This window comes from Rhizobium sp. PAMB 3182, from assembly GCF_052908355.1.
Genome location: NZ_CM128607.1, coordinates 1,519,542 through 1,631,143, shown reverse-complemented (window position 1 = coordinate 1,631,143; position 111,602 = coordinate 1,519,542). Strand labels below are relative to the sequence as shown.

Annotated in this window: 105 protein-coding genes, 3 tRNA genes, 1 pseudogene and 1 riboswitch (1 of these 110 only partly in view); of the genes and pseudogenes, 63 read left to right on the top strand and 46 right to left on the bottom strand. The window is 62.2% G+C overall.

Going from position 1 to position 111,602, the window contains the following annotated elements:
* The 4 genes from lnt to trmB all read left to right on the top strand — a co-directional run.
* Positions 1–1,064 carry the 3' portion of an apolipoprotein N-acyltransferase gene (gene lnt, locus ACU5AZ_RS08110; protein WP_446825498.1) on the top strand. It extends 526 nt beyond the left edge of the window, so 1,064 of the gene's 1,590 nt are visible here — the last part of the coding sequence; its start codon lies beyond the left edge, outside the window; its stop codon occupies positions 1,062–1,064.
* A gap of 139 nt (positions 1,065–1,203) precedes the next feature.
* The gene (locus ACU5AZ_RS08105; RefSeq protein ID WP_446825497.1) at positions 1,204–1,623 is read left to right on the top strand and encodes a helix-turn-helix domain-containing protein; all 420 of its coding nucleotides are present in this window, start codon (positions 1,204–1,206) and stop codon (positions 1,621–1,623) included.
* 172 nt (positions 1,624–1,795) lie between these two features.
* Positions 1,796–3,037: a methionine adenosyltransferase gene (gene metK / locus ACU5AZ_RS08100; protein ID WP_446825496.1), complete on the top strand. Its 1,242-nt coding sequence runs from the start codon at positions 1,796–1,798 to the stop codon at positions 3,035–3,037.
* A gap of 5 nt (positions 3,038–3,042) precedes the next feature.
* Positions 3,043–3,744: a tRNA (guanosine(46)-N7)-methyltransferase TrmB gene (gene trmB / locus ACU5AZ_RS08095; RefSeq protein WP_446825495.1), complete on the top strand. Its 702-nt coding sequence runs from the start codon at positions 3,043–3,045 to the stop codon at positions 3,742–3,744.
* A gap of 37 nt (positions 3,745–3,781) precedes the next feature.
* Here trmB and ACU5AZ_RS08090 read toward each other — a convergent pair whose 3' ends face one another.
* Positions 3,782–4,039 (bottom strand): BQ00720 family protein, encoded by a 258-nt coding sequence (locus tag ACU5AZ_RS08090; RefSeq protein ID WP_446825494.1) that lies wholly within the window; start codon positions 4,037–4,039, stop codon positions 3,782–3,784.
* A gap of 44 nt (positions 4,040–4,083) precedes the next feature.
* Positions 4,084–4,515 carry an Hsp20 family protein gene (locus ACU5AZ_RS08085; RefSeq protein WP_446825493.1) on the bottom strand — a complete coding sequence of 144 codons (432 nt, stop codon included), beginning with the start codon at positions 4,513–4,515 and terminating at the stop codon, positions 4,084–4,086.
* 262 nt (positions 4,516–4,777) lie between these two features.
* Between ACU5AZ_RS08085 and ACU5AZ_RS08080 the strand changes: the two genes are divergently transcribed.
* The gene (locus ACU5AZ_RS08080; RefSeq protein WP_446825492.1) at positions 4,778–5,722 is read left to right on the top strand and encodes a nucleoside hydrolase; all 945 of its coding nucleotides are present in this window, start codon (positions 4,778–4,780) and stop codon (positions 5,720–5,722) included.
* Between the two features lie 4 nt (positions 5,723–5,726).
* On the opposite strand, the gene ACU5AZ_RS08075 is transcribed toward ACU5AZ_RS08080, so the two are convergent.
* Together ACU5AZ_RS08075 and ACU5AZ_RS08070 are read right to left on the bottom strand one after the other, a co-directional pair.
* On the bottom strand, positions 5,727–6,626 hold the full coding sequence (locus ACU5AZ_RS08075; protein ID WP_446825491.1) for a ribokinase: 900 nt from the start codon (positions 6,624–6,626) through the stop codon (positions 5,727–5,729).
* 46 nt (positions 6,627–6,672) lie between these two features.
* Complete coding sequence (locus ACU5AZ_RS08070; protein ID WP_446825490.1) at positions 6,673–7,866, bottom strand: DNA recombination protein RmuC; 1,194 nt, start codon at positions 7,864–7,866, stop codon at positions 6,673–6,675.
* Between the two features lie 294 nt (positions 7,867–8,160).
* On the opposite strand from ACU5AZ_RS08070, the gene ACU5AZ_RS08065 reads away from it, so the two are divergent.
* The 6 genes from ACU5AZ_RS08065 to ACU5AZ_RS08040 all read left to right on the top strand — a co-directional run bounded on the left by ACU5AZ_RS08065 (position 8,161) and on the right by ACU5AZ_RS08040 (position 14,827).
* Positions 8,161–9,675, top strand: a complete 1,515-nt coding sequence (locus ACU5AZ_RS08065) for a methyl-accepting chemotaxis protein (RefSeq protein WP_446825489.1) — start codon at positions 8,161–8,163, stop codon at positions 9,673–9,675.
* Positions 9,676–9,764: 89 nt separating this feature from the next.
* Positions 9,765–10,283: a peptide deformylase gene (gene def, locus ACU5AZ_RS08060; RefSeq protein WP_446825488.1), complete on the top strand. Its 519-nt coding sequence runs from the start codon at positions 9,765–9,767 to the stop codon at positions 10,281–10,283.
* A gap of 66 nt (positions 10,284–10,349) precedes the next feature.
* Positions 10,350–11,285 carry a methionyl-tRNA formyltransferase gene (gene fmt / locus ACU5AZ_RS08055; protein ID WP_446825487.1) on the top strand — a complete coding sequence of 312 codons (936 nt, stop codon included), beginning with the start codon at positions 10,350–10,352 and terminating at the stop codon, positions 11,283–11,285.
* A complete protein-coding gene (gene truA, locus ACU5AZ_RS08050) occupies positions 11,285–12,034 on the top strand; it encodes a tRNA pseudouridine(38-40) synthase TruA (protein ID WP_446825486.1) in 750 nt (249 codons plus the stop codon). The genes fmt and truA overlap by 1 nt, the downstream gene beginning before the upstream one ends.
* Positions 12,035–12,422: 388 nt before the next feature.
* A complete protein-coding gene (locus ACU5AZ_RS08045) occupies positions 12,423–12,614 on the top strand; it encodes a CsbD family protein (RefSeq protein WP_446825485.1) in 192 nt (63 codons plus the stop codon).
* Between the two features lie 458 nt (positions 12,615–13,072).
* On the top strand, positions 13,073–14,827 hold the full coding sequence (locus ACU5AZ_RS08040; protein WP_446825484.1) for a retron Ec67 family RNA-directed DNA polymerase/endonuclease: 1,755 nt from the start codon (positions 13,073–13,075) through the stop codon (positions 14,825–14,827).
* 169 nt (positions 14,828–14,996) lie between these two features.
* Here the strand turns inward: ACU5AZ_RS08040 and ACU5AZ_RS08035 are convergent, their stop codons facing one another.
* The 3 genes from ACU5AZ_RS08035 to dapD all read right to left on the bottom strand — a co-directional run bounded on the left by ACU5AZ_RS08035 (position 14,997) and on the right by dapD (position 17,828).
* Positions 14,997–15,596 carry a hypothetical protein gene (locus ACU5AZ_RS08035; protein ID WP_446825483.1) on the bottom strand — a complete coding sequence of 200 codons (600 nt, stop codon included), beginning with the start codon at positions 15,594–15,596 and terminating at the stop codon, positions 14,997–14,999.
* 26 nt (positions 15,597–15,622) lie between these two features.
* On the bottom strand, positions 15,623–16,813 hold the full coding sequence (gene dapE, locus ACU5AZ_RS08030; RefSeq protein ID WP_446825482.1) for a succinyl-diaminopimelate desuccinylase: 1,191 nt from the start codon (positions 16,811–16,813) through the stop codon (positions 15,623–15,625).
* Between the two features lie 160 nt (positions 16,814–16,973).
* Positions 16,974–17,828, bottom strand: a complete 855-nt coding sequence (gene dapD, locus ACU5AZ_RS08025; RefSeq protein ID WP_446825481.1) for a 2,3,4,5-tetrahydropyridine-2,6-dicarboxylate N-succinyltransferase — start codon at positions 17,826–17,828, stop codon at positions 16,974–16,976.
* A 160-nt stretch (positions 17,829–17,988) separates the two neighbouring features.
* Between dapD and ACU5AZ_RS08020 the strand changes: the two genes are divergently transcribed.
* Positions 17,989–18,852, top strand: a complete 864-nt coding sequence (locus ACU5AZ_RS08020; protein ID WP_446825950.1) for an LOG family protein — start codon at positions 17,989–17,991, stop codon at positions 18,850–18,852.
* Between the two features lie 77 nt (positions 18,853–18,929).
* Here ACU5AZ_RS08020 and ACU5AZ_RS08015 read toward each other — a convergent pair whose 3' ends face one another.
* Both ACU5AZ_RS08015 and ACU5AZ_RS08010 read right to left on the bottom strand, forming a co-directional pair.
* Positions 18,930–19,664 (bottom strand): calcium-binding protein, encoded by a 735-nt coding sequence (locus ACU5AZ_RS08015; RefSeq protein ID WP_446825480.1) that lies wholly within the window; start codon positions 19,662–19,664, stop codon positions 18,930–18,932.
* A gap of 138 nt (positions 19,665–19,802) precedes the next feature.
* Entirely contained in the window at positions 19,803–20,525 is a 723-nt protein-coding gene (locus ACU5AZ_RS08010) for a pyrimidine 5'-nucleotidase (RefSeq protein WP_446825479.1), read from the bottom strand.
* 127 nt (positions 20,526–20,652) lie between these two features.
* On the opposite strand from ACU5AZ_RS08010, the gene ACU5AZ_RS08005 reads away from it, so the two are divergent.
* The 4 genes from ACU5AZ_RS08005 (at position 20,653) to ACU5AZ_RS07990 (ending at position 23,941) form a co-directional block, all read left to right on the top strand.
* Complete coding sequence (locus ACU5AZ_RS08005) at positions 20,653–20,775, top strand: hypothetical protein (protein WP_446825478.1); 123 nt, start codon at positions 20,653–20,655, stop codon at positions 20,773–20,775.
* Between the two features lie 84 nt (positions 20,776–20,859).
* The gene (locus ACU5AZ_RS08000; protein ID WP_446825477.1) at positions 20,860–21,774 is read left to right on the top strand and encodes an EamA family transporter; all 915 of its coding nucleotides are present in this window, start codon (positions 20,860–20,862) and stop codon (positions 21,772–21,774) included.
* A 78-nt stretch (positions 21,775–21,852) separates the two neighbouring features.
* Positions 21,853–22,476: a TetR/AcrR family transcriptional regulator gene (locus tag ACU5AZ_RS07995; protein WP_446825476.1), complete on the top strand. Its 624-nt coding sequence runs from the start codon at positions 21,853–21,855 to the stop codon at positions 22,474–22,476.
* The gene (locus ACU5AZ_RS07990; RefSeq protein ID WP_446825475.1) at positions 22,469–23,941 is read left to right on the top strand and encodes an MFS transporter; all 1,473 of its coding nucleotides are present in this window, start codon (positions 22,469–22,471) and stop codon (positions 23,939–23,941) included. The genes ACU5AZ_RS07995 and ACU5AZ_RS07990 overlap by 8 nt, the downstream gene beginning before the upstream one ends.
* Positions 23,942–23,966: 25 nt before the next feature.
* On the opposite strand, the gene argB is transcribed toward ACU5AZ_RS07990, so the two are convergent.
* The gene (argB, locus tag ACU5AZ_RS07985) at positions 23,967–24,854 is read right to left on the bottom strand and encodes an acetylglutamate kinase (RefSeq protein ID WP_261931355.1); all 888 of its coding nucleotides are present in this window, start codon (positions 24,852–24,854) and stop codon (positions 23,967–23,969) included.
* 143 nt (positions 24,855–24,997) lie between these two features.
* Here argB and ACU5AZ_RS07980 point away from each other — a divergent pair, with 143 nt between their 5' ends.
* The 3 genes from ACU5AZ_RS07980 (at position 24,998) to ACU5AZ_RS07970 (ending at position 26,950) form a co-directional block, all read left to right on the top strand.
* Positions 24,998–25,537, top strand: a complete 540-nt coding sequence (locus tag ACU5AZ_RS07980; protein WP_446825474.1) for a sigma-70 family RNA polymerase sigma factor — start codon at positions 24,998–25,000, stop codon at positions 25,535–25,537.
* The gene (locus tag ACU5AZ_RS07975) at positions 25,534–26,256 is read left to right on the top strand and encodes an anti-sigma factor (RefSeq protein WP_446825473.1); all 723 of its coding nucleotides are present in this window, start codon (positions 25,534–25,536) and stop codon (positions 26,254–26,256) included. The genes ACU5AZ_RS07980 and ACU5AZ_RS07975 overlap by 4 nt, the downstream gene beginning before the upstream one ends.
* Before the next feature lie 136 nt (positions 26,257–26,392).
* Entirely contained in the window at positions 26,393–26,950 is a 558-nt protein-coding gene (locus ACU5AZ_RS07970; RefSeq protein WP_446825472.1) for a fasciclin domain-containing protein, read from the top strand.
* Positions 26,951–27,017: 67 nt separating this feature from the next.
* On the opposite strand, the gene yihA is transcribed toward ACU5AZ_RS07970, so the two are convergent.
* The 5 genes from yihA to rpmH form a co-directional block, all read right to left on the bottom strand.
* Positions 27,018–27,671 carry a ribosome biogenesis GTP-binding protein YihA/YsxC gene (gene yihA / locus ACU5AZ_RS07965; protein WP_446825471.1) on the bottom strand — a complete coding sequence of 218 codons (654 nt, stop codon included), beginning with the start codon at positions 27,669–27,671 and terminating at the stop codon, positions 27,018–27,020.
* An 83-nt stretch (positions 27,672–27,754) separates the two neighbouring features.
* Complete coding sequence (locus tag ACU5AZ_RS07960) at positions 27,755–28,705, bottom strand: DMT family transporter (protein WP_446825470.1); 951 nt, start codon at positions 28,703–28,705, stop codon at positions 27,755–27,757.
* 131 nt (positions 28,706–28,836) lie between these two features.
* Complete coding sequence (yidC, locus tag ACU5AZ_RS07955; protein ID WP_446825469.1) at positions 28,837–30,648, bottom strand: membrane protein insertase YidC; 1,812 nt, start codon at positions 30,646–30,648, stop codon at positions 28,837–28,839.
* The gene (rnpA, locus tag ACU5AZ_RS07950) at positions 30,648–31,034 is read right to left on the bottom strand and encodes a ribonuclease P protein component (protein WP_446825468.1); all 387 of its coding nucleotides are present in this window, start codon (positions 31,032–31,034) and stop codon (positions 30,648–30,650) included. The genes yidC and rnpA overlap by 1 nt, the downstream gene beginning before the upstream one ends.
* Before the next feature lie 28 nt (positions 31,035–31,062).
* Positions 31,063–31,197: a 50S ribosomal protein L34 gene (rpmH, locus tag ACU5AZ_RS07945; protein WP_261932001.1), complete on the bottom strand. Its 135-nt coding sequence runs from the start codon at positions 31,195–31,197 to the stop codon at positions 31,063–31,065.
* Between the two features lie 328 nt (positions 31,198–31,525).
* On the opposite strand from rpmH, the gene ACU5AZ_RS07940 reads away from it, so the two are divergent.
* From ACU5AZ_RS07940 to ACU5AZ_RS07925, 4 genes are all read left to right on the top strand, one after another.
* Positions 31,526–32,305 carry a TVP38/TMEM64 family protein gene (locus ACU5AZ_RS07940; RefSeq protein WP_446825467.1) on the top strand — a complete coding sequence of 260 codons (780 nt, stop codon included), beginning with the start codon at positions 31,526–31,528 and terminating at the stop codon, positions 32,303–32,305.
* 35 nt (positions 32,306–32,340) lie between these two features.
* Positions 32,341–33,762 carry a dihydrolipoyl dehydrogenase family protein gene (locus tag ACU5AZ_RS07935; RefSeq protein WP_446825466.1) on the top strand — a complete coding sequence of 474 codons (1,422 nt, stop codon included), beginning with the start codon at positions 32,341–32,343 and terminating at the stop codon, positions 33,760–33,762.
* Between the two features lie 7 nt (positions 33,763–33,769).
* Positions 33,770–35,290: an ATP-binding protein gene (locus ACU5AZ_RS07930; RefSeq protein ID WP_446825465.1), complete on the top strand. Its 1,521-nt coding sequence runs from the start codon at positions 33,770–33,772 to the stop codon at positions 35,288–35,290.
* An 86-nt stretch (positions 35,291–35,376) separates the two neighbouring features.
* Positions 35,377–35,453 (top strand) — tRNA-Arg (locus tag ACU5AZ_RS07925).
* 203 nt (positions 35,454–35,656) lie between these two features.
* Here the strand turns inward: ACU5AZ_RS07925 and ACU5AZ_RS07920 are convergent.
* From ACU5AZ_RS07920 to efp, 7 genes are all read right to left on the bottom strand, one after another.
* Positions 35,657–36,406, bottom strand: a complete 750-nt coding sequence (locus ACU5AZ_RS07920) for an SDR family oxidoreductase (RefSeq protein WP_446825464.1) — start codon at positions 36,404–36,406, stop codon at positions 35,657–35,659.
* A 125-nt stretch (positions 36,407–36,531) separates the two neighbouring features.
* Complete coding sequence (locus tag ACU5AZ_RS07915) at positions 36,532–37,446, bottom strand: cupin domain-containing protein (protein WP_446825463.1); 915 nt, start codon at positions 37,444–37,446, stop codon at positions 36,532–36,534.
* Between the two features lie 80 nt (positions 37,447–37,526).
* Positions 37,527–38,195: a class I SAM-dependent methyltransferase gene (locus tag ACU5AZ_RS07910; protein WP_446825462.1), complete on the bottom strand. Its 669-nt coding sequence runs from the start codon at positions 38,193–38,195 to the stop codon at positions 37,527–37,529.
* A 183-nt stretch (positions 38,196–38,378) separates the two neighbouring features.
* The gene (gene phnN, locus ACU5AZ_RS07905; protein WP_446825461.1) at positions 38,379–38,948 is read right to left on the bottom strand and encodes a phosphonate metabolism protein/1,5-bisphosphokinase (PRPP-forming) PhnN; all 570 of its coding nucleotides are present in this window, start codon (positions 38,946–38,948) and stop codon (positions 38,379–38,381) included.
* Positions 38,948–40,087, bottom strand: a complete 1,140-nt coding sequence (locus tag ACU5AZ_RS07900; protein ID WP_446825460.1) for an alpha-D-ribose 1-methylphosphonate 5-triphosphate diphosphatase — start codon at positions 40,085–40,087, stop codon at positions 38,948–38,950. Before ACU5AZ_RS07900 ends, phnN begins: the two co-directional genes overlap by 1 nt.
* A gap of 1 nt (position 40,088) precedes the next feature.
* Positions 40,089–40,790: a DUF1045 domain-containing protein gene (locus ACU5AZ_RS07895; RefSeq protein ID WP_446825459.1), complete on the bottom strand. Its 702-nt coding sequence runs from the start codon at positions 40,788–40,790 to the stop codon at positions 40,089–40,091.
* 192 nt (positions 40,791–40,982) lie between these two features.
* The gene (gene efp / locus ACU5AZ_RS07890) at positions 40,983–41,552 is read right to left on the bottom strand and encodes an elongation factor P (RefSeq protein ID WP_446825458.1); all 570 of its coding nucleotides are present in this window, start codon (positions 41,550–41,552) and stop codon (positions 40,983–40,985) included.
* 154 nt (positions 41,553–41,706) lie between these two features.
* Between efp and epmA the strand changes: the two are divergent.
* From epmA to ACU5AZ_RS07870, 4 genes and pseudogenes are all read left to right on the top strand, one after another.
* Positions 41,707–42,756, top strand: a pseudogene (gene epmA / locus ACU5AZ_RS07885) (EF-P lysine aminoacylase EpmA); the annotation flags it as partial.
* An 850-nt stretch (positions 42,757–43,606) separates the two neighbouring features.
* Positions 43,607–44,668, top strand: a complete 1,062-nt coding sequence (locus ACU5AZ_RS07880; RefSeq protein ID WP_446825457.1) for a lysine-2,3-aminomutase-like protein — start codon at positions 43,607–43,609, stop codon at positions 44,666–44,668.
* A gap of 495 nt (positions 44,669–45,163) precedes the next feature.
* Positions 45,164–45,361 carry a hypothetical protein gene (locus ACU5AZ_RS07875; protein ID WP_446825456.1) on the top strand — a complete coding sequence of 66 codons (198 nt, stop codon included), beginning with the start codon at positions 45,164–45,166 and terminating at the stop codon, positions 45,359–45,361.
* A 149-nt stretch (positions 45,362–45,510) separates the two neighbouring features.
* Positions 45,511–47,040: an acetyl-CoA hydrolase/transferase family protein gene (locus ACU5AZ_RS07870; RefSeq protein WP_446825455.1), complete on the top strand. Its 1,530-nt coding sequence runs from the start codon at positions 45,511–45,513 to the stop codon at positions 47,038–47,040.
* A 4-nt stretch (positions 47,041–47,044) separates the two neighbouring features.
* On the opposite strand, the gene ACU5AZ_RS07865 is transcribed toward ACU5AZ_RS07870, so the two are convergent.
* Together ACU5AZ_RS07865 and ACU5AZ_RS07860 are read right to left on the bottom strand one after the other, a co-directional pair.
* Positions 47,045–47,476: an RbsD/FucU family protein gene (locus ACU5AZ_RS07865; RefSeq protein WP_446825454.1), complete on the bottom strand. Its 432-nt coding sequence runs from the start codon at positions 47,474–47,476 to the stop codon at positions 47,045–47,047.
* Positions 47,460–48,707, bottom strand: a complete 1,248-nt coding sequence (locus ACU5AZ_RS07860) for an ROK family transcriptional regulator (RefSeq protein WP_446825453.1) — start codon at positions 48,705–48,707, stop codon at positions 47,460–47,462. Before ACU5AZ_RS07860 ends, ACU5AZ_RS07865 begins: the two co-directional genes overlap by 17 nt.
* Before the next feature lie 334 nt (positions 48,708–49,041).
* Here ACU5AZ_RS07860 and ACU5AZ_RS07855 point away from each other — a divergent pair, with 334 nt between their 5' ends.
* From ACU5AZ_RS07855 to ACU5AZ_RS07810, 10 genes are all read left to right on the top strand, one after another.
* Complete coding sequence (locus ACU5AZ_RS07855; protein WP_446825452.1) at positions 49,042–50,067, top strand: substrate-binding domain-containing protein; 1,026 nt, start codon at positions 49,042–49,044, stop codon at positions 50,065–50,067.
* 101 nt (positions 50,068–50,168) lie between these two features.
* Positions 50,169–51,227: an ABC transporter permease gene (locus ACU5AZ_RS07850; RefSeq protein WP_446825451.1), complete on the top strand. Its 1,059-nt coding sequence runs from the start codon at positions 50,169–50,171 to the stop codon at positions 51,225–51,227.
* Positions 51,227–52,009 (top strand): ATP-binding cassette domain-containing protein, encoded by a 783-nt coding sequence (locus ACU5AZ_RS07845; RefSeq protein WP_446825450.1) that lies wholly within the window; start codon positions 51,227–51,229, stop codon positions 52,007–52,009. The genes ACU5AZ_RS07850 and ACU5AZ_RS07845 overlap by 1 nt, the downstream gene beginning before the upstream one ends.
* Positions 52,010–52,401: 392 nt before the next feature.
* Positions 52,402–52,800 (top strand): response regulator, encoded by a 399-nt coding sequence (locus ACU5AZ_RS07840; RefSeq protein WP_446825449.1) that lies wholly within the window; start codon positions 52,402–52,404, stop codon positions 52,798–52,800.
* A gap of 31 nt (positions 52,801–52,831) precedes the next feature.
* Positions 52,832–53,326: a molybdopterin-dependent oxidoreductase gene (locus ACU5AZ_RS07835; RefSeq protein WP_446825448.1), complete on the top strand. Its 495-nt coding sequence runs from the start codon at positions 52,832–52,834 to the stop codon at positions 53,324–53,326.
* Positions 53,323–55,578: an ATP-binding protein gene (locus tag ACU5AZ_RS07830; RefSeq protein WP_446825447.1), complete on the top strand. Its 2,256-nt coding sequence runs from the start codon at positions 53,323–53,325 to the stop codon at positions 55,576–55,578. The genes ACU5AZ_RS07835 and ACU5AZ_RS07830 overlap by 4 nt, the downstream gene beginning before the upstream one ends.
* A 32-nt stretch (positions 55,579–55,610) precedes the next feature.
* A complete protein-coding gene (locus tag ACU5AZ_RS07825; protein ID WP_446825446.1) occupies positions 55,611–56,690 on the top strand; it encodes a response regulator in 1,080 nt (359 codons plus the stop codon).
* A gap of 80 nt (positions 56,691–56,770) precedes the next feature.
* On the top strand, positions 56,771–57,808 hold the full coding sequence (gene pyrC / locus ACU5AZ_RS07820; protein WP_446825445.1) for a dihydroorotase: 1,038 nt from the start codon (positions 56,771–56,773) through the stop codon (positions 57,806–57,808).
* Positions 57,808–58,281, top strand: coding sequence for an N-acetyltransferase family protein (locus ACU5AZ_RS07815; RefSeq protein WP_446825444.1), 474 nt, complete (start codon positions 57,808–57,810; stop codon positions 58,279–58,281). The genes pyrC and ACU5AZ_RS07815 overlap by 1 nt, the downstream gene beginning before the upstream one ends.
* Before the next feature lie 531 nt (positions 58,282–58,812).
* Positions 58,813–59,904, top strand: coding sequence for a hypothetical protein (locus ACU5AZ_RS07810; protein WP_446825443.1), 1,092 nt, complete (start codon positions 58,813–58,815; stop codon positions 59,902–59,904).
* Positions 59,905–60,014: 110 nt separating this feature from the next.
* On the opposite strand, the gene ACU5AZ_RS07805 is transcribed toward ACU5AZ_RS07810, so the two are convergent.
* Together ACU5AZ_RS07805 and ACU5AZ_RS07800 are read right to left on the bottom strand one after the other, a co-directional pair.
* Entirely contained in the window at positions 60,015–60,164 is a 150-nt protein-coding gene (locus tag ACU5AZ_RS07805) for a DUF3096 domain-containing protein (RefSeq protein WP_446825442.1), read from the bottom strand.
* Positions 60,165–60,202: 38 nt separating this feature from the next.
* Entirely contained in the window at positions 60,203–60,718 is a 516-nt protein-coding gene (locus ACU5AZ_RS07800) for a DUF1269 domain-containing protein (RefSeq protein WP_446825441.1), read from the bottom strand.
* 178 nt (positions 60,719–60,896) lie between these two features.
* Between ACU5AZ_RS07800 and ACU5AZ_RS07795 the strand changes: the two genes are divergently transcribed.
* Both ACU5AZ_RS07795 and ACU5AZ_RS07790 read left to right on the top strand, forming a co-directional pair.
* A complete protein-coding gene (locus ACU5AZ_RS07795; protein ID WP_446825440.1) occupies positions 60,897–61,595 on the top strand; it encodes an orotate phosphoribosyltransferase in 699 nt (232 codons plus the stop codon).
* Positions 61,596–61,681: 86 nt separating this feature from the next.
* Positions 61,682–62,608, top strand: a complete 927-nt coding sequence (locus ACU5AZ_RS07790; protein WP_446825439.1) for a carbohydrate kinase family protein — start codon at positions 61,682–61,684, stop codon at positions 62,606–62,608.
* A 12-nt stretch (positions 62,609–62,620) separates the two neighbouring features.
* Here the strand turns inward: ACU5AZ_RS07790 and ACU5AZ_RS07785 are convergent, their stop codons facing one another.
* Entirely contained in the window at positions 62,621–63,274 is a 654-nt protein-coding gene (locus ACU5AZ_RS07785; protein ID WP_446825438.1) for a glutathione S-transferase, read from the bottom strand.
* 108 nt (positions 63,275–63,382) lie between these two features.
* On the opposite strand from ACU5AZ_RS07785, the gene ACU5AZ_RS07780 reads away from it, so the two are divergent.
* Positions 63,383–64,597, top strand: coding sequence for a polyhydroxyalkanoate depolymerase (locus tag ACU5AZ_RS07780; RefSeq protein WP_446825437.1), 1,215 nt, complete (start codon positions 63,383–63,385; stop codon positions 64,595–64,597).
* Positions 64,598–64,878: 281 nt separating this feature from the next.
* On the opposite strand, the gene pgi is transcribed toward ACU5AZ_RS07780, so the two are convergent.
* From pgi to ACU5AZ_RS07745, 7 genes are all read right to left on the bottom strand, one after another.
* Positions 64,879–66,504 carry a glucose-6-phosphate isomerase gene (gene pgi / locus ACU5AZ_RS07775; RefSeq protein WP_446825436.1) on the bottom strand — a complete coding sequence of 542 codons (1,626 nt, stop codon included), beginning with the start codon at positions 66,502–66,504 and terminating at the stop codon, positions 64,879–64,881.
* Between the two features lie 106 nt (positions 66,505–66,610).
* On the bottom strand, positions 66,611–68,749 hold the full coding sequence (gene scpA / locus ACU5AZ_RS07770) for a methylmalonyl-CoA mutase (RefSeq protein ID WP_446825435.1): 2,139 nt from the start codon (positions 68,747–68,749) through the stop codon (positions 66,611–66,613).
* Between the two features lie 319 nt (positions 68,750–69,068).
* Positions 69,069–71,072, bottom strand: coding sequence for an acetyl-CoA carboxylase biotin carboxylase subunit (locus ACU5AZ_RS07765; protein ID WP_446825434.1), 2,004 nt, complete (start codon positions 71,070–71,072; stop codon positions 69,069–69,071).
* Positions 71,073–71,084: 12 nt separating this feature from the next.
* Positions 71,085–71,477 (bottom strand): hypothetical protein, encoded by a 393-nt coding sequence (locus tag ACU5AZ_RS07760; RefSeq protein ID WP_446825433.1) that lies wholly within the window; start codon positions 71,475–71,477, stop codon positions 71,085–71,087.
* A gap of 97 nt (positions 71,478–71,574) precedes the next feature.
* Positions 71,575–71,952, bottom strand: coding sequence for a hypothetical protein (locus tag ACU5AZ_RS07755; protein ID WP_446825432.1), 378 nt, complete (start codon positions 71,950–71,952; stop codon positions 71,575–71,577).
* Positions 71,953–71,964: 12 nt separating this feature from the next.
* Positions 71,965–72,861 carry a glutathione-dependent disulfide-bond oxidoreductase gene (yghU, locus tag ACU5AZ_RS07750; protein WP_446825431.1) on the bottom strand — a complete coding sequence of 299 codons (897 nt, stop codon included), beginning with the start codon at positions 72,859–72,861 and terminating at the stop codon, positions 71,965–71,967.
* An 88-nt stretch (positions 72,862–72,949) separates the two neighbouring features.
* Positions 72,950–74,482, bottom strand: coding sequence for an acyl-CoA carboxylase subunit beta (locus ACU5AZ_RS07745; RefSeq protein ID WP_446825430.1), 1,533 nt, complete (start codon positions 74,480–74,482; stop codon positions 72,950–72,952).
* A 121-nt stretch (positions 74,483–74,603) separates the two neighbouring features.
* Between ACU5AZ_RS07745 and ACU5AZ_RS07740 the strand changes: the two genes are divergently transcribed.
* On the top strand, positions 74,604–76,016 hold the full coding sequence (locus ACU5AZ_RS07740; protein ID WP_446825429.1) for a helix-turn-helix domain-containing protein: 1,413 nt from the start codon (positions 74,604–74,606) through the stop codon (positions 76,014–76,016).
* Here ACU5AZ_RS07740 and ACU5AZ_RS07735 read toward each other — a convergent pair.
* Positions 76,013–77,728 (bottom strand): long-chain-fatty-acid--CoA ligase, encoded by a 1,716-nt coding sequence (locus ACU5AZ_RS07735; RefSeq protein ID WP_446825428.1) that lies wholly within the window; start codon positions 77,726–77,728, stop codon positions 76,013–76,015. The genes ACU5AZ_RS07740 and ACU5AZ_RS07735 overlap by 4 nt on opposite strands.
* 93 nt (positions 77,729–77,821) lie before the next feature.
* Here ACU5AZ_RS07735 and ACU5AZ_RS07730 point away from each other — a divergent pair, with 93 nt between their 5' ends.
* The 4 genes from ACU5AZ_RS07730 to ACU5AZ_RS07715 all read left to right on the top strand — a co-directional run bounded on the left by ACU5AZ_RS07730 (position 77,822) and on the right by ACU5AZ_RS07715 (position 82,422).
* Positions 77,822–78,031, top strand: a complete 210-nt coding sequence (locus ACU5AZ_RS07730) for a hypothetical protein (protein ID WP_446825427.1) — start codon at positions 77,822–77,824, stop codon at positions 78,029–78,031.
* A 70-nt stretch (positions 78,032–78,101) separates the two neighbouring features.
* On the top strand, positions 78,102–79,238 hold the full coding sequence (locus ACU5AZ_RS07725) for an aromatic ring-hydroxylating oxygenase subunit alpha (protein WP_446825426.1): 1,137 nt from the start codon (positions 78,102–78,104) through the stop codon (positions 79,236–79,238).
* Positions 79,239–79,618: 380 nt separating this feature from the next.
* Positions 79,619–80,836 (top strand): vWA domain-containing protein, encoded by a 1,218-nt coding sequence (locus tag ACU5AZ_RS07720; RefSeq protein WP_446825425.1) that lies wholly within the window; start codon positions 79,619–79,621, stop codon positions 80,834–80,836.
* A 155-nt stretch (positions 80,837–80,991) separates the two neighbouring features.
* The gene (locus ACU5AZ_RS07715; RefSeq protein ID WP_446825424.1) at positions 80,992–82,422 is read left to right on the top strand and encodes a M20 family metallopeptidase; all 1,431 of its coding nucleotides are present in this window, start codon (positions 80,992–80,994) and stop codon (positions 82,420–82,422) included.
* 52 nt (positions 82,423–82,474) lie between these two features.
* On the opposite strand, the gene ACU5AZ_RS07710 is transcribed toward ACU5AZ_RS07715, so the two are convergent.
* The 3 genes from ACU5AZ_RS07710 to ACU5AZ_RS07700 form a co-directional block, all read right to left on the bottom strand.
* Positions 82,475–83,365, bottom strand: coding sequence for a hypothetical protein (locus tag ACU5AZ_RS07710; protein ID WP_446825423.1), 891 nt, complete (start codon positions 83,363–83,365; stop codon positions 82,475–82,477).
* Between the two features lie 283 nt (positions 83,366–83,648).
* Positions 83,649–83,724, bottom strand: a tRNA-Thr gene (locus ACU5AZ_RS07705).
* Positions 83,725–83,873: 149 nt separating this feature from the next.
* The gene (locus ACU5AZ_RS07700) at positions 83,874–84,833 is read right to left on the bottom strand and encodes an NAD(P)H-dependent flavin oxidoreductase (RefSeq protein WP_446825422.1); all 960 of its coding nucleotides are present in this window, start codon (positions 84,831–84,833) and stop codon (positions 83,874–83,876) included.
* Between the two features lie 247 nt (positions 84,834–85,080).
* On the opposite strand from ACU5AZ_RS07700, the gene ACU5AZ_RS07695 reads away from it, so the two are divergent.
* Positions 85,081–86,277 carry a hypothetical protein gene (locus ACU5AZ_RS07695; protein ID WP_446825421.1) on the top strand — a complete coding sequence of 399 codons (1,197 nt, stop codon included), beginning with the start codon at positions 85,081–85,083 and terminating at the stop codon, positions 86,275–86,277.
* A 6-nt stretch (positions 86,278–86,283) separates the two neighbouring features.
* Here the strand turns inward: ACU5AZ_RS07695 and ppk2 are convergent, their stop codons facing one another.
* Positions 86,284–87,165: a polyphosphate kinase 2 gene (ppk2, locus tag ACU5AZ_RS07690; protein ID WP_446825420.1), complete on the bottom strand. Its 882-nt coding sequence runs from the start codon at positions 87,163–87,165 to the stop codon at positions 86,284–86,286.
* Positions 87,166–87,349: 184 nt separating this feature from the next.
* Here ppk2 and phoR point away from each other — a divergent pair, with 184 nt between their 5' ends.
* The 7 genes from phoR to phoB all read left to right on the top strand — a co-directional run bounded on the left by phoR (position 87,350) and on the right by phoB (position 94,160).
* Entirely contained in the window at positions 87,350–88,630 is a 1,281-nt protein-coding gene (gene phoR, locus ACU5AZ_RS07685; protein WP_446825419.1) for a phosphate regulon sensor histidine kinase PhoR, read from the top strand.
* Positions 88,631–88,919: 289 nt separating this feature from the next.
* Positions 88,920–89,978 carry a phosphate ABC transporter substrate-binding protein PstS gene (gene pstS, locus ACU5AZ_RS07680; RefSeq protein WP_446825418.1) on the top strand — a complete coding sequence of 353 codons (1,059 nt, stop codon included), beginning with the start codon at positions 88,920–88,922 and terminating at the stop codon, positions 89,976–89,978.
* A gap of 105 nt (positions 89,979–90,083) precedes the next feature.
* Complete coding sequence (gene pstC, locus ACU5AZ_RS07675; protein WP_446825417.1) at positions 90,084–91,037, top strand: phosphate ABC transporter permease subunit PstC; 954 nt, start codon at positions 90,084–90,086, stop codon at positions 91,035–91,037.
* Positions 91,038–91,040: 3 nt separating this feature from the next.
* Complete coding sequence (gene pstA / locus ACU5AZ_RS07670) at positions 91,041–91,883, top strand: phosphate ABC transporter permease PstA (RefSeq protein ID WP_446825416.1); 843 nt, start codon at positions 91,041–91,043, stop codon at positions 91,881–91,883.
* Positions 91,880–92,683 carry a phosphate ABC transporter ATP-binding protein PstB gene (gene pstB / locus ACU5AZ_RS07665; protein ID WP_446825415.1) on the top strand — a complete coding sequence of 268 codons (804 nt, stop codon included), beginning with the start codon at positions 91,880–91,882 and terminating at the stop codon, positions 92,681–92,683. The genes pstA and pstB overlap by 4 nt, the downstream gene beginning before the upstream one ends.
* Before the next feature lie 47 nt (positions 92,684–92,730).
* Complete coding sequence (phoU, locus tag ACU5AZ_RS07660; protein WP_446825414.1) at positions 92,731–93,450, top strand: phosphate signaling complex protein PhoU; 720 nt, start codon at positions 92,731–92,733, stop codon at positions 93,448–93,450.
* Positions 93,451–93,476: 26 nt separating this feature from the next.
* Entirely contained in the window at positions 93,477–94,160 is a 684-nt protein-coding gene (phoB, locus tag ACU5AZ_RS07655; RefSeq protein WP_261931294.1) for a phosphate regulon transcriptional regulator PhoB, read from the top strand.
* Positions 94,161–94,303: 143 nt separating this feature from the next.
* Here phoB and ACU5AZ_RS07650 read toward each other — a convergent pair whose 3' ends face one another.
* On the bottom strand, positions 94,304–94,837 hold the full coding sequence (locus ACU5AZ_RS07650; RefSeq protein ID WP_446825413.1) for a GcrA family cell cycle regulator: 534 nt from the start codon (positions 94,835–94,837) through the stop codon (positions 94,304–94,306).
* Between the two features lie 401 nt (positions 94,838–95,238).
* Between ACU5AZ_RS07650 and ACU5AZ_RS07645 the strand changes: the two genes are divergently transcribed.
* The 5 genes from ACU5AZ_RS07645 (at position 95,239) to ACU5AZ_RS07625 (ending at position 99,795) form a co-directional block, all read left to right on the top strand.
* Positions 95,239–96,438, top strand: a complete 1,200-nt coding sequence (locus ACU5AZ_RS07645) for an acetylornithine transaminase (protein ID WP_446825412.1) — start codon at positions 95,239–95,241, stop codon at positions 96,436–96,438.
* Positions 96,439–96,467: 29 nt separating this feature from the next.
* Positions 96,468–97,385, top strand: coding sequence for an ornithine carbamoyltransferase (gene argF, locus ACU5AZ_RS07640; protein ID WP_446825411.1), 918 nt, complete (start codon positions 96,468–96,470; stop codon positions 97,383–97,385).
* 47 nt (positions 97,386–97,432) lie between these two features.
* Positions 97,433–98,419 (top strand): Hsp33 family molecular chaperone, encoded by a 987-nt coding sequence (locus tag ACU5AZ_RS07635; RefSeq protein ID WP_446825410.1) that lies wholly within the window; start codon positions 97,433–97,435, stop codon positions 98,417–98,419.
* A 176-nt stretch (positions 98,420–98,595) separates the two neighbouring features.
* Positions 98,596–98,940 carry a cupredoxin domain-containing protein gene (locus tag ACU5AZ_RS07630; protein WP_446825409.1) on the top strand — a complete coding sequence of 115 codons (345 nt, stop codon included), beginning with the start codon at positions 98,596–98,598 and terminating at the stop codon, positions 98,938–98,940.
* An 18-nt stretch (positions 98,941–98,958) separates the two neighbouring features.
* Positions 98,959–99,795, top strand: coding sequence for an FTR1 family iron permease (locus ACU5AZ_RS07625; protein WP_446825408.1), 837 nt, complete (start codon positions 98,959–98,961; stop codon positions 99,793–99,795).
* A 34-nt stretch (positions 99,796–99,829) separates the two neighbouring features.
* Here the strand turns inward: ACU5AZ_RS07625 and apaG are convergent, their stop codons facing one another.
* Positions 99,830–100,222 (bottom strand): Co2+/Mg2+ efflux protein ApaG, encoded by a 393-nt coding sequence (gene apaG, locus ACU5AZ_RS07620; RefSeq protein WP_446825407.1) that lies wholly within the window; start codon positions 100,220–100,222, stop codon positions 99,830–99,832.
* Positions 100,223–100,425: 203 nt separating this feature from the next.
* Between apaG and ACU5AZ_RS07615 the strand changes: the two genes are divergently transcribed.
* A complete protein-coding gene (locus ACU5AZ_RS07615; protein WP_446825406.1) occupies positions 100,426–101,052 on the top strand; it encodes a CDP-alcohol phosphatidyltransferase family protein in 627 nt (208 codons plus the stop codon).
* Positions 101,053–101,077: 25 nt separating this feature from the next.
* On the opposite strand, the gene ACU5AZ_RS07610 is transcribed toward ACU5AZ_RS07615, so the two are convergent.
* Positions 101,078–102,262 (bottom strand): O-succinylhomoserine sulfhydrylase, encoded by a 1,185-nt coding sequence (locus ACU5AZ_RS07610; protein ID WP_446825405.1) that lies wholly within the window; start codon positions 102,260–102,262, stop codon positions 101,078–101,080.
* A gap of 44 nt (positions 102,263–102,306) precedes the next feature.
* Positions 102,307–102,385, bottom strand: a riboswitch (SAM riboswitch).
* A gap of 76 nt (positions 102,386–102,461) precedes the next feature.
* Between ACU5AZ_RS07610 and ACU5AZ_RS07605 the strand changes: the two genes are divergently transcribed.
* Positions 102,462–103,556, top strand: coding sequence for a 2'-deoxycytidine 5'-triphosphate deaminase (locus ACU5AZ_RS07605; protein ID WP_446825404.1), 1,095 nt, complete (start codon positions 102,462–102,464; stop codon positions 103,554–103,556).
* 54 nt (positions 103,557–103,610) lie between these two features.
* Here ACU5AZ_RS07605 and ACU5AZ_RS07600 read toward each other — a convergent pair whose 3' ends face one another.
* Entirely contained in the window at positions 103,611–105,839 is a 2,229-nt protein-coding gene (locus ACU5AZ_RS07600; RefSeq protein ID WP_446825403.1) for a methyl-accepting chemotaxis protein, read from the bottom strand.
* Positions 105,840–106,065: 226 nt separating this feature from the next.
* Between ACU5AZ_RS07600 and ACU5AZ_RS07595 the strand changes: the two genes are divergently transcribed.
* Both ACU5AZ_RS07595 and ACU5AZ_RS07590 read left to right on the top strand, forming a co-directional pair.
* Positions 106,066–106,139: transfer RNA gene (locus ACU5AZ_RS07595), tRNA-Gly, on the top strand.
* 135 nt (positions 106,140–106,274) lie between these two features.
* A complete protein-coding gene (locus ACU5AZ_RS07590) occupies positions 106,275–107,213 on the top strand; it encodes a UDP-glucuronic acid decarboxylase family protein (protein ID WP_446825402.1) in 939 nt (312 codons plus the stop codon).
* A 57-nt stretch (positions 107,214–107,270) separates the two neighbouring features.
* On the opposite strand, the gene ACU5AZ_RS07585 is transcribed toward ACU5AZ_RS07590, so the two are convergent.
* The gene (locus tag ACU5AZ_RS07585; protein WP_446825949.1) at positions 107,271–108,122 is read right to left on the bottom strand and encodes a glycosyltransferase family 8 protein; all 852 of its coding nucleotides are present in this window, start codon (positions 108,120–108,122) and stop codon (positions 107,271–107,273) included.
* 52 nt (positions 108,123–108,174) lie between these two features.
* Complete coding sequence (locus ACU5AZ_RS07580; protein ID WP_446825401.1) at positions 108,175–110,157, bottom strand: glycosyltransferase family 2 protein; 1,983 nt, start codon at positions 110,155–110,157, stop codon at positions 108,175–108,177.
* 54 nt (positions 110,158–110,211) lie between these two features.
* Here ACU5AZ_RS07580 and ACU5AZ_RS07575 point away from each other — a divergent pair, with 54 nt between their 5' ends.
* A complete protein-coding gene (locus ACU5AZ_RS07575) occupies positions 110,212–111,087 on the top strand; it encodes a transporter substrate-binding domain-containing protein (protein WP_446825400.1) in 876 nt (291 codons plus the stop codon).
* 27 nt (positions 111,088–111,114) lie between these two features.
* Here ACU5AZ_RS07575 and ACU5AZ_RS07570 read toward each other — a convergent pair whose 3' ends face one another.
* On the bottom strand, positions 111,115–111,528 hold the full coding sequence (locus ACU5AZ_RS07570; protein ID WP_446825399.1) for a tellurite resistance TerB family protein: 414 nt from the start codon (positions 111,526–111,528) through the stop codon (positions 111,115–111,117).
* Positions 111,529–111,602 lie beyond the last annotated feature (74 nt).

Genomic DNA, 111,602 nt, shown 5'->3' with positions numbered 1-111,602 from the left:
TCCATGTGATCGGCCTTTTCGGCGTGACGCTGCTTGCCGTCTTCGTCTTCTCGGCGCCAGCGCTGCTCGGATCGCCGGGGTCGCGGCGCACCGGCATCGTGATCGCCTGCCTGATCGGACTGCTGCATATCGGCTACGGCGCATACCGGCTCGAGAGCGCGCCGGGCGCCAAGGGCGACGCGGTCGCAATTCGTCTCGTGCAGCCCGATATCGACCAGTCGAAGAAGCTCGACGACAAGGAGCGCGCCTCGATCTTCGAGGAGCATCTGGCGCTGTCGGCCGCTCCGCCCGCAGACGGCAAGCCCGAGCCGAAGATCATCGTCTGGCCCGAGACCTCCATTCCCTTCATCCTGACCCAGAACCCGGACGCCCTGACGCGGATCGCCGACGTCCTGAAGCCGGGGCAGATCCTGATCGCCGGTGCGGTTCGCTCCGAGGACATGCTGCCGGGCACGCCGCCGCGCTACTACAATTCCATCTACGTCATCGACGACAACGGGCAGATCGTCTCGGCCGCCGACAAGGTGCACCTTGTACCTTTCGGCGAATATGTGCCCTTTGAGGATGTTCTCGACGACTACGGCATCGCCAATGTCTCGGAGATGCCGGGCGGCTTTTCCTCCGGCAGCACCCGGACGCTCCTGACCCTGCCCGACGACATGACCTTCTATCCGCTGGTCTGCTACGAAATCATTTTTCCGGGAGAGATGGAGGGCGCGGAAGGAGGCGCCGACGCGTTGCTCAACGTCACCAATGACGCATGGTTCGGCGATACGCCCGGACCCTACCAGCATTTCCTGCAGGCGCGGGTGCGGGCGGTCGAACTGGGCATGCCTCTGATCCGCGCGGCCAACAACGGCATCTCGGCGCTAGTCGATCCTTATGGCCGCGTCGTCGCCGGTCTGGGGTCTGGCAAAAGAGGATTTATAGATACAAGTTTAACTAGAAGTCCTGTGACAACATCCGATGCCCAAATTCGGCATTATGCTTTTTTTGCGCTTCTGATACTTTCAATCACAATTGCGGCGCTTTCCCGTGTAAGTTTTGTTTCTAACAAGAATTGACCAAAAACCCCTAAAATTGCATAGTGCGAAAATTGGCAGTCCAGATAAGCTCTGTGGTGACAGTCGCGTTTAGGCCGATCACCATATAGGGAACTTGATGGGCACCGGGCTACAGCGATGAAGGCAACTGGAACAAACTATGGTAGAAAACAAGAAAAAGCCGAACCCGATCGATGTGCACGTCGGCAGCCGCATAAGGTTGCGTCGTACCATGCTGGGGATGAGTCAGGAAAAACTGGGTGAAGCCCTGGGCATTACGTTCCAGCAGATCCAGAAATACGAGAAGGGCACGAACCGGGTCGGCGCCAGCCGCCTGCAGAATATCTCCGGTATTCTGAATGTTCCGGTCTCCTTCTTCTTCGAGGACGCACCCGGTGATCAGTCGGTCGGCCCGTCCGGCATGGCCGAGGCGTCCAGTTCCAACTACGTGGTGGACTTCCTGTCCTCGTCCGAAGGACTTCAGCTCAACCGCGCCTTCGTGAAGATCAACGATGCCAAGGTGCGCCGCAAGCTCGTCGACCTGGTCAAGGCATTGGCTGCCGAAGCCGAAAGCGAGTGAGCGGCCTTTGTCGCATACGGAACCTTCAGAAAAAGCGGCATTTGGCCGCTTTTTTTGTGCTCTGAGGCCATAATTCGTTCATATAAAGATATATTTATGTCCTTCTGCGCTTGTCATCGGGCGCGGGAATGACTACACAGTTTGCGCCTAGATTCACTGAGGGAAATCCCGCATGCGCGCTAACTATCTGTTTACCAGCGAGTCCGTTTCCGAAGGCCATCCCGACAAGGTTTGTGACCGCATTTCGGACGAGATCGTCGATCTCGTCTATCGCGAAGCCGCCAAGACCGGCGTCGATCCCTGGGGCGTCCGAATCGCCTGCGAAACGCTGGCGACCACCAACCGGGTGGTCATCGCCGGTGAGGTGCGCCTGCCGCCGAGCCTGATGAAGAAGGACAAGAACGGCAACGACGTGATCAACCCGTCGAAGTTCAAGTCCGCAGCGCGCAAGGCGATCCGCTCGATCGGCTACGAGCAGGACGGCTTCCACTGGAAGACGGTCAAGATCGACGTGCTCCTGCACTCGCAGTCGGCAGACATCGCGCAGGGCGTCGACAACGCCTCCGACCGTCAGGGCGACGAGGGCGCGGGCGACCAGGGCATCATGTTCGGCTACGCCTGCCGCGAGACCCCGGACCTCATGCCGGCGCCGATCTATTATTCGCACCGGATCCTCCAGCTGCTTGCCGACGCGCGCAAGAAGGGCGAGGGCGAGGCCGCCAAGCTCGGCCCTGACGCCAAGAGCCAGGTCACTGTTCGCTACATCGACGGCAAGGCCGCCGAGGCAGCGTCGATCGTGCTGTCGACCCAGCATCTCGATGCCTCCTGGGATTCCAAGAAGGTGCGCTCCGTCGTCGAGCCCTATATCCGCGAAGCGCTGGGTGACCTGAAGATCGCCGACGACTGCGTCTGGTACATCAACCCGACCGGCAAGTTTGTCATCGGCGGTCCGGACGGCGACGCCGGCCTGACCGGCCGCAAGATCATCGTCGACACCTATGGCGGAGCCGCACCGCATGGCGGCGGCGCGTTCTCGGGCAAGGACACGACCAAGGTCGACCGCTCGGCCGCCTATGTCGCGCGCTACCTCGCCAAGAACGTCGTTGCGGCGAACCTCGCCGAGCGTTGCACGATCCAGCTGTCCTACGCCATCGGCGTGGCGCAGCCGCTGTCGATCTATGTCGACCTGCACGGCACCGGCAAGAACGTGACGGAAGACCAGGTGGAACACGCCATCCGCAAGGTGATCGACCTATCGCCGTCGGGCATCCGCCGGCATCTCGACCTCAACAAGCCGATCTATGCGCGCACCTCGGCCTACGGCCACTTCGGCCGCAAGGCCGGTCGTGACGGATCGTTCTCCTGGGAGCGGCTCGACCTCGTCAAGCCGCTGAAGGAAGCCATCAAGGCCTGATCGACATGGAAAATGACGGGCGCCGCTCCCGGGCAACGGAAGCCTTCTTCGGACGGCGCAAGGGCAAACCCTTGCGCCGTCATCAGCAGGATGTGCTGGAAGGTGCGCTGCCGGATGCCAGGATCGACCTGACGGCGGCGGCGCCGTCGGATCTGCGCGTGCTGTTTTCGCGGCCGGTCGAGACCATTCGTCTCGAGATCGGCTTCGGCGGCGGCGAGCATCTGGCCCATCGTGCCGCCGAGAAGCCCGAGACCGGTTTCATCGGCGTCGAGCCGTTCGTCAACTCCATGGCCAAGCTGCTGATCGTCCGCGAGGATGAGGGACTGGACAATATCCGCGTCTATGACGACGACGCGACTCAGCTTCTGGACTGGATGCCGGAGGCCTCGGTCGATCACATCGACCTGCTCTATCCCGATCCCTGGCCGAAGAAGAAGCACTGGAAGCGCCGTTTCGTCTCGCAGGTGAACCTCGACCGCTTCCACCGGGTGCTGAAGCCCGGCGGCCTGTTCTGCTTCGCCTCGGATATCGATACCTATGTGAACTGGACGCTCACCCATTGCCGCGACCATGGCGGCTTCGAGTGGACCGCGCGCAACGCGTCCGACTGGCTGACGCCGTATGCCGGCTGGCCGGGCACGCGCTACGAGGCCAAGGCCAAGCGCGAAGGCCGGTCTTCCGCCTATCTCACGTTCCGGCGGGTCTGACCGACGGCAATTGACCGTCGGCCGGCTGCGATTTGCCTCAGTGCAGGCTGACGGGCGTCAGCTCGTCTTCTGCTGCCTTGAAGAAGGTGCTGGAACGGTTGTCGGTGAGCAGGATCGGCGTGCCGTCGGCGCCGAACAGCGCCCAGAGATCCAGTGTCGGGTCGATTTCGGGCGCTTCCGGGAAGCAGCGCGAAATATCCTCGTGACGCATCTTGCGGATATATCCCACTTCGCCTTCGCCCAGATGCGCGAATTCGGTGAGCGTCAGTTTCGAATTGGCGGTTTTCATCAGCATTTCAGTTCCTCCACAGCCAGGAGACCGGACCTGTGTCCGTTGTGCTACTGTGAAACCGAAATATTAATTTTCTTTACCATACGCGCCGGCTCCGGGCGAATAAGGTCGACGCAGAGCAGGCCGTTGCGCAGCGTCGCGCCGAGCACATGCATGCCCTCGGCGAGCACGAACATCCGCTGGAACTGGCGGGCGGCGATGCCGCGGTAGAGATAGTCGCGCTCTTCCTGCTCGATCTGTCGGCCACGGATGATCAGCTGGTTTTCCTCCGTCGTCACATCGAGGTCGTCCTCGGAGAAACCGGCGACGGCGAGCGTGATGCGCAGCTTCTCCGGATCGCCGGACCGTCGGTCGGCGCTGATGCGCTCGATATTGTAGGGCGGATAGCCGTCGCTCGCCTTGGAGATGCGCTCCAGCGTCTTTTCCATGGCGTCAAAGCCCAGGAGAAGCGGGCTGGCGAAGGGGGGCATGCGGCTCATTGTTCTTCAAGTCCTTGCTTTCAAGCGACTATGCCGGACCCGCAAGACGGCGTCCGTTACCGGCCAATATGGGGATGACGCGCCCGCCGCGCAACACAAAGGCCGCACCTTTTGGCGAAGTTTTGCAAGACATGGTGTAATCGCATATCGCTTCCCGCCGACGGACCGCCATGTCGCCTTGACTTTCGGTCCGACTGTCCTTTTCAATCCGGCTCCCGACAGGCCGCCACCGGCCGCACATTCCCTCAGACAGGACGACATCATGGCCTCTCCCAGAAAGATCATCATCGACACGGACCCCGGGCAGGATGACGCCGCCGCCATCATGCTGGCCTTCGGCAGCCCGGACGAAATCGAGGTTCTGGGCATCACGGCGGTCGCCGGAAACGTGCCGCTGGCGCTGACCAGCCGCAATGTCCGCCTGCTCTGCGAGGTCTGCGGCCGGACGGATATCAAGGTCTTTGCCGGCGCCGACAAGCCGATCGCAAGGCCGCTGGTGACGGCCGAGCACGTGCACGGCAAGACCGGTCTCGACGGTCCGGAATGGTGGGAACCGACAATGCCGCTGCAAGACGGGCATGCCGTCGACTTCATCATCGACACGCTGCGCCGCGAGCCGGAAGGCACAGTCACGCTCTGCACGCTCGGGCCGCTGACCAACATCGCGCTGGCGCTGCAGAAGGCGCCGGACATCGCGCCGCGCGTGAAGGAGCTGGTGATGATGGGCGGCGCCTATTTCGAGGTCGGCAACATCACGCCGGCGGCAGAATTCAACATCTACGTCGATCCGGAAGCCGCCGCCGTCGTCTTCCGCGCCGGCATTCCGATCGTGATGATGCCGCTCGACGTCACCCACAAGCTGCTGACGTTGAAGCGCCGGGTCGCCAGGATGGCGGAGATCGGCACCAGGGCGGCGAAGGTCATGGTCGAGATGCTGGAGTTCTTCGAGCGCTTCGATATCGAGAAATACGGCTCCGACGGCGGACCGCTGCACGATCCGTCGGTCATCGCCTATCTGATCAGGCCGGAGCTTTTCACCGGCCGCGACTGCAATGTCGAGATCGAGACGCAGTCGGACCTGACGCTCGGCATGACCGTCGTCGACTGGTGGAAGGTGACGGACCGCAAGGTGAACGCCAAGGTGATCGGCGATGCGGATGCGGAAGGCTTCTTCGACCTGCTGACGGAGCGGCTGTCCCGCCTCTGACGACCTAGAGGCGCGCCGCCACTTCTTCGGCCATGGGGATGGACGGTTGCGCGCCCGGCTTCAGGCAGGCAAGCGATCCGGCCGCTGCCGCCCGGCGGAGTGCTGCGGCGAAGTCGAGGCCCTGGTCGAGGCTGGCGGCGAAGTAGCCGCAGAAGGTGTCGCCCGCGCCGACCGTGTCCACCGGCTCGATGACGAGGCCCTTGGTGCTGTGGAATGCGCCGTCATGCATGGCGATGACGCCGTCGCCGCCAAGCGTGACGATCAGGGTCTGGCCGGTGGCCGCATGCAGGCGCTTCAACTCGGCGACACGCTCGTCCGCCGTCTGGCTTTCGACGCCGGCCCGTTGGGCGAACTCGGTTTCGTTGGCAATGACGATGTCGGCGCGCTCGGCGAGACGCGCCGCCTCGGCGCTCATCGGCGCGGTGTTGAACACGGTGATGACGCCGCGCGCCTTGGCCGCGTCAAGCGCATGTTCGACCGAGCCGGCGGGAATTTCCATCTGCAGCAGCAGGTAGTCGCCCTTCGACATGGCCGCGAGCGCCGCGTCCGCGTCCTCTGTGGTGACCGTGCCGTTGGCGCCCGGCACCACGGCGATCATGTTCTCGCCGTCCGAACCCACCAGGATGAGGGCGGTTCCGGTCGGTTCGTCCGTTTCCTTGACCATGGAGAGACCCGTGCCGGCCTCCTTCAGCATGGCGATCGCCGATCCGGCAAACTCGTCCCGGCCGATCGCGCCGGCCATTTCGACGGTCGAACCGGCCCGCCGTGCGGCCAGCGCCTGGTTGGAGCCCTTGCCGCCGGCGGCGGTGGAAAATCCGTTGCCGGACACCGTTTCGCCCGGCTTCGGCAGGTGGCCGACCGTGGCGATGAGGTCGAGATTGATGGAACCGAGTATGGTGATCATGAATGCAGGCCCTGTCTGAAATTCGGCGCGACACTGCCCGACAGGATCACTCCTCGTCAACCAGTCTCAGCGTCAAATGCCCGGTCCTGCTTTCGACCGTGCGGTCCGGGCGGGCAGCCGTTGCGGACGGCGCGGGCGCCAGGGGCGCCTGCTGCAGCTCCAGCGCCGCGATCTTGTCGCCGCGCCGCGTGAGTTTCGCCGTCGAGGTCAGGATCTGCTCGACATCCTTCTCTGCCATGTTGAAATGCGCCTGCAGCTTGCGCACCCGGTCGTCCAGACGCCCGAGGTCGTCCATGAGGATTGCGACTTCGCCCTGGATCAGGTGCGCCTGTTCGCGCATGCGCTGGTCTTTCAGCATCGCCTGGATGACCTGGATCGACAGCATCAGGAGCGACGGCGAGACGATGATCACCCGGCTGCGCTGGGCCTTCTGGACGACCGCCTCGAATTCCTCGTGAATGCTGGCGAAGATCGATTCGGACGGCACGAACAGGAAGGCCATCTCCTGCGTTTCGCCGGCGATCAGGTATTTCTCCGCAATGTCGCGGATATGCGTTTCAAGATCCCGCCGGAACTGTAAGGCGCGCGACTTGCGGTCGTCGGCAGTGGCGGCGTCGCGCATCGCATTCCAGCCTTCGAGTGGAAATTTCGCGTCGATGACGAGCGACGGCGCGCCGTTCGGCATCGTCACGGTGCAGTCCGGACGGGAGCCGTTGGAAAGCGTCGCCTGGAAATGATAGCCGCCCATCGGCAGGCCGTCGGCGATGATCGCCTCCATGCGCGCCTGGCCGAAGGCGCCACGGGTCTGCTTGTTGGAGAGGATCGCTTGCAGCCCGACGACGTCCTTGGCGAGCGTCTGGATGTTGTTCTGCGCGGCGTCGATGACGGCGAGCCGCTCCTGCAGCTTGCGCAGATTGTCGCCGGTCGCCCGCGTCTGCTCGTGGATGGAGCTGCCGAGCCGGTGCGCCATGCCGTCGAGCCGATGGCCGATGGCATGGTTCAGTTCCTGTTGGCGCGCGCCGAACACGTCCGCCATGGCGGCAAGCCGGCCCTGCATCTCGGTCTGGCTGCGCAGCAGTTCCATCATCTGGGTGCGGGCCGCCTGCTGCTCCCGGACGGCCTTGCCGCGCAGGCGCAGCAAGACAAGCAGCACCAGCAACATGATCACAAAAGCGGCGACGGCGGCTGCCGGAAAGGCGGGCATATTGGCCAGTTCGGCAAGGGAAGGCAGATGCGGCATGGCGCTCCAGGGGGCTTTCGGTGGTCTGGACGGCAGTATGGCACGACGGTCGAGAGAGATCAAATAGGGAACAAAATTGGCGTGGCCATATGTTGCCCGGATGCTCAACCAATCGTTAAGGGTGCAGAACTAGAGGGGATGCAGCTTGGGTTAGAATTCCACCCCAAGATGTAAGGATATTCCACATAGTGTTTTTATATTTTAGCGGATTTTAAATAAACCGTTAGAATAGTGAAAGTTATGCAGCAGCGAAGGGTGGCCTGATGGTCACGATCGCGGAACCGGGGGATAAGCATGACAGCGCAACAAGGTAAGTCAGATCTTGCAGATCGCCTGGACTTCGTGGGTCTCGACCACGATGCCAGGAAGAGCCTGCAGGACGTCAGCGATGTCATTCGCGAATCGATCGGCCCTGCGCTGGACACTTTCTACGCCAAGGTCAAAAAGACCCCGCATACCGCGGCGTTCTTCCGCAATGACGATCATGTCGCCGGCGCCAAGAAGCGCCAGATGGAACACTGGGCCATCGTCAGCGCCGCAAAATATGACGAAAGCTATGTGGATGGCGTGACGGCGGTGGGCCGCGCCCACGCCCGCATCGGCCTGGAACCGCGCTGGTACATCGGCGGCTATGCCGTCCTCATGGACCAGCTCGTCAGGGCGCTGGTCGACAAGCGCTGGCCGAGCCGCTTCGGCAAGGGCAAGTCTGCCCGGCTGGCCGACGAGATCGGCGCGGTCGTCAAGGCGGCGCTGCTGGACATGGACTACTCGATTTCCGTCTACCTCGACATCCTGGCCCGCGAACGCGCCGAGGCCGAGGAGGCCAAGCGGATCGCGGAGGCGGAGCAGGCCGCAGCGCTGGCCGAACTCACCAAGGCGCTTGACGCGCTGTCCGAGGGAGACCTGGAGGCACGGCTGCCGCAGGACATGCCGGGCAATTTCGCCAAGATGGTCGCCGACTACAACCAGGCCATGGACGGACTGCGCGAGACGATCGGCACCGTGGGAAGCGCCGCAGAACGCATCCTTAGCGAGACGACCGGCATTTCCGAATCGGCCGACGATCTGGCGCATCGCACGGAACAGCAGGCCGCAGGCCTTGAGGAAAGCACCGCCGCGCTGCACGAGCTGACACAGAACGTGACGACGACCGCCGAGGGCGCCGCCAAGGCATCGGGTGCGGTCAAGGCCGCCCTGAACGAGGCGGAAACCTCCGGCGCCGTGGTGCGCCAGGCGGTGACCGCGATGGGCGAGATCGAAAAGTCGTCGGACGAGATTTCCAAGATCATCGGCGTCATCGACGAGATCGCCTTCCAGACCAACCTGCTGGCGCTCAATGCCGGCGTCGAGGCGGCGCGTGCCGGTGACGCCGGCCGCGGCTTTGCCGTCGTCGCACAGGAAGTGCGCGAACTGGCGCAGCGCTGCGCCGGCGCGGCGAAGGAAATCAAGGGCCTAATCTCGCAGAGCTCTAGCCAGGTGCAGTCCGGTGTCGGACTGGTCAATAGCACGGGCGAGGCGCTGGAAAGCATCATCCACCGCATCGGCGAGATCGACGCGACGGTTTCCGGCATCGCCGGCGCCGCCTCCGATCAGTCCGGTGGCCTGCGCGAGGTCAACCAGGCGATCGCCGCCATGGACCAGATCACCCAGCAGAACGCAGGCATGGTGGAACGCACCTCCGGCCAGACGCGCGCACTGCGCGACGAAGTCGAGCGGCTGACGATGGCACTGCGCCGCTTCCGCACCCACGGTGGCGAACGGCAGTCGAACGACGCCGGGCATTTCCAGCCGTTGCGCCGCAGCGCCTGACGAACAGGGCGTATGCCGGCGAAAAAAGTTTCGCCGGCTTTGTTTGTCCGCATTCACTCCGCGCAAAAGATGGGGTAAGGGACGACGCCATGACGATCAAACCACTTATCATACTGCCGGATCCGGTGCTGCGTCAGCTCTCCGCCCCCATCGAACAGGTGGGCGACGATGTGCGCAAGCTGGCCGACGACATGCTGGAAACCATGTATGACGCCCCCGGCATCGGCCTGGCCGCGATCCAGATCGGCGTGCCGAAGCGCATGCTGGTGATCGACGTGTCGCGCGACGACGAGGACAAGGCGCCGCAGGTTTTCATCAACCCGGAAATCCTCGCCACGTCCGATGACCGTTCGGTCTACGAGGAGGGGTGCCTTTCCATCCCGAACTACTATGCCGAGGTGGAACGCCCGGCATCGCTCACCGTGCGCTATGTCGACCGCGATGGCAAACAGCAGACCATGGATGCCGACGGCCTGCTGGCGACCTGCCTGCAGCACGAAATCGATCACCTGAACGGCATCCTGTTCATCGATCACATCTCCAAGCTGAAGCGCGATATGGTGATCCGCAAGTTCACCAAGGCGGCCAAGAGCGGCGGCAAGCTCTGAAAAGGGCTTGATTTGCGGCCGATAAGTCCGTTTGAAGGAGCCTGAACGACAACAGGCGGTTCGAACATGTCTCTTCGCATCATTTTCATGGGTACGCCCGAATTCTCGGTGCCGACGCTGAGGGCGCTGAAGGATGCCGGCCACGAGATCGTCGCCGTCTACACCCAGCCGCCGCGCCCGGCCGGCCGCCGCGGGCTCGATCTCACCAAGTCGCCCGTGCATCAGGCCGCTGAGCTTCTGGGCATTCCGGTCGCCACCCCCGTCAATTTCAAGGATGAAGACGAGCGCCGGCGCTTCCGCGATCTCGACGCCGACGTCGCCGTCGTCGTCGCCTACGGCCTGCTGCTGCCCGAGGCGATCCTGACCGGCACGCGGCTCGGCTGCTACAACGGCCATGCCTCGCTATTGCCGCGCTGGCGTGGGGCGGCACCCATCCAGCGGGCGATCATGGCCGGCGACGCCGAGACCGGCATGATGGTCATGAAGATGGAAAAGGGGCTCGATACCGGCCCGGTCGCCTTGACAGCAAAAGTCGCGATCGGCCCGGAGACGACGGCCGGCGAACTCCACGACCGGCTGATGCATGCGGGCGCGAAGCTGATGGCCGAGGCGATGGGGAAACTCGAGGACGGCGATCTGCCGCTGACCCCGCAGGCCGAAGAGGGCGTCCTCTACGCCGCCAAGATCGCCAAGGAAGAGGCCCGCATCGATTTTTCCCGCAGCGCGGCTGAGGTCGATTGCCATATCCGCGGCCTGGCACCCTTTCCCGGCGCCTGGTTCGAGGCGGATTTCGGTGGCAAGCATGAACGTGTGAAGGTGCTCGGCTCCGTTCTCGGTGACGGCAGCGGCGAACCCGGCACCGTGCTGGACGACAGGCTGAACATCGCCTGCGGCACGGGCGCCGTTCGTCTGACGCGGCTGCAGAAGGCCGGCGGCAAGCCGATGGATGCGGAGGATTTTCAGCGCGGCAACAGTCTTCCCGCCGGCGCGAGGATCGGCTGATGCCGCGGTTCCGCATGACCGTCGAATATGACGGCGGGCCCTATGTCGGCTGGCAGCGGCAGGAAAACGGCCAGTCGGTGCAGGGCGCGCTGGAAGACGCCGTCCTGTCCCTGACCGGCGAGACGGTCAGCATCCGCGGTGCCGGCCGTACGGATTCGGGCGTGCATGCGGTCGGGCAGGTGATCCATGTGGATCTCACCCGCGACTGGAGCGAGCACCAGCTCATCAATGCGCTGAACGCCCATCTGGCAATGGCCGGCGAGCGCGTTGCCGTCGTCGATGCGCGTCAGGTGCCCGACACCTTCGACGCCCGCTTTTCCGCACTGCGCCGGCACTATCTCTACCGCATCGTCAACCGCAAGGCGCGCCTCGCGCTCGATGCCGGCCGCGCCTGGTGGGTGCCCAAACCGCTCGACCATCTGGCGATGCATGAGGCGGCGCAGACGCTGGTCGGCAAGCACGATTTCACCACCTTCCGCGCCTCGCAATGCCAGGCGACAAGCCCGGTGAGGACGCTCGACCGGCTGGATGTCACCCGCGACGGCGACGTGATCGAGATCCGCGCCACCGCCCAGAGCTTCCTGCACAACCAGATCCGTTCGTTTGCCGGGACGCTGAAGCTCGCCGGCGAGGGCAAGATGACGACGGACGACGTCCGCGCGGCGCTGGAGGCGCGCGACCGGCGGGCCTGCGGCCAGGTGGCGCCGCCGGACGGCCTCTATTTCATGCAGGTCGACTATCCCGAATAGGCACCTGCGACAAATTTGACCACCCCTTCATAAATCGCTTGATTAAATCATGCGATTGAATAATGTGGGTGTCGGCAGCAGCGTCCGTGAATAGCGTCAATGGACAATGAAGCCTCTACCGCCGGTGCCCGGGAGACCTGAGAGCGCCAAGCTTTGTGTTCCTTGGCTTGGCTGACATGCTCAGAGTTCCCCATCCCCCCGCCCCCCTACGGGCACCGGCGGCTAAATTTTTTCCCGTTCCATCACAGATCACGACGCCCTCTTTCGCGGCGTCTTGCTGCTCGCGGCGCTCATATCTCTTCCAACAAGATCTTCTTGTCCGAAGGAACGTTTCTCACGTCCCGACGTTCATGGCGGGCAGCAATCACGTTGCACAAGGAGAAACGCAATGGGTAGCACAGCAGACAAGATCAAAGGCAAGGCAAACGAACTCGCCGGCAAAGCGAAGCAGGAGGCCGGAAAGGCAACCGGAAACGACAAGCTGAAGGCAAAAGGCGCAGCCCAGGAAGTCAAGGGTCATGCCCAGCAGGCAAAGGGCGCGGCCAAGGACGCCGTCAAGAAGGTCGTCGACAAGGCCTGACGTCATCTTCATCGCCCCGCACCTCAAGGCGTGCGGGGCGATGAACTTTGTGCTGCTTTGCTTGGCAAGAATGCTCAGAGTTCCCCATCGTCCGCCCGCTACGGGCACCGGGGGTTGAATTCTTTCACGACGAGATGTGTGGTTGGTGGTGGTGGTGGTGGCTTAGTCCCCCGTTTTCGGCCATTGCTCTCGTTTCCGGCATCCCGCAAAATTGTCGCTTATCTTCTCCAACCGCGTGCGCCAGTAAATCGGAGTTTATGCATCAGGCGAGGGGGCGTCGATTCGATAAGACAGTTGCAAAAATGCAGGGGAGAATTTAGATGGGTACTGATCCGCAAGCAGATTCTTCTGCCATGTTATTGTGGTGGGTATAAAGATTGTACGGTGGGATTTATCCTACGCGCCTTACGACAACGGTAATAACCGTGTATGACTAAAGAGTGCTTGCGGATCACTAAATGCCGTTGAAAATATATCGTTTTGGTCTGAATGATTTAACTGCATGTGTAGACTTAGGCGATTTGGCTCGACTTCTGGATGTTCGGCCGAAATTCTTATCTAAACAGATATATCATACGACGGACGATCAAAAATACACGACTTTTGAAGTGCCGAAGAAGGATGGCTCTAAGCGCGAAATTAGTGCGCCGAACAAGAATCTGAAGTTCATTCAGTCTAGGCTTAGCCGTCTACTTTATCAGTGCTACTTTGACATTCACGGCGCGCCGAAGTTTCCTGGGAGAGCGTTGTCGCACGGCTTTCAGAAGGGGCGCAATTTATCGATTTTTACAAACGCGAAAAGGCACACTGGCAGGCGCTACGTTTTCAATACAGACATAGAGAATTTCTTTCCGTCTTTCAATTTTGGGCGGGTTAGAGGTTACTTCATAAAAAATCAGCACTTCCAATTGAAGCCAACAGTGGCAACTGCAATCGCGCAAACCGCTTGCTTTCAGAATGTTTTGCCGCAAGGCGCTCCTTCTTCTCCAATAATTTCCGAATTCATTAGTCAGACGCTTGATTACAGACTGCAGGCGTTGGCTCGCAAGTATAGATGCTCTTATTCCCGATACGCGGACGACATCACCTTTTCGACAAATCTGAGAGAATTTCCGTCTGCCATAGCGTTCTGCCCGCCGGGTGAGGTCAATTGGCGCGAGGGGTCGAGTCTTGAGAAAGCTGTACTGTCTTCGGACTTGAAGCTGAATACAAATAAAGCCCGGATGCAACAATCACATCAGCGGCAGGCGACAACCGGTCTGACGGTGAATGATAAAGTCAACGTTGGCACCTACTACTACAAGGGTGTACGCTTTTGCGCGCATGCGATGATGACTAAAGGGAAAGCTGTCGCGAACAATAAGCTTTCGGTTGCTCCTAACGGCGAGTTATCAAAACACCAACTTTGGGGCATGTTGTGTCACATAAACGACATTAAAGGACGCGAACTTCCACATAAGGCGCTCCGTGCATTCAAGTCTTCGCCGGTCCCAAGCTACCTAAAGTTGATGAAGGATTTCTATCACTATTATCGAATTCACACGGCTGAAAAGCCGCTGATAATTTGCGAAGGGAAAACAGACTACATCTATCTAAAAGAGGCGATCCGCTGGAATGTAGCTGACGTTCGGGTCGCAAAAAACCTAATTAATGGACCCGCAATTATAAATTTTACAAGCGACAAAGGCGATCATTGGGGAGTTGATTTCGTGAATCACTCCAACATGGCCGGCAATCTTCTCGACCTTGCAGGAGGCGGTGGTGATCTTCCGAAATTCGCAACCTTTCACATTGAGCGGGTTAAAAAGCTTTTCTCTGAAAAGCCGCCCATGCCGGTTATTATTATCGTAGATAATGACAAACAAAGCGAAGGAATGTGGTCCACGATCAAGTCACTTACTGGATCATCAAAACCTATAAATGGCTCGGAGCCGTACTATCACGTTGGCGAAAATCTCTACGTAGTTCCTATACCAAGTGGCGGTAAAATCGACTTCTATATCGAAAAGCTTATTCCATCGAAATGGCTGCAAGTCAAACTTGACGGAAAAACGCTCAAGCTTAATCAGAAGAAAGATGAAAAGCTCAAACCAACTGAGTATGGCAAAATGGACTTTGCTAGCAAGGTAATCAGAGCCAACCGTGGCGATGTCGACCTGAGTTCTTTTCTGCCTCTTCTTCACACGATCTGCGATATAATTGGTCTTCCGTAAACTCGGGGACCTAAACGCATCAGTTTAAGCCATTTCGAGGACAGAAGCAGATTGTCTCTGCCGCTCCGAACCCGGCTTTTGCGTTGCCTGAAGCCTACCTTATCAACTGACCCGACGCGGCCGCAGCCAAAGTTATCTGCCACGTAAATCCTCTGAATCTCTTCCACCCTCAAAACGGCGCAACACCCAGCAGCCGCTGCAGATAATCCTCCATGAACATGCCGGGCAGGATTTGCAGGGCGACGAAGGCGGCGACGAGGGCCATGTTGGCGCCGTAGACCATGCGCATCAGCCGCGCCAGCACGAAGACGGCGATCAGCAGGAGCGCCAGCCAGGCGAGATAGGCGATCGAGAGCATCTGCGGGAAGAAGATGATCGGCGCGATGATCAGCGCGTGGGCGAAGGCAAAGGGCACGCTGATCCAGTTGGTCACGACCACGAAGGCCGGGAACTGGCGTTCGAGCTTCAGCGGCAGCGAGATGGCGGCGGCGAGCAGCAGTGGGAGCATCCAGTCGACGGCATCGACGAGCGCGAGGCGCGCGAAGAAGGGCAGGCCGGTCTTGATCCCTTCCGGCATGATGGAAATGAACATCCAGTGCCACCAGCCCCAGGAGAGCAGGAGCGACGGCATGCACCAGAGGATCGCCCAGAAGGACCGGGCGACGCCGCGGTCGGAAATGTCGAGATAGCCGAAGCCCTCGCGCTTGCCGCGAATGAGCAGCCGCAGCCCCGTCATGTAGTAACCGACCTCGGTAAACCCTGGCACCATCAAAAAAACTCGATCAAACGCTCATGTCAGGCCGGCTCGGAGAACCAGCGGTCGAGGAAGGTCTCGTAGATCCGGGTCAGCTTTTCCAGATCGGCAACCGCCACGCGCTCGTCGACCATATGCATGGTCTGGCCGACGAGGCCGAATTCCACGACCGGGCAGTAATCCTTGATGTAGCGCGCATCGGAGGTTCCGCCAGTGGTCGAAAGCTTCGGCGTCAGGCCGGTCACCTTTTCGATCGCCTCGGACAGAATGCCGGTCAGTCGGTTGTCGCGGGTGAGGAACACCTGCGCCGTGTTGGCCTTCCAGGTCAGGTCGAAGCGAACCGGATCGCGGCCGTGCCTGAGGTTGCCGTCCGCCGCCGCGGCATCCAGCCGGCGGATGATCTCGCCCTTGAGCGTGTTTTCCGTCCACAGGTCGTTGAAGCGGATGTTGAAGGCCGCGCGCGCCGTTTCCGGCACGACGTTGACGGCACCATTGCCGGTATCGACCGTGGTCACCTCGAGGTTCGACGGCTGGAAATCGTCGCTGCCGTGATCGAAGGGCGGATGCATCAGCGCCGTCGCCAGCTGCAGGATGCCGCGCACCGGATTGTCGGCGAGATGCGGATAGGCGGCGTGGCCCTGCACGCCATGGACGGTGATCTCGCCGGACAGCGATCCGCGCCGGCCGTTCTTGATCATGTCGCCGAGCTGGTCGGGATTGGTCGGTTCGCCGAGGATGCAGGCGTCCCAGGTCTCGCCCTTCTCCGCCGCCCACTTCAGGAGCTTGACGGTGCCGTTGATCGCCGGGCCTTCCTCGTCGCCGGTGATCAGGAAGGAGAGCGAACCGGCAATGTCGCCGTGCTTCTCGATGTGACGGGCAACGGCGGCCACGAAGCAGGCGATGCCGCCCTTCATATCGACCGCGCCGCGCCCGTAGAGAACGCCGTCCTTGATATCGGCGGCAAAGGGCGGATGCGTCCAGGAGGCCTCGTTGCCAACCGGCACGACGTCGGTATGGCCGGCAAACATCAGGTGCGGGCCGGATGTGCCGCGGCGGGCGTAGAGGTTCTCGACATCCGGCGTGCCCTCGTCGCGCTCCGTGACGCGCTCGACCGAAAAGCCGAGCGGCGAAAGCATGGCGTCGAGCGCGGAAAGCGCGCCGCCTTCCGCCGGGGTGACGGAGGGGCAGCGGATGAGTGTCTGGAGAACGGCGACGGGATCGGTGGTTTTCATGTGGCAAGGGTTAGCCGATTGCCGCGGCCCTGTCACGGGGCGATTTGACGCCAGCGGGGCGGCTGGTTCAGCATGCAGGGGAGGGCTGAAATGGAGAAAGCGGCCGCAGGGGCCGCTTCCATAAGCCATCGATTGTCATGCCATGGATTGACCGGCGCAATCAGTCGCGCAGCAGCTCGTTGATGCCGGTCTTGGAGCGGGTCTTTTCATCGACGCGCTTGACGATGACGGCGCAGTAGAGGCTCGGGCCCGGCTCGCCGTTCGGCAGCGGCTTGCCCGGCATGGTGCCGGCGACGACGACGGAATAGGGCGGCACTTCGCCATAGGTCACTTCGCCGGTCGCGCGGTCGACGATCTTGGTCGACTTGCCGATGAACACGCCCATGCCGAGGACCGAGCCCTCGCGGATGATGCAGCCTTCGACGACTTCCGAGCGGGCGCCGATAAAGCAGTTGTCCTCGATGATCGTCGGGCCGGCCTGCATCGGTTCCAGAACGCCGCCGATGCCGACGCCGCCGGAGAGATGCACATGCTTGCCGATCTGCGCGCAGGAGCCGACGGTTGCCCAGGTGTCGACCATCGTGCCCTCGTCGACATAGGCGCCGAGATTGACGAAGGACGGCATCAGCACGACGTTCTTGCCGATGAAGGCGGAGCGGCGGACGACGGCGTTCGGCACGGCGCGGAAGCCGGCTTCGCGGAAGGCGTTCTCGCCCCAGTTCTCGAACTTCGACGGCACCTTGTCCCACCAGGTCGAATTGCCCGGACCGCCCTTGACGACTTCCATGTCGTTCAGGCGGAAGGACAGGAGCACGGCCTTCTTCAGCCACTGGTGAACGGTCCAGCTGCCGTCCTCGCCGCGGGTGGCGACGCGGGCCTTGCCGCTGTCGAGCAGGTTCAGCGCGGTTTCCACGGCATCGCGAACTTCGCCGCGCGTGGAGGTGTTGACGCTGTCACGGTTGTCGAACGCCGTTTCAATGCTTGTCTCCAGGGAAGCGAGATCGATGCCTGTCATGGGAAATCCTTAAACTTCGATGTTTAGACTCTGGGTCGGTGATCTGATGAGCCTGCCGGACGTAAGTCCTTAGGCGGGGGCTCAAATTTATCACGGATGCTGTAAGCGACGGGCTTGCGAGCGTCAATGTGATTCGGCCTCGCGCCGGAATAGAGGAATGATGACGAACATGAAGCATGTGGGCCGCCGACGCAGAGATGGTGCATGGGATCCGCTGAAGAACAGCTCCGCCGACAAGCAGAAGGCAGAGGGAATTCCGAAGACGCCGCAGACCGTCTCGCCGTCCTATCGGCTGGCCTATGCCGACGAGGATTTCCTGTGCCGCGAGGAGCTGCGCCCCGTCCGCTTCCAGCTCGAGCTTCTGAAGGCCGAGATGATCCTGGAAGAAAAGGGCATCCGCTCGACGGTGGTCATGTTCGGCGGCGCGCGCATCCCGGCACCCGGCGTCGAGCCCTGGGCGGCGAAAAACGAGACGCAGCGCCGCAATCTGTCGGAGGCTTCGGTCTATTACAGCGAGGCGCAGAAATTCGCCCGCCTCTGCTCGCAACATGCGCGCGACCATGAAAACCGCGAATATGTGGTGACCACCGGCGGCGGCCCGGGCGTCATGGAAGCCGGCAACCGCGGCGCGGCCGAGGTCGGCGCGCCGTCGATCGGCCTCAACATCGTGCTGCCGCACGAGCAGGCGCCGAACCCCTATGTGACGCCGGAGCTGTCCTTCAACTTCCACTATTTCGCCATCCGCAAGATGCACTTCCTGATGCGGGCGAAGGCGGTCACCGTGTTTCCCGGCGGCTTCGGCACGCTGGACGAATTCTTCGAGTGCCTGACGCTGATCCAGACCGGCCGCATGAGCCGCGTGCCGCTGATCCTGTTCGGCTCGGAGTTCTGGCACCGGATCGTCAATTTCGAGGCGCTTGCCGAGTTCGGCACCATCGCGCCGGAGGATCTCGACCTCATCAGTTTCGTCGACACTGCCGACGATGCCTGGCGGATCATCTGCGAATTCTACGGGCACGCGTAAGGAATAAAACAAAGGAAAGGCCGGCCCTGCTTGTCGCGGGGCCGGCCTTTTGTCGGTCCGAGTAGGCAGAGAGGGGTTTACTCGGCGGGAGGCATGTCCTTGATGTCGATGACGCCGTCCTTGTTGACGTCCATGCGGTCGAACATCTTGGTCATCGCGGCTTTCGCCTCTTCCTTGCTGACCTGACCGTTCTCGTCGGTGTCGGCCATGTGGATCAGCATCATGCCGCGCATCGGTCCGCCGAAGCGAGGGCCGTGATCGTCGCGCGCCATTTTGCCGCGCGGTCCGTCACCGTCCCGGTCCATCCAGCGATGCCACCAGCCCGGACCGCGATCGCCATCACCGGGCGGTCCGCCCTGCGGGCCATTGCCCATGGCGTCTTCCTGCGGCGGCGGTCCGCCTTCCGGCTTGCCCTTGCCAGCGGGGGCGTTCTTGCCCTGCATCTGTTCTTTCATCATGCCGGGCTTCATGCCCTCGGGGCCAGGACCCTTGCCCATGCGGTCGGGGCGCGGATGATCCTTCATCCAGGCCTGGTGGTATTCACGTATCTCACCGGGCGTGATCGAGCCGTCCTTGTTGGCGTCGATCTCGGCGAATTTCTTCTCCTCGCCGGCGAGTGCTTCTTCCTTGCTGATCTTGCCGTCGCCATTGGCGTCGAAAAGCTGCAGCATGCGGACATAGGCCTTTTCGGGCGAGGGGCCATGGCGGCCGCCGAAACCGTCGCCGAAGCCGCGGGCAGACACGGCTCCTGCTGACACGCCCGTAACCAGAACTGCGGCGGCTGCCGCAAGCGTAAGCATCTTGGTGTTCATGTTCATTCCTTTCCAGCGTCATTCACACTGAGAAAGGTAGGAACGGCCGCGTGCCTTCACCACTTAAACAACGGTAAGGTAGATGAAACTTTGGTAATGTGCCTGGTAATCTAAGTGATTGGCGTTATTTGCTTTTTGTTAGGAACTTTTTTGCCCGGAGACGATCGCGCGCAGGAAGCCGGCAAGATCGTCGGTCACGTAGTCGACATGGTCGCGCCCCTCTTCCGGACGCTCCCAGCTTTCCAGAAACGCCTCTTCGAGATTGCGCGGCACGAGCAGCACCGTGCGCATGCCGAGCGACTTCGGCACCGACAGGTTTCGCGGCAGGTCCTCGAACATCGCCGCGTGCGCCCCATCGATCCGGTTCAGGCTGGCGAACTTGTCATAGGTGCTGCCGGCCGGCTTCGGCACGTAGTCGGCCGCCACGATGTCGAAGATGTCATCGAAATGGTCAAGGATGCCGAGCGCCCGCGACACGGCTTCCGCATGCGCCGTGCTGCCATTGGTGAAGATGAACTTGCGGCCGGGCAGAGCCTTGATCGCGGCGCCGAGATCGGGATCCGGCATCAGGATCGAGTAATCGATGGCATGCGCCCGTTGCAGGAAGTCGTTCGGATCGACCTCGTGGTGGATCATCAGCCCCTGCAACGTCGTGCCGTGCTCATGATAATAGCGCTTCTGGATCGTGCGGGCTTCCTCGGGCTCGAGCTGCAGGAGCTCGGAGACGAAGGCCGTCATGTTGCGGTCGATCTGCGCGAACAGATTGACGTGATGCGGGTAGAGCGTGTTGTCGAGATCGAAGACCCAGTCTTTGACGGAGTCGAAATCGGGTTTCTCGGGCAGGGATTTTCGCGTGTTCATGCGGGCTCTTATGGCAGACGCCGGGGCGCAAGGAAATGCCCCGTCCGCCAAAGCATCCGCTTTTCGCGACCCTGCGGCACCGATGGCGGAGATTGGCGGCGGCCGGGGGAGCTGCTATAGATCCATCATGTCGATATCGAAGCGAGACATGAGCGCCAAGGGCGCTGCCCTGATCCTGCAGGACCGCAAGCGCCTGCCGGTGCGCTTCGTCGCGAGCCTCTCCGGCACCGCGCTCAGCCGACTTCGCTGATCTCTGCGGACCGCCAGACGGTCCGGACTATCGCGTCAGCCGGGATGTGCTTCCCGGCCCTTCCGACATCGACAAGAGACCACCATGCCAGCCTGGATCGTCATCACCATCGCAGCCGCCTTCCTGCAGAACATTCGCTCGGCGCTGCAGAAACACCTCAAGGGCCGGATCGGCACGACCGGGGCGACCTTCGTGCGCTTCGGCTTCGGCGTGCCGTTCGCGCTGCTCTACCTCGCCGTTCTGGCCAGCCGGGAGGGTTATGTCCTACCGGCGCTGAGCCCCGCCTTCGCGGGCTGGGCGCTGGTCGGCGCCTTTACCCAGATCGCCGCGCAGTTCCTGCTCGTCCACCTGTTTGCCTTTCGCAACTTTGCCGTCGGCACGGCCTATTCGCGAACCGAGCCCGCGCAGGCGGCGCTGTTCGCCCTCGTCTTCCTCGGCGAGAGGGTGACCGCCAGCACGCTGCTCGCCATCGCCATCTCGGTTGCCGGCGTGATGCTGATCTCGGTGGCCCGCACGGCGCTTTCGGTCCGTTCGCTCCTGACCTCAGTCAGCAGCCGGACCGCCCTGATTGGTCTCCTCTCCGGCACCTTCTTCGGCATTGCCGCCGTATCCTACCGCTCCGCTTCGCTGGCCCTCGGCCATACACTGCCGGCACCCGACTACGCCATGCAGGCAAGCGTCACGCTCGCCGTCGTCATCGTCGTCCAGACGGTGGCGATGCTTGGCTGGATGCTCTGGCGCGAGCCTGAGGAGCTGGGGCAGGTGATGAAAGCCTGGCGGCCGGCGATCCTCGTCGGCTTCGTCGGGGCGACGGCGTCCTTCGGATGGTTCTCGGCCATGACCCTGCAGCAGGCCGCTGTCGTCAAGGCGCTCGCCCAGATCGAGATGCTGTTCACCTTTGCCTCGTCGGTCTTCATCTTCAAGGAGAAGATCAACGGCCTGGAAATTGCCGGCTGTCTGCTGATCGTTTTCGGCATCCTGGCGCTGCTGTTGTTTTGAGCGCGAAAGGCCGTCTTCGTACCCTTTCGAAGCCGGCCGGCCTTGACATCCAGCCGCCCCCCATCAATTGCTTGAATTATGAAGAAGCAGCCGCATCCCTATCTCCCGACGGAAGATCGCCGCCGTGCCATCGCCGAGGCCGCACGGGCGCTTATCGTCGAGAAGGGGTTCGAAGGGCTGCGCACCCGCGAGATTGCCGATCGGGTCGGCATCAACGTTGCCACGCTGCACTATCACGTCCCGACCAAGGAAGCGCTGATCGAGCTTCTGACCCAGTCCATGCTCGACGAATTCACCGCGCAGCACATGAGCAATCCGCGCGACGGCCTGTCGCCGCTCGAGCAGTTGAATCTTGAGTTTTCCGAATTCAAGGATACCGCGGTCAACAACCCGTCCCTGCTGCATGCGATGATCGAGTTGAAGCGCCGCTCCGAATACGACGACAAGGTCGCGCGCTACATCAACCCGATGAGCGCCGGCTGGCGCTGTCATTTCGCCACCATCCTGGAGGCGGGGATCGCCGACGGGAGCTTCCGGGCCGACATAGACGTCGATGCGGCGGCGCTGATCATCGTCGGCACGCTGGCCCTGCTTGCCGGCCGGCGGCAGCCGCTGGACGTGGCGATCTATGATCAGGTGACCACGGAGCTGGTGCGGTCGATCCGGGCGCAACCGGCAACGACGCAGGCCGGCAATGGCTGACAGGACCTTTTCGCCGAGCGAGCCCTATGCCTACCGCTGGATCGCCATGACGATCCTGCTGATTTCCTCATTCATGAATTTCATCGACGTTACCATCGTCAACGTCGCTCTCCCCAGCATGCAGAAGAGCCTCGGAGCGACGAGCGCCGGGATCGAATGGGTGGTGGCCGGATATATCATGACGTTTGCGCTGGGCCTGATGCCGTTCGGGCGGCTCGGCGACGTGATCGGCCGAAAGCGCATCTTCATGAGCGGTGTCGCCCTGTTCACGATCGCCTCCTTCCTGTGCGGCATTGCGCCGGGCATGGGCCTGCTGATCGCTGCCCGCGTGCTGCAGGGCGTCGGCGGCGCGATGATGGTGCCGCAGGTGATCGCCATCGGCCAGGTCATGTTCCCGCCGCACGAGCGGGCGAAGGCCTTTGCGCTGATTGGCCTTGCCGCCGGCCTCGCCTCCGTCACCGGCCCCGTCCTGGGCGGCGCGTTGATCGCGGCCGACATCGCCGGCAGCGAATGGCGGCCGATCTTCCTCATCAACATCCCGATCGGCATCGCCGCGGTCTTCGCGGCGCAGAACTACATTCCCGCCATCCCCGCCCATCCCGGCATGAAGAACGATATCCCCGGCATCCTGATTGCCGCGGCCGCGATGTTCTGCGTGATCTTTCCGCTGATCGAGGGCAACGGTCTCGGCTGGCCATGGTGGACGCTCGCCATGGTGGTCGCCGGCGTGGCCTTGTTCCTGGTGTTTTATGCCTGGGTCAATCGCCAGGAAAAGCGCGGCCGGCCGCAGCTTCTGCCGGCGCATCTGATCCGCAACCGCAACTTCGCCATCGGCGCGCTGATATCGCTGTTCTTCTTCTCCGCCGTGCCGGGCTTCTTTCTCGTCTTCGCCATCTATCTGCAGACGGGCCACGGCCTGACGCCATTGCAGTCGGGCGTCACCACCATGCCGTTTCCGATCGGCGTGCTGCTGGCGTCGGTCTTTTCCGGCAAGGTCGGCTTTCGCTGGCACCGCGAGCGCATCGCGGCGGGCGTGATCGCGCTTTTTGCTGGCATCGCCCTTGTCCGCATCGTTGCCGATACCGCCACGGAAGTCCTCAATCACTGGAATTTCGCGCCGGCGCTCGCGCTTGCGGGATTCGGCCTCGGACTGGCGATCGCACCGCTGTTCGAAACGATCCTCGCCGGTGTGCCCGACAAGGATGCCGGCTCCGGCTCCGGGTCGCTGCAGGCAATCCAGCAGGCCGGCGGCGCGTTCGGCGTCGCCGTCATCAGCAGCATCTTCTTTGCGGTGGTCGGCGCTCGGTCCGCCGGCGGCGCATCGCCGCATGAAGCGTTCACCCGCGGCCTCGAACTGGCGACGATCTACAATCTCGGCTGCTACGTGCTGGTGGTCTGCATGGTGTTTCTCTTGAAGAAACCCGAGCTTCCCGCCGCCCGTCAGCAGCCGGTCATGGTCGACTGACGCCAGAACTGAGGCCTGACAGGCGTCAGGGAACGATCAGCGTGCCTGCGCCGCCTTCGGTGAAGATTTCCAGAAGGACCGAATGCGACGTCTTGCCGTTCAGGATGACGACGCCCTGCACACCGGCATTGATGGCGTCGATGCAGGTTTCGACCTTGGGGATCATGCCGCCGGAAATCGTGCCGTCCTTGATCAGCGCGCGCGCTTCGGTGACCGACAGTTCCTTGATCAGCTTGCCGTCCTTGTCCAAGACACCCGGAACGTCGGTCAGGAACAGGAGGCGGGTGGCGCGCAGCGCGCCGGCGATGGCGCCGGCAAAGGTATCGGCGTTGATGTTGTAGGTGTGGCCGTCGCGGCCGGGTGCGACCGGTGCGATGACCGGGATCATCTCCGACTTGGCCAGCAGGTCGAGCAGCGTGCGGTCGACTTCCACCACGTCACCGACGAAGCCGAGGTCGAGAATGCGCTCTATGTTGGAATCCGGATCGATGACCTTCTTCTGGGCCTTTTCGGCAAACACCATGTTGCCGTCCTTGCCGCAGAGGCCGATCGCCCATTCGCCGGTCTGGTTGATCAGCGCGACGATCTCCTTGTTGATCGAACCGGCGAGAACCATTTCAACGATCTCGACGGTCTTTTCGTCGGTGACGCGCAGGCCGCCCTCGAACTTCGATTCGATGCCCATCTTCGTCAGCATGGCGCCGATCTGCGGGCCGCCGCCATGGACGACGATCGGGTTGACGCCGGACTGCTTCAGAAGCGCGATATCGGCCGCGAAAGCCTTGCCGAGCTCGGCATCGCCCATGGCATGGCCGCCGTATTTCACGACGATCGTCTTGTTCTCGTAGCGCTGCATGAAGGGCAGCGCCTGCGCGAGAAGTCGGGCCTGGATTTCACTTTCCGATACGCTCATGGGGCTCTCCAGTAATCTGATGGCGGCCTTTTAACGTAAACTCCGATAGGTGTGAACAGCCAAAGCACCGGGTGGCAAGCATTTCACCCGGGCGCGTCGGACCCACGGGGTCCGCTTGAGGCACAGTCCGAAAGCGAGGAGAAATGACGGAAGAGGAAACCGGGGCGCTGATCAGCCGCACGGCGATTGGCGACAGGGCCGCATTTCGAAGGCTTTACGACAGGACCGCTCCGAAACTTTTTGCAATCGCCATGCGTATCTTGAAGGACAGGGCCGATGCAGAAGAGGCGCTGCAGGAGATTTACGTGAAGATATGGCAACGCGCGGGACAGTTTTCGGACGCCCAGGGCACACCGGAAACCTGGCTTGCGGCGATTGCGCGCAACCAGGCGATCGATGGAATGCGCAAGCGCAAGCCGGTGGCGGACGAAATCGATACCGCGTATGATCTTCATGACGAGGGTTACAGCCCGGAGCAGTGCGCCGTCCTCGCCTCGGAAGGCAGGCGGATTGACACTTGCATGCAGGCGTTGGAACCTCAAAGGGCGCAGGCGGTGAGGAAGGCTTATGTGGAGGGGCTTTCCTACGAGGAGCTTGCCGGGGAATTCGAAGTGCCTATTAATACGATGAGGACCTGGCTGAGGAGAGGCCTCATCAGTTTGAGAGAGTGTCTGGAAAGATGACGTCGTCTGGTCGAAGCATGGGCGATCGTTCGCGCGATGAGGTGTTGGCGGGCGAGTATGTGCTGGGCGTGCTGTCCGCTTCGGACAGGCGCAAGGTGGAAGCGCGGATGCTGTCCGACCGCGAGTTTGCGGCGATCGTGTTTCGCTGGACGCAGAATCTGGCCGGCATGAACGATGAATACGGCCTGCAGACGCCGCCGGCCGATCTCTATGCCGGCGTCGAGAAGCGGCTGTTCTCGCCCGATCTCGGCCGCAGGCAGGGTTTCTCGCTGCCGATCGCCGCAGTCTGGAATTCACTCGTCTTCTGGCGGCTCGCGGCCTTCGTCTTCTTCCTTGCCGCAGGCGCCTACGCCATCGTCGATTCCAACGTTTTCAGTGCGCCGCCGAAGTTGCTGGTCGCCGAGATGACCGGCGACAACAATCTCGCGCTGCTGGCCAACTACAACGCTCGCGATGGCCATCTGAAGATCACCCCGGTCGCGGCCGGGGCCGAGGACAAGAAGTCGCTGGAGCTTTGGCTGATCAAGGGCGATGCAGCACCGGTCTCGCTCGGCGTGCTGCCGCAGAACGGCGGCGGCGAGGTGATCGTACCGGAGAGCATTCGCTCGACGATCGCCCCGGACGCGATCTTCGCCGTCAGCCTCGAGCCGTTCGGCGGCTCGCCGACCGGTACCGCAACCGGCCCGGTCCTCGCGCTCGGCAAGCTCAAGAGCCTCTGATATCGGCGCCGTCGGAAAGACTTTTAAAAAATAGATCCGGCAGCGCTGAAACTTTCCTGGAGCACCTCCCGTACCTCTCTCTGTAACCCAAGCCGGACGGCATGACCGTACCGGCAAATCAGATGAGGAGAATGAGATGCTCAAGGCCCTTCGTACCACCACAATTTCCGTGCTCCTGATGGCTGCCGTCGCAGCGCCGGCATTTGCCGCGAACCCCGAAGTCGGCGGCGCGCCGATGTACGAAAACAAGAACATCGTCGAAAACGCCGTCAACTCGAAGGATCACACCACGCTGGTCGCCGCCGTGAAGGCTGCCGGCCTGGTAGAAACCCTCTCCGGCGAGGGCCCGTTCACGGTCTTCGCGCCGACCAATGAAGCCTTTGACGCGCTGCCGGCCGGTACGGTCGACACGCTGCTGAAGCCGGAAAACAAGGACCAGCTGGTCAAGGTCCTGACCTGCCACGTCGTTGCAGCCGATGCCATGTCCACGGCCATCGAGAAGATGATCAAGGACGATGGCGGCGAGCATGACGTCAAGACCGTCGGCGGCTGCGTGCTGAAGGCCAAGGAAGACATGGGCAAGCTGACGCTCACCGACGAAAACGGCAATGTCGCCAATGTGACGATCGCCGACGTCAAGCAGTCGAACGGCGTGATCCACGTGGTTGACCACGTTCTCCTGCCGAAGATGTAAACCCTCGTTCGTCTTCGAAGTTCACACCGGGAGACGGCGCCGCCTGCTTTAAAGCAGGCGGCGTTTTTCATGCGTTGATGGTTTCGAGGATTGCCGTGCGCAGGTCGTCGAGGCCGCGGAACTTTTCCGACGAGGTGGCGACGATGCCCGGGAAGGCGGCCGGCCGCTTGCGGATCTTGGCTTCCGCATCGGCAATCACCCGCGGCACGCCGGCTTCCTTGATCTTGTCGGTCTTGGTCAGCACGATCTGGTAGGAAACGGCAGCCTTGTCGAGGAGCGACAGCACCTCTTCGTCGTTCTTCTTGATGCCGTGGCGGGCGTCGATCAGCACATAGACGCGCTTCAGCGTGGCGCGGCCACGCAGATAGTCGAAGACGAGCTTCGTCCATGCGTCCACCTGTTCTTTCGGCGCCTGCGCGTAGCCGTAGCCCGGCATATCGACGAGCGCCATCGGCGGGAGGTCGCCGGCCTCGCCCGAATAGCCGTCGGGAACGAAGTAGTTGAGTTCCTGCGTGCGGCCGGGCGTGTTCGACGTGCGCGCCAGACCCTTCTGGTTGATCAGCGCATTGATCAGCGACGACTTGCCGACATTGGACCGGCCCGCGAATGCGATTTCCGGCGGACCTTCCGGCGGCAGGAATTTCATCGACGGCACGCCGCGGATGAAGATCCACGGGCGCGCAAAAATGAGCGTGTCCGAAATTGGCGTTTCGCCGGTCATGCGGGTGTCCTGACTGCTGTTGTTGCCGCCTGCTTCCGGGTTTTGCCGGGTAAAGTCAAGTCTCGGGGCCTTGCCGGCCGGATTTACGGCATCGGCGGCGGTATCGGTCCCGGCGGGATGCGCCGGCCCTTGCGCTGCTCGCGCCATTCGAGGGTCAGGTGGAAGGCGAGGGCAACGATGATCAGTCCGCCGCCGATAAAGGTGTTGCGGCTCGGGATTTCGCCATGCACGAGCGCGACCCAGAGCGGCGCCAGAACGGTCTCTAGCGTGGCGAGCAGGGTCGTGAGAGCAGGTGCAAGCCGACGGGCGCCGGTGACGAAGAAGGCCATGCCGAGCGCCAGGTTGAAGCAGCCGAAAATGGCGATCAGCCCGTATTCGCGTGCGGGGATGAGAAAATAGCTTGCCGGGAAGGCGGCGACCGCGGTCGCGGCGATCAGGCCGAAGACGACGGCCGGCATCATGCGGATATGCGGATAGCGCCGGGTCATCAATGCCGAGGCGGCAAAGGCGACGGCGATGATGAAGGCGGCGGCCAGTCCGATCGCCGATCCCGGAGCGGAGAGCGAATCCCAGACCATCAGCGTGACGCCGAGAATGACGATGGCGATCGCCGCCCATGTCGTTGCCGAAATGCGCTGGCGGAAGATCAGCCAGCTGAAAAGCGCCGTCATCAGCGGTACGGTGGCGAGGAACAGCACGACCTTGGCGACCGTGGTGTAGTGCAGGGCGACCACATAGCCGATCGCCGTGACCCCAAGGCAGAGGCCGGTGACAGCGCCGGGAATGCCCATGTCGCGGAAGAGCCGAACGGTGCCGCGCGGCCCGTCGCGCAGGATCAGAAAGGCAAACAGGAAGAGGGCGGCAAACAGGGAGCGCCAGAAGACGATCGTCCAGACATCCTCGACATGGATGAAGCGCGAGACGGTGCCGGCAAAGCTCCAGGCGACGGCGGCGCTGATGATGAGGACGATACCGGTGATCTGTTCGTTCTCCGGCGTCGCGCCGGCGCCGGTCTGGATGGAATTGCTTGTCATATGGCCTCCCCGATGGCGCGACTATGCGCCAAATAGAGGGAAGTTTGGAGGCCGGCAAGCGACGTCCGCATGTCGCGGATCGTGACCACAAAAAAGAAGCCCCGGAGCAGGTCCGGGGCTTCTTTGATCGCTTATTCGGCGGGCTTTGGCTTGCGCCGGAAGAGTGACTTCATGTTGTCGAACAGTTCGACCTTCACGCCGTGGCGGCGCATGATGATCGACTGCTGGATGATCGAGAGCGTGTTGTTCCAGGCCCAGTAGATGACGAGGCCAGCCGGGAAGCTGCCGAGCATGAAGGTGAACACGACCGGCATCCAGGTGAAGATCATCTTCTGTGCCGGATCCGGCGGCGTCGGGTTCATGCGCATCTGCAGGAACATGGTGATGCCCATGATGATCGGCCAGATGCCGAGATGCAGGGCGGTCGGAGCCTCGAACGGCAGAAGGCCGAAGAGGTTGACGAAGGACGTCGGATCGGGGGCCGAGAGGTCCTGGATCCAGCCGAAGAACGGCGCATGACGCATCTCGATGGTGACGTAGATCACCTTGTAGAGGGAGAAGAACACCGGGATCTGCAGGAGAACCGGCCAGCAGCCGGCCACCGGGTTGATCTTCTCTTCCTTGTAGAGCTGCATCGTCGCCTGCTGCAGGCCCATGCGATCGTCGCCGAACTTCTTCTTCAGCTCTTCCATCTTCGGCTGCATGCGCTTCATGTTGGCCATGGAGGCGTACTGCTTGGAGGCGAGCGGGAAGAACAGCGCCTTGACGACGATGGTCGTCATCAGGATGGCGACGCCGAAATTGCCGAAGAACTTGTAGAAGAAGTCCATGACGGCGAACATCGGCTTGGTGAGGAAGTAGAACCAGCCCCAATCGATCAGCTTGTCGAACTTGGTGATGTGCAGGTTGTCGGCATAGGAGTTGACGACGGGAACTTCCTTGGCGCCGGCAAAAACCATGTTGGTGACTTCGGTCGACTGGCCGGGCGCGATGGTGACGCCATCATCCTTGTAGTCGGCCTGGAAGCGCGGCTCGCCGTCGGTGAAATGCGAGAAGCGGGAATCAAACGCGATCGTCTGCGGCGGCACGATGGCTGTCGCCCAGTACTTGTCGGTGATGCCGATCCAGCCGCCGGTCGCCTTCGGATTGACGTAGTTTTCCTTCTCGATGGCGGTGTACTTTTCCTCGACAAGGCTGCCATCGGTGCCGATGACGCCGAGGAAGCCTTCGTGCAGGACGTAGGTCGAGTGGTCGTCCGGCTTGTTGTTGCGGGTGATGCGGCCATAGCCGGCGATCGAGACAGGTGCCGAACCGGCGTTCTCGATCTTGTCCTTCACCGTGAACATGTAGTGGTCGTCGACCGAAATGGTGCGCAGGAAGGTGATCCCGGCGTCATTGGTGTAGGTCAGCTCGACGGGCGTGGTGGGGGTGAGCTTGTCGCCCTTGGAAAGCGTCCACTCGGTCGTCGGGCCGGGCATCTTGCCGGCGGCGCTGTCGGCGATGTAGCCGAGTTCGGCGAAATAGCCGTCCTTGGTATTGGCCGGGCTGAGCAGCGTGATGATCGGGCTGCTCTTGTCGACGGTCTCGTGGTAGCCCTTGAGCTCAAGGTCGTCGAGGCGGGCGCCGACGAGATTGATGGAACCCTTGAGGTCCGGCGTGTCGATCGTAACGCGGGGCGCGGTGGTCAGAGCCGCTTCGCGGCTCAGCTTTTCGCTGCCTGCAGCGCCTGCGGGCAGGGCGCCGGCGACCGGCTTGTCCGTTCCGGCGGCCGGGGTGGCGTCGCTGGAGGCGGCTGCCTTCTGCTGTTCGGCAATCTGGGCCTGCTGGGCTTCCTGCGCGGCGCGCTGGGCTTCAAGCCGCGGGTTCATATAGAAAATCTGCCAGACGGCGATGATCGCCACCGACAGCACGATTGCCAACAGATAGTTGCGGTTTTTTTCCATCAGTCTTTCCCGGAGCGTGGCCCCTTGGTCCGTTTTTCCCCCGGCTTGCCACCTATGCGCGTTCGCAGGTGGTCGGCCAGCTCAATAAAGGGCGCGGAAAGCGCTTCCCGCCGCGCGACAATCACATAGTCGTGCCCGGGCTCCATTGCAAACCGTGCAGAAAGTCGCACGGCTTCCTTCAGACGCCGCCGCATGCGGTTGCGCTCCACGGCGTTGCCGTGCTTCTTGGTCACTGTGAAGCCGACGCGCGGCTCGTCATTATCCTTGCGGTCGAGCACTTCGAGCAGGACGTATTTGCCCTTGCGCTTCTCTCCGTTGCGAACAGCAAGAAACTGCGGCCGGCTTTTCAGCCGCCCGACAGTCATATCTTTCGTCTCAGACGTCATCGCCCGCTTGTTCCCGGGCACATCGGCTTTAGGCCGAAAGGCGCTTGCGGCCGCGGTTGCGACGTGCGCCGAGAACCAGACGACCACCCTTGGTGGCCATGCGGGCACGGAAGCCGTGGCGGCGCTTGCGGACAAGCTTGGACGGTTGGTAGGTACGCTTCACCATGTTATTTAATTACCGCGGAGTGCGGCCCTTCTTTGAGCTTTGCAATTTGCAAGGAGCGTTTGGTTTTTATTCGTACGGCAAAGCCCCGCCAAAAAGCGGCAAAAGGCCTCCGAACGTGCGCGGCTTATACGGACAGGTTTTCCGGAAGTCAATCGCCAAGCCGGCCGGAAACGGCCCGAAAGCCTTCGTTTCCGGCATTTGAGGCGGGGTTTTGCGATTCCAGCGACGTCCATTGCTGCCGTTGGAAATCGCGTTCACACAGATGTATGCGAAATGGGAGAAGATGTCATTGGCTTGCCCGCGGCCTCCGGGTTAGCGTGCCGGCATGAACGAATCCGACATTCCCGCCAGCGCGACCGACGAAACACCGCCGATGGCACCCGTGGCCAGACGACGGTCGCCGGCAAGGTACGGGCCCTTGCTGGTCATCATCGGCTGCCTAGCCGCATTCTATCTGTCCGGAGCCTACCGCTATGTCAGCTTCGACGAGCTCGTGGCCTACCGGAGCGACATGAAGGCGCGTGTGGCCGCGCACCCGGTGACCTCCGTCGCGCTGTATTTCCTTGTCTATGCAACACTGGTGGCCGTGTCCTTTCCGTCGGCTGCCATCCTGACGGTGGTTGCCGGCTTCCTTTTCGGCTTTGCCGTCGCCGTGCCGCTTGCCGTGCTGGCGGCGACGACGGGCGCGAGCCTGCTGTTTCTGGCCGCGCGCTACGCCTTCGGGGATCTGCTGCGCCGAAGGGCAGGCCCGGCCGTCCGCCATCTGGCCGACGGCATCAGGCGGGAAGCCTTCGCCTATCTGCTGGTCCTGCGCCTGGCGCCGATCTTCCCCTTCTTCGCCGTCACCATCGCCCCGGCTTTCCTCGATATCAGCCTGAAGACCTTCGCCCTGGCGACGCTGATCGGCATCATCCCTGGCACCGCCATCTACGCCTGGCTCGGAACCGGCTTCGACGAGGTGCTGGCGAAAGCGGCCGCGAGCGGCCATGCGCCGTCACTGTCCGACTTCCTGACCCCGCAAATCACCCTGGCGCTTGCCGGTCTGGCGATATTTGCCGCCATACCGATTGTATTGCATCGCATAAAGGGTGAGAAAACGGCCTGAGCATCGATGCGGATGGATTGGAGAAAGTTCGGGGCATGGCGGCACACATAAAGACGGATGTCTGCGTGATCGGGGCAGGGGCGGGCGGATTGTCCGTGGCGGTGGCCGCCGCCGCGTTCGGCGCTTCCGTGGTGCTTGTCGAGAAGGGCAAGATGGGCGGCGACTGCCTGAACTACGGCTGCGTCCCGTCCAAGGCCTTGCTTGCCGCGGCCCGCAGGGCGGCGACCGTCCGCGACGGCGGCTTCGGTGTTGCCGGCGGAGAACCGGTTATCGATTACGGCAAGGTCCGCGAGCATGTCCGCGAGACGATCGCCGCCATCGCGCCGAACGATTCCGTCGAACGCATGACGGCACTCGGCATAAGGGTGATCCGCGGGGAGGCGAAGTTCATCGACCGCAAGACGCTGCAGGTCGGCGGCGAGACGCTGCGCGCCCGCCGTTTCGTCATCGCCACGGGATCGACGCCCTTCGTGCCGTCGATTTCCGGCATCTTTTCCATCAATTTCCTCACAAACGAGACGCTCCTCAATCTCTCCTACCTGCCGGCGCACCTGCTGGTGATCGGCGGCGGGCCGGTCGGCGTCGAAATGGCCCAGGCCTATCGCCGCCTCGGCTCGGCCGTCACGCTGATCGAAAGCGGGTCGATCCTGGCGAAGGAAGACCCGGAGCTGACGGCTGTCGTCCGCGCGCGGCTGAAGGCGGAAGGCATCGTCATCCACGAGGCGACTTCGGCAACGGGCGTCGAGAAGGTGCCGGGTGGCGTCAGGCTCTCCTGCATGGCGAAGGGCGGCGCGTTCCACGTCGAGGGCGGCAACCTGCTGGTTGCCGCCGGTCGCACGCCGTCGCTGCAATCGCTCGACCTGCAGGCGGCCGGCGTGAGAACGGACCGCGGCAAGGTTCGCAAATCCGCAGGTTACCGCACGTCCAACCGGCGCATCTATGTCGTCGGCGATGCGGCGGGCGGCATGCAGTTCACCCACGCCGCCGGCCATCATGCCGAAACGGTCGTCCGCCAGATCCTCTTCCGGCTTCCCGCCAGGGTGCGCGAGGAGATAATTCCGCGCGTGACCTTCACCGATCCGGAACTGGCGCATGTGGGGCTCGGCGAGGTGGCGGCGGCGAAGCGTTATGGCAGGATTCACGTGCTCCGATGGCCCTACAGCGAGAACGACCGGGCGCAGGCGGAAGGGCGGACCGAGGGGCTGATCAAGATCGTGGCGCGACGCGACGGCACCATCCTCGGCGCGTCGATCGTCGGGGCGGAAGCCGGCGAAATGATCAACATGTGGTCGCTGGCGCTCGCCCGCGGATTGAAGGTCAAGGACATGGCGTCTTTCGTCTCTCCCTATCCGACCTTCTCCGAGATTGGAAAACGGGCCGCCATCACCTATTATCAGCCGCTGACGCGCAAGCCGCTGATCCGGCGCATTGTGCGCCTGCTGGCGCGGTTCGGCTGAGAAAGAGATGAGCGACACCACACCCCAGACGCCCGTGCCGCGGATGCCGGGACTGATGACGGGACTGTCCGGCAAGCTTCTGCTGCTGACGGTGGCCTTCGTGATGATGGCCGAAATCCTGATCTTCGTGCCGTCTGTCGCCAACATGCGGCTGAACTGGCTGCGCGACCGGCTGAACACGGCGGCTGCCGCCGGCGTGGTGATCGACAGCCTGCAACCGGTGACGCTGCCGCGCTCGGTGCAGGACGAAGCGCTGATGGCGACGGGCACCAAGGCGATCGTCCTGCGCAAGGACGGTGTGTCGAACCTGCTGGCGATTTCCGACATGCCGCCGAAGGTCGACAAGCAGTACGACCTTTCCGACGTCTCAGCCTTCGTGGCGATTCGCGACGCGCTCGATACGCTGATCTTCGGCGGCGGGCGGATCATCCGCGCCTCCGGTCCGATCGGCGACAGTTCGATGATCATCGAGCTGATCCTCGAGGAGGATGCGCTGCGTTCCGCCATGTTCGTCTATTCGCGCAACGTGCTTCTTCTCTCGGTGCTGATCTCGCTGATCACCGCCACGCTGATCTTCTTCGCCATCAACCGCATCATGATCCGGCCGATTCGCCGGCTGACGCGCAGCATGCAGATCTTTTCGGAAAACCCGGAGGATCCCAATCGCATCCTGCCAGCCGACCGCGGCCATGACGAGCTGGCGCTCGCCGCCCACCATCTGTCTGAGATGGAGGTGCAGCTGCAGCGTACGCTGAAGCAGCAGCGCAATCTCGCCGACCTCGGCCTCGCCGTCTCCAAGATCAACCACGACATGCGCAACATTCTCGCCTCCGCGCAGCTGATGTCCGACCGTCTGGCCGATGTCGACGATCCGATGGTCAGGAGCTTTGCGCAAAAGCTGCTGCGCAGTCTCGACCGGGCGGTCGGCTATTCCAATTCGGTTCTCTCCTTCGGCAAGGCGTCCGAGGCGGCGCCCAACCGCAAGCGCTTTATGCTCGCGGGTCTCGTCCAGGAAATCCGCGAGACGCTGGCGATCGATCCAGCGAGCGGCATCGAATTCCTGGAACAGGTCGATCCCGAGCTGGAGGTCGATGCCGACAGCGACCAGCTCTACCGCGTTCTCTCCAATCTCTGCCGCAACGCCTATCAGGCGCTTGCCGGCTGCCGGGGCGAGGACGACGGCATGCTGGTCAAGGTCATCACCGTCTCGGCCAAGCGGATGGGCAGCGTCGTGACGATCTCGGTCGACGATACCGGCCCAGGCCTGCCGCAGAAGGCGCGCGAAAACCTGTTCATGGCCTTCCGTGGTTCGGCCCGCTCGGGCGGCACCGGCCTCGGCCTGACGATCGCCCGCGAACTGGTGCTCGCCCATGGCGGCACGATCGCGCTTGTGGAAAAACCGGGCGCCGGCACGCTGTTCCGGATCGAGATCCCGGACCGCCCTGTCTCCATTGAGGATTACCGGGCCCGCACGGCGGGCGAAGCCGCGATATCCCGGTCCGGCGGAGAACCGTCGAAGACCCCCTGACCAACTTTTTCTCAAAATTGCTCTTGCATTCCCAAACCGGACGTTTTAGAGGATCGCCACGCAGCCGGTCACCGGCACTGCAACACGCACCCGTAGCTCAGCTGGATAGAGCACCAGACTACGAATCTGGGGGTCAGGAGTTCGAATCTCTTCGGGTGCGCCACTTCCCCAAATTTCCGTTCGTAACATTCTATAGCCGCGAAAGTTTGCCTCGGACCTGCAGAGGATGAACTGCGCCGACGATCGCAGAAGCGATGGCATTCGCCGTTAAAAAGTTCGCCTTCCCCGGTCAGGGAAGATCATGAGAAACAAACGGCATCCGCCGGTGGGCCGATGCCGTACTGTCACTGCACCAGGTGTCGTGCATTACCTCCGACGGGCCTGATACAGGGCAACCGCATCGGCGCCGCCGGGAAACTGCAGCCGGTCAGACGTATCGTGGACGGCATCCCATATGGCCTCGGCGACATCCGTTTCCTTCGTCGTCATGGCGGGGTGAGCAAATTCCGCGAAGATCGGCGTTGCGAAGCCCGCATAGGCCGGCGGGATCATATCCTCGATCCGCACATCCGTATTCACCGCGAACCGCGTTGTCGGGGCATAACCGGGCTCGACCAGCTTGGCACGGACATTGAAGTAGCCGAGCTCGTGCGCGAGCGAACCGGTAAAGCCCTCGATCGCCTGCTTGCTGGCGGTGTAGGCCGCCGCCAGCGGCATGGCGGCAAGCGTGACGCTTGAGGTCACGTTGATGATCACGCCGGACCGACGTTCACGCATCTGCGGAATGACGGCCTGGCACATTGCCATGACGCCGAACGTGTTGGTGGCGAAAACCTTGCGGACGTGCGCCATCGGCGTTGCTTCGAACGCGCCGACAACGCCGATGCCGGCATTATTGATCAGCACGTCGATGGGCCCGGCAGCCGCGACGGTGGCGGCGATGCTTTCTTCGCTTGTCACATCGAGCGGCAGAATGCGCAGCCGGGGGGAGGCCGGGAAGAGGCTGGCGTCGGGACGGCGCATCGTGGCGATGACATTCCAGCCCCTGTCGAGGAAGTGGCGGGCGGTCTCCAGGCCGTAGCCAGAAGATGTGCCGGTGATCAGGATCGTTTGCATGGGAACCTCCATTGGTTTCGGATGGTTCCCTGATAGCCTCAATTATCTGGACGGAATATAATTCATGATCCGATAATATTGCTCAATCGTCCAAATCGGAAACGGACACGGCGCGCGGTTTGATCTCAGGCGTGGCCGACGGCTCCATTAAGCCGGGCAAATTGTCCCGGCGGGCAGCCAAGCCGCTTGCGGAACGCCGTGCTGAAGGCGCTGGCGGATTCGTAGCCGATATCGTCGGCAATCCGGTCGAGTGTCTTTGCCCCGCGCAGCAGGGCATCCTTGGCTAGCGCCATCCGCCAGCGGACGAGATATTCGATCGGACCGCAGCCGAGCACCGTGCCAAAGCGCGCGGCAAAGGAGGAACGCGATTGGCCGGCGATGCGGGCAATGCTTGCAACGGTCCAGTCGGCGCGCACATCGGCATGCATCGCCGCAAGCACACGCGCGAGCGCCGGATCGCGCATGCCATGCAGCAGGCCGGCACGGTCTTCGCCCATCGTGGTTGCCTGAGAGCGAAGCGCCTCAATAAGAAGAACTTCAAGCATGCGTTGCAGGATCATGTCCTTGCCCGGCTCGTCGCCACGGCACTCCTCCGCGATCAGATCGATCAGCCGGCCGAGCCGTGCCGATCGCCCTTCGGAGGACGGAATATGGATCATGGGTGGCAACAGGGCCAGCAACAGCGGTGCATTCGCCGCTTCGATGCGAAATGTGCCACCCAGCGCCATGAAATCCGCTTCACCCTCCTGTTCGCCATGGCGCATGGGCGCATCCATCGGGTCTGTCTGTCTCCCGTCCAGGCCGGGACGACTGCTCAAGGTAAAGGCGGGGGTCGAGGGCAGCAGCAGAAATGCTCCCGTCTCCAGCTTCATGGGCTCCTCGCCCACAAACTCAATCCAACATTCGCCCTTGAGAATAATCGTAAAGCCCGGGGCGTCATGCGCCGCATAGCGAACGGCCCAGGTGCCCCGACCGGAAATGGGCTTCGAGATGGCCGTGTTCGGCCGAAGCAGGGCAATCACATCGCTGAGCGGGTCCACGTGGATGATCCATATAAAATTGAGACAATTAATTATGGATCGTCCGAAATGGCAAGTCCAGTGTCCGATGTCCGGTCCGACTACACCTTGCGATAAGCAAACATGCTCGTCTCATAAGGAAAGGAAATGTCACCCCCCTTTGAGAGTTCAGGGGTTCGCGCGATCAACGCCCTGACCTGCTCTTCGACTTCCGCCTGTTTGTTCTGCGGCAGGGCCGCGATGAAGCTGACGGACAATGTCCGTTTGACAACGACCTGTTCCGCCGTGCCGACATGCGCATTGCGGGCATGGCGCTCATCGATGAACTCAAATCCGGGGGCGGGAAAGACGCGGCGCCATTCGCCCGTCACATAGCGGGGCGTATTGCCCTCCCATTTGTCCGTGATGGTGGACAGGTCAGCGACCCATGGCACGGTCTCGTTCCGCCCGTTCCAGATGAGCCCCAGCACGCCGCGCGGCGTGAGAACCCGCCTGATCTCCTGCAAGGCGGCTGCATTTGCGAACCAGTGGAACGCCTGTGCGCAGACGACGGCATCAACGGATGCGTCAGGCAGGGGGATAGCTTCTGCCGAACCGGCCAGAGCCTGGATATCCGGAAAGTCGGCTGTCAATTGCTCGCGCATGGCATCGACAGGTTCAACCGCAACGAGGCTTCCTCCGCATTGCCGCAGCAAGGGCATGAACTTTCCTGTGCCGGCACCCAATTCCAGAACTTTCCGGCCGGGTCCAACACCCACGATGCCGCGCAACCAGTCAAGCGCCTCGGGCGGATAGCCTGGCCGCCCGCCGACATAGGCCGCAACACCGGTCTTGTAGCCTTCAGATGACGTATGCATTGCGATGGTCCTTGCTTGGTGGAATTTTCCCTGATCTTCGAAGCGGAAGCATTTAGGCGGGCTTATAAGGCTATGGCGTAGACATCGTCCTCCGCCTCACCCACCAGCGCAGGCAATCGCCTCAAGCCGCTGAACCAGTCTCTCCCCCGCCTCGTTCATCTCCCCGCTGTTGTCGATGACGAAGGTCGGGAAGTCGGAAAGTGCCGTGACCGGCTGGTGGGCGAGGCGTTGGCGGATGTCTTCGGCCGATTCGCGGCCGCGGGCGGCGAGGCGCGCGGCGAGCACGTCGACGGAGGCGGTGATCATGATGACGTCCAGTGCCGCGTAGACCTCGCGAAACAACGGCAGGGCGGAGCGCGAGCCGTTGGCGATCAGGATGCGGCCGGCGGCCATGTCGGCGAGCGTGTCGGCGGGGAGCCCGTAGGACAGCCCGTGGGCGTTCCAGGCAAGCGCGAAGGCGCCGTCCTGCTTCTGCCGTTCGAAAGCCTGCTCCGAAAGTTCGATATGGTCTTCGCCGCCGGCCTCGGTCGGGCGGGTGATGAAGCGGCGGACGAAGCGGAAGCGGTCGCTACCGGCAAGGCGTGTGCGGGCAAAGTTGATCAGCGTGTCCTTGCCGGCGCCGCTCGGGCCGACGATCGCGACCATCCTGCCTTTCGCGGCCGGCATCAGGCGATACGCTCGCCGTTTCGCCACACACTACGCACGATCGGAACGCCGTCGGCGACGCGCACGCGCACGAGATCGGCCCGCAAGCCTTCCGCGATGCGGCCGCGATCGGCAAGCCCCACTGCGCGTGCCGGCGTGGCGGTGACCATGGCGATCGCCTCCGGCAGGCTGACGCCGGAGACCTGCTCGGCCAGCACGAAGGGCGCATGGATCAGGCTGTAAGGGACGTAGTCGGACGAGATCACGTCCAATGTTTTCCGCGCGGCGAGATCGCGGGCGGCGATGTTGCCGGAATGGGATTTGCCGCGCACGATGTTCGGTGCGCCCATGAGGACGCTCAGGCCCGCCTTGTGCGAGGCATCGGCGGCCGCCAGGCTGGTCGGGAATTCCGCAAGCCGCACGCCGAGCGCGATGGCTTCCTCGACATGGGCCTGCGTCGCGTCGTCATGCGAGGCGAGCGTGATGCCGCGCCCGCGCGCGGCTTCCGCGATCGTGGTGCGGTGCCGGTCGGAATAGGTGGCGGATGCGGCCTGCCGGCGGGCGACATAGGCGTCGAACTCCTCGTCGGAGAGGCCGCGCATAGTCTTATAATAGAGCGTGAACTGCTCCATCGTCTGGAACTGCCGCTGGCCTGGCGCATGATCCATCAGCGAGGCAAGGCGGACGATGTCGACGTCGCCGAACGTGTCGAACTGTTCAAGGACGTCGTGTGAGGAGACTTCGCAGCGCAGATGGATGAAGTGATCGGCCTTCAGCCGCCCGTCGGCGCGCGCACTCATCAGGGCGCCGGCCATGTCGCGCATGGCATTGTCGGCAAAGCGGCCGTCCTCGTCGGAACCGAGGCGGAGACAATCGAAGACGGTGGTGATGCCGCAGCTGGCGATCTGGCCGTCATAGGACTGGATCGCCGCGAGCTTCGGCCAGTGGACGGCGGGGCGGGGCGTGTGGTGCGTTTCCAGGTGGTCGGTGTGCAGTTCCACGAGACCGGGAATGAGATAGTCGCCGTCGAGGTCCTCGCCGGAAGATGCCCTGCCTTCGTCGACCGAGACGATCCGTCCGTCGCGGATGACAACCGTGCCGGGGAGGATGCGGTCCTCCAGAACGATGCGGCCGTTGGTGAATGCGCTTTCCGCTGCCATGTCAGGCAATCCTCCCGTTGTCGGTGTCGCCGAGTGTGGCCAGTCGCAGCACCGTGAAGGGCGCGCCGCGCTCGGGCTCGGCAAAAAGGGCCAGATGACCGACCCGCATCGGCTGTCCGGCAAAGGGCGCGAAGGTGGCGTCGAGCATCTGCCGCATGGCCGGCCGCTCGGCCTCCGGCACCGCACCGGTCAGCGTCATGTGAAAGCGGAACTCGTCGAAGACGTAGGGATAGCCCCATTCGGCCAAATAGGTCCGCTGGCGCTCGTTCAGCCGTTCCGGGTTGCGTCGGGCGATATCGGCCTCGGAAAGCGGCGCGCGCAGCGGCTCGAAGGCTTCGACGCAGGCGCGGGCGAGTGCGGAAATGCCGTCTCCCGCATCGGTGGCGGGAACGAGGGCGAAGAACGGCCCGAGTGCGCCGACGACCATCTTCGGAATGGTGAAGGCCGGGTAGTCGCGCACGAACGCATCGAAGGCCGTGACGAGGTCGGCCTCGCTGCGGCCGGTCGTCAGGTGAAACGGCGCCTTCAGCGTGCCGTGAAAGCCGTAGCGGCGGGGCTCGGCGGTCAGGGAGGCAAGATCGAGGCCCGCAGCAGACGGTGGATTGAGAGCGGCGCCGGTGAAGGCATCCCGGCCAAGCCAGATTGCCGCCGTCTCCGTCAGCGGATCATCTGCCGGCGGCGTGAAGAACACGGCATAGCGCAAGGGTCCGCTCCTCTTGGGTCTGGGGGATGCAATCAGGGCTGGCGAATCTCGCTCCAGCATATAGCCGTGGATCGGGCATTCAATATGACGGCTGCGCAAAAAGCGGCTGCGGAAATGGGTCCGAAAAATGAAAGGCCCGCGAACCTTGGCAGGTCGCGGGCCGTCAATGTCAGTCAGGGATGATCGGTGGGATCAGTCCTTGGCGCGCTCCACGTAGGAGCCATCTTCGGTCAGCACGACGATGCGCGTGCCGGCGGTGATGTGCGGCGGAACGCTGGAGCGCACGCCGTTCGAAAGCATCGCCGGCTTGTAGGACGAGGACGCCGTCTGGCCCTTGACGACCGGCTCGGTTTCCATGACTTCGAGCGTGACATGACGCGGCAGGTCGATGGCGATGGCATTGCCTTCATGGATGGAAAGCATGACTTCCATGCTTTCCTGCAGGTAGGCCTGGGAATCGCCGATGGTTTCCGGATCCATGACGACCTGGTCGTAGGTTTCCGGGTTCATGAAGTGGAAGCCTTCGCCGTCGGAATAGAGGAAGGTGAACTTGGCGTCCTCGACATGGGCGCGCTCGACCTGCTCGGTGGTCTTCCAGCGCTCGGAAACCTTGGTGCCGTCGGAGATGCGGCGCATGTCCACCTGGGTCACCGGCGTGCCCTTGCCGGGGTGAAAATTCTGTGCAGTGAGAACGACATAGAGCCTGCCGTCGACGTCCACCACATTGCCCTTGCGGAGCGAAGAGGCGATAACCTTTGCCATGAGTCTTCCTTGTTTCTGCTGCAAATGAGTCGTAGAGGGGAGCTAACTGCCAACCCGATTACGCCCTGTTTGAGATATTTTTCTGGGGCGCACCTAAACCAAAACAGGGAAAATAGCCAGCCTCTGGCGGCTGTATGAAGAAGAAACATCGCGAATGACACTTGTAAATACGAAGACCTCCGCCTGGTGGACGTCCGACGTCCACGCGGATCGGCGTCCTTTCCTGATGGCTCGCAACGCAATTCAGACCTCGCTGCGCGGTTATTTCGCCACAAGGGACTTCCTGGAGGTGGATACCTCGATCCTGCAGGTTTCGCCGGGCAACGAGGCGCATCTGCATGCGTTTTCGACCGAAGCCGTTTCCATCGACGGCCAGAGCCGGCCCTTCTACCTGCACACCTCGCCCGAATTCGCGATGAAGAAGCTGCTTGCCGCCGGCGAGACGCGCATCTTCACGTTCGCCCATGCCTTCCGCAACCGCGAGCATGGCCCGATGCACCATCCCGAGTTCACCATGCTCGAATGGTACCGTGTCGGAGAAGGCTACGAGAAGCTGATGGAGGATTGCGCCGCGATCCTCGCGCGCGCCTCGGAAAAGGCGAAGGCGAACAAGTTCAACTGGCGCGGTGTGAGCTGCGACCCGTTCCTTTCGCCGGAACGGCTGAGCGTTGCCGAGGCCTTCGACCGCTACGTCGGCATCGACCTGCTCGCAACGCTGTCGCCGGAAGGCCTGACGGACCGCGAAGGCTTTGCCGATGAGGCGATGGCCGCCGGCATCCGGGTGGCTGAGGACGATACCTGGTCCGACATCTTCAGTCGCGTGCTGGTCGAACGCATCGAACCCAATCTCGGCCATGGCCGCCCGACCATCCTCGACCAGTATCCGGTTTGCGAAGCGGCGCTCGCGCGTCGTTCGCCGGAGGATCATCGCGTCGCCGAACGTTTCGAGCTCTATGCCTGCGGCATCGAGCTGGCGAACGGATTTGGCGAATTGACGGATGCGAGCGAGCAGCGTGCCCGCTTCGAGGAAGAGATGCGCATCAAGCGCCGGGTCTACGGCGAGAGCTACCCGATCGACGAGGATTTCCTTGAGGCGGTTTCGGCCATGCCGGAATCAACGGGCATCGCGCTCGGCTTCGAGCGCCTCGTCATGCTGGCTGCGGGTGCATCGCGCATCGACCAGGTCATCTGGGCGCCCGTCGCAGTACCGGCATTCGAGATGCAGCAGGCGGACCGCGTGGAAAGCCAGCCGATCCTGCAGAAGCCGGTAGCGCCTGCGGTGATCCCGGTCGCTCCCGCCGCAGCGGCTGCTCCGGTTGCCGCGGAAGCGGAACCCGCTGCGACGGCCGATTTCGTCGCCTTGATCTCGGCGGCTGTGGCCGGAGTTTCGATGAGCGGCAATCTCGTGAATTCAGAAGAGACTGCGCCGGCCGGAGAGCCGGTTGCCGTCGATCACGCCGAGGCGTCGGCTTCGACAGTTGATGCGCCGAATTCGGCGGAAAGTCCTGCAGAGGCCGAAGCCGAAGCGGAGATCTCCGCAACGGATGATGTCGAGGCATCCGTCTTCGACGCATTCGCTGACATGAACGATATTTCCGAAGCCGAAGCCGAAGCCGAAGCCGAAGCCGAGACAGACACTGTCGCCGATGCGCAGGTTGGGCAGGCGGATGAAGAGACAGCCTCGATGCTGGACCTCTCCGACCTCGAGCCCGAGGAAGTCATCCAGCCCGATATCGACCTGCCTGTCACGGGCGAGGCTGATGCCGAAGTTCAGGAAGAGGGCGAGCAGACGGGTGACGAACTGACCGAGGACGAGATCGACGCGGATATTGATCTCTCCGACGCCATGGAGGCCGAAATTCTGGCCGCGCTTGTGCTCGAACCCGAATTCGCGACCGAAGAGACCGAGGTAGCCGAAGTGGCCACACCGGTCGAAGAGGTAAACGCGACCAAGGCCGAGGACGCATCCGAGGATCACGACGACAAGGATCCGTTCGAGGGCTGGGACGGTCTGGATCTTCTCGAACTCAAGGAAGCCAAGGGCTGAGGATCGCGTGGGGGCAGCATTGAAGACGGCCGGCGGGCTGGTTGCCGCCGGTCTCCTGCCGGCAGAGCGCCTGCGTGAGGCCGAGACGGTCGCCGCGCGCTATGCGGTCGCGATCTCCCCGGACATTGCTGCGCTGATCGATCCGGCCGACCCGGCCGATCCGATCGCCCGACAGTTCCTTCCCGACCCCGCCGAGCTTTTGACGACGCCGGAAGAGCGCGCCGATCCGATCGGTGACGGCCCGCACTCGCCGGTGGAAGGCATCGTTCACCGCTATCCCGACCGCGTGCTCCTGAAGGCCGTGCATGTCTGCCCGGTCTATTGCCGCTTCTGCTTCCGTCGCGAAGTGGTCGGCCCGGAGGGCGCCGGCATGCTGGATACGCCGGCGCTTGCCGCGGCGATGGACTATATCCGGTCCCATCCGGAAATCTGGGAGGTGATCCTCACCGGCGGCGATCCGTTCGTCATGTCGCCGCGACGGCTCGCCGAGATCATGACCATGCTCGGCGCGATCGCGCATGTGAAGATCATCCGCTTTCATACCCGCGTGCCGGCGGTCGATCCGGCGCGAATCGATGCCGACCTGATCGATGCGCTGAAAGCCGCTGGCAAGACCGTCGTGGTCGCCCTGCATGCCAACCACGTCCGCGAACTGACGCCCAGGGCGCGCGCCGCCTGCAGGCGGCTGATCGACGCCGGTATCTCCATGGTCAGCCAGACCGTGCTGCTTCAGGGCGTCAATGCCGATGCGGCGGTCCTCGCGGACCTGATGCGCGGCTTCGTCGAGACCGGCATCAAGCCGTATTACCTGCATCACCCCGACCTGGCGCCCGGCACGGGGCATTTCCGTGTCGACATCGAGAAGGGCCGAGAAATCGTCGAGGCGTTGAGGGCAAGGGTTTCGGGCCTCTGCATGCCGACCTATGTGCTCGACATTCCGGGCGGCTTCGGCAAGGTGCCGCTGACCAATTCGCCTGTCTGCCAGACGGCTGGTGGCACATTCGAGGTGCGCGACCGTAAGGGAGGCTCGCACGCCTATCCGCCGGCGGAAGACACGAACCCCGAATGACAAGGCCTGCCGGCTGTTCAGCCATGGACCCTGCCGCCGGCCCTTTGGAATTTGCGTAACCTGTCTCTTCCTGCCATTAATTTGCCGGCATCGACTCCGGCTTGTGAGCGAAGCATCGCCTTCTCGCGCGGTGGTAGTCACATTACAAAAATTTAACTCACATTGAATCGTTCCGGGATCCCCTGGAAACCAACAGGTTTGGCGTTCGGGTGCCGGGACGGGGTCCGCTTTCGGGATGAAATTTTGCAAGGCGACCCAATCGCGTCATGCTGCCGCCATCGATGCGTGGTGTATTCTGTCCTGTAAGCGGGAAACATCCAATGAGGGTATGACATGTTGAACAAGGACAGCATTGCCTCAGTAAAAGTCTTAGTCTGGGGAGAGTTTTATCCCCGTTCCTCCGCCTGTCGCTCAGGCCGAATGCGATACCGGCTCGTATAAAACGCCGGACCATAATGCCCCTAGGGGGGCCGCAGACGCATAGAGGAAGATATTATGCAAAAAGCTGTAATCGAATACGGCGGCGAGCCCGTCGGAATTGTCGTGCCGGAAGGTAATCGACTGAAATTCATTGCCGTCAAGTTTCATGTGCATCCGCTGGACGAACAGCGGTTTGATTCGCCCGAGGCGGTCACCTCGGCCATTCGCGACCTGATGGTTCGCGGAAGGCCGAAGGAAGCCATGCACGCATGACGCTGACGAGACCCATGATCCGGACAGGCCGACGGTCGCGGCCTGTCTGCGTTGAACCGGAATTTCCATCGCAGGTTTGACATATGTCAGATCGGCGGCCGGACCGGGCCGCTAATATGGGCAGGATTTCAACCAATGGAATATTGCCCATGTTTTCCAGCCACATTCGTTGCCCCGAACTCCTCGACCGGATCGTCAGCCCCGAACAGGCCGCCGGCCTGATCCGCGACGGCATGACCGTCGGCATGAGCGGCTTCACGCGGGCCGGCGAGGCGATGGCGGTGCCGCTGGCGCTCGCCGAACGCGCCCGCCGCGAAGAAATCCGCATCACGCTGATGACCGGCGCCTCGCTGGGCCACGATCTCGACAGCACGCTGGCCAGCCGGCATGTGCTGGCGCGCCGCCTGCCGTTCCAGTCGGATCCGGGCCTGCGCAAGGCGATCAATGCCGGCGAGGTGATGTTCATCGACCAGCATCTGTCCGAAACCGTCGAACAGCTGCGCACCCGCCAGATCCCGCCGGTCGACATCGCCATTGTCGAGGCGGTCGCCATCACCCGCGAGGGCGGCATCGTTCCGACGACGTCGGTCGGCAATTCGGCAAGCTTCGCGATCCTGGCGGACAAGGTCATCGTCGAGGTCAATCTTGACGCCAATCCGGCGCTGGAAGGCCTGCACGACATCTACATTCCCACCCACCGGCCGCGCCGGCTGCCGATCCCGTTGATCGAACCCGGCGACCGTATCGGCACGCCATACATTCCCATTCCGCCGGAAAAGATCGCGGCCATTGTCGTAACCCACAAGCACGACAGTTTCTCGCCGGTCCAGCCTCCTGACGAAGACACGAAGGCGATCGCGGCACATCTGATGCGCTTCCTCAAAGATGAAGTCTCTGCCGGAAGGTTGACCGAACGGTTGCAGCCGCTGCAGGCGGGCATTGGCACCATCGCCAACGCGGTGTTGCACGGCTTCATCGACTCGCCGTTTCGCGACTTGACCATGTATTCCGAGGTGCTGCAGGATTCGACCTTCGAACTCTTCGATTGCGGCAAGCTCCTGTTTGCCTCGGGCTCGTCGATGACGCTTTCGGAGGAGATGAACGCGCGCGTGATGCCCAATCTCGACGCCTACAAGGACCGGCTGGTCCTCAGGCCACAGGAAATCAGCAACCATCCGGAGGTCGTCCGCCGTCTCGGCATCATCGCCATCAACACCGCGCTGGAGTTCGACATCTACGGCAATGTCAATTCGACCCATGTCGGCGGCACGCACATGATGAACGGCATCGGCGGTTCGGGTGATTTTGCCCGCAACAGCTACATGTCGATCTTCGTCACCAAGTCGATCGCCAAGAAGGGCGCGATCTCATCGGTCGTGCCGATGGTCAGCCACGTCGACCATACCGAGCATGACGTCGATGTCCTGATCACCGAATGCGGGCTGGCGGACCTGCGCGGTCTTGCGCCTCGCGAGCGGGCCGAGAAGATCATCGCCAACTGCGTGCACCCGTCCTATCGCGACCTCTTGGCGGACTATTACCAGCGGGCGCTCTCGCGCGGCGGACAGACGCCGCATCTGATCGAGGAGGCGCTCTCATGGCACGCCGCACTGCGCGAGCGCGGCACGATGAGGCCCGAAGAAGACGTGACGGGCGCACTGCGGATGAAGACGGCCTGATCGCTCAGGCCGGATAGATCACGCCCTTGCGCAGGATGATGTTGCCGTAGAGGCGCGGCTCTGAGGTCTGGACGATCGTGTGGGCCGCACGCACGCGGTTGTAGAACTCGTCCCCGGCCAGCGGCACCACCTTGCGGTCCGGCTCGTGGCGGGCGCAGCAGGCGATCATCTCCTCGTGCACCGGATCGACGAGGTTCAGGTCGCCCTTGACGGTCGCACGGAAGATGGCGGCCGGGACGAAATCGTCGATCGGCAGCACGCTGAGGATCGCGTCGAGCACCGGCACGACGCCGTGTCCGTCCATGCGGATCAGCCGCCTCGCATGTTCCTGCCCGGGATAATTGCCGTCGACAAGGGCGATCTCGTCGCCATGGCCCATGGCCCTCAGCGTGTAGAGAAGGTCCGGGCTGAGCAGGGGGTCAAGCGACTTGAGCACTGTCGATATCCTTGAAGAGAACCGATTGGTCGATGAGGTAGCGTGAAAAGATTGGCAGGCTGGCGCCGCCGATGGCGCGCGCCTGCGCACCGACGGAGCCTTCGACGATCTCCGGGATGAGCACGCCCTGCAGGTCGAGCTTGCCGACCTCCCGGCGTGTGGCGTCAGTCAGCCGGGCCCGAATCCAGGCCGGGAAGCCGCCGTCGATGATCGCAGCGGAAAAATCGATGACGGAGGCAGCCGATACGATCGCCTGGGCCAGCGCTTTTGCGCTGTCCTGGATCCAGAGTTCCGTCGGCTCGCCGAAATCGATCCAGTCGTCGGCCGAATACCAGAGCGGCTGGGGATCGACGTTCCGCTTCCGCAGCATGTTTTCGAGCACGAAGATCGATGCGATCTCGAGCAGCTGTCGCGTCTCGCCGGCGGCATTGCGTACGGGCATCGAACCGAGCGCGCCGGCGGTGCCGGTCCTGCCGGTGAAGATCGACGAGTTCAGCACCACGCCGCCGCCGATGAACGAGCCGACATAGAAATAGACGAAATCGGGATAGCCGGCGCCGGCACCGAACACCAGTTCGGCGCCGCAAGCGCTGGTCGCATCGTTCTGCAGGAAGACGGGATGATGGGTCCTCGCGGCAATCTCGGCGCGCAGGTCGAAGTCGCGCCAGACATCCATCGCTTTAGGCGGAGCACCGACCTGATCGGCCCAGTTCCAGAGTTCGAAGGGCGCGGCGACGCCGACGCCGGCGATGCGCTTTCTTTGCTGGAGCTCGAGGCCGGTTTCCAGAGCGGTGATCCCCTCGACGACGAAGTCGATGATCTGCTCGGGTGTCGGAAAGGCGTAGGTGTGATGCAGCCGGGTTCGGATCCTGCCGACGAAATCCATCAGGATCAGGTCGGCGCTGCGCCGGCCGATCTTGACGCCGAAGGAGTAGACGGCATCCGGATTGAGAAACATTGGCACCGAAGGCTGGCCGATCCGGCCGCGCACGGGCTCGCCGCGGCCGAGTAGCCCGTCCTTTTCCAGCGCGCGGATGATCACGGAAACGGTTTGCGCCGACAATCCCGTGCGGCGCGTGATGTCGGCCTTCGAAAGGCTGCCGTGCCGTCGGATCAGCGACAGCACCAGCCGTTCATTGTAGGCGCGGACGCGCTCCTGATTGGAGCCGCCGCCCGGATCAAGAACCACCTGCGGTGGTGGCGTGCCGCCAGAGCCGCTGTGCGTCGACATGTCCTCGTATCCTCCCGCGCTGGCCGCGAACAAAGGGTTTTCCGCGTCGGGTCGTTCGAATGAAACTTGCAGAAGCTGTAGCCTCCAATCCCTTCAGCTTCAATTCCCTAAACCGCTCGTTGCCGCCAGTTCTTTTCTTTGATCAGCACCATGCCACAAAAAAATACTAAATCAACTGGAATTAATTATTGACAGATGTCGCCGGCGAGGCGATTAATGGCGCCGTTGTGAAGGCGATCCCGAGGAGCTGGACGCTTTCGCAAAATGAAGTTTCCGGGCCTATTGGAGCAAGCATCTTCGGGCACCGGCATAATTTGAACTCTGGGAGGATAGAATGAAAAAGTCTCTCGTGGCATCCGCGCTCGGCGCGCTGGCACTCGGTGTCGTATTCGCAGCGCCGGCAAGCGCCGCAGGTGTATCGGCATGCCTGATCACCAAGACGGACACCAACCCCTTCTTCGTCAAGATGAAGGAAGGCGCGACCGAGAAGGCCAAGGAACTCGGCGTCGACCTGAAGACCTATGCCGGCAAGATCGACGGCGACTCTGAAAGCCAGGTTGCCGCAATCGAGTCCTGCATCGCCGATGGCGCCAAGGGCATCCTGATCACCGCGTCCGACACCAAGGGCATCGTTCCCTCGGTCAAGAAGGCACGCGACGCCGGCCTGCTGGTCATCGCACTCGACACGCCGCTCGATCCGATCGACGCCGCCGACATGACGTTTGCCACCGACAACCTGGAAGCCGGCAAGCTGATCGGCGCCTGGGCAAAGGCAACGATGGGCGACAAGGTGAATGACGCCAAGGTCGGCTTCCTCGACCTGACCCCGTCGCAGCCGACGGTCGACGTCCTGCGCGACCAGGGATTCATGATGGGCTTCGGCATAGACCCGAAGGACCCGAACAAGATCGGCGACGAAGACGATCCGCGCATCGTCGGCCATGACGTGACCAACGGCAATGAAGAAGGCGGCCGCACGGCCATGGAAAACCTTCTCCAGAAGGACCCGGACATCAACGTCATCCACACCATCAACGAGCCGGCCGCTGTCGGCGCCTACCAGGCGCTCAAGGCTATCGGCAAGGAAAACGACGTCCTGATCGTGTCCGTCGACGGTGGCTGCCCGGGCGTCAAGGCTGTCGAGGAAGGCCAGATCGGCGCGACCTCCCAGCAGTATCCGCTGCTGATGGCTTCCAAGGGCATCGAGGCGATCGCTGCCTTCGCCAAGGACGGCACCAAGCCGCAGGCGACCGAAGGCAAGAACTTCTTCGACACCGGCGTGAACCTCGTCACGGACAAGCCGGCTGACGGCGTCACGTCGATCAGCGTCAAGGAAGGCCTGGAGAAGTGCTGGGGTTGATGAAGGACTGATTTAGGATCAGTCTGGACAGGGAAGGGCGGTTCCGGCCGCCCTTTTCAATAACCGGAAACAAATCCGGACGGCTCGGGAGGATTGACGCCATGGCCACGATGCAGGAGTTCGAACGGGAACTCGAAAAAAGCGACAAGAATGTCGCGTCATTCAAGCACCATACCCCGCTGCAGAAGCTGCAGCATTTCCTTCATTCCACGCCGGCCGCCGTGCCGGGGATCGTGCTGATCGCAGCGATCATCATCTTCGGCGTGCTGAAGGGCGACCGCTTCTTCTCCGCCTATACGTTGACGCTGATCCTGCAGCAGATCGCCATCGTCGGCATTCTCGCGGCCGGTCAGACGCTCGTCATCCTGGTTGCCGGTATCGACCTGTCGATCGGCGTCGTCATGGTCATCTCGACAGTGATCATGGGCAATTGCGCCGTCACATACGGTCTGCCGCCCGTCCTTGCCATCGGCATAGGCATCCTTGCCGGCGGGCTCTGCGGACTTCTGAACGGCGTCCTTGTCGCGGTGATGAAGCTGCCGCCGTTCATCGTGACGCTCGGCACCTGGTACATCGTCATGGCGACGAACTTCATCTATTCTGACAACGAGACCATCCGTGATTCCGACATCTCCGCCAATGCCGAGTTTCTGCATTTCTTCGGCATCAGCTTCAAGCTCGGCGGCGCGGTGCTGACGCTCGGCGTAGTCATGATGGTCGCCCTTGTGGGCATTCTCTGGTACGCGCTCAACCACACCGCCTGGGGCCGGCATCTCTATGCCGTCGGCGATGATCCGGATGCGGCGGAACTGTCAGGCATCCGCGTGCGCCGCGTGCTCATCTCCACCTATATGCTCGCCGGTGTCATCGCGGCACTTGCGGCCTGGGTATCGATCGGCCGCAATGGCTCGATCTCGCCCTCGGCGGCCGTCACCGAATACAATCTTCAGTCCATCACCGCCGCGGTGATCGGCGGCATCTCGCTCTTCGGCGGACGCGGCTCGATCCTCGGGACGCTGATCGGCGCGATGATCGTCGGCGTGGTCTCCATGGGCCTCAACATGCTCGGCGCCGACCCGCAGTGGAAGGTCTTCCTCACCGGCGTTCTCATTATCACGGCTGTCGCCGTCGACCAGTGGATCAGAAAGGTAGCAGCGTGATGGCAACCGAACCTCTTCTCAAGGCTCGCGGTCTGGTCAAGCGGTACGGCCGCGTCACGGCTCTCGACCAGGCGGATTTCGATCTCTATCCCGGCGAAATCCTCGCCGTGATCGGCGACAACGGCGCCGGCAAGTCCTCGCTCATCAAGGCGCTCTCCGGTGCCGTGACCCCGGACGAGGGCGAGATCCATCTGAACGGCAAGAAGGTCCGTTTCCATTCTCCGATGGAAGCGCGCGAGGCGGGCATCGAAACCGTCTACCAGAACCTTGCCCTGTCGCCGGCGCTGTCGATCGCCGACAACATGTTCCTCGGCCGCGAAATCCGCAAATCGGGATTGATGGGCTCGATGTTTCGCATGCTCGACCACAAGAAGATGCAACAGCTGGCGCGCGACAAGCTGACCGAACTCGGCCTGATGACCATCCAGAACATCAACCAGGCGGTGGAAACGCTGTCCGGCGGCCAGCGCCAGGGCGTGGCCGTGGCCCGCGCCGCGGCCTTCGGCTCGAAGGTCGTCATCATGGATGAGCCGACCGCCGCCCTCGGCGTCAAGGAATCCCGCCGCGTGCTGGAACTGATCCTCGACGTCAAGTCGCGCGGCCTGCCGATTGTGCTGATTTCGCACAACATGCCGCATGTCTTCGAAGTCGCGGACCGCATCCATGTGCACCGTCTCGGCAAGCGCCTCTGCGTCATCAATCCGAAGGACTACACCATGTCGGATGCGGTGGCCTTCATGACCGGGGCCAAGGAGCCGCCAGAGGCAAGCCTGGCTGCCTGACAAGTCTTCGATCCGGCATCGGCAGTCCCGATGCCGGATTTGTTCATGCGCCGAGAACAGCCTCTCCTGTCTACTCGGAATGGCAGAAGAAGCGGAGCGTTGTGGCACTGCTGTGCAGTATTACAGGACGATTTTCTTGCTTCGCTAAAATTTGAATGATGGGCTTCACCGTTCTTCAGGCTATCTCCATTAGAAAGAGCGTATAAGCCAGAGCGAAGCCCTAGATGGGTCGGCATGAAGCCCCCGCACTGAGCCGGAAAGCCCGGCGTTGTCTCTCTAGAAATCGATGCATCGAGCCATAGTCGCCGGCCGGTTCGCCCCAGCCCGCCGCGTCGGACGTTCGTGCAGGTCTTGTCCCGGCGCTGGCCGCCGCGGACTACATGGGGAATGACATGGCAATTCTGATCGTTGAAGACAACGCCACCAACGCTCTGATCCTCAAGCATCTCGCAAAGAAGATCGAGGCGGGCGAAATCCGCGTCGAGGCGGATCCGGGCAAGGCCCTGGCCCTGTGCCATCAGACCTTGTTCGACCTGCTCATCGTCGACCAGATGTTGCCGACCATGTCAGGCGTCCAATTCGTCAAGGCAATCAGGATGATCGACCGGTACAGACAGACGCCTGTGATCATGGTGACGGCCGATCACGGTCCGGACCTGAAGGCAAAGGCCATCGACGCCGGTGTCGACGATTTCCTGATGAAGCCGGTGGAGGCCGTCGCATTTCGCGAATTGCTGTTCACCCATCTCCATCTTCCTTCGGTCGGGCCCGGCATGAGCGCGGCGTCCTGACGGCAATCTGTCGAAATCCAAGAGGTCCATCATGAAGAAGTTCTTTACAGCATGTCTCGCTGCAGCCTGCCTGGCGGCTCCCGCCTGGGCGCTCGATGCCCCCAAGGGTGACGTGATCCTGGTCGTCAAGGGTGCCATCGCCAATACCAATGTCGACGGCACGGCGGCCTTCGACCGCGAGATGCTTGCCGCGCTGCCGGGTCGCAAGGCGTCCATGGAGACGCCCTGGACGAAGGGCAAGGTTGAGTTCTCGGGCCCGCTGCTGCGCGAGGTCCTGAAGGCCGCCGGCGCCGAAGGCCACATGCTGAAGGTGCGCGCGCTCAACGACTATGCTGCCGACGTGCCGGCCGATGATGCCAAACTCAACGTCATTCTTGCCGATCATCAGGATGGCGAGGTCATGTCCGTTCGCGACAAGGGACCTTTGATGGTGGTCTATCCGTTTGACGAGAACAAGGACCTCTACAACGAACTCTATTTCAGCCGTTCGGTCTGGCAGATCAAGGAAATCGAGGTCGTCGAGTGAAGCGGAGGGACCAAATCAGCAGCGAGGCCATTCGCCGGGCGGGAAAGGCCACTGCGGTCCTGCAGGGCGTTTCCGTCATGCTGCTGGTCGTCCTGGCCATGCTCTATTCCGATATCTCGTCCCGCTACACGTCCCTTCAGGACGGCATTCGCGAAAACACCCAGTGGTCGATCTACCAGTTGGACCGGGAGGCCAGAACGCTTGCCTTCGCCGTCGACGGCATGGTGCGTTCGCCGCAGCTGCGGACGGCCGACAATTACAAGGACATGTCCCTTCGCTACGATATCCTTTACTCGCGCATCAAGCTGATCAAGGAGACTCGCTTCGAGGAGTTCTTCGCGACCGATCGCAAGTTTGCGGACGTTGTAAGCAAGGTGGGCGACATCATATTCTCCAACGAGCCGCTCTTCGACCGGATCAACCGGAAGGTCTACCCGACGGCCGAGGAGATCACGGCACTGTCCGGCGCGGTTGCCTCGTTGACCGGACATTCCGAAAAGCTGCTGCTCTATATCAATTCGCGTTTGAGCGAGGTGCGGGCGGAGAGCCGCGAAGAGGTCTTCAAGCTCGAACGCACCTCCGCCATCATGCTTGGTCTGCTGTTTCTGTCGGTCGGCATGCTGATCGTGATGCTGCGCCGCCAGCTGAAATCCGTCCGCGCCGCCGGCCTGAAGCTTGAGCACATGGCCGACGAGCTTGGCTCCGCCTATGAGGCGGCCGACGCCGGTAACCGGGCGAAATCGCAGTTCATGGCGACCATGAGCCATGAGATCCGCACGCCGCTCAACGCCATTCTCGGCATGGCCGAATTGCTGGAACTGTCGGACCTGCCGAAGCCGGCGGCCGCCAATGTCGGCGTCATCCGTTCCTCCGGCGAGGCACTGCTGGAAATCATCAACGAGATCCTCGACTTTTCCAAGATCGAGCACGGCAATCTGGATGTGGAGTCTCGGCCTGTCGATGTGCGTGAACTCTCCGAGATGGTCGCGAAGATCGTGACGGGAAGGGCCGCGGAGCGGCGCAACCGGCTGGTCCTCGACATTCCCGATAGTCTCGAGGCGCCATGCGTCGCCACCGACCCGACCCGGCTGCGGCAGGTGCTTCTCAACCTGATGAGCAATGCCGCCAAGTTCACGGAAAACGGCCTGATCACCCTGAAGGTCAGGGAATTCGACGATGGCAATGCGTTGCGTCTGCGCTTTGAGGTGTCCGACACCGGCATCGGCATCAACGAAGAGGGCAAGAAGAAGCTGTTTCAGCCGTTCTCGCAGGTCGATGCCTCGATCAGCCGGCGTTATGGCGGCACCGGGCTGGGCCTGACCATCTGCAAGCAGATCGTCGAGCGGCTGGGCGGCAAGCTGGGTGTCGATAGCCGGATCGGCGAGGGGTCGACATTCTGGTTCGAACTGCCCGTCACGCGTACCGTCGCAGAGGAAACCTGCAGCCACGAACGCGCCGAGCGGGCCGAGGGACCTCTTTCGCGTCGCCGCGTTCTCCTCGTCGAGGACAATCGCGTCAACCAGCAGGTCGCCATGCGCTTTCTGGACCGGCTTGGGCAGGAGGTCGTGGTTGCGGCGAACGGCGCCGAAGCCGTGGACATGGCTACGAACGCGAAGTTCGACCTCATCCTGATGGACATGCAAATGCCTGTGATGGACGGCATTCAGGCGACGACCGAGATCAGGCAGGGCAACGGATTGAACGCCCGGACCGCGATCGTCGCGATGACCGCAAATGCGTCGGACGACGACAGGGAAAAATGCCGGCAGGCCGGCATGCAGGCCTTCGAGTCGAAGCCGATTTCCCTCGATCGCCTGCGCGGCATCCTGGCCGTTCACGCCTCGGCTTCAGCGGAAGACGCAGGCGCAGCCATAGCTGAAGAAGCGCTGCAGGCGGCCGCTTCGGTCTCGACGGACGACGCACTGAATGCAGCGCCGCGCGGCGAAGACTTCGATCGTGCCCGCCGCGACGAGCTGACGGAGGCTCTGGGTGAAGAGATATTCGAGGAGCTTCTGGACTCCTATTTCACTGATGCCGCCGAGCTTCTCGACGAGTTGCATGTGGCACTCGCCAATGGCGATACCGGCGGCATCGACAAGGGCCTTCACACATTGAAGGGCATGGCCGCCAACCTCGGCTTCAAAGGCGTTGCCAGCATGGCCGAACAGCTTCGCGGCAAGCAACCCGCAATCGCCGACATCGAATACCTGGCGGAAAAGATCGAGGCCCATCGGCCGGATCAGGCAGCCTGAGCAAAAGATTTTACAAGGGAGGCAACAAGCCCATGCGCATCCTCATCGTCGACGACAACAAGACCAGCCTCAAGCTTCTCGTGCATCTCGCCGGCAAGATCGAAGGGTGCGAAATCGTCGCCTTTTCCACGCCGGACGAGGCGCTCGGTGCCTTGCCCGATCTCGACCTCGATCTGGCCATCCTCGATTACCAGATGCCCACTTACAATGGCGTCGAACTCTATACCGAGATCGTCCGCTTTGAAAAATACGCGCAGATGCCGGTGGTCTTCGTGACCGCGGATACCGACCAGGCAACGCGCATGGAGGCGCTGAACGCCGGCGCGATCGATTTCCTGATGAAGCCGGTCAATCCGCTCGAATTCAACGCGCGCGTCCACAACATCGTCAATCTTGCCCGCGCCCGCAGCGAGCTTCAGAAGCGCGCCGAATGGCTGCGCACCGAGGTCGAGAAGACCGTGAAGGAGTTGCGCGAGCGTGAGGAGGAGATCATCCAGCGTCTGACGCTTGCGGCCGGATACAAGGATCCGGACACGGCGCATCACACGCTGCGTGTCGCCGCCTATGCCGAAGCGATTGCCGCCGAGCTCGGCCTGCCGGAAGATCTCTGCCGCGACATCAAGCTGGCGGCGCCCATGCACGACATCGGCAAGGTCGCCATTCCCGATACGGTCCTTCTCAAACAGGGCAAGTTGACCGAGGCGGAATACCGGCAGATGCAATGCCATGCGTTGGTCGGAAGCGACATTCTCGGCCGGTCCCACTCCTCGCTGCTGCAGCTGGCTGCGGAAATCGCTGCAAGCCATCATGAACGCTGGGACGGGCAGGGTTATCCCAACCGCATTGCCGGAGAGGAGATCCCGCTTGCCGGCCGCATCGTCTGCATTGCCGACAATTTCGACGCCCTGACATCCGAGCGGCCGTACAAGTCGGCGTGGCCCTTCGACCGGACGGTCGCCCACATTCTCGCTCGCGCCGGATCGCAGTTCGATCCCGGATGCGTGGCCGCATTCGAGCGTGCCCTGCCGAAGATCCGGGCGATCAGGGACGAGGACATGGCGCTCCAGGAAACGGAACTCACGCTCGCCGCGAAGTATCGGGAAGCCGTCTGAGGATCAGTTCCGGATTGTTTTCCGGCGCTCGAAAATGTTATGGCCCGACTGACAGTGACATCAGCCGGAGATAGCCGATCATGCAACGCCTCACCATCCGCCGCCCAGACGATTGGCACCTGCACCTGCGCGATGGCGAGATGTTGAAGGGCGTGATCGGCGACACCAGCCGGCATTTCGCCCGCGCCATCATCATGCCCAATCTCGTGCCGCCGGTCGTCACCACCGCCGATGCGCTCGCCTACAAGGCGCGCATCCTCGATGCCATCCCCGCGGGCGACCGCTTCGCGCCGCTGATGACCCTCTACCTCACGGAGGGGACCAATGCGGACGACGTGGAGGAAGGCAGGAAGAGCGGGCTGATCAACGCCGTGAAGCTCTATCCGGCCGGCGCCACCACCAATTCCCATGGCGGCGTTCGCGATTTCGACAAGGTCATGCCGGTGCTGGAGCGCATGGCGAAGATCGGTCTGCCGCTATGCGTCCATGGCGAGGTCACGACGCCGGAAGTCGACATCTTCGACCGCGAGGCGGTGTTCATCGAAACCGTCCTGGATCCGCTGCGCAGCCGGGTACCGGAACTGAAGGTCACGATGGAGCACGTGACCACCAAGGACGGCATCGACTATATCAAGTCGTCTGCCGGCAATCTCGCCGGCACGCTCACCACCCATCACCTGATCATCAACCGCAACGCCATCCTGGTTGGCGGCATCAAGCCGCACTACTACTGCCTGCCGGTCGCCAAGCGCGAGAGCCACCGCCTTGCGCTGAGGGCGGCTGCCGTTTCCGGCGATCCGCGCTTCTTCCTCGGCACCGACTCGGCCCCGCATGTCGACCCGCTGAAGGAATGCGCCTGCGGTTGCGCCGGCATCTACACCTCCGTCAACACGATGAGCTGCCTCGCCCATGTCTTCGAAGAGGAGGGCGCGCTGGACAAGCTCGAAGCCTTCGCCTCGCTGAACGGCCCCGCTTGGTACGGGCTGACGCCGAACGAGGAGACGATCACGCTCGTCAAGCGCAACTCTCCGGTCGAATTTCCGCAGAAGATAGAGACCGGCGCGGGCCCCGTCACGGTCTTCGATCCGATGTTCCCGCTGCACTGGGATGTCGAGTAGTGATCTCCGTTCGCCAGGCGACGGCGGACGATTTCGAGTGTCTGCTGCCCCTGATGCTGGACATGGAACGCCATTATCTGGGCGAGGCGGCTGTCGCCGAACATGATGCTCGCCAGCGCCTGTTCCGCATCTTGAACGACAATCCGCCCGATTGCTTCCTCGTTGCCTTCGACGGTGACGAGGGCATCGGCTTCGCCACTCTCTACGAGACCTTTCCCGGCCTTCACCTCAACAACACCTGGTTCATGAAGGAACTTTACGTCCGTGCCGGTTCTCGGGGGCGTGGCGTCGGCAGGTTGCTGGTCGAAGCAGCCGGCGGCGAGGTTTGCCGTCGTGGCGGCACGCGGCTGGAATTCACCGCCGAGACGGACAATTCCGGGGCGCGGCGTTTCTACGAAAACCTGGGTGCCCGCCAGCAGCCCAAGGTCGTCTACCGCTTTGAAGGCGAAAATCTCCATAAGCTAAGGGGCTAGCGCCTCGGTCTTCCGTTTTGGTCGAAGCCTGGACAGGAGCTTGAGCGGCTCCTGACGCCCCGCCTTGATGTCGTGATTCCGACAGGATCGGTCCACGGAATCTGGGCGCAGGTGCGCTGCTTGAGGTCGTCTCCCGCAATCCCGGTCTCCCATGTTTTCAGCCTGAATCGTGAAGCGTCCGACAGCATTTTCGGAGCCTGTTTTGCCGCGGCACAGGTTTCATCTAGCCGTTGCTTGTCAAGCCTTAACCATAAATAAAATCCTTAAAACTTTATTAAAACTAAGTATATCCTGCGCATCTCCTTGTTTTTCAAGGTTAACCATATATTAAACTCCGATTGCAACTTAAAATTAGTTGTGGATAATACTTCATTACCGGGGATGGACCGGTATTTGTTTTGCGTAGGAGTGGAATTCATGGGTAAGATTGTCTCGGGGTGCGTCACTTCCCCAAGTAGAGAAAGTACTTCAAGCAGAAAGATCGTCGTTTCGACTTTTGTCGCCGCATTTGCATTCGCGACGATCGGTACAATGCCTGCATTTTATTCGTCGGCGGCATATGCTGCCGAACGGGGAGACCAACAGCAGCAGTCTGGTGGCCAGCAGAACGGTGGGCAGCAGCAGTCTGGCGGCCCGCAGAACGGTGGCCAGCAGCAGTCTGGTGGCCCGCAGAATGGTGGGCAGCAGCAGTCTGGCGGTCCGCAGAACGGCGGCCAGCAGCAGTCTGGCGGCCCGCAGAACGGTGGGCAGCAGCAGTCTGGTGGTCCGCAGAATGGTGGGCAGCAGCAGTCTGGCGGCCCGCAGAATGGTGGGCAGCAGCAGTCTGGTGGTCCGCAGAACGGCGGCCAGCATCAGTCTGGCGGCCCGCAGAACGGTGGACAGCAGCAGCCGGGTCCGCAGCCGATGTTCGGCGGTCGTGACGACAAGAAGCCGGGCAACGACAGAGGCTTCGGCGACAAGCGCGGTCCGCAGCCGATGTTTGGTGGCCGTGACGGCGGCAAGTCCGACGGCAAGCGCGGCGGCTTCGAGGGCAAGCCTGGGCAGAAGCCGATGTTCGGCAACCGCGAAGACAACAAGCGCGGCGGCGGCAAGAACTTCCGTGGTCCGTCAGGCGGGAAGCCGATGCACGCCAGCAATGAACGTCGTCATCGCGGCGGGGAATGGGGCGGACAAAAGCCCGGCCCGCAGAAGATGGGCGGTCATCGCGAAGGCCCGAAGGGCAAGGACTTCAAGAAGCCCGGCAATCGCCCGGTCAAGTCGTCCGGTCCGCGCAATTGGGGCGATATCAAGCCGATGTTCCCCGGCAAGGACTGGAACAAGAAGCCGGAGATCAAGGAGCGTCCTCACCACAAGCCGTTCCACAAGGTCGAGGGCAAGCGGCCCGGTCACAAGAAGCACCACATGATGAAGCCGCCGCATCGCAAGCATCACGTGATGAAGCCGCATCACAAGCACCGCCATCACTGGAAGCATCATCGTCACCACTGGAAGCCTCACCACAAGCCGGTGCCGGTCGTTGCGACGATTGATACCGGTGCGGGCAGCGGTGCCACCTGCTTCTACTACGTCAAGAAGCTTCCGGAAAATCGCATTCCGGGCTGCGACTATGTCGTTCTGAAGTAGGCTTTCAGGCCACGAGAATGAAAAGGCCCGCGTGAAGCGGGCCTTTTCCATATGAGGGATACTGCCGGGCCGCCCTCAAAGGGGCGCAAAACCTGGCGGCACCTGCGAGTTCAACCGCCCATCATGTGCGGGAACAGCCCGGTCAGGCCGATCAGGATGAGATAGATCGCCACCACGTAATTGAGGATGCGCGGTGCGACCAGGATCAGGATGCCGGCGATCAGGGCGATGATCGGCTGGATGTAAACGGCGGAAATCATGTCAGTGTTCCTTCTTCATAAGGTTGCTTCAACGGGTATCAGCCGGCATCCGCCGGGGTCGGTGCGCTGCGCGCATGGTCGAAGGCTTCCCTGAGCTTGCCTTCCTGGGATGTGTCGAGGTTGGTGCGCAGGATACGGCCGCCATGCATGCTCAGCTTGTCGATCACCTTGTCGGAGGAGGCGCGCTCGGCGAGGATGAAGAGCGCGGCCTGGCCAGGCTGCAGGACACCCGCGACATCCTTCATGAAATTGTCGGAGATGCCGTAGTCGGTCAGTGCGCCGGCAAGAGCTCCGGTCGCCGTCCCGGCGGCAAGTCCGATCAGCGGGTTGAAGAAGATGAGGCCGGCGAGGATGCCCCAGAAGGCCCCGCCGCTGGCACCGACCGCCCACATGTGGACCATCTGGTTGAGCTTGACCTTACCGTCTGCTCCGGCGGAGGCGACCACGGCGTCCTTGATCTCCACCAGATATTCCTTCGAAAGGCCGTAGAGCGTCTCGCGGGCCTGTTCTGCCTGTGATTCCGTATTGTAACCAATGACTATCAGCTCGGACATCGCGGTTCCTTTCCGTCATCGTCCCATCGTCGGGATATACAACTGACTTGGCGTCGTTTTGTTGCATTTGAAAGGGCTGAATGCGTTAAACTTTGTTCATGAAGCCAGCCACGCTTCTGGAATACCGTCGCGCATCCTGCTATGCGCTGTCCAGTCCATGGCTTTGCAAGGAGCGCCGATGTTTCAGAACTCGTTTCCCGATCGCGCCGAGATGGCGTCTCTCGTGGCCCGGATGCTCTGGGAGATCAAGGCGGTGCATTTCAGCGCCGACAAGCCCTACAAGCTCGCCTCGGGAATGATGAGCCCGGTCTACATCGACTGCCGCAAGCTGATCTCCTATCCGCGCATCCGTTCGGCGGTGATGGACTTTGCCGCATCCACCGTGCTGCGCGAGGCGGGTTTCGAACAGTTCGATTGCGTTGCCGGGGGGGAGACGGCCGGCATCCCCTTTGCCGCCTTTCTGGCCGATCGCCTCGGCCTGCCGATGATCTACGTCCGCAAGCAGCCGAAGGGTCATGGCCGCAACGCCCAGATCGAGGGCCATATGCCCGAAGGCGCCCGGGTCCTTGTGATCGAGGATCTGACCACGGCCGGCGGTTCCATGTTCAAGTTCATCGACGCCATCCGCGCCGCCGGCGGCATCGTCGACCATGGCATGGCGCTCTTCTATTATGGTATCTTTCCGGAGGCCGGCGAGCGCTTCGTCAACGGCAAGGTCAAGCTGCACCACATCTCCACATGGCGCGAGGTCCTGGCCGCCGCCCGCCAGGACAAGCTGTTCGACGAGGCGACGCTGACCTCTGTCGCGGCCTTCCTCGATGCGCCGCTCAAATGGTCGGCCGAGCACGGCGGCGTGTCGGAACTCCCGACCCAGTAAGCCGTTGCCTATGCAGGCATAAAATGCTGGCCTTTGTCGGGATAGTGACTTAAATCGATTGAAATTCATTCGTTGGGAGAGAGACTATGATCCTATGCTGTGGCGAAGCCCTGATCGACATGCTGCCGCGTGAAACGACCAAGGGTGAGAATGGCTTTGCGCCATATGCCGGCGGCGCGGTCTTCAACACGGCGATCGCGCTCGGCCGTCTCGGCGTGCCGACGGCATTCTTCACCGGTCTCTCCGACGACATGATGGGCGACATCCTGCAGAAGGCGCTGAAGGCGTCGAATGTCGATGCGTCGCCCTGCGCCATCTCCTCGCGGCCGACGACGATCGCCTTCGTCAAGCTGACCAATGGCAGCGCGTCCTATGCGTTCTACGACGAGAACACCGCCGGTCGGATGATCACCGAAGACGATCTTCCGGATCTCGGCGACGATTGCGAGGCGCTGCATTTCGGTGCGATCAGCCTGATTTCGGAACCCTGCGGCTCGACCTACGAGGCGCTGATGGCCCGCGAACACGACCGCCGTGTCATCTCGCTCGACCCCAATATCCGCCCAGGCTTCATCAAGGACAAGGTGGCGCACATGCAGCGCATCAACCGCATGGCGGCCATGTCGGACATCGTCAAGTTTTCCGATGAGGACCTGGAATGGTTCGGCATGACCGGCAGCCAGGAGGACCTTGCCCGCCACTGGCTCGATCACGGCGCCAAGCTGTTGATCATCACCAAGGGCGCAGATGGCGCGGATGGCTACACGAAGGATTTCAAGGTCTCGGTGCCGGGCGTCAAAGCCGAGGTGGTCGACACGGTCGGCGCCGGCGATACATTCGATGCGGGCGTATTGGCGTCTTTGAAGCGCAATAACCTTCTGACGAAGGAAAAGGTGGCGTCGCTCAGCGAAGAGGCGGTGCGCGATGCGCTGTCGCTGGCCGCCAAGGCCGCCGCCGTCACGGTCTCCCGCGCCGGCGCCAATCCGCCCTGGGCGAATGAAATCGGCCTCTGAGGCGACGGTCGATCAGAATTCGACCTCGAGCTCGATCATCTCGTCTTCCTCGCCGGCTGCCCCTTCGGCCCATTCCTGCATCAGGTCCCAGTTGAGAATCAGGTTGCAGTAGTCGGACAGCCGGTCGTCCAGCTCCACGGCATAGGTGCGGAAGCGCGAGCACACCGGCGCGAACATGGCGTCGGCCATGTTGGGTGCCGTGCCGAACAGATACGGCCCGCCATACTGGTCCAGGCACTCGTTCCAGATTTCCTTGATCCGCTCGATGTCCGGCCGCGCGCCGGAAAAGATCTTGAAGCGCTCGTGCCGCGCCTTGATGTTCATCGGCAGGGCCGAGCGGAGATTGTGGAAACCGGAATGCATTTCGCCGCAGATCGCCCGGCAATGCGCCCGGACCGCCTGGTCATAGGGCAGCAGGCCCGCGGTCGGTGCATATTCGGCGGCATATTCGGCGATCGCCAGCGTATCCCAGACGGTGACGTAGCCATGGGTCAGCCGCGGCACGAGGACGGAGGGTGACAAGAGCAGCAGTTCCTGCCGGTTCTTCTCGTCCGGCTTCGCCATCACCTCGGTGAAGGAGAGGCCCGCCATGCGGCAGAGCAGCCAGCCGCGCAGCGACCAGGAGGAATAGTTCTTCGAGGAGATGGTCAGCGTTCCGTGCAACATGATCCGCCCTTTTTCGCGCCTTTTCGATATCGTCACTATTCTCTGGCAAGTTGGTCAAAGATGCACTAGTTTTTGTGCATTGCACAAGACGAAAAAGGATGCCCCCTCATGCTTTATCAGGTCTACCAGTTCCAGGACGACTTGGTTGGACCTTTTCGCGAACTGGCGCGGCTGTGGATGCGCTTCGGCAACTGGGGCGTCAGCGGCGTCGGGCAGGGTGCAAATCAGCATTTCCTCGCCGCCATGGAACTCATCTCCCGCTTCAAGCTCAGCCACGAGCGTCCCGACTTCGGTATCGGCGAGGTGATGAGCGGTAACACGATGACGCCCGTGCGCGAGGAGGTGGCGCTGTCGCTTCCCTTTGGCAATCTCCTGCATTTCGTCAAGGAGACCGAGGCCGAGCAGCCGAAGGTGCTGGTCGTCGCGCCGCTCTCCGGTCACTTCTCGACGCTGCTGGCCGGAACGGTGAAGACGCTCCTGCGCGACCACGACGTCTACATCACCGACTGGACGAATGCCCGGGACGTGCCCTTGAGCGCCGGCGCGTTCGGCGTCGAGGATTACGTCGAATACATCATTCGTTTCCTTGAAGAGATGGGCCCGGGCGCGCATGTGCTGTCCGTCTGTCAGCCCTGCGTCCAGACGCTCGCCGCCGTCGCGGTTATGTCTCAGGACGACCATCCGGCGACGCCCCGTTCGATGACGCTGATGGCAGGGCCGGTCGATCCGCGCGAAAGCCCGACGGAAGTCAACGAATTCGCGGTCAAGAAGTCGCTCGCCTGGTTCGAGCATTCGGTCATCACCACCGTGCCGTGGCGCTTCAAGGGCGGCGGCCGCAAGGTCTATCCGGGCTTCCTGCAGCTGGTCGCCTTCATGGCCATGAACATCGACCGCCACCGCACCGCTCACCAGAACCTCTACGAATATCTGGCCAAGGGCGAGACCGAGAAGGCGGAGAAGATCAAGACCTTCTACGACGAGTATTTCGCCGTGCTCGACCTGACCGAGGAATTCTACATCGAGACGATCGACCGCGTCTTCCACAAGGCGGAGCTGGCGAACGGCACCTTCATGTATCGCGGCCGCCTGGTCGATCCGGGCGCGATCCGCAAGACGGCGCTGTTGACGGTGGAAGGCGGCCGCGACGACATTTGTGGCATGGGCCAGACGGCCGCCGCCCACGATCTCTGCAATTCGCTGCGCCCGCACCTGCGCCGTCACCACCTGCAGGCCAATGTCGGCCATTACGGCGTGTTCAACGGCCGCAAATGGGACGGCGAGATCTATCCGGTGGTCCGCAACCATATTCTGGCGATGGAGTAGGAAACTCACCTCTCCCCTTGCGGGAGAGGATACAAAATCATGACCTTAGCATCGCTAAGTCATAGATTTTGTTGGTGAGGGGGTGAAATGCGGTCAGCGCCGCCGATGAAACGATCCTGTGAATCGTTTCAAGTATTGAACGCCCGACGCCATGCGAAGAGCCGGGGTATCGACTTGCTCCGCCGCACCGACCCCCTCTCTTGGAATTTCTAACACTTAGCTAAAGCTAAGATATTGAAATTCCATTCTCCCCCGCCAGGGGGGAGATGGGAGGCTGCGGCTTAACCCTTACGTGATATCAGCGTCTTGACCAGCCCGGCCGTCGAGCTGTCGAGGTCGCCGCCGTCGGTCTTGCCTTCGACGGCCGGCAAAAGGCCGGTTGCCAGTTCCTTGCCGAGCTCGACGCCCCACTGGTCGAAGGAGTTGATGCCAAACAGAACGCCTTCGACGAAGACACGGTGCTCGTAGAGGGCGATCAGGCGGCCGAGCGCGAACGGCGTCAGCTTATCGTAGACAAAGGTGATCGACGGACGGTTGCCGGTAAAGACGCGGTGCGGGGCGATGAAGTCGGCCTGCTTGTCGTCCATGCCCTTGGCGGTCAGCTGTGCCTTGGCTTCGGCAAGCGTGCGGCCCTTGAGCAGCGCCTGGCTCTGGGCAAGGCAATTGGCCATCAGCAGCTCGTGCTGGTGGCGAAGCTCCGGCTCGAAGCCGTTGGCGGCGATCATGAACTCGATCGGGATGATCGAGGTGCCCTGGTGCAGGAGCTGGAAGAAGGCGTGCTGGCCGTTGGTGCCGGGCTCGCCCCAGACGACGGGCCCGCTTTCACCCTTGACCGGCGTGCCGTCGACGGTGACGCCCTTGCCGTTCGATTCCATGTCGAGCTGCTGCAGATAGGCCGGGAAGCGCGACAGACGCTGGTCGTAAGGGATGATCGCCCGGGAGCCGTAGCCGAGCACGTTGCGGTGATAATAGCCGATCAGGCCGAGCAGCATCGGCAGGTTCTTCTCCGCCGGCGCCTCGCGGAAATGCCGGTCCATGGCATGCGCGCCGTCTAGGAACTTGCCGAAGTTGTCGGGGCCGATCGCGATCATCAGCGGCAGGCCGATCGCCGACCAGATGGAGTAGCGTCCGCCCACCCAGTCCCAGAAACCGAAGACGCGGTCCGCATCGATGCCGAAGGCGGCGACCTTGTCGAGCGCGGTGGAGACGGCGGCGAAGTGGTGCTTGACGGCGGCCTCGCCGAGCGCCTTGGCGACGAAGTCGCGGGCGGTCTTCGCGTTGGTCATCGTCTCGATCGTCGTGAAGGTCTTCGAGGCGATGATGAAGAGCGTGGTTTCGGCCGAGAGCGTCTTCAGCGTGTCGGCAATATGGGCGCCGTCGACATTGGAGACGAAATGCAGGCGCGGGCCGTCATGGAAGGGCGCGAGCGCCAGCGTCGCCATCACCGGGCCGAGATCGGACCCGCCGATGCCGATGTTGACGACGTCGGTGATCTTGCGGCCGGTAGCCCCTGCAAGCTTGCCCGAGCGGATGCCATCGGAAAACGCGCCCATGGCATCGAGCACGCCGTTGACGTCCGGCATCACATCCTTGCCGTCGACCATCACCGGCTTGTTGGAGCGGTTGCGCAACGCCGTGTGCAGCACGGCCCGGTCCTCGGTGAAGTTGATCGCTTCACCCGCAAACATCTTGTCGCGCTTGGCGGCAACCCCGCCCTTGTCGGCGAGCTCGATGAGCCCGGCCATGATCTCGGCATTCACAGCGCATTTGGAGTAGTCCATCAGGAGGTCGTCGAAGGCGGCGCTGAAATGGGCGAACCGGTCCGGATCTGCGGCAAAGGCGGCGCGGATGTCGGTGGCGGCGGTCGACGCGACGGTCTTCTTCAGCGCTTCAACGATGGACTGCATGGGGCATCTCCTTGATAGTCTTGTCGCCGCGAAACTAGCCGCTTTGCCAGGTAAATCAAGGGACGGGGAGTGGCGGGCAGGCATTTCGTCACCTGCCCGCGACCAGTCAGGTGTTGCGCAACCGGCCCTCGACCAGATCGAGAACGGAGCGGGCGGCGTAAAGCACGTTGGTGCCGGGACCGAAAACGGCGGCAACACCGTGATCGAGCAGGAACTGGTAGTCCTGCCGCGGGATGACGCCGCCGGCAACGACGATGATGTCTTCTGCGCCCTTGGCCTTCAGGGCATCGACAAGCTGCGGCACAAGCGTCTTGTGGCCGGCCGCAAGCGAGGAGACGCCGACGACAGCGACCTTGCTTTCGATCGCCGTATCGGCTGCCTCTTCCGGCGTCTGGAAGAGGGGTCCGGAGAGCACGTCGAAGCCGATATCGCCGAAGGCTGACGCGATCACCTTGGCGCCGCGGTCGTGACCGTCCTGGCCGAGCTTGGCGACCATGACCTTCGGCCGGTGGCCGGAGGCCTTGGTGTAATCGGCCAGCCGTCCGGCGAGCACCTGCATTTCCGGATCGTCGTCATAGGCTTCGCCATAGACGCCGTGCACCACTTCCGGCACTGCTGAATGGTCGCCGAAGGCGGTTCGCATGGCATCGGAAATCTCGCCGACGGTGGCGCGCGCCCGGGCGGCGTCCACGGCGGCACCAAGCAGGTTGCCCTTGCCGGTTTTCGCGACTTCGGTCAGCGCAGCCAGCGTCTTTTCGACGGCCTTCGGATCACGCCGGCGTTTTGTCTCGGCGAGGCGCTTGATCTGCGAGGCGCGAACGGCGGTGTTGTCGATGTCGAGAATGTCGATATCATCCTCGTTTTCCAGCCGGTACTTGTTGACGCCGACAATGACCTCTTCGCCACGGTCGACCGCCGCCTGCCGCTTCGTTGCCGCAGCCTCGATCAGGCGCTTCGGCAGCCCGTCATTGACTGCCTTGGTCATACCGCCGAGCTCTTCCACTTCCTCGATCAGCGCCCAGGCCTTTTCCGCAAGCTCGTTCGTCAGGCTCTCGACGTAGTAGGAGCCGGCGAGCGGATCGACGACCTTGGTGACGCCCGTCTCGTGCTGCAGGATCAGCTGCGTGTTGCGGGCGATCCGGGCGGAAAATTCGGTCGGCAGCGCAATCGCCTCGTCGAAGGAATTGGTGTGCAGCGACTGCGTGCCGCCGAGCACGGCCGACATGGCCTCGAAGGCGGTGCGGATGATGTTGTTGTAGGGATCCTGCTCGGCCAGCGACACGCCCGATGTCTGGCAATGGGTGCGCAGCATCTTCGACGAGGCCTTATTCGGCTCGAACTCCGACATGATGCGCGACCAGAGGAGGCGGGCGGCCCTGAGCTTTGCCGCCTCCATGAAGAAGTTCATGCCGATGGCGAAGAAGAAGGAGAGGCGGCCGGCGAATTCGTCGACGTCGAGGCCCTTCTTCAGCGCCGCGCGCACATATTCGCGCCCGTCAGCCAGCGTGAAGGCGAGCTCCTGCACCAGCGTCGCCCCGGCCTCCTGCATGTGGTAGCCGGAAATCGAGATCGAATTGAACTTCGGCATCTCGCGCGCCGTATATTCGATGATGTCGGCAACGATCCGCATCGAGGGTTCCGGCGGGTAGATGTAGGTGTTGCGGACCATGAACTCCTTAAGGATGTCGTTCTGGATGGTCCCCGACAGCTTGTCGCGCGTCACACCCTGTTCCTCGCCGGCGACGATGAAGTTCGCCAGGATCGGTATGACGGCGCCATTCATGGTCATCGACACGGATATCTTTTCGAGCGGAATGCCGTCGAACAGGATTTTCATGTCCTCGACGCTATCGATCGCCACGCCCGCCTTGCCGACGTCGCCCTCGACGCGCGGATGATCGCTGTCATAGCCGCGATGGGTGGCGAGGTCGAAGGCGACGGAGACACCCTGCTGGCCGGCGGCAAGCGCCTTTCGGTAAAAGGCATTGGAGGCTTCCGCCGTCGAGAAGCCGGCATATTGCCGGATCGTCCATGGCCGGCCGGCATACATGGTGGCCCGCGGCCCGCGCAGGAACGGCTCGAAGCCGGGGAGCGAACCCAGGTGCTCCATCCCCTCAAGATCGTCGCCGGTATAGAGCGGCTTGACGGCAATGCCCTCGGGCGTCTCCCAGGTGAGCTTGTCGGGCGAGGCCTTCAGCTCCTTTTCGGCAAGTGTTTGCCAGTCCTTGATGGTTTTGTCGGTCATTTCGTTCCCTCCCTGGGGAGGTCACTACCCCCCTCTGCCCTGCCGGGCATCTCCCCCACAAGGGGGGATCTTGTCGAAACAGGTCGATGTCGCCGATATGTTTCGACAAGATCCCCTCCCCAACCCCTCCCCACAAGGGGGAGGGGCTTAGCTTGCGGCAACCGCCATATAAAGCTGATCCGCTTTCCGCTTTGGAACGGTGTCTGTCTGGCGCAAACGGCATGGCAAAGGAGCCCCTCCCCCTTGTGGGGAGGGGTTGGGGAGGGGCTTTCCTGAAATAGAAGGAAGGGGGCCTGATGATGGAAGTCAGAGTACGACATCACTCGAACTCCAGAATGAGCTCGTCCACCGCGAGGCTGGCGCCGGCGGCGGCGGCTAGCCGTTTCACGGTGCCGCGCTTTTCGGCGCGCAGCACGTTTTCCATCTTCATGGCTTCGACGGTCGCCAGCGGTTGGCCGGCTTCCACGGTCTGGCCTTCCGCAACGCTGAGCGCTGTCAGCACGCCCGGCATCGGGCAGAGTAGCATCTTCGAGGTATCGCGCGGCGGCTTTTCCGGAATGAGGCGGGCAAGCTCGGCGACACGCGGCGAACGGACATGTGCGGTCAGATCAATGCCACGCCAGCGCAGCCGGATGCCGGTTCCCGCCGTTTCGACCTTCACATGCGCCGCCTCGCCGCCGGCGCTGAAGAGCGCGGTGGTGCGGCCCGGCGTCCAGTCGCTGACGATGGTGAGCGACTGGCCGTCCTCGAATTCGACAAGCCGGCCCTTCTCGGTTGCAGCACTGGAGACGGCAATGCCTTCACCGTTGAAGCGGACGACCCAGTCCTTGCCGGGCACGCGGCGATGATTGCCGATCGTGCCGGAAATCTGCACGGCGCGCTCCTGCAGCGTGAGGTGCACATGGGTGGCGATTGCCGCCAGGAAGCGGGTCTCGGAGGCATCCGGCTTGACGCCGGAAAAGCCGTCCGGAAATTCCTCGGCGATATAGGCCGTCGTAAGCGTCCCCTTGCGGAACCGCTCCTGGCCCATGACCGCCGACAGGAAGGGCAGGTTGTGGCCGATGCCTTCGACCTCGAACCGGTCGAGCGCATCCGCCATGGCGTCGATCGCTTCCGTCCGGTTGAGGCCATGCGTGCAGAGCTTGGCGATCATCGGATCGTAGTACATCGAGATTTCCGCGCCCTCGAAGACGCCGGTATCGTTGCGCACCGTCGTTCCGTCCGCAGCCGTGCCTTCTTCCGGCGGGCGGTAGCGCGTCAGCCGGCCGATCGACGGCAGGAAGTTGCGATAGGGGTCTTCGGCATAGAGGCGGCTCTCGATCGCCCAGCCGTTGAGGCGGATGTCGTCCTGCCCGAAGGAAAGTTCTTCCCCGGAGGCGACGCGGATCATCTGCTCGACGAGATCGATGCCGGTGATCAGTTCGGTGACCGGATGCTCGACCTGCAGGCGGGTGTTCATTTCCAGGAAGTAGAAATTGCGCTCGCCGTCGACGATGAACTCGACCGTGCCGGCGGAGTGGTAGCCGACCGCCTTCGACAGCGCCACGGCCTGCTCGCCCATGGCCTTGCGCGTTTCCTCGTCGAGGAACGGCGAGGGGGCTTCCTCGATCACCTTCTGGTTCCGGCGCTGGATCGAGCATTCGCGTTCGCCGAGATAGAGCGTGTTGCCGTGCTTGTCGCCGAGCACCTGGATTTCGATATGGCGCGGCTGGGTGACGAATTTTTCAATAAAGATGCGGTCGTCGCCGAAGGAGGATTTCGCCTCGTTCTTCGAAGACTGGAAACCCTCGCGCGCCTCGGCGTCGTTCCAGGCAATGCGCATGCCCTTGCCGCCGCCGCCGGCCGATGCCTTGATCATCACCGGATAGCCGATGGAGGAAGCGATCTTCACCGCCTCGTCGGCGTCCTCGATCAGCCCCATATGGCCCGGGACGGTGGAAACGCCGGCTTCGGCTGCCAGCTTCTTCGAGGTGATCTTGTCGCCCATCGCCTCGATGGCGCCGACGGGCGGGCCGATGAAGGTCACGCCTTCCTTCTCCAGCGCCTTGGCGAACAGCGGGTTCTCCGACAGGAAGCCGTATCCCGGATGCACCGCATCGGCGCCGGTCTTGCGGATCGCGTCGAGGATTTTGTCGATGACGATATAGGACTGGCTGGAAGGCGCCGGGCCGATATGGACGGCCTCGTCGGCCATCTTCACATGCATGGCCTCGCGATCGGCGTCGGAATAGACGGCGACGGTCGCAATGCCCATCTTCCGCGCCGTCTTGATGACCCGGCAGGCGATTTCACCGCGATTGGCGATCAGGATTTTCTTGATCATTTCGTCCTCGAGCTATTTGCCGGTCGCAATGCTAAAGCAGTGCTGGCCGTCAGTATTGAAGCGTATCTTGAGATATTTTCCTACGACCCCGCCTTGCTTCACCATGATCTTGATGAATTGGGGTGGCGTCTTGTTATTCGCATGCCAATTACTCTTCAAAACGGTTGGAGACCAAGATTTGCAGAGCAGGGTCATATCTCTAACCATGGCTTCGGATTGCCAGACACTGTCCTCAAAATCGGCAACCTGAAACACAAGCGTCATTCCCAAGCCGTATTTTGAATCCTGCTCTGCAACCATGGTCTCTAATTCATACGTCGGAACGACGGCCTCAGCCGCGATGGCGGAACCACATAGAAAGGTCGAAAGGCCGAAAAGGCCGATTGCTATTTTCCTCAAAGACATGCCTCCCCCCAAAAAATGGATTGCAAACTACCGGCTGAAGAATTCGATGCCGTTGCCGCTCCTGGCATCAGAATTATAGTCGTTTCCGATATTACGCCTACACTTCCAGCACGTCTTCGAAGGCTTCGGGGAAATTCGAGCGGGCGAGCGGCTCGTTGAGCTGCAGCATGGCCTGGTAGGAGGCCTTGTCGAACGGCTTTTCGGCCGGCACCACCTCGCGCTCGAACAGCCGCGACAGGCGGCGGGCATCGAGATTGCCGCGCTCGAAGGGCTCCGCGCCGAAGCAGTGCCAGATCGCATGGATGAAGGCGGCATCGGCGCGGTGCTCGGTGTCGTCGCGGCTGAAGCGCCGCGGCAGCACCACCAGCGGGGAAATCCCCTTGGGGTTCGCCCGCCTTATGGTGAACTGGAGGCCGGTTCCCGGCATGCCGGACGGAAATCCGCGGTGTTTCGTCATGTCGGGAAGCTTGGCCATTCCAGTATATCCTCAGTTCTTGCCGATCTTGTCCTGCGTCTTCGTTTCGAAGTCGGAGGCGTCGTGGCGTTCATGCAGTTGTTCGGACGGATCGCCGGAGGCCTTGTTGACCATGATGCCGCGCTTGACCGCCGGGCGCGCGCCGATCTCGTCCGTCCAGCGCTTGACGTTCTTGTAGCCCTCGACTTCGAGGAACGTGCCGGCGTCGTTATAGGCCTCGCTGCGGGCAAGGCGCCCGTACCAGGGCCAGATGGCCATGTCGGCGATCGAATAGTCGGAGCCGGCCATGAACTGATGGTCGGCCAGATGCCGGTCGAGCACGTCCATCTGCCGCTTCACTTCCATCGCGTAGCGGTCGATCGCGTATTTGATCTTGATCGGCGCGTAGGCATAGAAATGCCCGAAGCCGCCGCCGAGGAAGGGCGCCGAGCCCATCTGCCAGAACAGCCAGTTCATCGTCTCGGTGCGGGCCTTGTGATCCTTGGGCAGGAAGGCGCCGAACTTTTCGGCGAGATAGAGAAGGATGGAGCCGGATTCGAAGACGCGGGTCGGCTCGGCGGTGGAGCGGTCCATCAGCGCCGGGATCTTGGAATTCGGATTGACCTCGACGAAGCCGGAGCCGAACTGGTCGCCATCGCCGATCTTGATCAGCCAGGCATCGTATTCGGCGTCCTTGTGGCCGGCTTCCAGAAGCTCCTCCAGCATGATGGTGACCTTCTGGCCGTTCGGCGTGGCCAGCGAATAAAGCTGCAGCGGATGCTTGCCGACCGGCAGCTCTTTGTCATGCGTCGCGCCGGCGATCGGGCGGTTGATGGAGGCAAAGGCGCCGCCATTCCCCTTGTCCCAGGTCCAAACCTTGGCCGGCTCGTACCCGGCGGGAAAATTGTCTTGCGGGTTATTATCGGTCATGAAATCCATCCTGAAATGTTGCCTGCGGCATCCGAGGGGCCGGACGCCGGCACTCTAATATAGGCGAGGCAGACAACATTTCCGCCCCTCACAGCGGTATCGTATCGTGCTTCTTCCAGTGCGTCGTCTGGTTCTTGTTGCGGAGTGACGCAAAGGCGCGGGCGATGCGGCGGCGCGAGGAATGGGGGCGGATCACCTCGTCGATGAAGCCGCGTTCGGCGGCGACGAAGGGGTTGGCGAAGCGCTCCTCGTATTCCTTCGTGCGCGCGGCGATCTTTTCCGGATCGCCAAGCTCTGAGCGGTAGAGGATTTCGGTCGCGCCCTTGGCGCCCATCACGGCGATTTCGGCGGTCGGCCAGGCATAGTTGACGTCAGCGCCGATGTGCTTGGAGGCCATCACGTCATAGGCGCCGCCATAGGCCTTGCGGGTGATCAGCGTTACCATCGGCACGGTCGCTTCCGAATAGGCAAACAACAGCTTGGCGCCGTGCTTGATGACGCCGCCATATTCCTGCGCGGTGCCGGGCAGGAAGCCGGGCACGTCGACCAGCGTCAGGATCGGGATCGAGAAGGCGTCGCAGAAGCGCACGAAACGGGCTGCCTTGCGCGAACTGTCAATGTCGAGGCAGCCGGCAAGCACCATCGGCTGGTTGGCGACGACGCCGACGCTCTGGCCTTCGATGCGGATGAAGCCGGTGATGATGTTCTTGGCGAACTCCGCCTGCAGCTCGAAGAAGTCGCCTTCGTCTGCAATCGCGTGGATCAGCTCCTTCATGTCATAGGGCTTGTTGGCGCTGTCGGGGATCAGCGTGTCGAGGCGGTTTTCGATGCGCGCCGGGTCGTCGTGGAAGGGGCGAACCGGCGGCTTTTCGCGATTGTTCAAGGGCAGGAAGTCGAACAGCAGCCGCACCTGCTCCAGCGTCTCGATGTCGTCCTCGTAGGCGCCATCGGCAACCGAGGACTTCTTCGTGTGGGTGGAGGCGCCGCCGAGCTCTTCGGCCGTGACGATCTCGTTGGTGACCGTCTTCACCACGTCCGGGCCGGTCACGAACATGTAGGAACTATCGCGGACCATGAAGATGAAGTCGGTCATCGCCGGCGAGTAGACGGCACCGCCAGCACACGGCCCCATGATGACGGAAATCTGCGGGATGACGCCGGATGCTTCGGCATTGCGGCGGAACACCTCGGCATAGCCGGCAAGCGAGGCGACGCCTTCCTGGATGCGCGCGCCGCCACTGTCGTTCAGGCCGATCACTGGTGCACCGTTGCGGACTGCCATGTCCATGATCTTGCAGATCTTCTGGGCGTGCGTTTCCGACAGCGAGCCGCCGAGCACGGTGAAGTCCTGGCTGAACACGTAGACCTGGCGGCCGTTGATCGTGCCCCAGCCGGTCACCACGCCGTCGCCCGGCACCTTGCTCTCCGCCATGCCGAAGTCGACGCAGCGGTGGGTGACGTACATGTCGTATTCCTCGAACGAACCCTCGTCGAGCAGCACCTCGATGCGTTCGCGCGCCGTCAGCTTGCCCTTGGCGTGCTGGGCCTCGATGCGCCGCGTGCCGCCGCCGAGATGCGCTTCGGCGCGACGGGCTTCCAGTTGCTCGAGAATTTCGGACATGGATCCTCCTCATTCGGATTGTTGCCGTTACATAATCCGCTTTGCGCGCACATAAAATGCTTGAAAATGTGAATGTGCACAATTTACAGATTAAGAAGATGAATTTTGCAAAGTTGCGAACATGGCGATCGGCAAACTCTATATCGGCCGCAAGGTGCGGGAACTCAGACAGCAGAACAAGGCCACGCAGGCCCGCTTTGCCGAAAGCATCGGCATCTCGGTCTCGTACCTCAACCAGATCGAGAACAACCAGCGGCCCGTCTCCGCCGCCGTCCTGCTGGCGCTCGCGGAGCGCTATCGCATCGATCTGGCGGATCTGTCGGGCGGCGAGGACGACCGGCTTCTCTCGGCACTGTCCGAGGCGCTCGCCGATCCGATGTTCCAGGCGTGGTCACCGACGCTCAAAGACATGAAGATGGTGGTGCAGAATGCGCCGGGCATCGCCCATGCGCTGATCGCCTGCCACCAGGCCTACCGCCACAACTCCGAACAGATCGCCAGCCTCGACCAGTCGCTGGGCCAGGGCGCGACGCTTGGCGAAAACACGCCTTATGAGGAAGTGCGCGACTACTTCCATTTCGTCGACAACTATGTCCACGATCTCGACCTGCAGGCGGAAAAGCTGGCAACGCGGCTGGGCATCGGCGAGGTGGATCTCAACGCGGCGCTGACCGGCTTTCTGGAGGAGGCGCACGATATCCGTGTCATCCGCGCCGCCCGCGGCGACGACATGATCCGCCACTACGATGCCGATGCGCGGGTTCTGTCGCTCAATCCGTACCTGCCGGCGCAGACGCGGGCCTTCCAGATCGCCATGAAGATCGCCCAGGTCGAAGCCGGCGAGGCGATCGACGCCATCGCCGGCTTCGTCGGTTTCCGCACCGCCGAGGCGCGCGAGATCTGCACGATCGGGCTGCAGAACTATTTTGCCGGGGCGCTTGTCCTCCCCTATCGAAAGTTCATGGATGCGGCCCGTGACCTGCGCCACGACCTTGACCTGTTGACGGCGCGTTTCGGCGCCAGCCTTGAGCAGGTCAGTCACCGTCTCTCGACCCTGCAGCGTCCCGGCATGAAAGGCGTGCCGGTGTTCTTTGCCAAGATCGACCGGGCCGGCAACATCATCAAGCGCCACAGCGCCGCCAAGCTGCAGTTCGCCCGCTTCGGTTCTGCCTGTCCGTTGTGGAAGGTACATCAGGCATTTGAAATGCCGGGCCGCATCGTCCGCCAGCTGGCCGAGACGCCGGACGGCGTGCGCTATCTCAGCGTCGCCCTGCAGGTTTCCAAGGGTGGGCGCGGCTTCCGCCAGAGCCAGCAGCAATATGCGCTGGCGCTCGGCTGCGAGGTCTCATACGCGGAAAACTTCGTCTATGCCGACGACATGGATCTCGGCAACCGGGCGGCCTTCGATCCGATCGGCATTTCCTGTCGCATCTGCGAGCGGCAGAGCTGTCCGAGCCGCGCCATGCCGCCGGTCAAGAGCCGCATCGTCGTCGATCACGAAAACCGCGATATCCTGCCTTACCGGCTGGTTTAGCCGCGCAGTTCCTTGCGCAGGATCTTGCCGACGTTCGACTTCGGCAGTTCGTCGCGGAATTCGATGAATTTCGGGCGCTTGTAATTGGTGAGGTTTTCCGCGCAGTGCGCCTTCACGTCGGCCTCCGTCAGGTTCGGGTCCTTGCGCACGACGAAGAGCTTCACCGCCTCGCCCGAATGCTGGTCCGGTACGCCGACGGCCGCCGCCTCGAGAATGCCCTCGTGCATGACGGCGACTTCCTCGATCTCGTTCGGATAGACGTTGAAGCCCGACACCAGGATCATGTCCTTCTTGCGGTCAACGATGGTGGTGTAACCCGACGCGTTCATGAAGCCCATGTCGCCGGAGCGGAAGAAGCCGTCCGCCGTCATCACCTGTGCAGTCTCTTCCGGCCGGTTCCAGTAGCCGGCCATCACCTGCGGTCCGCGAATGCAGATCTCGCCGACTTCACCGATCGGCAGTGACTTGCCTTCCTCGTCGCGGATATCGATGTCGGTCGAGGGCAGCGGCAGGCCGACCGTGCCGGAAAACTCGGTCGCATCCAGCCGGTTGACGGTCGCCACCGGCGAGGTTTCGGAAAGCCCGTAGCCTTCGGTGATCGCGATCCCCGTCACTTCCTTCCAGCGTTCGGCCACGGGGCGCTGCACGGCCATGCCGCCGCCAAGTACGAGAAGACCGTTGGAAAAGTCGAGATTGCGGAAATCGGGATTGTTGAGGAGCGCGTTGAAGAGCGTGTTGAGGCCGGGGAAGATGTGGAAGGGATGCTTCTTCAGTTCCTCCACGAAGGCCGGAATGTCGCGCGGATTGGTGATCATCAGGTTATGGCCGCCAAGCGCCATGCCGACCAGCGAGTTCACCGTCAGCGCGAAGATGTGGTAGAGCGGCAGCGCGCAGACCATCAGGATGTCTTCCGGCAGCGGCTTGGCGTTGGCGCGCGTCGTCAGCCAGGTCATGACCTGCGAGGTGTTGGCGAGAAGGTTGGCGTGCGTCAGCGTCGTTCCCTTGGAAACGCCGGTCGTGCCGCCGGTATATTGCAGGAAGGCGACGTCGCTAAGGCCGAGCGTCGGCTTGTTGAACGGCAGACGGCCGCCTTCTGCGAGCACATCCTTGAAGCGGGTGTGGCCCGGGATCGACCATTGCGGCACGAGTTTTTTCACCCGGCGCACGACCAGGTTGACGATCAGGCCCTTGAGCCCGAGCATGTCGCCAAGCGAGGCGACGACGACGTGCTTGACGTCGGTCTTCGCCAGGATCTTTTCCGCCGTGACGCAGAAGTTTTCCAGGATGAACAGCGCCTTGGCGCCGGAATCCTTCAACTGGTGTTCCAGCTCGCGCGGCGTATAGAGCGGATTGACGTTGACGACGGTCAGCCCGGCCCTGAGTACCGCATAGGTGGCGACCGGATTTTGCAGGATGTTCGGCATCATCACCGCGACACGGTCGCCCTTCTTCAGCCCCTTGCTCTGCAGCCATGCGGCAACCCGCCGGGACGCGGCGTCGAGGTCGCTGAAGGTCAGGTCCTTGCCCATGTTGGTGAAGGCTGTCCGGGCGGCGTATTTCGCCACATGCGCGTCGAAGAAGTCGCCGAGCGACTGGAAGGCCAGCGGCGGGATTTCGGCCGGCACGCCTTCCGGATAGCAGGCGAGCCACGGCTTGCCGGAAGCGGTGGCGGTGGTGTCTTCTCCGGTGGAGGTCGACATCGTGCTGGTCATTGGGGCCCTCCCGTGGCCTGATCTTCCGAACGGCTCCCCCGGATGCCGGGGCTTCCTCCTCCGTTCGGAGACGGCAGCATTGAGCCGCCAGTCTTGAAACCTGATTATTATAACCTTGACGTAAACGTCAATATTTTTGTTGCGCGCATTGGGACTGAAGGCATCATCGCTGCAAATGCCTGGGCGTGCAAACGCAATCTTGCGCGTCGCCGATCGCCGCATTTTCAGGCGTTGGAGCGCAAAATGAGGGGCGGCACGCCGATTTCTGAAACAAAAATGAGCTTTGCTAAAAAATCGACTTAACAAAGCCGAAAATCGTGTCACCATCCTAATATTCGTTTGTGTACCAACCTCTTTTCAAGGCTGACGTAAAATGACGATCCACAGTCCTGAGCGGTCTCCCGCCGCCGAGCTCAAAGCCAATGTGTCGGTGCCTTTCGAACAGGCCGCGGCCATGCCAAAGAGCGTCTATACATCCGAGTCCTTTCTGGCCCAGGAACTGGAACACATCTTTTCCAAGGAATGGCTCTGCGCCGGACGGACCGATGGTCTGAAGAATCCGGGCGATTACCTGACGATGGAAATCGCCGGCGAGCCGGTGATCGTGCTGCGCGACCGGGACGGTCAGCTGCGGGCTCTTTCCAATGTCTGTCGCCACCGCATGTCGACCCTGCTCCAGGGGAGCGGTCATGTGCGCTCGATCGTCTGTCCCTATCACGCCTGGACCTACAATCTCGACGGCACGTTGCGCGGCGCGCCGGCGATGACGCTGAACGAGGGCTTCTGCAAGGACAATGTGGCGCTGCCGGCGATCCGCTGCGTTGACTGGAAGGGCTGGATCCTCGTCAGCCTCAACCCGGATGCGCCCGATCCGGAGGAGAGCCTGAAGGATGTCGACGCGCTTGTCGGCTATCTCGACATGGGCAGCTACATCGAAACCTTCCGCGAGGAGCACCGCTGGAACACCAACTGGAAGGTGCTCGGCGAAAACTTCATGGAAAGCTACCATCTGCCGGTCTGTCACTCGGGCACGATCGGCGGCTTCGTGTCGCTGGAGAAAATGACCTGTCCGGAGGGCTTTCCCGCCTTCAACTACCACTGGATCCTGAAGAAGGGCGATGCGCCGCTGACGGTCGCCCATCCCTCCAACACGACGCTGACCGGCGAGGAGCGGGTCAAGACCTGGCTTCTGTCGATCTATCCGGCGCTCTTCATCACGCTGACGCCCGGCTACTTCTGGTACCTGTCCCTGCATCCGGACGGGCCGGACCACGTGAAGATCCTCTATGGCGGCGGCATGCATCCGGATTACGCCAACGATCCGGAGGCGCAGAAGCACTTCGCGACGCTGAAGGCGCTGCTCGACGATGTCAACGACGAGGACCGCGGCTGCACCGAGAAGGTCTACAAGGGCATTACCGGGAGGTTGTCCGCACCCGGTGCGCTGTCGCATCTGGAGCGCCCCAACTTCGAATTCGCCCAGTACATCTCGTCGAAGATTCCTGGTTGAGGCGGGCGCGGCCAATGCCGCGCCCCGACCGCCTTCATCATTCGGCGGCCGGAACACCTCCAAAGGCCGCCGAGATTTAGCAAACTGTTAGGGATGTCCGGCGAAACCGGCACTGTTCCGAAACGGGTCGGCTTCGGTCCCGCAATCGGACGTTTGCTACGCCTGGTGGCCACAAAATCCAGAGTTTATTGAGGTCTCCCGCAACTGCATCCATTCCGCGAGTGTCAAAACAGGACAATCGCGCGCGGCGGGAAGGCCGCTTTTCCGCGCTCCGAGAAAATTTAACGAAAATTTTCCCTAATCCCTTAAGCCCATCAAAACATAAAGCCGTTCTAATCAGCTCAAAGCACACATGTTTAGGCCCGATAAACGGTATTGTTATGATGACAAACCTTACCTCATCACATTTAGCCAAGCGGTTTTTCAGATCCCGGGACGGCAACTTCGCCATCCTGACGGCGTTTTCCTTGCCGGTCCTGATCGCCTTCGTCGGCGTCGCTATCGACATGAGCCGTTTGCTCAATACACGTTCGCAGCTTCAGGCCGCAGCCGACTCGGCCGCCCTGGTCGCCTCCAAAGCGATGGCCGACAACGGCATGACCGAAGAGCAGGCCAAGGTCCTCGCGCTCAACTTTGTCAATTCCCAGCTGGCACTCGACGACGATCTGGGCGGGGTCCTGGACGAGGACGATATCGATATCGTTCCGACCAAGGCGACGAACGCGGATGGAACTGGCACCTACAAGGTCCAGGTCACGGTTGACTTCGACGTCAAGATGACCGCGATGACGGGACTCCTCGGCATCGACAGTCGACCGGTCGCGGTCAACTCGGTAGCGGAGACCTCGACGGAATCCACCAAGTCGCCTCTCAGCATGTATCTGGTTCTTGACCGCTCCGGCTCCATGGCGTCGTCATCAAGTCAATACGGCACCTATGTGGTCAGCTATGATTGTAGCTACTGGGGCAGCTGGTACTGGAACGGCTGGAAGTGGACGCGCGACTACTACAGCAAAACCTGCACGAAGACCGTTACCGGCTATCTTCCGAAGATCGATGCGCTGAAACTTGCCGTTGGCAATCTCATGACGCAGCTGACGACGGCAGACCCCGACAGTCAATATGTCCGCACCGGTGCGGTCTCCTACAACAGCAGCATGGATACGGCACTCAGCCTCGATTGGGGCACGACTGCGACCGTTGCCTATGTCAGCGCGCTGGTGGCGGATGGTGGCACGGATTCGAGCGACGCGGTCAAGACGGCACGAAACAATCTCAGTGCCGGCTCGGAGGATACGGCGCACAAAAAGAAGAACGGCGGCGTGCCGACCAAGTACATGGTCTTCATGACGGACGGCGAGAACAACTATTCCAGTGCCGACACGGCAACGAAGAAATGGTGTGACAAGGCCAAGGAAGACGGTATCATCATTTACACCGTCGCCTTCATGGCGCCGACCGCCGGCAAGGCATTGCTGAGCTACTGTGCGACCGACGCCGCCCATTATTTCGACGCCAGTGACGCCAGTGACCTGATCGCCGCCTTCAACAGCATCGGCGCCCAGGCGACGGCCAAGGTGTCGCGCCTGACGCAGTGAGACGGTCCGGCAGCCCCCTGCCGCCGGATCCGGTTGCCTGACGAACGCACTGTCTTCAAAAAGCGGGCCATTGCTATCGATGGCCCGCTTTTCCGTTGAAACGCTGCCGATGGCGGGGCAAAGTCATCGCGATTGAACGCTTTGGAGCCGGCAGCATGCGCAATTCCGAAATCATCTGGGACAAGGTCGAAAACCATCGCGAGGACCTGGTCGGTCTCTCGGATCGGGTCTGGGGCATGCCGGAAACGCTCTACGCCGAATATCGCTCCTGTGCCGAGCACACCGCAATGCTGCGCCGGAAGGGGTTTCGCGTCACGGAGGATGTCGCGGGCATCCCGACCGCCGTCATGGGTGAGGCGGGCGAGGGCGGGCCGGTGATCGCCATCCTTGGGGAATACGACGCCCTTCCGGGGCTGAGCCAGGAAGCCAACATCGCCGAGCCGCGCCCGGTCGAAGCCGGCGGCAACGGCCATGGCTGCGGCCACAACCTGCTCGGCTCCGCCTCGCTGCTCGCGGCCTGCGCGCTGAAGGATTGGCTGGCGGAAACGGGTACGCCCGGCCGCGTGCGCTATTACGGCTGCCCGGCGGAAGAGGGCGGTGCCGCGAAGGCCTTCATGGTCCGCGACGGCGCCTTCGACGACGTCGATGCTGCCGTCACCTGGCATCCGGCAACGATGACGCGCGTCGACACCGAGGACAGCCTCGCCAACACCCGCATGGATTTCGTCTTCACCGGCCGGGCAAGCCACGCCGCCGCCACGCCGCATCTCGGGCGATCCGCGCTCGATGCCGCCGAGATCATGTCCGTTGGCGTCAATTATCTGCGCGAGCACATCCCCTCCGACAGTCGCATCCACTATGCCTATCTCGATGTCGGCGGCACGGCGCCGAACGTCGTCCAGGCCCGTGCCAAGGTTCGCTACTCGATCCGATCGCTGACGCTTTCCGGCATGCTGGCGCTGACCGAGCGGGTGAAGAAGGTTGCCCGCGGCGCGGCGATGATGACGGAGACCGAGGTCGACATCTCCATCATGTCCGCCGTTTCCAACATGCTGCCGAATGCGACGATGGAGGCGACCATGCAGAGCGTGCTCGACCAGCTCGGCGGTGTTCCCTTCGATGAGGCTGATCGTGACTATGCCCGCCGCATTCAGGCGACGCTGTCGGAGGAGGATATCCGCGCCAGCTACGCGAGTGTCGGCATGAAGCCGGTCAAGGACGAGCCACTTTGCGATTACGTCGTGCCGCTGCGCAATGGCGGCGAGAAGATGCTGGGCTCCACCGACGTTGCCGACGTGACGTGGACGGTCCCGACGGTCCAGTGCTGGGTGGCCACCCATGCGATCGGCACGCCTGGCCACAGCTGGCAGATCACCGCGCAGGGCAAGGCGCCCGCCGCTCACAAGGGCATGGTGCATGCGGCCAAGATCATGGCGCAGACGGCGCAGATGCTGATTGCCGACGAGACCTTGCTTGCCCGAGCGAAGAGGGAGCATCGCGAGACGCTGGCCGAAACGCCCTATGTCTGCCCGATCCCGGACGATGTCATGCCGCCGCTCCAGCCTCGGCCGATGGCGGCGGAATAGCGGTGCGGAACAAACGGGAACGAAAGGCGGGAGGCCGGGGAGGAAATGAACTTCAGGCGGCCGGTTGCTCCCGGCAGTCGGCAAAGACCGCTTGGAACGTCTGGTCGAGCACCGTCATCTTGGTCGCCTGCGCCTGGTAGTATTCCTGCCGGAATGCCGGTGATATCCAGATCGGCGAGCGTCCCGGACGCTCGCTCCAGCCGATGGCGCCGATCGCCTCCGCGGCGGCGAACTTGCGGCCGACATGCGAACGCGACAGGCCGAAGGCGCGTGCGAGGTAACCGAGCGAGGTGACATCCGTCAGCAGGCGGATGCCGTCCGGCATCGTCTGGCCGGCAGCGCTGCCGACGATCAGCCGGTCCATCACCAGGCCGCCATCGTCCATCCAGGTGAAGATCGAGTAGATCTTGCCGGGAGAGCGGATCTCGGGGCATTCGAGCAGCAGGCGGGCGAGCATCGGCTGCAGCGCCGCGATGTTGCCCGTGACGTCGCGCATGAAGTAGGCGCAGCGCGTGCCGCCATCCACCTTGTCGAGCGCTGCAAGGTGCAGAATGTACCAGCGGCCGAGCAGATCGAGTGTCTGCGGCGAAGGCTCGTAGGGCTGCAGCATGCGCTGGCTGACACCTTCCACCGGCCGGATGACGCCATAGTGTATGGTCTCGAGAAAGAAGCTGATGGCGGTGTTGCGGCTGGCGATGCGGTATTGCAGCGCGGCCTTGACGATATCGCGCCGGTTCATCGCATGGCGGCCCTCCGCCAGCCCGGCAAAATAGATACCGAGCGCCAGATGCGAGAGAAACCACCGTTGCTGCGTCGCGAAAAGCGCAGCCAGACGCGGCGCCGCGTCATGAACGCTGATGAAACCGCGCGCCAGCTCGCCTGCAATCTGGTCGAAGCCGTCGCTGGCAGCGACCTGCTCGATACTTCCTAAAGACCAAGTCACTTTATCCGCCGCGACAGGTTATATTGATGAATTCGGCTAATGCCGGAAATATGCTGAACTTGAATTTGACAATGCTACGAGAAAATTCTTTTGTCACCAAAGACCTATTATCGTGCTTAATCGCGGTGGCACACCGCGCGGTCCCCGGCAAGGTGGATATGGCGTTTTGTCAAAAATGGGCGGATGAAGTGCCGCAATGGAGAGCGATGCATTCGCAACCGTGACCACCGGCAGGGCGCGCGGGCGTCACGATACTGAAGGCTGATGCATCAAGGGAGTGAAATGGTGCCGCTTACGTGACTCGAACACGTGACCCCATCATTACGAATGATGTGCTCTACCGACTGAGCTAAAGCGGCCCTTTAAATGCCGGCGGCGCGGGGCCGGCGGCTGGCGTGAGGGGCTGATAACCGCAAAGCGGGCGGAATTCAAGTCATGAGTTTCGCCCGGCTTTAAAAAATTCGTGGAGAGCCCGCAATTTTCGGTCGCGCGCTCTCAGCCGGATGCATCAGGCGCAGAGTCGTGCTCTGGCGTCCCGGTATTCGCGTTCGAGCCGCGCCACCAGACCTTCGACGGAGGTGACGTCCTTGACCGCGCCGATGCCCTGGCCGCAGCCCCAGATATCCTTCCAGGCCTTGGCACCGGTGACAGCGCTGTCGAAATCCATCGTCTTCAGGTCGCCTTCCGGCAGATGGTCCGGGTCCATGCCGGCGGCGATAACCGAGGGTTTCAGGTAGTTGCCGTGCACGCCGGTGAAGTAGTTGGAATAGACGATGTCGTCCGCCTTGCTGTCGACGATCATCTGCTTGTAGGCGTCGCTGGCGCGGGCCTCATGCGTGGCGATGAAGGGCGAGCCGATATAGGCCATGTCGGCGCCGGCGGCCCGTGCCGCGAGGATCGCGCCGCCATTGGCAATCGCGCCGGCAAGCAGCAGCGGCCCGTCGAACCATTCACGGATTTCCTGGAGGAGGGCGAAGGGCGAAAGGCGTCCGGCATGGCCGCCCGCGCCGGCGGCAACCGCGATCAGCCCGTCGGCGCCCTTGCGGATCGCCGAATTGGCATGGCGGTTGTTGATCACGTCGTGCAGCACGATGCCGCCATAGGAATGGACGGCCTGGTTGACCTCCGGTACGGCGCCGAGCGAGGAGATGACGATCGGCACCTTGTACTTCACGCACATCATCAGATCGTGCTCGAGGCGCTTGTTGGAGGTGTGGACGATCTGGTTGACAGCGAAGGGTGCAGCCGGGCGCTCCGGATGGGCGGCATTGTGTGACGCCAGACCTTCGGTGATTTCGGCCAGCCATTCGTCGAGCTGGGATTCGGGCCGGGCATTCAGCGCAGGAAACGCGCCAACCACGCCGGCCTTGCACTGGGCGAGCGTCAGGGCCGGATGGGAAATGATGAAAAGCGGCGAGGCGATGACCGGCAGGCGCAGGTTCTCGCTGAGCAGTTTGGGAAGCGCCATGTCTCCTCCGACATAATTGACGTTTACGCGAACGTCAAAATCTCTAGCAGAGGCGACCGCGAAGGGAAAGCCCAATTCGCCGCCGGGCCGGTCGGGAATGCGGAGGACCCGGCGCGTGCGCCCTTGCCGATCCCCCGGTATTTCCAAGGGGACAAGGAAGGGCCGGCAGTATCGAGAACTTGATACGGCCGGACTTTGCGTCTACCGGTTCTTGGAATGCTATGTTCGGCAAGGCAAGGGTTTCTTCGTGACGGGATTGGATGCGGCGATCAGAAATGCGCTGGAGCGGGCGAACCGCTCCGATCCGCGCGTTCGAGCCAAGATTTATCAGTCGGCGCGCCGGGCGCTCGAATCCGGCCTGGAAAAGCAGGGCATCGATGACCCGGTCACGATTGCCGCGCAACGCGGTCGCCTCGAGCGGGTGATCGCCGCAATCGAGCAGGAAGAAGAGTTGCTGCTGCCGACCGAGCCGGAAGAGGCTGAGGAGCCGACGCCGGAAGAGACCTATCCGCAAGCCGCGCCCGAGCCTCAGCCGGAACGCCCGGCACCTGCACGGCCGGCGCCGCCGAAGCCCGCTTATCCCGAGCCCGAAGTATCGCACGACGCCCCGCCCGCCGCCGACAAGGGCTGGTTCGACGCGCCTGCGCCGGGCACATCCCGGCGAACCCCGCCCCCGGTTGCCAACGACCTTTCCGCGCTCGGCGCGGCCGAAGCCCGCCCGATGGCAAGCGGCCGGCCGCCGCTGGCTGCGTCGCTCGATCTGCCCGCCACGCCGTCGGCCAAACCGCGCCGCAGCCGTGGCGTCTTCTCGCGCATCTTCATGTCGTCGGTCGCCGTCGCGTTCGTCGGCATCGGTCTCTGGTGGGCTGTGGATACCGGTCTTCTCGGCGGTGGAACGGCTGACGACGCGCCGCAAAGCCCGACGCCGCAGGTTGCGGACGAGGATTTCGACGGAACCGGCAAGCCGCAGACGGTCGGCATCCAGACCGGTTTCTCGTCCGAATGGATCGAACTCTTCACACCGCAGAACATCTCCGTCCTGAATGCCCGGCAGAACGCCACCATCGATCCGGTGGAAACCAGCGCCGGTCCGGCGATCCAGATGACCTCGACCAGCGCCGACGATGACGGATCGGTGACGGTGACGATCCCGCCGGCGATCCTGAGAGCCATGGCCGGCAAGCGCTCGACGGTGGCGCTCACCTTCCAGTCCTCCTCAGAGAACAACGTGCAGGTGTCCGTACAGTGCGATTTTTCGACGCTCGGCGGCTGTGGCCGGCATCGCTTCACCGTGGCGCAGGAAAAGACCGACACGCTGTTCCAGATCGAGTTCACCCGCTCGCTGACGCCGAACGCACCGGGCAAGCTGATCATCAATCCGGATCTCGCGGCCAAGGGCAACGGCATCAATCTCTATGCGGTGAGGCTGCTGCCCGGCCGGTGAGAGCCGCTACTTCAGGAAATCCGGTCCCTGGCCGAGGATCTTGTCGTCGATCTCGCCGATCACCTTCAGGTCGCGGTCGTCATAGTCCAGAGACAGCAGGATGTGGCGGATCAGGTTGATGCGCGCGCGGCGCTTGTCGTTCGCCTTGACGATTGTCCATGGCGCATCCTTGGTGTGGGTCTCCTTCAGCATGCGGTCGCGCTTTTCGGTGTAATCGTCCCACTTCGACAGTGCGGCGATGTCCATCGGTGACAGTTTCCAGACCTTGAGCGGATCGTGGCGGCGGTCGTGGAAGCGCTTGATCTGCATTTCCTGGCCGATGTTCAGCCAGAACTTGAAGAAGAAGATACCGTCGTCGACCAGCATCTCCTCGAAGCGTGGCACCTGCTTGAGAAAATGCTCGTACTGGTCCGGCGTGCAGAAGCCCATGACCGGCTCGACGCCGGCGCGGTTGTACCAGGAGCGGTCGAACATCACGAACTCGCCGGTCGTCGGGAAATGCTCGACATAGCGCTGGAAGTACCATTGCCCGCGTTCGATGTCGCTTGGCTTCGGCAAAGCCACGACCCGGGCGTAGCGGGGATTGAGATAGGCGCGGGTGGCGAAGATCGAGCCGCCCTTGCCGGCCGCATCGCGCCCCTCGAAGACGGCCATCACGCGCTTGCCCTTCTCCTGCATCCAGAACTGCATCTTCACGAGCTCGACCTGGAGCGCTTCGAGTGTCTTCTCGTATTCGCCCTTGTCCATCTTCTCCTTGTAGGGAAAGTCGCCCGATTCGATTTCGTCCTTGTCGGCCCAGTCGGGCAGCTTGGGATCGTCGATGTCGAAGATGCGCTTCTTGCCGCTGACGGTCAGTTCCACAGCGCGGCTCTCCATTACATCGCTCATGGCGGTTCCTCTCCAAGGTGTTGATCGTTGTGAGAAAATCGATCGCCGCATGTGGCCATATCCTTGCGGCGAGTTCAAGATGCCTTGCAGATAGCCCTTGGCACCCGCTCTGGCGCGGACAAAAAACTTCTGTCATGAAAAAGGGATAACAAGGGCCTTCCGCACAATGAAGTGGAAGTGGGGAATGTTGCAGCGACCGGACCAACCAGAGACCAGAGAAGAGACCGCGAGCGTTGCGAACGTGCTTGCCGTGCGCCTGCGCTTGGCCGCCTGGCCTTTGCTGGTGCTCTCCTGCTTCGCCGTCCTGCTGGCGGTGATCAGCCCCGGCTGGCCTCTCGTTCTCGTCCTGTGGTTGGCCGCCGCGGTCGCGCTTGTCGCCATGCCGGCCGGCCGCCGGCTGGATGAGGCCAAGGGCCATTCGGCGGAAGAACGGCGCAACTGGGGCGGCGATGTCCGTGGCGTTCGCGCCGCCTTGTCGGCAATCGACATGCCGCTCTTCCTGCTTGACCGCGATCTGACGGTCGTCTTTCAGAACGAGGCGGCGCTGAAGGCCTTCGGCGAACTGACCGAAGGCGCGCATCTTTCCGCCCGCATCCGCTCGCCCGGCATTCTCGACATGGCGCGCGACACGGTGACGAGCGGCAAGGTCAACCAGACCGAACATTTCGAGCGCCTGCCGTCGGAGCGCAGCTTCATCGTCTGCGTCAAGCCGTTGATTGTTCCGGGCGAAGCGAGGCCCGGCCTCTTTCTTCTTTCCTTCCGCGATGTCTCCGAGTTGCGCCGTCTCGATCGCATGCGCTCCGATTTCGTCGCCAATGCCAGCCATGAGCTGAGGACGCCGCTCGCGTCGCTGCGCGGCTTCATCGAGACGATCCAGGGGCCGGCGAAGGACGATCCCAAGGCGCAGCAGCGCTTTCTCGGCATCATGCTGGAGCAGGCGACGCGGATGAGCCGGCTGATCGACGATCTTCTTTCCCTGTCGCGGTTGGAGCTGAAATCGCATATCGCCCCCGACGCCAAGGTCGACCTCGTGCCGCTGCTCGGCCAGGTCACCGACGGGCTGAAGCCGCTGTCGGAGGAGCTCGGCATCGACATCGTCCTGCACCTGCCGGAAAAACCTGTCGAGGTGATCGGCGATCGGGACGAACTCGTGCAGGTGTTCGAGAACCTGATTGAGAACGCCTGCAAGTATGGCCAGGAAGGCAAGCGGATCGATGTCTACCTGAGCGAGGGAGGCGGCAAGCCGACCGAGGTCAATGTCGTCGACTACGGGCCGGGGATTCCCGCCGAGCATGTGCCGCGCCTGACCGAGCGCTTCTACCGCGTCAGCGTTGAGGACAGCCGGTCCAAAAAGGGCACCGGTCTCGGTCTGGCAATCGTCAAACACATCCTCACGCGCCATCGCGCCAGGCTGCTCGTTTCCTCGGAAGTCGGCAAAGGCGCCAAGTTTACCGTCCGTTTTTGACATGTTGACGGGCAGGTGATTTGTCTTGGAAAATAATATTGTTTATTTTCAATATCTTAAGCTGTCACAAAACTTTCACCGAACTGACATAAAAGGGTGGCGCTGGAGCGGATATGACAAGCGGGCCGGGCGCCGGAAAGGTCAACAATCCAGCGCCGCAGACCAGGGGGATGAAGAAGCGTTCCTTGGGTTGCAGCGACGGAAAACGCCAAGCCGTCAACTGTTGTCCGGCCCCGACAGGCACCATTCGCGGTGCTTACAAGATCGAATTCCAAGAGGAGCGACCTCAATGAAAAACTTCTTCCGTCCAATGGCCTATGCCGTGGCAGTGGCTGCCTCCGCAGGCTTCATGTTCTCCGCCGCCCAGGCTGCCGACATCTCCGGCGCTGGCGCTACCTTCCCTTACCCGATCTACGCAAAGTGGGCTGACGCCTACAAGAAGGAAACCGGCATCGGCCTGAACTACCAGTCGATCGGTTCCGGCGGCGGTATCAAGCAGATCAAGGCGAAGACCGTCACCTTCGGTGCTTCCGACGCTCCGCTTTCCGGTGATGAGCTCAACGAGATCGGTCTCGCACAGTTCCCGATGGTCATGGGCGGTATCGTCCCGGTCGTCAACGTTGAAGGCCTCAAGCCGGGCGATCTGGTTCTCGACGGTACGACCCTTGCCGACATCTTCATGGGCAAGATCACCTCCTGGGACGACGAAGCCATCAAGAAGCTGAACCCGGACGTCACCCTGCCGTCGCAGGCGATCGCCGTCGTTCACCGTTCGGACGGTTCGGGCACCACCTACAACTTCACCTACTACCTCGCTGACGTTTCCGCCGACTGGAAGGAAAAGATTGGCGTGGACAAGGCTGTCGAATGGCCGGTCGGCATCGGCGCCAAGGGTAACGAAGGCGTTGCCAACAACGTTGCGCAGACCTCGGGCTCCATCGGCTACGTCGAGTATGCTTACGCCAAGCAGAACAAGATGACCTATGCCGACATGCTCAACAAGGACGGCAAGAAGGTTGCTCCGACGGCTGAAGCCTTCGCTGCTGCCGCCGCCAATGCTGACTGGAACTCCAAGCCGGGCTACGGCGTCATCCTCGCCAACCAACCGGGTGCTGAATCCTGGCCGATGACCGCTGCCACCTGGATCCTCGTCTACAAGCAGCCGGAAGACGCTGCTGCGACCGGTTCGGCTCTGAAGTTCTTCGACTGGTCCTACAAGAACGGCGGCAAGATGGCCGACGAACTCGACTACGTCGCGATGCCGGAAAGCGTCGTCAAGAGCGTTGAGGAAATGTGGGCCAAGGACGTCGTCGGTTCTGACGGCAAGCCGCTCTACTCCGCAATGTAATTGCTCAATGGAAGAGGGGCGAGAACTCGCCCCTCTTTTTCTTTCGGTTCCAGGCCTGCGAAGGGGAATAGCCGCATGTCGATGGCAGCAGTCACAGATCAACAAATGGCAGGTCGCCGCGAAAAGGTCGTCCGGCGCTTCGCTCTGACCGATGCGGTCTTCCATGCCGTTTCCCGCGCATCCGCTGTCATTGTCCTCCTTCTTCTCGGTGGTGTTGCGGCCTCGCTGTTCATCGGATCGTGGGACGCTCTTTCCAAGTTCGGCTTCTCCTTCCTTGTCACCGAAAGCTGGAACCCGGTGAAGGAAAACTTCGGCGCCGCTGCTCCGATCTACGGCACGATCGTCACTTCCGCGATCGCCATCCTGATCGCCGTGCCGATCGGCATCGGCATCGCCATCTTCCTGACCGAGCTCTGCCCGCGTCCGCTGCGCCGACCGATCGGCATCGCCATCGAGCTGCTCGCCGGCATTCCGTCGATCATCTACGGTATCTGGGGCCTGTTCGTTTTTGCACCGTTCATCCAGACGAAGGTTCAGCCCTTTGTCATCGATCTTTTCCACGACGTGCCGATCCTCTCGAGCCTTTTCGCCGGCCCGCCCTACGGCATCGGCCTGCTGACCTCCTCGCTGATCCTGGCGATCATGGTCCTGCCGTTCATCTCGTCGATCACCAAGGATGTGTTCGACACGGTGCCCTCGGTGCTGAAGGAATCCGCCTACGGCATCGGCTGCACCACCTGGGAAGTGATGAAGAACGTCGTCGTTCCCTACACCCGCGTCGGCATCATGGGCGGCGTCATGCTCGGCCTCGGCCGCGCTCTGGGCGAAACCATGGCCGTCACCTTCGTCATCGGCAACGCCCACCGCATCAGCGCCTCGCTCTTCGCGCCGGGCACGACCATTTCGGCGACGATCGCCAACGAATTCACCGAAGCGGACGGCGAAATGTACACGTCCTCGCTGATCGCTCTCGGCCTGATCCTCTTCATCATTACCTTCATCATCCTTGCCATCGCGCGCTACATGCTGATGCGCATCGAGAGCAAGAAGGGAGCCTGACCGATGTCCTCGATCTATCCCCGTCGCAAGATCAAGAATACCGTGATGATGACGCTCTGCGTCGTCGCCGCCGGCATCGGCATCATCTGGCTTGCGCTCATTCTCGGCGCGCTGGTCTACAAGGGCGCCGCCGGTCTGAACCTGCAGGTCTTCACCGAAATGACCCCGCCTCCGGGTGAGGAGGGCGGTCTTCTGAACGCCATCGTCGGCAGCTTGATCGTGACCATCATCGCGATGTTCGTCGGCACGCCGATCGGCATCCTGGCCGGCACCTACATGGCCGAGTACGGCCGCTTCAGCAAGCTGACCATGGTCGTGCGCTTCATCAACGACATCCTGCTGTCGGCACCCTCGATTGTCGTCGGCCTGTTCATCTATGAGATCGTGGTGCGCCCGATGGGCCACTTCTCGGCGCTGGCCGGATCCTTCGCGCTCGCCGTCCTGGTCATCCCGGTGGTGCTGCGCACGACGGAGGACATGCTGAGCCTCGTGCCGAACGCGCTGCGTGAAGCCGGTACGGCGATCGGCGCACCGCGCTGGATCGTCATCCGCTCGGTCGCCTACCGCGCCGCTTCGTCGGGCATCGTCACGGGCATCCTGCTCGCCGTCGCCCGCATCTCCGGCGAAACCGCGCCGCTTCTATTTACCGCGCTCAACAACCAGTTCTGGAGTTCCAACCTTAATGCTCCGATGGCGAGCCTGCCGGTGACGATCTTCCAGTTTGCCCTCAGCCCCTATGAAGAATGGCAGCAATTGGCCTGGACCGGCGCATTGATCATAACCATGACCGTCTTGGGTTTGAGCGTAATTTCCCGTAGCCTGACCGGACGCAGAGAGGACAGATGAGCCAGATGCTTTCCCTAGACAAAGTCGCGCCACAGAAGGCCGCCGAAAAGACGAAGATCGAGATCAAGAATCTCAACTTCTACTATGGCAACAGCAAGGCCCTGAAGGACATCAGCCTGTCCCTGCCGGAGCGCAGCGTCACGGCCTTCATCGGTCCGTCGGGCTGTGGCAAGTCGACCCTGCTGCGCGTCCTGAACCGGATCTACGAGCTTTATCCGAAGCAGCGCGCCGAGGGCGAAGTGCTGATCGACGGCGAGAACATTCTCGACAAGTCGAAGGACCTGAACCTGCTGCGCACCAAGGTCGGCATGGTGTTCCAGAAGCCGACCCCGTTCCCGATGTCGATCTACGAGAACATCTCCTTCGGCATCCGCCTGTACGAGAATCTCAACAAGAGCGAGATGGACGAACGGGTGGAAGCTGCCCTGACCCGCGCCGCCCTGTGGAACGAGGTGAAGGATAAGCTGCATGCCAGCGGCCTCAGCCTGTCCGGCGGCCAGCAGCAGCGCCTCTGCATCGCCCGCACCGTTGCCGTCAAGCCGGAGATCATCCTGCTCGACGAACCGGCCTCCGCTCTCGACCCGCTCTCGACCGCCAAGATCGAGGAACTGATCGACGAGTTGCGCGCCGACTACACCATCGTCATCGTCACGCACAACATGCAGCAGGCTGCCCGCGTCTCGCGCCAGACCGCCTTCATGTATCTCGGCGAGCTGGTTGAATTCGACGAGACCGCGAAGATCTTCACGTCTCCGAAGGAAAGCCGCACGCAGGACTACGTCACCGGTCGCTTCGGCTGAGCCGCAGCCGCGCTGAAGCCTGCCTCAAGATATCAGGGAACACCAAAATGCCCTCGACACAACAGCATCTCATGTCGGCCTACGACGATGAATTGAAGTTCCTGCAGCGCCGGATCTCCGAAATGGGTGGTCTCGCCGAGCAGATGGTCAGCGAATCCGTGCAGGCGCTGGTCACCGGCGACCTGGCACTTGCCCAGAAGCTGATCTCCGACGACGTCGTCCTCGACGTTGGCGAGCGCGAAATCGGCGACGCCGCCGTCGTCACGATCGCCCGTCGTCAGCCGGTTGCGGCCGACCTGCGCGAAATCATGGGTTCGATCCGCATCGCGGCCGACCTCGAGCGCGTCGGCGACCTGGCGAAGAACATCGGCAAGCGCGTCATCGCCGTGCAGGGCACGGGTGTTCCGCGCAAGCTCGCCCGCGGTCTCGAGCATCTGTCCGAGCTTGCCTCGGTGCAGCTCAAGGAAGTGCTTGACGTCTATACCAGCCGCTCGGCGGAAAAGGCCAAGTCGATCCGCGACCGCGACGAGGAGATTGATGCGATCCACACCTCGCTGTTTCGCGAACTCTTGACCTACATGATGGAAGATCCGCGCAACATCACCACCTGCACGCATCTTCTCTTCTGCGCCAAGAACATCGAGCGCATCGGCGATCACGCGACGAACATCGCCGAAACGATCTACTACATGACGACCGGCAGCCAGCCGGAAGGCGAGCGTCCGAAGGACGACAACACGTCCACCATGGGCGTGACGTCCGAGTGACGGCTCGATAAGTTGGAGAACCGTGAATGGTCCCGAAAATAGCGGTTGTTGAAGACGAGGAAGCTCTGAGCGAGCTTCTTCGCTACAATCTGGAATCCGAGGGCTACGAGGTCGAGGCGATCATGCGCGGCGACGAGGCGGAAATACGCCTCAAGGAGCGCGTGCCCGACCTTCTGCTTCTCGACTGGATGCTGCCGGGCGTTCCCGGCATCGAGCTTTGCCGTCGCCTGCGCATGCGCCCGGAAACGGAGCGCCTGCCGATCATCATGCTGACGGCACGTGGCGAGGAAAGCGAACGCGTCCGCGGTCTTTCGACCGGCGCCGACGACTATGTCGTCAAGCCGTTCTCGATGCCTGAACTGATGGCCCGCGTCCGCGCCATGCTGCGGCGCGCGCATCCGGAAGTTCTCTCCGCCGTCCTTCGCTGCGGCGACATCGAGCTCGACCGGGAAACGCATCGCGTCCACCGCAAGAGCCGCGAGGTCCGCCTCGGCCCGACCGAGTTCCGGCTTCTGGAGTTCCTGATGGCCTCTCCGGGCCGCGTGTTCTCGCGCTCGCAGCTGCTGGATGGGGTCTGGGGCCACGATATCTATGTCGACGAGCGCACGGTCGACGTGCACGTCGGACGTCTGCGCAAGGCGCTGAACTTCTCCAACATGCAGGACGTCATCCGCACCGTTCGCGGTGCCGGCTATTCCATGGAAGTCTGAGCTTCGACCAGTCCGCGCTCCGGAAATTTAAAGCCCCGCCCATTGCCGGCGGGGTTTTTCATTTGGCCGAAGTGCGGATGCGGAAACGAAAAACGGGCCCCGAAGGCCCGTTCATCATGATCAGTCGATTGACGCCGCAGCAATCAGTTCGCGGCCGCCGCGCGACGACGGTCGCTGCTGGTCGGCTGGTAGGCGAGGCGGGCGTGATAGTTGCAGTAGGGAGATGTGTCCGGGGACTCGCAGCCGCAGAAGTGGAAGTCGTCCTGCAGCGGATCGCCGACCGGCCATTTGCAGGTGCGCTCGGTCAGTTCGGTCAGGGCCAAGCGGCGGGAGATCGGCACGACGACGTTCGAGGCAGGAACGTATCGGAGTTCCTGGATCGCGTTGATCTCGACCTCTTCCTTCAGTGCCGTGGCGCCGGCCGTACGGGTGACGGTGCGGGTCGTGACGCGGGCCGCGTAGTTCGGAGCCTTCGGGGCGGTGACGGCTCTCTTGACCGTGCGCGCTGCCGAGGATGCGCCGCCGGACTTGGCCCGTCCGGGAAGATTGAGACGGTGAACCTTGCCGATGACGGCATTGCGGCTGACGCCACCGAGTTGTGCGGCGATCTGGCTGGCGCTCAGCCCATCCGCCCACAATTTCTTAAGCTTTTCAACGCGTTCGTCTGTCCAATTCATTGGGTCTTCTCCGCCTGCAGTCCAATGCATGGCAGAATCCTTCACCGTGTCCCGAATTCCTCCGGGACGGAGTACGCCTCTTGTACTGCCGGGTGACTTTTTTCCGCCAAGCGCAAATTCTTAATGCACGTTTAACCTAGTGCCAGCCTGACTCCGTGACAAGAGTCGCCGGAATCATCGTGATTCGATTTCGCAGTTTTCCCCAACTTGCTTCTTTTCACTTTTTTGCCTGGCGATGGATGCGAGGCCATCCTTCGAATTTGATGCGGGCGCCGCGATCGCCTGATTTTACAGGTGATTTGTTGACATCGGCGACCTATATGATGATAGTGCGGCAACCGCCCAAAAGGCGGTCTTTTTTATTTGTGCCCAGCCAACAAAGCCCAGGAAAGGTCAGCGCCATGGCTCAGAACGGTCCGCTCTACGATACCTATGCAAGAGCACCTCTGCGCTTCGAGCGAGGCGAGGGGATCTGGCTCGTCACCGAGGACGGCCAGCGCTATATCGACTTCGCCGCCGGCGTTGCCGTGAATTCGCTTGGCCATGCGCATCCGCATCTGGTCGAGGCGCTGACGACGCAGGCCGGCAAGGTCTGGCACCTGTCGAACGTCTACGAGAACCCCGGCCAGGAAAAGATGGCCGCGCGCCTCTCCGCCGCGACCTTCGCGGACAAGGTGTTCTTCACCAATTCGGGCGCCGAGGCGCTGGAATGCGCGATCAAGACGGCCCGGCGCTACCAGTATGCCAACGGACATCCGGACAAGTTCCATATCATCACCTTCGAGGGCGCGTTCCACGGCCGTACGCTCGGCACGATCGCGGCTGGCGGTAACGCGAAATATCTCGAAGGCTTTGGCCCGAAGGCGCCCGGCTTCGACCAGGTTCCTTTCGGCGATCTCGATGCCGTCAAGGCCGCGATCACGGACGCGACCGCGGCCATTCTCGTCGAGCCCGTACAGGGCGAGGGCGGTGTCCGGCCGGCGTCCAAGGAATTCCTGCAGGCTTTGCGCGCTATCTGCGACGAGCACGACCTGCTGCTGATTTTTGACGAGGTGCAGACCGGCGTCGGCCGCACCGGCAAGCTCTTCGCCTACGAGTGGGCCGGCATCACGCCGGACATCATGGCGATCGCCAAGGGTATCGGCGGCGGCTTTCCGTTCGGCGCCTGCCTTGCGACGGCGGAAGCCGCGTCAGGCATGGTCGCGGGCACGCATGGCTCGACCTATGGCGGCAACCCGCTGGCCATGGCCGTCGGCAATGCCGTCCTGGACGTCATCCTCGCCGATGGCTTCCTGGAGCATGTGCGCGACGTGGCACTCGTCTTCCGCCAGGGGCTCGCTTCCCTGAAGGATCGCTATCCCGATGTCATCGAGGATTTCCGCGGCGAAGGCCTGATGCTTGGCATCAAGGCAAAGATCCCGTCCGCGGAGCTGCTTGCTGCAATGCGCGAGCAGCATGTTCTCGGCGTGCTTGCGGGCGACAACGTCGTGCGCCTGCTGCCGCCGCTTATCGTCAGCGCGGAAGAAGCCCGCGAAGGACTGGCGCGCATCGAGCGTGCCGCCGAGGCGCTTCATTCCGCTCATATCAAGAAGTCCGCCTGAGGCGGCCAAGCGAATTCTGACAGGTTATCATGGCAGCTCCCAAGCATTTTCTCGATCTTTCCGCGGTCTCCTCGGAGGAACTCAGGGGTATTCTGAACGACGCACGCACGCGCAAGGTGGCGACGAAGGACGGAACGGCTGACAAGCCGCTTGCCGGCAAGATGCTGGCGATGATCTTCGAAAAGCCGTCCACTCGCACGCGCGTCTCCTTCGATGTCGGCATGCGCCAGCTCGGCGGCGAGACGCTCTTCCTGTCGGGAACCGAAATGCAGCTCGGCCGCGCCGAGACGATCGGCGACACGGCCAAGGTGCTGTCGCGCTATGTCGACGCCATCATGATCCGCACCACCGACCACAAGCGCCTGCTCGAGCTTGCCGAGCATGCGACGGTGCCGGTGATCAACGGCCTGACGGACGACACGCATCCCTGCCAGATCATGGCCGACCTGCTCACCTTCGAGGAGCACAAGGGGCCGGTCGCCGGCAAGACCATCGCCTGGACCGGCGACGGCAACAACGTGCTGCATTCCTTCGTGGAAGGTGCGGCCCGCTTCGGCTACCGCATGAACATGGCCGTGCCGCTGGGATCCGAGCCGCACGACAAGTTCCTGAACTGGGCGCGCAATGAAGGCGCTGAAATCATGCTCTGCCACGACGCCGAGAAGGCCGTGTCGGGGGCCGACTGCGTCGTCACCGACACCTGGGTCTCGATGAACCAGGAGCACAAGGCGCGCGGCCACAACATTTTCCAGCCCTTCCAGGTCAACAAGCAGCTGATGGGCCGGGCGAAGGACGATGCGTTGTTCATGCATTGCCTGCCGGCGCATCGCGGCGAGGAAGTGACCGACGACGTGATCGACGGACCGCAGTCTGTTGTCTTTGATGAGGCGGAAAACCGCCTGCATGCGCAGAAGTCCATTCTGGCCTGGTGCCTCGGGGCCATCTGATACGGCGCCGCCTCGTTTCGCGCGCCGAAACTTAAGGAGTATCCGCCATGGCGGAAGAAACCACCAAGCTCGGCGAATTCGGATTCGCCGGTGATGATCACGTCGTGCCTTTCCAGGTGGAAGGGCTCGACGTTCGCGGTCGCGCCGTCCAGCTCGGCCCGATGCTCGACGCCATTCTGGGCCGCCATGACTACCCCGTGCCGGTTGCCCGGCTTCTGGCGGAAGTCATCACGCTCACCGTGCTCATCGGCACGTCGCTGAAGTTTGAAGGCAAGTTCACCGTCCAGACGAAAAGCGACGGTCCGGTCGACCTGCTCGTTGCCGATTTTTCGACGCCCGACAGCATGCGCGCCTATGCCCGCTTCGACGAGGAGGCCCTTGAGCTTGCCATCAGCGAAGGCATGGCCGAGCCCGAGCAGCTGCTTGGCACGGGCGTCCTCGCCTTCACCATCGACCAGGGTCGCTTCAGCCAGCCCTATCAGGGCATCGTCGCGCTCGACGGCGCGTCGCTGGAGGAAATCGCCGGCACCTATTTCCGCCAGTCGGAACAGATCCCGACGCATATGCGGCTTGCCGCGGCCGAGCTCTACGATCGTGACGAGGACGGCAAGGCCCGGCATACCTGGCGGGCCGGCGGCCTCATCGTTCAGTTCCTGCCCGAAGCGCCGGAGCGCATGCGCCAGCCGGATCTTCCGGGTGGTGATGGCGACGACAATGCCTTGCCGATGTTCGAAGACGATGCCTGGATGGAGGCCCGCACGCTCGCCGAAACGATCGATGCGGACGAATTGACCGATCCGCAGGTAGGCTCGGAGCGGCTGCTGTTCCGGCTGTTCCACGAACGCGGCGTGCGGGTCTTCGAACCCCAGCCGGTATTCGATCGCTGCTCCTGTTCGCGCGAGAAGATCGGCGGCGTGCTGAAGGGCTTCTCGGCAGAGGAGATCCTGGCGAGCGAGGAAGACGGCAAGATCGCGGTCACCTGCGAGTTTTGTTCGACGACCTATGTGTTCGACGCCAACGAGGTGATCGAATAAGGCCGGTCCGCTGCTGCTTCGGGCTTTCTTGGCCGAGAACGTCGGGCCGCGCCGGCCGGAGATGCGCTGCCTGCGACATAATATTTCTTGATAAATGATCTCATGATATTAAGGCTGCAGCAAATCTGATGGCCCGGCAACCTGCCGGCCATCGCCAACGATCCGGAGTTGACCCGATGAAGGAACGCATGACCATCGCCGTGGCCGCCATTGCCATTCTGGCCGGTACGGCCTTTAGCGCCGCGACAGCCGCTGACGTCAAGACCTACGAGATCACCTTGAGCAGCGAGAGCTTCAGCCCTCAGCAGATCAGCGCGAAGGCAGGCGAACCGTTCCGCATCAAGCTCCACAACAAGACGGAGTTGCCGGTTGAGCTGGAGTCGGGCGCGCTCGGTTTTGAAAAGATCGTCGAAAGCGGCCATGACATCGTGGTGAACGTGCGGGCGCAGGAGCCTGGCACCTACGACTTCTTCGACGACTTCCATCCCAAACAGTATGTCGGCCACGTCGTCGTCGAATAATGTGACGGAGGAAGAGGCATGCTGGGCGCACTGGTCATTGTTTTCCGCGAGATTTTTGAAGCCGGCCTGATCGTCGGCATCGTGCTGGCCGCAACCCGGTTGGTTGCCGGCAGCCGCTGGTGGATCGCCGCCGGTGTTGCCGGAGGCATCGCCGGAAGCGTGGTGCTGGCCGCATTTGCCGGCGTCGTCTCCGAATGGGCGGATGGCTTCGGGCAGGAGCTCTTCAACGCCGGCATCCTGGCGATCGCCGCCGTCATGCTGATCTGGCACAATCTCTGGATGGCGCATCACGGGCGTGAACTCGCCGCCGATCTCGCCGCCACCGGCAAGGCGGTCAGCGACGGGCAGCGTTCGCTGGCAGCGCTTGCGCTGGTCGTCGGCATCGCTGTCCTGCGCGAAGGCGCCGAAATCGCGCTCTTCATGTACGGCATCATCCTCGCCGGAGGCGACAGCTGGTCGTCGCTGGCGCTCGGATCGGCACTCGGCCTCGTTCTCGGAGCCGGCGTCTCGGCGCTCACCTATTTCGGCCTCGTGAAGATTCCGATGCGTCACCTGTTCTCGGTGACGAGCGTTCTCATCACCTTCCTCGCCGCCAGCATGGCGTCGCAGTCGGCAGCCTATCTGGAACGCGCCGGCAAGATCGACTGGCTGTCCGCGACCGCGTGGGACACGTCCTGGCTTCTCGAGGAAGGCAGCATTCCGGGCCGTCTGATGCACACCATGTTCGGCTACTCCCAGCAGCCGAGCGAGTTCCAGGTCCTGGTCTATGTCGTGACGCTAATTGCGGTCGTCGTCGCCACCCGCACGCTGGCAGCCCGTGGGCACCAGCCTGCCAGCCATGCGAATGCCGGATAGTCCTCCCGACCGGAGGCGCGGCTGTTAAACTCTGTCAGTTGAGGGTGCGGGTCATGTCCGGCGTGTCGAGCGAGAAGGCCGGAATGTCGACCTCGAACAGTTCGCCCTCATCCGTCGACATCTGGTAATGGCCGAACATGACGCCGGACGGAGTGTCGAGCGGGCAGCCCGATGAGTATTCATAGGAATCGCCTGGCGACAGCCGCGGCTGTTCGCCGACGACGCCGGGACCGCGCACTTCATCGACCTGGCCGTTCTGGTCCGTGATGTGCCAGTAGCGGCTGATCAGCCGGACGGATATGTCGGAATTGTTGGAAATGACGATCCGGTAACCCCAGACATAGCGGCTGTCTTCCGGATCGGACTGTTCCTCCAGATAGTAGGGCTCCACCACAACTTCTATGTCCCGTGTCAGCGCGCGATACATACCGGACACCTTCCTTAAGATTTCATAAACGATATCGTATAGCCTGCCGGTTGCGTCAAGCCGGATGCCCGTACTCAAGTATTAAAAACCAGAAATGAACGCGGTTTTTGCCGTTAATCATAATAGGTTAGGTTAATATGTGCGTGCTCATAGGCAAGCCGGTTTTCGGGGTGCGGATGAATAAGGCAAGGGGAGGGAGACGCATGCTCGACGGTGCAATCAGAAAGCGCATCGATCCGCACCTGCGGCAGACGGGCGAATGGCTCGCGGAACGGGGCGTCGGCGCGGACACCATGACGTTGATCGCTTGCGGCCTGGGCCTCTTCTCTGCGGCCCTTGTTGCCTCCGGTCACGGCTGGCTGGCACTGCCGTTTCTGCTTGCCAGCCGGCTTGGAGACGGTCTTGACGGCGCCATTGCCCGTGCAACGCGCAAGACCGATTTCGGCGGCTTTCTCGATATCGTCCTGGACTTCGTGTTTTACGGCGCCGTCCCTCTCGCCTTCGTCATCGCCGACCCGGCGCGAAACGGCATTGCCGGCGCCGTCCTTCTGTTTGCCTTCTATGTCAACGGATCGAGCTTCCTCGCCTTTGCCGTCATGGCCGAAAAGCGCCGGCTGACGACCGATGCGCGCGGTGAAAAATCGTTCTATTTCACAACGGGACTGGCGGAAGCGACGGAGACGATCGCCGTCTTTGCGATTGCCTGCCTTTGTCCGGACTGGTTCTGGTGGTTGGCCTATCTCTTCGCGGCGCTTACGCTTTATACCGCTGCCGCCCGCATCCTCTTTGCCAAGCGCATCATGCGGGAGGAACGGCCGGGGCATGAGTGACGCCCCGGCGGTCTGATATGTGGGGTCAGTATTTGACCTTGTCCAATGCCTGTTCGAGATCGGCGACCAGATCTCCGCCGTCCTCGATGCCGAGCGACAGGCGCACGGTTCCGGGCGAAATGCCGAGTTCGGCCCGGGCTTCGTCGGTGAGGTTCTTGTGCGTGGTCGTCGCCGGATGGGTGATCAGGCTTCTGGTGTCGCCGAGATTGTTGGAAATCTTGATGATCTGCAGGGCATCCTGCATCGCGAACGCCGCTTCCTTGCCGCCCTTCAGCTCGAGGCAGACGAGCGTGGAGCCGGCCTTCATTTGCTTTGCAATGATATCGGCCTGCGGATGGTCCTTGCGGCCGGGATAGATGACCTTGGCGACGGCCTTGTGTTCGGCGAGGAAGTCGGCGGCTTTTGCAGCATTCTCCGTCTGCTGCTTGACGCGCAACGGCAAGGTTTCCAGACCCTTCAGCAGCACCCAGGCATTGAACGGCGACATCGCCGGCCCGGTGTGGCGGAAGTAGTCGTGCAGGTTCTCGTCGATCCACTTCTTGGAGGACAGCACGATGCCGCCGAGGCAGCGGCCCTGGCCGTCAATGTGCTTGGTGGCCGAGTAGACGACGACGTCGGCGCCGAGTTCGAACGGCTTCTGGAAGAGCGGCGTGGCAAAAACGTTGTCGACGATCAGCGTGGCGCCGACCTGCTTGGCGAGCTTCGAGACGCCGGCGATGTCGACGACTTCCAGCGTCGGGTTCGTAGGGCTTTCCAGGAAGAAGACCTTGGTGTTCGGGCGAACGGCGGCTTCCCAGTTGGCGAGATCACGACCGTCAACCAGCGTGCAGGTCACGCCGTATTTCGGTGCGAGCGTCTCGATGATCCAGCGGTTGGAGCCGAACAGCGCGCGGGCCGCGACGATGTGGTCGCCGGCCTTGACCTGGCAGAGGATGGAGGACGAAATGGCGGCCATCCCTGATGCGGTGGCGCGCGCGTCTTCGGCGCCTTCCATCATGCACATGCGCTTTTCGAACATGTCGTTGGTCGGGCTGCCGTAGCGGGCGTAGATATAGCCTTCGGTCTCGCCCTTGAAACGGGCCTCGGCCGACGCCGAGTTCTCATAAAGGAAGCCCTGCGTCAGGAAGATCGATTCCGACATTTCGCCGAACTGCGACCGGATCGAGCCGCCGTGAACGAGTTGGGTTGCCGGTTGCCAATTCTTGCTCATGCCATGATCACTTTCCAAAACAAAAAAACCGGCCGCAAAAGCAGACCGGTTTCAACCCGGTCTTTTTAGCCACTTGTTTAACGTGGCTGCAAGCCGACCGGCCAAATCACCACGGGATAAGGAGCCAAATACTCCCCATCACCGCTTGCGTCAATTCCTCGAGTTTGGTTTTGTGCCTGACACTTCAAGGACGGGACATATGGCAAGACAGACGGGCATTCTGGCGGACGGCGCCATTCGCGAACTTTTCGAGGCCGGCAGGCTGAAGAGCCAGGCGGAACTCGACATCGACCAGGTGCAGCCGGCAAGCCTCGACCTGCGTCTCGGCGCCAAGGCGTTCCGGGTGCGGGCAAGCTTCCTTCCGGGCCCGAGCCACCTTGTCTCCGACAAGCTCGACCGGCTGAAACTGCATGTTATCGACCTCTCCGAAGGCGCGGTGCTGGAGACGGGCTGCGTCTACATCGTGCCGCTGATGGAAAGCCTCGATCTGCCCTCCGGCATGTCGGCTTCCGCCAATCCGAAGAGCTCCACCGGCCGTCTCGACATCTTCACCCGCGTCATCACCGACTACGCCCAGGAATTCGACAAGATACCGGCCGGCTATTCCGGTCCGCTCTATCTGGAAATCTCGCCGCGCACCTTCCCGATCGTCGTGCGCAGGGGCTCGCGCCTGTCGCAGATCCGCTTCCGCATCGGCCAGCCGCTCTTGAGCGAGACCGAATTGCTGGCGCTTCACAGAAGCGAGACTCTGGTCGCCAGCGACACGCCGAACGTGTCCGGCGGCGGGATCGCGCTGTCGATCGATCTCAAGGGTAGTGCCGACGACGGCCTGATCGGCTATCGCGGCAAGCATCACACCGCCGTCGTCGATGTCGACGAGAAGGCGGCCAACGAGGTGTTCGATTTCTGGGAACCGCTCTACAGCCACGGCCGCGAGGAACTGATCCTCGATCCGGATGAGTTCTATATCCTGGTATCGCGCGAAGCCGTGCACGTGCCGCCGCTTTATGCCGCGGAAATGACGCCCTATGACCCGCTGGTCGGCGAGTTCCGCGTTCACTATGCCGGCTTCTTCGATCCCGGCTTCGGCCATGCCGGCGCCGGCGGCACGGGATCGCGCGCCGTCCTCGAGGTGCGCAGCCACGAGGTGCCGTTCATCCTCGAGCATGGCCAGATCGTCGGGCGTCTTGTCTACGAACACATGCTGGAAAAGCCGCATTCGCTTTACGGCTCCGGCCTTGGCTCCAACTATCAGGCGCAGGGCCTGAAGCTCTCCAAGCATTTTCGCACCTGACATCATCGCCGGAGACGCAGAACCGGACTTCTCACGGCTCCGCGTCTCCGTGTTTCAGGCAGCCGAGTAGCGCATTGACAGGCCGGCACTCTTTCGCCGCTCCGGGCCCTCGTAGGCGCTATCGTGCTTTTCGTCGCGCGTCCTGAACCGGGCGAGCTTCTCGTGCAGATGGTTGACCCGTGCGGTCAGGTCGTGGATTTCGCGTGAACTGTCGATCACCATCTGGGTGTTTTGCGTCGTGATCTGCTCGATTTCGGAGATCGCGTGATTTACCTCGGTCAGTTGCGCGGACTGCTCCGTCGTGTTGCTGGCGATGATGGAGACCAGCCCGCTGGTTTCGGAGATCTGCTCGATGATCGCGGTCAGGACAGTGCCGGTCTCCTCCACCAGGGAAACGCCGGACTTCACCTGGTTCGAGCTTGCCGAGATCAGGTGCTTGATCTCCTTGGCGGCATGTGCGCTACGCTGCGCCAGTTCGCGGACTTCCTGGGCGACGACGGCAAATCCCTTGCCGGCTTCGCCGGCGCGTGCGGCCTCCACTCCGGCATTGAGCGCCAGGAGATTGGTCTGGAAGGCGATGTCGTCGATCACGCCGATGATCTGGCCGATCTGGCTGGAGGATGAGTTGATGGCCCCCATCGCCGCCACCGCCTGCCGAACGACATTGCCGGATCGCTCCGCCTGCATCTTGCTTTCCTGGGCGGCGTGCATGGCGCGTTGGGCATTGTCGGCCGTCGAGCGCACGGTCTCCGTCAGGATGCGCAGAGCGTTCGAACTGGTCTCCAGCGAACGGTTCTGCTCTTCGGTGCGGGCGGCGAGTTCATCGGAGGTGAAAGCGAGGGCGTCGGCACTGCCGTTGATTTCACGCGACGTGGTGCGAATGTCGGACATCGTCTTGCGCATCATCTCCACGGTGTCATTGAAGTTGCGTGCCATCGGCCGAAAATTCTCGGAAAGATCGAGGGACATGCGCTTTTCGAAGTCGCCGTTCGCCAGGTGGTCGAGCGCCGCCGAGAGGGCTTCCAACGCGGCCGCCTGCTCCTGGGCGATGCGCGCCCGCTCGAGGTTCTGCGCCTCCTCCTCGTCGGCCTTCATCGCAGCGACCCGCAGCTCTTCCTGCCGCTCGCGCTCGCTCTGCTCGCTGACCATGACGAAGATGCCACGGACGGAATCGGCCATCGCGCCGATTTCATTCCTGCCGAGCGAGGGTATCGAATGGATGTCGCCCCGGCCGGCAAGCAGGTCGCGCATGGCCTGGGTCAGGGCCTTCAGGGGGCGCAGGACGGTTACGGCCAGCGACGCCGGAATGAGGATCGACAAGGTGGCGGCAATTGCGATGGCGGCCAGAAGCAGGATCACCTTGTGGTGGATGTCATCGCTAAGGCCGTCGGCGATCGTGCCGACCTCGGCCAGCGATGCTTCCTGAAGGGCGATCATCTTGCTGATCCGCTCGCTTGCATCGGCAAACCAGGCGGCGGGATCGAGGCCGGACAAGTCCGCTTCGCTGCCACGCCTGATCAGGTTGTCGCGCATTCCGTCGAAGCTCGTGAATGCTTCCTGCCTGAAGGTGGCGCCGGCCTCAGCGCGTCTGTCTGCGTCCTGCAGGGCGAGGAAGCGATCCATCAGCACCGATTGTGCGCCGCCGAACTTGCTGAAGGCCGTAAACTGTCCGTCCGCGAACTTGCCGGAGCTGATGATGCCGGCGCCCATGCCGCGCTCCTGGCCCGCCAGTTCGCTGGCCAGCATGAGTTCGTTGACGGCCATCAGCTGAAACGTCACATCCGAATGAAAGGCAAGCCCGGTCAGGTCGGTGTTGAGCTGCAGCATCTTGCCGATCAGGCCGGTATAGAAGCCGAAGGCATCCTTGCCGGGAAGCGCTTGGCCGTCGATGGAACTCCGGATCGTGCCGATGCGGGCAAGCTCCGTCTCGATCTCGCCGATCAGTGCCGGGACGCTGACATCGGCGACCGCGAGCTTTTTGGCGACGGACGCTAGATTGCCCGCGACCACGTCGGTCGCCGCTCGCGCCTTGCGCATCGGCTCGCCCATCTTTGCGCCGGCGGAGCCGATGAAGCCGGCCGTGGTGCCGCGCTCGACCTGGAGCGTCTCGATCAGCCGCCCGATCTGGGCGACGTCGCGGCTGACCTCGGCGATCAAATCCATGTTGCTTTGCGCACGCCACATGTCACGCACAATGATAACGGAAAGAAACAGGGCCACCGTCGCCGGTATCATGACGGCCAGCCAGAAGCGCTTGCTGACCGAAATGTCGGAAATTGTCATGCCATTACCCCCGAATGAGCCGATCTGACGAATACTGTGCATTTTGTCTTGGGGGGCCGTTTGGGAGAGAAGATATTTTATAAATGCCTAATACACCTTTAACGTCCATCGTCCTGAAATATTGGGATCATCACGGTTGCATTTCGGCGGCCGGTTCACACTAGGGCAACCGGCCTTCGCGCGGTGACTTGACATCCTCGGCAACCTCATGAATGTGTCACTGCGCGCGGGTGTAGCTCAATGGCAGAGCAGCAGCTTCCCAAGCTGAATACGAGGGTTCGATTCCCTTCACCCGCTCCAGTCGACCGATCCACACCCGCTTCCGCCGCCCTTCTCTGGTTTGCGCTCTTTCTTGCAAGGATGGCGAGGGTCATGTTTTGACAGTCCGCCGCGACTCTCTTAGACCCGGATAAACGGACGAGAGGACGTGAGAGTATGAACGCAAGGATTTTGGTCACCGGAGGTGCCGGCTTTCTCGGGTCGCATCTGGTCGAGCGGCTTTTGGAGCGTGGTGACGAGGTGCTCTGCGTCGACAATTTCTTCACCGGCACCCGCCGTAATGTCGAGCACCTGATCGGCCATCCGCGCTTCGAGCTGATGCGCCACGATGTCTGCTTCCCGCTCTATGTGGAAGTCGACGAGATCTACAATCTCGCCTGTCCGGCTTCACCCGTGCACTATCAGCACGATCCCGTGCAGACGACGAAGACATCCGTTCATGGCGCAATCAACATGCTGGGGCTCGCCAAGCGCGTGCGGGCGAAGATCCTGCAGGCTTCGACATCCGAGGTCTATGGCGACCCGAGCGTCCATCCGCAGGTCGAAGGTTATTGGGGCAACGTCAACCCGATCGGCATCCGCTCCTGCTATGACGAGGGCAAGCGCTGCGCCGAGACCCTGTTCTTCGACTACTGGCGCCAGCACAAGCTCGCCATCAAGGTCGTGCGCATCTTCAACACCTACGGTCCGCGCATGCACCCGAACGACGGCCGCGTCGTCTCCAACTTCATCGTCCAGGCGCTGAAGGGCGAGGACATCACGATTTTCGGCGAAGGCCAGCAGACCCGTTCCTTCTGCTACCGCGACGATCTCGTCGAAGCGATGATCAGGATGATGGGGACGGGAGACGATGTGGTCGGGCCGGTCAACATCGGCAACCCCAACGAGTTCACCATCCGGGCGCTGGCGGAGCTTGTGCTGGAACTGACCGGCTCGTCCTCGAAGCTCGTTTTCAAGCCGTTGCCGCAGGATGATCCCGTCCAGCGTCAGCCGGACATCGCAAAGGCGAAAGAGCTGTTAGACTGGCAGCCAACGGTGGAGCTGCGCGAAGGGCTGGAGAAGACGATCCGGTATTTCGAGGGGTTGATTGTTTAATCTTGTGAACTCAGATCGCTGGCTTCTTTTTTAGGTGGATGCGGGCGCCGAAGCCCTTCACTGGGAAGGCTTAAACAAGATCCTGAGTTTGTTCAGCCTCTTGTCGATAGACTTCCGCCATTTTTGAATCTTCAGCTGGATTGGAGTCATCAGGGGGCGGTCACCCCAGGCGGTCTGGCTTCTGTGTTTGAGATACGCCGCTGTCTCCGGGTGCTTGCAGCCTCTCCTATTGGGTTTTTTATGGGTAAAGTGAACAATGCTCGCAGTTGAATAATCGGTAAAGTTCTTGCCCGCGTTGTATTCGGCAGGGAGCTTGAGAAGGTGGTCCTGTGAAGCAATGATTAAGGCGTCTTGGTCCGGGCATCGCATGTTGATCGCTCCGCTGGTTACTGCGCCGATAGCTTTCTGGGTCAGTCCAAGTCGATTCCAATTGGCAACGTCAAAGAGCAATACGCCAGAATTAAATATGGGACTTCCGGTTCTGAGGCCCAGCCGACGGGTGACCTCTTCTCTGCCTGGTTCTGCAACCGCGGCCAGGGCCTTCTCACCCATTTCCAGTTCAATGAGGGGTTTCAGGCTCTTTTTGACGATGATGTCTGCGTCCAAGTACAAAATCTTGTCGGTCTTGTCGGCAAACATTTCCGGAAGGAAGAGTCGAGCGTAAATTAGTGATGGCCAAGGGCCATGCATTGGAAGTTTGAGTATTTTATTTTTCAATTCTTTATCGGCGTCAATGAAATTGATGTTTCGCTTGATTCCATGTTGGATATCTTTTTTCTCTCTTGGGCCGAGATTGTCGCCGATTATCCAGAATTGCAAATCAGGGGCGTCGCCGTTTTCCTCAATAGAATGAAACAATACGGAAGAAAATTCCGCGTAGTTTTTGTCTGTGGCACAGCAAATTATCAAAAAAACCCCCAAAGATTGTTTAGGGTCCTGATAGGTCGCATGTCATGATTTGTCAATTATGCCGGGCGTCCTTATGCTTGTTCTTGTTCGTACTTGCATGAGCTGATTGATCTTCACCATGCGGCGTCTTGTTCCAAAAATGTGGCTTGCGCCATAGCTCAAGAACCGCCATCCACGCCGCATAGGATATCAGCATCCAGTAGAGCGGAAAGGCGAGCCAGCGGCGGCCGAGCCGGCGTTTTTCGTACTGGATCAGCGAGACTGATCCCAGCGCCAGAAACAGGCCGTAATTGCCGAAGATGCTGATCGAATCCAATGCAAAAAGCGCTGTATGGACGAAATGGCTTTCCGGTGGAGTGACGCCGATATAGGGCATCAGCGGCGCAGCCAGGAACAGGAAGATCAATGGATGGGCGAGCGCTGAAATCAGCATGCCGCCGATCATCAGTTGGAACACGATGAAGGCCTTCGGGCCGAAATCACGGATGAGTGCGCCCGGCTTGCGCATCAGCACCAGCCATGTCTGCATCCAGCCCTTGAACCAGCGCGTCCGCTGCTTCCGCCAGACACCGATCCGGGTCGGCGCGTCCTCCAGCGTATGGCGCTTGATCACCTCGGCCCGGTAGCCCAGGCGATAGAGCCGCATGCCGAGATCCGCGTCCTCGGTGACGTTGTACGGATCCCAAGCCCCGCAGCTTTTCAGCACGTCGGTTCTGAAATGGTTCGAGGTGCCGCCAAGCGGCATCGGCATGCGCATCATCGAGAGCAGCGGCAGGATCGCCCGGAAGAACGCGCCGTATTCCATGGCGAACAGGGAAGGAAGCCATCCCCTGTGGGCATTGGTGATGATGAGCGGCGCCTGCAGGCAGGCGACATCCGGTCCGACCGACTGGAAATGATAATAGGCCTCGCGCAGCTGGTCAGGATGGGGGCGGTCTTCCGCATCGAAAATGGCCGTGTAGGTGCCGCGCGCTCCGGCAAGCGCATAATCCAGCGCCTTCGGTTTCGTCTGCGGGCCGACCTTCGGAACGACAACGATTTCGACCTCCGGGCCGGGTTGGGCGCGCCGGATAGCCTCTATCGTCTCGTCATCGCCTTCCTCGCAGACGATCTTGATGTCCAGCCGGGATTTCGGCCAGTTCAGGCGCTTGAGCGAGGCCATCAGCTGTCCGGCGACCCTGGCTTCGCCGTAGAGCGCCACCAGCACGGTATAGACCGGAAGCGGGCCATCCTCGTTCGGAAGCGGCTTCGGGCGACGCGCCGTGACCCGCCAGAGAAGAGCGAGGCAGCGCAGCGCCAGGGAAAAGAAGTAGACGAACGAGACGACCGTGTGCAGGAAAAGCAGGGTGCGACCGGGCATCGCGATCAGCGCGCTGACGAGGGCAGAGGCTAGTGCGCCGAGAAGCAGGCCCTGCGCGCCGGTGATGACGAACCGCGCGGAATAATCACTCCTGCCTTCGAAGAGCAACCTGACGGCGCCTTCCGCCCGGCGCTTGCTGCCGGCCTGCCAGACCGCGGTGCGAATGGTGGTTCGCGAGGCGATCGCAAATTGTTGGCGCAGGTGGGGCCGCTCTTTCAGCATGGTCATGAGTTTTTCGCACTGTCCCACCCTTGGCGCGATGACGGTCAGGGGCGCGGAGGCGGCAAGGGAGAGCCGTACCGTCGTGGGATTGGCAAGCTGGGTGTCGAGCTGCGGAGTATCGACAATCAGCGTGGCGTCGATGCTGCCGACAAAGGGGAGGCCAACAAGGCGGGCGAGGGCCTCGAAGTAGGCGTTTTCCTCCACGAAGCCGGAGGCCAGCAACTCGTCCTCCGCTCTGGCGCCGTTCTTCGCGGCCAGGCGGAGGCAGCGCTCGACCATGGGCTTGGAGAAGCCGAGCGCCAGCAGAACGCTGCCTTCGGCATGGCTGCGCAGCCCGGCGGATGTCCCGGCTTCCCGGCTGTTTTGGGCGTCAACCGCCTCACTGCGGAAAACGATCTTTTCCGCATCAGGACTGCCGGAAAAATCGCTAGGATGTTCCCCGATCCCCGCCACCGTGATATAGCCGCTGTCAAGCCTGCATGAAATTTCCCCGTTAGGAATTTAGCAATGATCTTTAAAGTTGCACCTCTCAAAACTAGGGGGAAATTGATAGCAATACTGCCGCTTTTGTTCCTTCTCGGAGTAATTTCGGTATCCGCCGAAGAATTTGATGCTCCTAGCTTGCCTTTGTTGTTCAATGCGCATGAACGTCTTGAAAAGCCGGATCTGAGTCTCGTGCCACGCATCCGCTTCCTGACGTCGACCGATTTTCCACCGTTCAATTTCATCGATCCGGCGGGCCGGCTGTCCGGCTTCAACATCGATCTCGCCCGGGCCATCTGCACTGAACTCGCAATCGACGCGAAGTGCCAGGTGGAAGCCATTCCCTTCTCGGAACTTTCCGATGCGCTTGCCGCGGGTGAAGGGGAGGCCGTGATCGCCGGTGTCGCGGTGACGCCGGAGACACGCCGCCAGGCCTCGTTCACGCGGCCCTACATGCTCCTGCCCGCACGCTTCGCCGTCCAGTCCTCAGCCAAGCTCGACGGCGGCGACGCAACCTCGGCGCTGAACGGCAAACCGGTGGGGGTGATTTCCGGAAGTGCGCATGAGGCCATGCTGAAGGCATTTTTCCCGGACCTTCGGCCACGGCCCTACGGCACCAGGGGCGACATGTTGCGCGGCCTGGAGAAGGGGGAGGTCCCGGCAGTATTTTCCGACGGCATTCAACTGCCCTTCTGGACGGATGGACCGGCGTCCAAGGGATGCTGCAAGCTGTTCGACGGTCCCTATTATTCCACGCGGTTCCTCGGCGAGGGCCTGTCGATCATGACGCGTCGCAAGGACCAGGGACTGGCGGCCGCCTTCGACTACGCGCTCGCCTCGCTGTCACGTGACGGCAAATTGCAGGACATATTCGTCCGGTATTTCCCCTACGGCCTCTAGCCCGCATGCGCGAGCGCGGATGCAGGCCTAGAGCCGGCGGTAGCGGGCGATGGCGCTGCGTTCGATGGCGGCGCAGGTCAGCTTGTCGAGCTGAAGCCGGTCGCGGAGCAGCTGAAGGAAGCGGATTTCTTCCGCGTTGACGATATGGTCGGCACCGGACAGTTCGACGGCCAGCGCATAGGCGGTGTCGTAGAGGCGCGGTGGCAGGACGTCGCGGATCGTTTCCAGCGCAATGTCGAGGCCCTCGGCGCCGGAAAGGATCTCGGCGCACTTGCGAGCCACCTCGATCAGCCGGTCATCATCGAAATCGCGGAACACCGGCATGGTCTGGACGAGATGGCCGATCCGGCCGAGTTCTTCGTCGGACATGGCGCTGTCGACTGCCGATGCCATCACCATGACGTAGATGAGCGCATCGTGTGGTGTCAGCAGAATTTTCATGCGGTGGGTGTTCCTTGCTTGGCTTCACTCGGGATTTAAGTTGCAGATGGGGGATTTGCAAGCCTTCGGGGCAC

Bases quoted from the DNA above. Each gene is read 5' to 3' on its own strand.
- pgi (WP_446825436.1), bottom strand. From the start codon at position 66,504: ATGCAGTCCATCGTTGAAGCGCTGAAGAAGACCGTCGCGTCGACCGCC.
- fmt (WP_446825487.1), top strand. From the start codon at position 10,350: ATGTCTCTTCGCATCATTTTCATGGGTACGCCCGAATTCTCGGTGCCG.
- ACU5AZ_RS08000 (WP_446825477.1), top strand. From the start codon at position 20,860: ATGCCAGCCTGGATCGTCATCACCATCGCAGCCGCCTTCCTGCAGAAC.
- ACU5AZ_RS07930 (WP_446825465.1), top strand. From the start codon at position 33,770: ATGAGCGACACCACACCCCAGACGCCCGTGCCGCGGATGCCGGGACTG.
- ACU5AZ_RS07800 (WP_446825441.1), bottom strand. From the start codon at position 60,718: ATGTCCGAGCTGATAGTCATTGGTTACAATACGGAATCACAGGCAGAA.
- ACU5AZ_RS07795 (WP_446825440.1), top strand. From the start codon at position 60,897: ATGTTTCAGAACTCGTTTCCCGATCGCGCCGAGATGGCGTCTCTCGTG.
- rnpA (WP_446825468.1), bottom strand. From the start codon at position 31,034: ATGACGTCTGAGACGAAAGATATGACTGTCGGGCGGCTGAAAAGCCGG.
- ppk2 (WP_446825420.1), bottom strand. From the start codon at position 87,165: ATGAGCGATGTAATGGAGAGCCGCGCTGTGGAACTGACCGTCAGCGGC.
- ACU5AZ_RS07935 (WP_446825466.1), top strand. From the start codon at position 32,341: ATGGCGGCACACATAAAGACGGATGTCTGCGTGATCGGGGCAGGGGCG.
- ACU5AZ_RS07760 (WP_446825433.1), bottom strand. From the start codon at position 71,477: ATGTCTTTGAGGAAAATAGCAATCGGCCTTTTCGGCCTTTCGACCTTT.
- ACU5AZ_RS08040 (WP_446825484.1), top strand. From the start codon at position 13,073: ATGCCGTTGAAAATATATCGTTTTGGTCTGAATGATTTAACTGCATGT.
- ACU5AZ_RS07605 (WP_446825404.1), top strand. From the start codon at position 102,462: ATGGCAAGACAGACGGGCATTCTGGCGGACGGCGCCATTCGCGAACTT.
- ACU5AZ_RS07960 (WP_446825470.1), bottom strand. From the start codon at position 28,705: ATGACAAGCAATTCCATCCAGACCGGCGCCGGCGCGACGCCGGAGAAC.
- ACU5AZ_RS07735 (WP_446825428.1), bottom strand. From the start codon at position 77,728: ATGACCAGCACGATGTCGACCTCCACCGGAGAAGACACCACCGCCACC.
- ACU5AZ_RS07970 (WP_446825472.1), top strand. From the start codon at position 26,393: ATGCTCAAGGCCCTTCGTACCACCACAATTTCCGTGCTCCTGATGGCT.
- ACU5AZ_RS08010 (WP_446825479.1), bottom strand. From the start codon at position 20,525: ATGAACACGCGAAAATCCCTGCCCGAGAAACCCGATTTCGACTCCGTC.
- scpA (WP_446825435.1), bottom strand. From the start codon at position 68,749: ATGACCGACAAAACCATCAAGGACTGGCAAACACTTGCCGAAAAGGAG.
- ACU5AZ_RS07810 (WP_446825443.1), top strand. From the start codon at position 58,813: ATGCCTGCATTTTATTCGTCGGCGGCATATGCTGCCGAACGGGGAGAC.
- ACU5AZ_RS07740 (WP_446825429.1), top strand. From the start codon at position 74,604: ATGGCGATCGGCAAACTCTATATCGGCCGCAAGGTGCGGGAACTCAGA.
- ACU5AZ_RS07570 (WP_446825399.1), bottom strand. From the start codon at position 111,528: ATGAAAATTCTGCTGACACCACACGATGCGCTCATCTACGTCATGGTG.
- phoR (WP_446825419.1), top strand. From the start codon at position 87,350: ATGTTGCAGCGACCGGACCAACCAGAGACCAGAGAAGAGACCGCGAGC.
- efp (WP_446825458.1), bottom strand. From the start codon at position 41,552: ATGGCAAAGGTTATCGCCTCTTCGCTCCGCAAGGGCAATGTGGTGGAC.
- ACU5AZ_RS07645 (WP_446825412.1), top strand. From the start codon at position 95,239: ATGGCTCAGAACGGTCCGCTCTACGATACCTATGCAAGAGCACCTCTG.
- ACU5AZ_RS07745 (WP_446825430.1), bottom strand. From the start codon at position 74,482: ATGTCCGAAATTCTCGAGCAACTGGAAGCCCGTCGCGCCGAAGCGCAT.
- trmB (WP_446825495.1), top strand. From the start codon at position 3,043: ATGGAAAATGACGGGCGCCGCTCCCGGGCAACGGAAGCCTTCTTCGGA.
- ACU5AZ_RS07875 (WP_446825456.1), top strand. From the start codon at position 45,164: ATGCAAAAAGCTGTAATCGAATACGGCGGCGAGCCCGTCGGAATTGTC.
- dapE (WP_446825482.1), bottom strand. From the start codon at position 16,813: ATGAAAACCACCGATCCCGTCGCCGTTCTCCAGACACTCATCCGCTGC.
- ACU5AZ_RS07765 (WP_446825434.1), bottom strand. From the start codon at position 71,072: ATGATCAAGAAAATCCTGATCGCCAATCGCGGTGAAATCGCCTGCCGG.
- ACU5AZ_RS07975 (WP_446825473.1), top strand. From the start codon at position 25,534: ATGACGTCGTCTGGTCGAAGCATGGGCGATCGTTCGCGCGATGAGGTG.
- ACU5AZ_RS07845 (WP_446825450.1), top strand. From the start codon at position 51,227: ATGGCAACCGAACCTCTTCTCAAGGCTCGCGGTCTGGTCAAGCGGTAC.
- ACU5AZ_RS08035 (WP_446825483.1), bottom strand. From the start codon at position 15,596: ATGGTGCCAGGGTTTACCGAGGTCGGTTACTACATGACGGGGCTGCGG.
- ACU5AZ_RS07855 (WP_446825452.1), top strand. From the start codon at position 49,042: ATGAAAAAGTCTCTCGTGGCATCCGCGCTCGGCGCGCTGGCACTCGGT.
- pstC (WP_446825417.1), top strand. From the start codon at position 90,084: ATGGCAGGTCGCCGCGAAAAGGTCGTCCGGCGCTTCGCTCTGACCGAT.
- ACU5AZ_RS08105 (WP_446825497.1), top strand. From the start codon at position 1,204: ATGGTAGAAAACAAGAAAAAGCCGAACCCGATCGATGTGCACGTCGGC.
- ACU5AZ_RS07780 (WP_446825437.1), top strand. From the start codon at position 63,383: ATGCTTTATCAGGTCTACCAGTTCCAGGACGACTTGGTTGGACCTTTT.
- ACU5AZ_RS07920 (WP_446825464.1), bottom strand. From the start codon at position 36,406: ATGCAAACGATCCTGATCACCGGCACATCTTCTGGCTACGGCCTGGAG.
- apaG (WP_446825407.1), bottom strand. From the start codon at position 100,222: ATGTATCGCGCGCTGACACGGGACATAGAAGTTGTGGTGGAGCCCTAC.
- ACU5AZ_RS08065 (WP_446825489.1), top strand. From the start codon at position 8,161: ATGACAGCGCAACAAGGTAAGTCAGATCTTGCAGATCGCCTGGACTTC.
- ACU5AZ_RS08075 (WP_446825491.1), bottom strand. From the start codon at position 6,626: ATGATCACCATACTCGGTTCCATCAATCTCGACCTCATCGCCACGGTC.
- ACU5AZ_RS07615 (WP_446825406.1), top strand. From the start codon at position 100,426: ATGCTCGACGGTGCAATCAGAAAGCGCATCGATCCGCACCTGCGGCAG.
- phoU (WP_446825414.1), top strand. From the start codon at position 92,731: ATGCCCTCGACACAACAGCATCTCATGTCGGCCTACGACGATGAATTG.
- ACU5AZ_RS07720 (WP_446825425.1), top strand. From the start codon at position 79,619: ATGATGACAAACCTTACCTCATCACATTTAGCCAAGCGGTTTTTCAGA.
- yidC (WP_446825469.1), bottom strand. From the start codon at position 30,648: ATGGAAAAAAACCGCAACTATCTGTTGGCAATCGTGCTGTCGGTGGCG.
- ACU5AZ_RS08085 (WP_446825493.1), bottom strand. From the start codon at position 4,515: ATGAGCCGCATGCCCCCCTTCGCCAGCCCGCTTCTCCTGGGCTTTGAC.
- ACU5AZ_RS07940 (WP_446825467.1), top strand. From the start codon at position 31,526: ATGAACGAATCCGACATTCCCGCCAGCGCGACCGACGAAACACCGCCG.
- phnN (WP_446825461.1), bottom strand. From the start codon at position 38,948: ATGCCGGCCGCGAAAGGCAGGATGGTCGCGATCGTCGGCCCGAGCGGC.
- ACU5AZ_RS07860 (WP_446825453.1), bottom strand. From the start codon at position 48,707: ATGTCGACGCACAGCGGCTCTGGCGGCACGCCACCACCGCAGGTGGTT.
- ACU5AZ_RS07725 (WP_446825426.1), top strand. From the start codon at position 78,102: ATGACGATCCACAGTCCTGAGCGGTCTCCCGCCGCCGAGCTCAAAGCC.
- ACU5AZ_RS07900 (WP_446825460.1), bottom strand. From the start codon at position 40,087: ATGGCAGCGGAAAGCGCATTCACCAACGGCCGCATCGTTCTGGAGGAC.
- ACU5AZ_RS07755 (WP_446825432.1), bottom strand. From the start codon at position 71,952: ATGGCCAAGCTTCCCGACATGACGAAACACCGCGGATTTCCGTCCGGC.
- pyrC (WP_446825445.1), top strand. From the start codon at position 56,771: ATGCAACGCCTCACCATCCGCCGCCCAGACGATTGGCACCTGCACCTG.
- ACU5AZ_RS07590 (WP_446825402.1), top strand. From the start codon at position 106,275: ATGAACGCAAGGATTTTGGTCACCGGAGGTGCCGGCTTTCTCGGGTCG.
- ACU5AZ_RS07635 (WP_446825410.1), top strand. From the start codon at position 97,433: ATGGCGGAAGAAACCACCAAGCTCGGCGAATTCGGATTCGCCGGTGAT.
- ACU5AZ_RS08045 (WP_446825485.1), top strand. From the start codon at position 12,423: ATGGGTAGCACAGCAGACAAGATCAAAGGCAAGGCAAACGAACTCGCC.
- ACU5AZ_RS07625 (WP_446825408.1), top strand. From the start codon at position 98,959: ATGCTGGGCGCACTGGTCATTGTTTTCCGCGAGATTTTTGAAGCCGGC.
- ACU5AZ_RS07850 (WP_446825451.1), top strand. From the start codon at position 50,169: ATGGCCACGATGCAGGAGTTCGAACGGGAACTCGAAAAAAGCGACAAG.
- ACU5AZ_RS07630 (WP_446825409.1), top strand. From the start codon at position 98,596: ATGAAGGAACGCATGACCATCGCCGTGGCCGCCATTGCCATTCTGGCC.
- ACU5AZ_RS07785 (WP_446825438.1), bottom strand. From the start codon at position 63,274: ATGTTGCACGGAACGCTGACCATCTCCTCGAAGAACTATTCCTCCTGG.
- ACU5AZ_RS07790 (WP_446825439.1), top strand. From the start codon at position 61,682: ATGATCCTATGCTGTGGCGAAGCCCTGATCGACATGCTGCCGCGTGAA.
- ACU5AZ_RS07700 (WP_446825422.1), bottom strand. From the start codon at position 84,833: ATGGCGCTTCCCAAACTGCTCAGCGAGAACCTGCGCCTGCCGGTCATC.
- ACU5AZ_RS07840 (WP_446825449.1), top strand. From the start codon at position 52,402: ATGGCAATTCTGATCGTTGAAGACAACGCCACCAACGCTCTGATCCTC.
- ACU5AZ_RS07610 (WP_446825405.1), bottom strand. From the start codon at position 102,262: ATGAGCAAGAATTGGCAACCGGCAACCCAACTCGTTCACGGCGGCTCG.
- dapD (WP_446825481.1), bottom strand. From the start codon at position 17,828: ATGACAGGCATCGATCTCGCTTCCCTGGAGACAAGCATTGAAACGGCG.
- ACU5AZ_RS07990 (WP_446825475.1), top strand. From the start codon at position 22,469: ATGGCTGACAGGACCTTTTCGCCGAGCGAGCCCTATGCCTACCGCTGG.
- metK (WP_446825496.1), top strand. From the start codon at position 1,796: ATGCGCGCTAACTATCTGTTTACCAGCGAGTCCGTTTCCGAAGGCCAT.
- phoB (WP_261931294.1), top strand. From the start codon at position 93,477: ATGGTCCCGAAAATAGCGGTTGTTGAAGACGAGGAAGCTCTGAGCGAG.
- ACU5AZ_RS07575 (WP_446825400.1), top strand. From the start codon at position 110,212: ATGATCTTTAAAGTTGCACCTCTCAAAACTAGGGGGAAATTGATAGCA.
- def (WP_446825488.1), top strand. From the start codon at position 9,765: ATGACGATCAAACCACTTATCATACTGCCGGATCCGGTGCTGCGTCAG.
- ACU5AZ_RS08005 (WP_446825478.1), top strand. From the start codon at position 20,653: ATGTCGATATCGAAGCGAGACATGAGCGCCAAGGGCGCTGCCCTGATC.
- ACU5AZ_RS07825 (WP_446825446.1), top strand. From the start codon at position 55,611: ATGCGCATCCTCATCGTCGACGACAACAAGACCAGCCTCAAGCTTCTC.
- yghU (WP_446825431.1), bottom strand. From the start codon at position 72,861: ATGACCGATAATAACCCGCAAGACAATTTTCCCGCCGGGTACGAGCCG.
- ACU5AZ_RS07835 (WP_446825448.1), top strand. From the start codon at position 52,832: ATGAAGAAGTTCTTTACAGCATGTCTCGCTGCAGCCTGCCTGGCGGCT.
- ACU5AZ_RS07870 (WP_446825455.1), top strand. From the start codon at position 45,511: ATGTTTTCCAGCCACATTCGTTGCCCCGAACTCCTCGACCGGATCGTC.
- ACU5AZ_RS07650 (WP_446825413.1), bottom strand. From the start codon at position 94,837: ATGAATTGGACAGACGAACGCGTTGAAAAGCTTAAGAAATTGTGGGCG.
- ACU5AZ_RS07805 (WP_446825442.1), bottom strand. From the start codon at position 60,164: ATGATTTCCGCCGTTTACATCCAGCCGATCATCGCCCTGATCGCCGGC.
- ACU5AZ_RS08070 (WP_446825490.1), bottom strand. From the start codon at position 7,866: ATGCCGCATCTGCCTTCCCTTGCCGAACTGGCCAATATGCCCGCCTTT.
- ACU5AZ_RS07980 (WP_446825474.1), top strand. From the start codon at position 24,998: ATGACGGAAGAGGAAACCGGGGCGCTGATCAGCCGCACGGCGATTGGC.
- ACU5AZ_RS08080 (WP_446825492.1), top strand. From the start codon at position 4,778: ATGGCCTCTCCCAGAAAGATCATCATCGACACGGACCCCGGGCAGGAT.
- argB (WP_261931355.1), bottom strand. From the start codon at position 24,854: ATGAGCGTATCGGAAAGTGAAATCCAGGCCCGACTTCTCGCGCAGGCG.
- pstB (WP_446825415.1), top strand. From the start codon at position 91,880: ATGAGCCAGATGCTTTCCCTAGACAAAGTCGCGCCACAGAAGGCCGCC.
- ACU5AZ_RS08015 (WP_446825480.1), bottom strand. From the start codon at position 19,664: ATGAACACCAAGATGCTTACGCTTGCGGCAGCCGCCGCAGTTCTGGTT.
- ACU5AZ_RS08020 (WP_446825950.1), top strand. From the start codon at position 17,989: ATGACGAACATGAAGCATGTGGGCCGCCGACGCAGAGATGGTGCATGG.
- truA (WP_446825486.1), top strand. From the start codon at position 11,285: ATGCCGCGGTTCCGCATGACCGTCGAATATGACGGCGGGCCCTATGTC.
- argF (WP_446825411.1), top strand. From the start codon at position 96,468: ATGGCAGCTCCCAAGCATTTTCTCGATCTTTCCGCGGTCTCCTCGGAG.
- ACU5AZ_RS07600 (WP_446825403.1), bottom strand. From the start codon at position 105,839: ATGACAATTTCCGACATTTCGGTCAGCAAGCGCTTCTGGCTGGCCGTC.
- ACU5AZ_RS07995 (WP_446825476.1), top strand. From the start codon at position 21,853: ATGAAGAAGCAGCCGCATCCCTATCTCCCGACGGAAGATCGCCGCCGT.
- pstA (WP_446825416.1), top strand. From the start codon at position 91,041: ATGTCCTCGATCTATCCCCGTCGCAAGATCAAGAATACCGTGATGATG.
- ACU5AZ_RS07715 (WP_446825424.1), top strand. From the start codon at position 80,992: ATGCGCAATTCCGAAATCATCTGGGACAAGGTCGAAAACCATCGCGAG.
- yihA (WP_446825471.1), bottom strand. From the start codon at position 27,671: ATGACCGGCGAAACGCCAATTTCGGACACGCTCATTTTTGCGCGCCCG.
- ACU5AZ_RS08090 (WP_446825494.1), bottom strand. From the start codon at position 4,039: ATGCTGATGAAAACCGCCAATTCGAAACTGACGCTCACCGAATTCGCG.
- pstS (WP_446825418.1), top strand. From the start codon at position 88,920: ATGAAAAACTTCTTCCGTCCAATGGCCTATGCCGTGGCAGTGGCTGCC.